The organism is Pseudomonas sp. HS-18 (assembly GCF_020401845.1).
GTDB lineage: Bacteria > Pseudomonadota > Gammaproteobacteria > Pseudomonadales > Pseudomonadaceae > Pseudomonas > Pseudomonas nitroreducens.
Genome location: NZ_CP084413.1, coordinates 393,154 through 505,471, shown reverse-complemented (window position 1 = coordinate 505,471; position 112,318 = coordinate 393,154). Strand labels below are relative to the sequence as shown.

The 112,318-nt window shown below is 66.2% G+C and carries 107 protein-coding genes and 3 pseudogenes (2 of these 110 running past the window's edge); 62 read left to right on the top strand and 48 right to left on the bottom strand.

The annotated features are described in order from the left end of the window. From ubiB to LDJ84_RS02320, 12 genes and pseudogenes are all read left to right on the top strand, one after another. Positions 1-1,541, top strand: partial view of a ubiquinone biosynthesis regulatory protein kinase UbiB gene (gene ubiB / locus LDJ84_RS02365; RefSeq protein WP_038803500.1) — the 3' portion only. The gene continues 70 nt to the left of window position 1, outside the view; 1,541 of the gene's 1,611 nt are visible here — the last part of the coding sequence; its start codon lies beyond the left edge, outside the window; the stop codon is at positions 1,539-1,541. 83 nt (positions 1,542-1,624) lie between these two features. Continuing rightward, positions 1,625-2,038: a phosphoribosyl-AMP cyclohydrolase gene (gene hisI, locus LDJ84_RS02360; RefSeq protein ID WP_226045853.1), complete on the top strand. Its 414-nt coding sequence runs from the start codon at positions 1,625-1,627 to the stop codon at positions 2,036-2,038. Then, positions 2,028-2,366 carry a phosphoribosyl-ATP diphosphatase gene (locus LDJ84_RS02355; protein ID WP_024766216.1) on the top strand — a complete coding sequence of 113 codons (339 nt, stop codon included), beginning with the start codon at positions 2,028-2,030 and terminating at the stop codon, positions 2,364-2,366. Before hisI ends, LDJ84_RS02355 begins: the two co-directional genes overlap by 11 nt. Positions 2,367-2,390: 24 nt before the next feature. Continuing rightward, positions 2,391-2,639, top strand: a complete 249-nt coding sequence (locus LDJ84_RS02350; RefSeq protein WP_024766217.1) for a twin-arginine translocase TatA/TatE family subunit — start codon at positions 2,391-2,393, stop codon at positions 2,637-2,639. A 3-nt stretch (positions 2,640-2,642) separates the two neighbouring features. After that, a complete protein-coding gene (tatB, locus tag LDJ84_RS02345; protein WP_024766218.1) occupies positions 2,643-3,155 on the top strand; it encodes a Sec-independent protein translocase protein TatB in 513 nt (170 codons plus the stop codon). Further along, positions 3,152-3,949, top strand: a complete 798-nt coding sequence (tatC, locus tag LDJ84_RS02340; protein WP_024766219.1) for a twin-arginine translocase subunit TatC — start codon at positions 3,152-3,154, stop codon at positions 3,947-3,949. The genes tatB and tatC overlap by 4 nt, the downstream gene beginning before the upstream one ends. Continuing rightward, on the top strand, positions 3,946-4,653 hold the full coding sequence (locus LDJ84_RS02335; RefSeq protein WP_226045852.1) for a 16S rRNA (uracil(1498)-N(3))-methyltransferase: 708 nt from the start codon (positions 3,946-3,948) through the stop codon (positions 4,651-4,653). The genes tatC and LDJ84_RS02335 overlap by 4 nt, the downstream gene beginning before the upstream one ends. 186 nt (positions 4,654-4,839) lie before the next feature. Beyond that, positions 4,840-5,832: pseudogene (locus LDJ84_RS30850) on the top strand (methyl-accepting chemotaxis protein); the annotation flags it as partial. A 48-nt stretch (positions 5,833-5,880) separates the two neighbouring features. Next, positions 5,881-6,753: a methyl-accepting chemotaxis protein gene (locus tag LDJ84_RS30845; RefSeq protein WP_374701924.1), complete on the top strand. Its 873-nt coding sequence runs from the start codon at positions 5,881-5,883 to the stop codon at positions 6,751-6,753. 464 nt (positions 6,754-7,217) lie between these two features. Beyond that, a pseudogene (locus tag LDJ84_RS30840) lies at positions 7,218-8,258 on the top strand (methyl-accepting chemotaxis protein); the annotation flags it as partial. Between the two features lie 33 nt (positions 8,259-8,291). Continuing rightward, entirely contained in the window at positions 8,292-9,164 is an 873-nt protein-coding gene (locus tag LDJ84_RS30835; RefSeq protein ID WP_374701923.1) for a methyl-accepting chemotaxis protein, read from the top strand. A 94-nt stretch (positions 9,165-9,258) separates the two neighbouring features. Continuing rightward, the gene (locus LDJ84_RS02320; RefSeq protein ID WP_024766223.1) at positions 9,259-9,687 is read left to right on the top strand and encodes a UPF0158 family protein; all 429 of its coding nucleotides are present in this window, start codon (positions 9,259-9,261) and stop codon (positions 9,685-9,687) included. Positions 9,688-9,845: 158 nt separating this feature from the next. Here LDJ84_RS02320 and LDJ84_RS02315 read toward each other — a convergent pair whose 3' ends face one another. Genes LDJ84_RS02315 through mexA form a run of 3 tightly spaced genes read right to left on the bottom strand, consistent with a single transcriptional unit; the run spans position 9,846 to position 15,621 of the window. Further along, positions 9,846-11,303, bottom strand: a complete 1,458-nt coding sequence (locus LDJ84_RS02315; RefSeq protein WP_065086252.1) for an AdeC/AdeK/OprM family multidrug efflux complex outer membrane factor — start codon at positions 11,301-11,303, stop codon at positions 9,846-9,848. A 1-nt stretch (position 11,304) separates the two neighbouring features. Further along, a complete protein-coding gene (locus tag LDJ84_RS02310; RefSeq protein WP_024766224.1) occupies positions 11,305-14,448 on the bottom strand; it encodes an efflux RND transporter permease subunit in 3,144 nt (1,047 codons plus the stop codon). Positions 14,449-14,463: 15 nt separating this feature from the next. After that, complete coding sequence (gene mexA / locus LDJ84_RS02305; RefSeq protein ID WP_038803498.1) at positions 14,464-15,621, bottom strand: multidrug efflux RND transporter periplasmic adaptor subunit MexA; 1,158 nt, start codon at positions 15,619-15,621, stop codon at positions 14,464-14,466. 270 nt (positions 15,622-15,891) lie between these two features. On the opposite strand from mexA, the gene LDJ84_RS02300 reads away from it, so the two are divergent. After that, entirely contained in the window at positions 15,892-16,326 is a 435-nt protein-coding gene (locus tag LDJ84_RS02300) for a MarR family winged helix-turn-helix transcriptional regulator (protein WP_037013774.1), read from the top strand. 51 nt (positions 16,327-16,377) lie between these two features. Here LDJ84_RS02300 and LDJ84_RS02295 read toward each other — a convergent pair whose 3' ends face one another. The 3 genes from LDJ84_RS02295 to LDJ84_RS02285 form a co-directional block, all read right to left on the bottom strand. After that, the gene (locus LDJ84_RS02295) at positions 16,378-16,953 is read right to left on the bottom strand and encodes a YceI family protein (RefSeq protein ID WP_017520144.1); all 576 of its coding nucleotides are present in this window, start codon (positions 16,951-16,953) and stop codon (positions 16,378-16,380) included. Positions 16,954-16,981: 28 nt separating this feature from the next. Next, positions 16,982-17,536 carry a cytochrome b gene (locus tag LDJ84_RS02290; protein WP_037013760.1) on the bottom strand — a complete coding sequence of 185 codons (555 nt, stop codon included), beginning with the start codon at positions 17,534-17,536 and terminating at the stop codon, positions 16,982-16,984. Between the two features lie 176 nt (positions 17,537-17,712). Further along, a complete protein-coding gene (locus LDJ84_RS02285; RefSeq protein WP_024766227.1) occupies positions 17,713-19,200 on the bottom strand; it encodes a flavin monoamine oxidase family protein in 1,488 nt (495 codons plus the stop codon). A 191-nt stretch (positions 19,201-19,391) separates the two neighbouring features. Between LDJ84_RS02285 and LDJ84_RS02280 the strand changes: the two genes are divergently transcribed. Both LDJ84_RS02280 and LDJ84_RS02275 read left to right on the top strand, forming a co-directional pair. Continuing rightward, positions 19,392-20,795, top strand: a complete 1,404-nt coding sequence (locus tag LDJ84_RS02280) for an adenosylmethionine--8-amino-7-oxononanoate transaminase (protein ID WP_226045849.1) — start codon at positions 19,392-19,394, stop codon at positions 20,793-20,795. Positions 20,796-20,862: 67 nt separating this feature from the next. Then, positions 20,863-21,582, top strand: a complete 720-nt coding sequence (locus tag LDJ84_RS02275) for a 16S rRNA (uracil(1498)-N(3))-methyltransferase (RefSeq protein WP_024766229.1) — start codon at positions 20,863-20,865, stop codon at positions 21,580-21,582. 161 nt (positions 21,583-21,743) lie between these two features. Here LDJ84_RS02275 and LDJ84_RS02270 read toward each other — a convergent pair whose 3' ends face one another. From LDJ84_RS02270 to pilG, 10 genes are all read right to left on the bottom strand, one after another. Then, complete coding sequence (locus LDJ84_RS02270; RefSeq protein ID WP_024766230.1) at positions 21,744-22,355, bottom strand: LysE family translocator; 612 nt, start codon at positions 22,353-22,355, stop codon at positions 21,744-21,746. Positions 22,356-22,429: 74 nt separating this feature from the next. After that, positions 22,430-23,230 carry an AraC family transcriptional regulator gene (locus LDJ84_RS02265; RefSeq protein ID WP_226045848.1) on the bottom strand — a complete coding sequence of 267 codons (801 nt, stop codon included), beginning with the start codon at positions 23,228-23,230 and terminating at the stop codon, positions 22,430-22,432. Positions 23,231-23,237: 7 nt separating this feature from the next. Then, entirely contained in the window at positions 23,238-23,723 is a 486-nt protein-coding gene (locus LDJ84_RS02260; RefSeq protein WP_024766232.1) for a chemotaxis protein CheW, read from the bottom strand. A gap of 11 nt (positions 23,724-23,734) precedes the next feature. Next, the gene (locus tag LDJ84_RS02255; protein ID WP_226045847.1) at positions 23,735-24,769 is read right to left on the bottom strand and encodes a chemotaxis protein CheB; all 1,035 of its coding nucleotides are present in this window, start codon (positions 24,767-24,769) and stop codon (positions 23,735-23,737) included. Next, positions 24,762-33,188, bottom strand: a complete 8,427-nt coding sequence (locus LDJ84_RS02250; protein ID WP_226045846.1) for an Hpt domain-containing protein — start codon at positions 33,186-33,188, stop codon at positions 24,762-24,764. Before LDJ84_RS02250 ends, LDJ84_RS02255 begins: the two co-directional genes overlap by 8 nt. Before the next feature lie 24 nt (positions 33,189-33,212). Next, positions 33,213-34,076, bottom strand: a complete 864-nt coding sequence (locus LDJ84_RS02245; RefSeq protein ID WP_196912212.1) for a CheR family methyltransferase — start codon at positions 34,074-34,076, stop codon at positions 33,213-33,215. Positions 34,077-34,138: 62 nt separating this feature from the next. Then, entirely contained in the window at positions 34,139-36,187 is a 2,049-nt protein-coding gene (locus tag LDJ84_RS02240; RefSeq protein ID WP_024766236.1) for a methyl-accepting chemotaxis protein, read from the bottom strand. Positions 36,188-36,270: 83 nt separating this feature from the next. Then, positions 36,271-36,807, bottom strand: coding sequence for a chemotaxis protein CheW (locus LDJ84_RS02235; RefSeq protein WP_017520132.1), 537 nt, complete (start codon positions 36,805-36,807; stop codon positions 36,271-36,273). Between the two features lie 54 nt (positions 36,808-36,861). Further along, complete coding sequence (gene pilH, locus LDJ84_RS02230) at positions 36,862-37,227, bottom strand: twitching motility response regulator PilH (RefSeq protein WP_024766237.1); 366 nt, start codon at positions 37,225-37,227, stop codon at positions 36,862-36,864. A gap of 46 nt (positions 37,228-37,273) precedes the next feature. Beyond that, the gene (gene pilG, locus LDJ84_RS02225) at positions 37,274-37,681 is read right to left on the bottom strand and encodes a twitching motility response regulator PilG (RefSeq protein WP_015475142.1); all 408 of its coding nucleotides are present in this window, start codon (positions 37,679-37,681) and stop codon (positions 37,274-37,276) included. A 282-nt stretch (positions 37,682-37,963) separates the two neighbouring features. Between pilG and gshB the strand changes: the two genes are divergently transcribed. The 7 genes from gshB to LDJ84_RS02190 all read left to right on the top strand — a co-directional run bounded on the left by gshB (position 37,964) and on the right by LDJ84_RS02190 (position 43,904). After that, a complete protein-coding gene (gene gshB, locus LDJ84_RS02220; protein ID WP_024766238.1) occupies positions 37,964-38,926 on the top strand; it encodes a glutathione synthase in 963 nt (320 codons plus the stop codon). 56 nt (positions 38,927-38,982) lie between these two features. Further along, complete coding sequence (locus tag LDJ84_RS02215; RefSeq protein ID WP_024766239.1) at positions 38,983-39,876, top strand: energy transducer TonB; 894 nt, start codon at positions 38,983-38,985, stop codon at positions 39,874-39,876. 75 nt (positions 39,877-39,951) lie between these two features. Next, entirely contained in the window at positions 39,952-40,521 is a 570-nt protein-coding gene (locus LDJ84_RS02210) for a YqgE/AlgH family protein (RefSeq protein WP_226045845.1), read from the top strand. Next, positions 40,518-40,955, top strand: coding sequence for a Holliday junction resolvase RuvX (gene ruvX, locus LDJ84_RS02205; RefSeq protein WP_089285805.1), 438 nt, complete (start codon positions 40,518-40,520; stop codon positions 40,953-40,955). The genes LDJ84_RS02210 and ruvX overlap by 4 nt, the downstream gene beginning before the upstream one ends. Before the next feature lie 118 nt (positions 40,956-41,073). Continuing rightward, positions 41,074-41,586 (top strand): bifunctional pyr operon transcriptional regulator/uracil phosphoribosyltransferase PyrR, encoded by a 513-nt coding sequence (gene pyrR / locus LDJ84_RS02200; RefSeq protein WP_226045844.1) that lies wholly within the window; start codon positions 41,074-41,076, stop codon positions 41,584-41,586. A gap of 45 nt (positions 41,587-41,631) precedes the next feature. Further along, positions 41,632-42,636 (top strand): aspartate carbamoyltransferase catalytic subunit, encoded by a 1,005-nt coding sequence (locus tag LDJ84_RS02195; RefSeq protein ID WP_226045843.1) that lies wholly within the window; start codon positions 41,632-41,634, stop codon positions 42,634-42,636. Further along, positions 42,633-43,904 (top strand): dihydroorotase, encoded by a 1,272-nt coding sequence (locus LDJ84_RS02190; RefSeq protein WP_226045842.1) that lies wholly within the window; start codon positions 42,633-42,635, stop codon positions 43,902-43,904. Before LDJ84_RS02195 ends, LDJ84_RS02190 begins: the two co-directional genes overlap by 4 nt. Positions 43,905-44,128: 224 nt before the next feature. Here the strand turns inward: LDJ84_RS02190 and LDJ84_RS02185 are convergent, their stop codons facing one another. From LDJ84_RS02185 to pilT, 5 genes are all read right to left on the bottom strand, one after another. Next, positions 44,129-45,298, bottom strand: a complete 1,170-nt coding sequence (locus tag LDJ84_RS02185; RefSeq protein ID WP_226045841.1) for a trans-sulfuration enzyme family protein — start codon at positions 45,296-45,298, stop codon at positions 44,129-44,131. Beyond that, positions 45,295-46,668 (bottom strand): pyridoxal-phosphate dependent enzyme, encoded by a 1,374-nt coding sequence (locus LDJ84_RS02180; RefSeq protein ID WP_226045840.1) that lies wholly within the window; start codon positions 46,666-46,668, stop codon positions 45,295-45,297. The genes LDJ84_RS02185 and LDJ84_RS02180 overlap by 4 nt, the downstream gene beginning before the upstream one ends. Before the next feature lie 224 nt (positions 46,669-46,892). Then, entirely contained in the window at positions 46,893-47,297 is a 405-nt protein-coding gene (locus LDJ84_RS02175; RefSeq protein ID WP_024766756.1) for an NINE protein, read from the bottom strand. 69 nt (positions 47,298-47,366) lie between these two features. After that, positions 47,367-48,512 carry a type IV pilus ATPase PilU gene (gene pilU, locus LDJ84_RS02170; RefSeq protein WP_024766757.1) on the bottom strand — a complete coding sequence of 382 codons (1,146 nt, stop codon included), beginning with the start codon at positions 48,510-48,512 and terminating at the stop codon, positions 47,367-47,369. Between the two features lie 104 nt (positions 48,513-48,616). Further along, positions 48,617-49,651, bottom strand: coding sequence for a type IV pilus twitching motility protein PilT (gene pilT / locus LDJ84_RS02165; protein ID WP_024766758.1), 1,035 nt, complete (start codon positions 49,649-49,651; stop codon positions 48,617-48,619). Between the two features lie 73 nt (positions 49,652-49,724). Here pilT and LDJ84_RS02160 point away from each other — a divergent pair, with 73 nt between their 5' ends. The 14 genes from LDJ84_RS02160 to LDJ84_RS02095 all read left to right on the top strand — a co-directional run bounded on the left by LDJ84_RS02160 (position 49,725) and on the right by LDJ84_RS02095 (position 60,463). Further along, positions 49,725-50,414, top strand: coding sequence for a YggS family pyridoxal phosphate-dependent enzyme (locus LDJ84_RS02160; RefSeq protein WP_037013506.1), 690 nt, complete (start codon positions 49,725-49,727; stop codon positions 50,412-50,414). Positions 50,415-50,431: 17 nt separating this feature from the next. Next, positions 50,432-51,262, top strand: coding sequence for a pyrroline-5-carboxylate reductase (proC, locus tag LDJ84_RS02155; protein WP_024766760.1), 831 nt, complete (start codon positions 50,432-50,434; stop codon positions 51,260-51,262). A gap of 13 nt (positions 51,263-51,275) precedes the next feature. Further along, positions 51,276-51,869, top strand: a complete 594-nt coding sequence (locus LDJ84_RS02150) for a YggT family protein (RefSeq protein ID WP_024766761.1) — start codon at positions 51,276-51,278, stop codon at positions 51,867-51,869. Between the two features lie 50 nt (positions 51,870-51,919). After that, positions 51,920-52,210: a DUF167 domain-containing protein gene (locus LDJ84_RS02145; RefSeq protein WP_024766762.1), complete on the top strand. Its 291-nt coding sequence runs from the start codon at positions 51,920-51,922 to the stop codon at positions 52,208-52,210. Positions 52,211-52,328: 118 nt separating this feature from the next. Further along, positions 52,329-54,296 (top strand): dynamin-like GTPase family protein, encoded by a 1,968-nt coding sequence (locus tag LDJ84_RS02140; protein ID WP_037013508.1) that lies wholly within the window; start codon positions 52,329-52,331, stop codon positions 54,294-54,296. A 97-nt stretch (positions 54,297-54,393) separates the two neighbouring features. Continuing rightward, positions 54,394-55,533, top strand: a complete 1,140-nt coding sequence (gene metX, locus LDJ84_RS02135) for a homoserine O-succinyltransferase MetX (RefSeq protein ID WP_038803496.1) — start codon at positions 54,394-54,396, stop codon at positions 55,531-55,533. A 10-nt stretch (positions 55,534-55,543) separates the two neighbouring features. Continuing rightward, positions 55,544-56,164 carry a methionine biosynthesis protein MetW gene (gene metW, locus LDJ84_RS02130; RefSeq protein WP_024766763.1) on the top strand — a complete coding sequence of 207 codons (621 nt, stop codon included), beginning with the start codon at positions 55,544-55,546 and terminating at the stop codon, positions 56,162-56,164. A 34-nt stretch (positions 56,165-56,198) separates the two neighbouring features. After that, positions 56,199-56,621 carry a DUF4426 domain-containing protein gene (locus LDJ84_RS02125; RefSeq protein WP_037013512.1) on the top strand — a complete coding sequence of 141 codons (423 nt, stop codon included), beginning with the start codon at positions 56,199-56,201 and terminating at the stop codon, positions 56,619-56,621. After that, positions 56,618-57,211, top strand: a complete 594-nt coding sequence (gene rdgB, locus LDJ84_RS02120; RefSeq protein ID WP_037013514.1) for an RdgB/HAM1 family non-canonical purine NTP pyrophosphatase — start codon at positions 56,618-56,620, stop codon at positions 57,209-57,211. Before LDJ84_RS02125 ends, rdgB begins: the two co-directional genes overlap by 4 nt. A 54-nt stretch (positions 57,212-57,265) precedes the next feature. Further along, positions 57,266-57,754: a DUF3916 domain-containing protein gene (locus tag LDJ84_RS02115; protein WP_226045839.1), complete on the top strand. Its 489-nt coding sequence runs from the start codon at positions 57,266-57,268 to the stop codon at positions 57,752-57,754. Positions 57,755-57,782: 28 nt separating this feature from the next. Then, positions 57,783-58,940 carry a radical SAM family heme chaperone HemW gene (hemW, locus tag LDJ84_RS02110; RefSeq protein WP_226045838.1) on the top strand — a complete coding sequence of 386 codons (1,158 nt, stop codon included), beginning with the start codon at positions 57,783-57,785 and terminating at the stop codon, positions 58,938-58,940. Positions 58,941-58,945: 5 nt separating this feature from the next. After that, positions 58,946-59,785 carry a glycosyltransferase gene (locus tag LDJ84_RS02105; protein WP_159457346.1) on the top strand — a complete coding sequence of 280 codons (840 nt, stop codon included), beginning with the start codon at positions 58,946-58,948 and terminating at the stop codon, positions 59,783-59,785. A gap of 57 nt (positions 59,786-59,842) precedes the next feature. Then, the gene (locus LDJ84_RS02100) at positions 59,843-60,166 is read left to right on the top strand and encodes a DUF3392 domain-containing protein (protein WP_017520106.1); all 324 of its coding nucleotides are present in this window, start codon (positions 59,843-59,845) and stop codon (positions 60,164-60,166) included. 42 nt (positions 60,167-60,208) lie between these two features. Next, positions 60,209-60,463: a hypothetical protein gene (locus tag LDJ84_RS02095; RefSeq protein ID WP_017520105.1), complete on the top strand. Its 255-nt coding sequence runs from the start codon at positions 60,209-60,211 to the stop codon at positions 60,461-60,463. A gap of 174 nt (positions 60,464-60,637) precedes the next feature. Here the strand turns inward: LDJ84_RS02095 and LDJ84_RS02090 are convergent, their stop codons facing one another. From LDJ84_RS02090 to LDJ84_RS02070, 5 genes are all read right to left on the bottom strand, one after another. Continuing rightward, the gene (locus LDJ84_RS02090; RefSeq protein ID WP_024766767.1) at positions 60,638-61,984 is read right to left on the bottom strand and encodes a DUF1329 domain-containing protein; all 1,347 of its coding nucleotides are present in this window, start codon (positions 61,982-61,984) and stop codon (positions 60,638-60,640) included. 171 nt (positions 61,985-62,155) lie between these two features. After that, positions 62,156-62,827 (bottom strand): tRNA (guanosine(46)-N7)-methyltransferase TrmB, encoded by a 672-nt coding sequence (gene trmB / locus LDJ84_RS02085; protein WP_217284487.1) that lies wholly within the window; start codon positions 62,825-62,827, stop codon positions 62,156-62,158. Positions 62,828-63,090: 263 nt separating this feature from the next. After that, positions 63,091-63,897: a thiazole synthase gene (locus LDJ84_RS02080; RefSeq protein ID WP_065086238.1), complete on the bottom strand. Its 807-nt coding sequence runs from the start codon at positions 63,895-63,897 to the stop codon at positions 63,091-63,093. A 60-nt stretch (positions 63,898-63,957) separates the two neighbouring features. Continuing rightward, positions 63,958-64,158 (bottom strand): sulfur carrier protein ThiS, encoded by a 201-nt coding sequence (gene thiS, locus LDJ84_RS02075; RefSeq protein WP_024766770.1) that lies wholly within the window; start codon positions 64,156-64,158, stop codon positions 63,958-63,960. A gap of 100 nt (positions 64,159-64,258) precedes the next feature. Beyond that, entirely contained in the window at positions 64,259-64,627 is a 369-nt protein-coding gene (locus LDJ84_RS02070) for a DUF423 domain-containing protein (protein WP_024766771.1), read from the bottom strand. A gap of 32 nt (positions 64,628-64,659) precedes the next feature. On the opposite strand from LDJ84_RS02070, the pseudogene mtgA reads away from it, so the two are divergent. Beyond that, positions 64,660-65,383: pseudogene (mtgA, locus tag LDJ84_RS02065) on the top strand (monofunctional biosynthetic peptidoglycan transglycosylase). Here the strand turns inward: mtgA and LDJ84_RS02060 are convergent. The 5 genes from LDJ84_RS02060 to ftsY all read right to left on the bottom strand — a co-directional run bounded on the left by LDJ84_RS02060 (position 65,380) and on the right by ftsY (position 70,158). Beyond that, positions 65,380-65,997: a hypothetical protein gene (locus LDJ84_RS02060; protein ID WP_226045837.1), complete on the bottom strand. Its 618-nt coding sequence runs from the start codon at positions 65,995-65,997 to the stop codon at positions 65,380-65,382. The pseudogene mtgA and the gene LDJ84_RS02060 sit on opposite strands and share 4 nt — an antisense overlap. A gap of 94 nt (positions 65,998-66,091) precedes the next feature. Further along, positions 66,092-66,946 (bottom strand): RNA polymerase sigma factor RpoH, encoded by an 855-nt coding sequence (gene rpoH, locus LDJ84_RS02055; RefSeq protein ID WP_024766773.1) that lies wholly within the window; start codon positions 66,944-66,946, stop codon positions 66,092-66,094. Between the two features lie 109 nt (positions 66,947-67,055). Continuing rightward, positions 67,056-68,066 carry a permease-like cell division protein FtsX gene (gene ftsX, locus LDJ84_RS02050; RefSeq protein WP_024766774.1) on the bottom strand — a complete coding sequence of 337 codons (1,011 nt, stop codon included), beginning with the start codon at positions 68,064-68,066 and terminating at the stop codon, positions 67,056-67,058. Next, the gene (gene ftsE, locus LDJ84_RS02045) at positions 68,066-68,737 is read right to left on the bottom strand and encodes a cell division ATP-binding protein FtsE (protein WP_017520095.1); all 672 of its coding nucleotides are present in this window, start codon (positions 68,735-68,737) and stop codon (positions 68,066-68,068) included. Before ftsE ends, ftsX begins: the two co-directional genes overlap by 1 nt. After that, entirely contained in the window at positions 68,734-70,158 is a 1,425-nt protein-coding gene (gene ftsY / locus LDJ84_RS02040) for a signal recognition particle-docking protein FtsY (protein WP_065086236.1), read from the bottom strand. Before ftsY ends, ftsE begins: the two co-directional genes overlap by 4 nt. A gap of 191 nt (positions 70,159-70,349) precedes the next feature. Between ftsY and LDJ84_RS02035 the strand changes: the two genes are divergently transcribed. From LDJ84_RS02035 to rsmD, 3 genes are read left to right on the top strand one after another with little or no spacing between them, the layout of a single operon-like run. Beyond that, complete coding sequence (locus LDJ84_RS02035) at positions 70,350-71,720, top strand: M16 family metallopeptidase (RefSeq protein WP_024767426.1); 1,371 nt, start codon at positions 70,350-70,352, stop codon at positions 71,718-71,720. Then, positions 71,713-73,230 (top strand): M16 family metallopeptidase, encoded by a 1,518-nt coding sequence (locus LDJ84_RS02030; protein WP_226045836.1) that lies wholly within the window; start codon positions 71,713-71,715, stop codon positions 73,228-73,230. The genes LDJ84_RS02035 and LDJ84_RS02030 overlap by 8 nt, the downstream gene beginning before the upstream one ends. Beyond that, positions 73,230-73,838 (top strand): 16S rRNA (guanine(966)-N(2))-methyltransferase RsmD, encoded by a 609-nt coding sequence (rsmD, locus tag LDJ84_RS02025; RefSeq protein ID WP_038803493.1) that lies wholly within the window; start codon positions 73,230-73,232, stop codon positions 73,836-73,838. The genes LDJ84_RS02030 and rsmD overlap by 1 nt, the downstream gene beginning before the upstream one ends. Positions 73,839-73,843: 5 nt before the next feature. Here rsmD and LDJ84_RS02020 read toward each other — a convergent pair whose 3' ends face one another. Then, complete coding sequence (locus LDJ84_RS02020) at positions 73,844-74,197, bottom strand: hypothetical protein (RefSeq protein WP_226045835.1); 354 nt, start codon at positions 74,195-74,197, stop codon at positions 73,844-73,846. 107 nt (positions 74,198-74,304) lie between these two features. Here LDJ84_RS02020 and LDJ84_RS02015 point away from each other — a divergent pair, with 107 nt between their 5' ends. Both LDJ84_RS02015 and LDJ84_RS02010 read left to right on the top strand, forming a co-directional pair. After that, on the top strand, positions 74,305-75,300 hold the full coding sequence (locus tag LDJ84_RS02015) for a hydrolase (protein WP_169889069.1): 996 nt from the start codon (positions 74,305-74,307) through the stop codon (positions 75,298-75,300). Positions 75,301-75,382: 82 nt separating this feature from the next. Then, positions 75,383-75,799, top strand: a complete 417-nt coding sequence (locus LDJ84_RS02010) for a GNAT family N-acetyltransferase (protein WP_037008099.1) — start codon at positions 75,383-75,385, stop codon at positions 75,797-75,799. Between the two features lie 7 nt (positions 75,800-75,806). Here LDJ84_RS02010 and LDJ84_RS02005 read toward each other — a convergent pair whose 3' ends face one another. Continuing rightward, complete coding sequence (locus LDJ84_RS02005; RefSeq protein WP_024767431.1) at positions 75,807-76,460, bottom strand: TetR/AcrR family transcriptional regulator; 654 nt, start codon at positions 76,458-76,460, stop codon at positions 75,807-75,809. 266 nt (positions 76,461-76,726) lie between these two features. Here LDJ84_RS02005 and LDJ84_RS02000 point away from each other — a divergent pair, with 266 nt between their 5' ends. The 6 genes from LDJ84_RS02000 to LDJ84_RS01975 all read left to right on the top strand — a co-directional run bounded on the left by LDJ84_RS02000 (position 76,727) and on the right by LDJ84_RS01975 (position 83,304). Next, complete coding sequence (locus tag LDJ84_RS02000; RefSeq protein ID WP_226045834.1) at positions 76,727-78,157, top strand: coniferyl aldehyde dehydrogenase; 1,431 nt, start codon at positions 76,727-76,729, stop codon at positions 78,155-78,157. 35 nt (positions 78,158-78,192) lie between these two features. Beyond that, a complete protein-coding gene (locus LDJ84_RS01995; RefSeq protein WP_226045833.1) occupies positions 78,193-78,738 on the top strand; it encodes a twin-arginine translocation pathway signal protein in 546 nt (181 codons plus the stop codon). Positions 78,739-78,777: 39 nt separating this feature from the next. Beyond that, a complete protein-coding gene (locus tag LDJ84_RS01990; RefSeq protein ID WP_226045832.1) occupies positions 78,778-80,367 on the top strand; it encodes a GMC family oxidoreductase in 1,590 nt (529 codons plus the stop codon). Positions 80,368-80,611: 244 nt separating this feature from the next. Beyond that, the gene (gene coaD / locus LDJ84_RS01985; protein WP_024767001.1) at positions 80,612-81,091 is read left to right on the top strand and encodes a pantetheine-phosphate adenylyltransferase; all 480 of its coding nucleotides are present in this window, start codon (positions 80,612-80,614) and stop codon (positions 81,089-81,091) included. Positions 81,092-81,225: 134 nt separating this feature from the next. Beyond that, positions 81,226-81,477 (top strand): YfhL family 4Fe-4S dicluster ferredoxin, encoded by a 252-nt coding sequence (locus LDJ84_RS01980; RefSeq protein WP_024767002.1) that lies wholly within the window; start codon positions 81,226-81,228, stop codon positions 81,475-81,477. A gap of 123 nt (positions 81,478-81,600) precedes the next feature. Continuing rightward, positions 81,601-83,304, top strand: coding sequence for a gamma-glutamyltransferase family protein (locus tag LDJ84_RS01975; protein ID WP_226045831.1), 1,704 nt, complete (start codon positions 81,601-81,603; stop codon positions 83,302-83,304). A gap of 11 nt (positions 83,305-83,315) precedes the next feature. Here LDJ84_RS01975 and LDJ84_RS01970 read toward each other — a convergent pair whose 3' ends face one another. The 6 genes from LDJ84_RS01970 to nudE all read right to left on the bottom strand — a co-directional run bounded on the left by LDJ84_RS01970 (position 83,316) and on the right by nudE (position 88,563). Then, positions 83,316-85,163, bottom strand: a complete 1,848-nt coding sequence (locus LDJ84_RS01970) for a Na/Pi cotransporter family protein (protein ID WP_065086230.1) — start codon at positions 85,161-85,163, stop codon at positions 83,316-83,318. Positions 85,164-85,236: 73 nt separating this feature from the next. Beyond that, positions 85,237-85,575, bottom strand: a complete 339-nt coding sequence (locus tag LDJ84_RS01965) for a hypothetical protein (protein ID WP_024767004.1) — start codon at positions 85,573-85,575, stop codon at positions 85,237-85,239. A gap of 83 nt (positions 85,576-85,658) precedes the next feature. Further along, positions 85,659-86,237 (bottom strand): lysophospholipid acyltransferase family protein, encoded by a 579-nt coding sequence (locus tag LDJ84_RS01960; RefSeq protein WP_024767005.1) that lies wholly within the window; start codon positions 86,235-86,237, stop codon positions 85,659-85,661. Between the two features lie 95 nt (positions 86,238-86,332). Next, a complete protein-coding gene (gene mutM, locus LDJ84_RS01955) occupies positions 86,333-87,145 on the bottom strand; it encodes a bifunctional DNA-formamidopyrimidine glycosylase/DNA-(apurinic or apyrimidinic site) lyase (RefSeq protein ID WP_054907793.1) in 813 nt (270 codons plus the stop codon). A gap of 33 nt (positions 87,146-87,178) precedes the next feature. Beyond that, on the bottom strand, positions 87,179-87,997 hold the full coding sequence (cysQ, locus tag LDJ84_RS01950; RefSeq protein ID WP_141678545.1) for a 3'(2'),5'-bisphosphate nucleotidase CysQ: 819 nt from the start codon (positions 87,995-87,997) through the stop codon (positions 87,179-87,181). Further along, positions 87,997-88,563, bottom strand: a complete 567-nt coding sequence (gene nudE, locus LDJ84_RS01945) for an ADP compounds hydrolase NudE (protein ID WP_037015903.1) — start codon at positions 88,561-88,563, stop codon at positions 87,997-87,999. The genes cysQ and nudE overlap by 1 nt, the downstream gene beginning before the upstream one ends. Positions 88,564-88,689: 126 nt before the next feature. Here nudE and yrfG point away from each other — a divergent pair, with 126 nt between their 5' ends. Next, a complete protein-coding gene (gene yrfG / locus LDJ84_RS01940) occupies positions 88,690-89,352 on the top strand; it encodes a GMP/IMP nucleotidase (protein ID WP_024767009.1) in 663 nt (220 codons plus the stop codon). A gap of 46 nt (positions 89,353-89,398) precedes the next feature. On the opposite strand, the gene lysM is transcribed toward yrfG, so the two are convergent. Beyond that, the gene (lysM, locus tag LDJ84_RS01935) at positions 89,399-89,836 is read right to left on the bottom strand and encodes a peptidoglycan-binding protein LysM (RefSeq protein WP_037018714.1); all 438 of its coding nucleotides are present in this window, start codon (positions 89,834-89,836) and stop codon (positions 89,399-89,401) included. Positions 89,837-89,984: 148 nt separating this feature from the next. Between lysM and LDJ84_RS01930 the strand changes: the two genes are divergently transcribed. From LDJ84_RS01930 to LDJ84_RS01910, 5 genes are all read left to right on the top strand, one after another. Beyond that, positions 89,985-90,884, top strand: a complete 900-nt coding sequence (locus tag LDJ84_RS01930; protein ID WP_065086227.1) for a LysR family transcriptional regulator — start codon at positions 89,985-89,987, stop codon at positions 90,882-90,884. Between the two features lie 93 nt (positions 90,885-90,977). Next, entirely contained in the window at positions 90,978-91,814 is an 837-nt protein-coding gene (gene fdhD, locus LDJ84_RS01925) for a formate dehydrogenase accessory sulfurtransferase FdhD (protein ID WP_226045830.1), read from the top strand. A 14-nt stretch (positions 91,815-91,828) separates the two neighbouring features. Continuing rightward, positions 91,829-94,150: an FdhF/YdeP family oxidoreductase gene (locus tag LDJ84_RS01920; RefSeq protein ID WP_226045829.1), complete on the top strand. Its 2,322-nt coding sequence runs from the start codon at positions 91,829-91,831 to the stop codon at positions 94,148-94,150. Between the two features lie 431 nt (positions 94,151-94,581). Beyond that, entirely contained in the window at positions 94,582-95,088 is a 507-nt protein-coding gene (locus tag LDJ84_RS01915; protein ID WP_038803491.1) for a hypothetical protein, read from the top strand. Between the two features lie 122 nt (positions 95,089-95,210). Next, positions 95,211-95,651 (top strand): glycine zipper domain-containing protein, encoded by a 441-nt coding sequence (locus LDJ84_RS01910; RefSeq protein WP_065086225.1) that lies wholly within the window; start codon positions 95,211-95,213, stop codon positions 95,649-95,651. 59 nt (positions 95,652-95,710) lie between these two features. Here LDJ84_RS01910 and LDJ84_RS01905 read toward each other — a convergent pair whose 3' ends face one another. Further along, positions 95,711-96,250, bottom strand: coding sequence for a DUF2087 domain-containing protein (locus LDJ84_RS01905; RefSeq protein ID WP_024767395.1), 540 nt, complete (start codon positions 96,248-96,250; stop codon positions 95,711-95,713). A 275-nt stretch (positions 96,251-96,525) separates the two neighbouring features. On the opposite strand from LDJ84_RS01905, the gene LDJ84_RS01900 reads away from it, so the two are divergent. After that, positions 96,526-96,891 (top strand): hypothetical protein, encoded by a 366-nt coding sequence (locus tag LDJ84_RS01900; protein WP_024767394.1) that lies wholly within the window; start codon positions 96,526-96,528, stop codon positions 96,889-96,891. A 97-nt stretch (positions 96,892-96,988) separates the two neighbouring features. Here the strand turns inward: LDJ84_RS01900 and LDJ84_RS01895 are convergent, their stop codons facing one another. From LDJ84_RS01895 to LDJ84_RS01885, 3 genes are all read right to left on the bottom strand, one after another. After that, positions 96,989-97,423, bottom strand: coding sequence for an acyl-CoA thioesterase (locus LDJ84_RS01895; protein WP_024767393.1), 435 nt, complete (start codon positions 97,421-97,423; stop codon positions 96,989-96,991). A 7-nt stretch (positions 97,424-97,430) separates the two neighbouring features. Next, positions 97,431-98,588 carry an iron-containing alcohol dehydrogenase gene (locus LDJ84_RS01890; RefSeq protein WP_024767392.1) on the bottom strand — a complete coding sequence of 386 codons (1,158 nt, stop codon included), beginning with the start codon at positions 98,586-98,588 and terminating at the stop codon, positions 97,431-97,433. 307 nt (positions 98,589-98,895) lie between these two features. Further along, complete coding sequence (locus tag LDJ84_RS01885; RefSeq protein ID WP_226045828.1) at positions 98,896-99,690, bottom strand: thymidylate synthase; 795 nt, start codon at positions 99,688-99,690, stop codon at positions 98,896-98,898. 210 nt (positions 99,691-99,900) lie between these two features. Here LDJ84_RS01885 and LDJ84_RS01880 point away from each other — a divergent pair, with 210 nt between their 5' ends. The 7 genes from LDJ84_RS01880 (at position 99,901) to LDJ84_RS01850 (ending at position 106,933) form a co-directional block, all read left to right on the top strand. Next, the gene (locus LDJ84_RS01880) at positions 99,901-100,407 is read left to right on the top strand and encodes a sugar dehydrogenase complex small subunit (RefSeq protein ID WP_037016395.1); all 507 of its coding nucleotides are present in this window, start codon (positions 99,901-99,903) and stop codon (positions 100,405-100,407) included. A gap of 2 nt (positions 100,408-100,409) precedes the next feature. Continuing rightward, positions 100,410-101,999, top strand: coding sequence for a GMC family oxidoreductase (locus LDJ84_RS01875; RefSeq protein ID WP_226045827.1), 1,590 nt, complete (start codon positions 100,410-100,412; stop codon positions 101,997-101,999). Continuing rightward, positions 101,996-103,276: a cytochrome c gene (locus LDJ84_RS01870; RefSeq protein ID WP_226045826.1), complete on the top strand. Its 1,281-nt coding sequence runs from the start codon at positions 101,996-101,998 to the stop codon at positions 103,274-103,276. The genes LDJ84_RS01875 and LDJ84_RS01870 overlap by 4 nt, the downstream gene beginning before the upstream one ends. A 122-nt stretch (positions 103,277-103,398) precedes the next feature. Then, a complete protein-coding gene (locus LDJ84_RS01865; RefSeq protein ID WP_226045825.1) occupies positions 103,399-105,786 on the top strand; it encodes a tetratricopeptide repeat protein in 2,388 nt (795 codons plus the stop codon). A gap of 74 nt (positions 105,787-105,860) precedes the next feature. Continuing rightward, on the top strand, positions 105,861-106,178 hold the full coding sequence (locus LDJ84_RS01860) for a DUF2388 domain-containing protein (protein ID WP_084358379.1): 318 nt from the start codon (positions 105,861-105,863) through the stop codon (positions 106,176-106,178). A 111-nt stretch (positions 106,179-106,289) separates the two neighbouring features. Beyond that, the gene (locus LDJ84_RS01855; protein WP_024765733.1) at positions 106,290-106,616 is read left to right on the top strand and encodes a DUF2388 domain-containing protein; all 327 of its coding nucleotides are present in this window, start codon (positions 106,290-106,292) and stop codon (positions 106,614-106,616) included. Between the two features lie 95 nt (positions 106,617-106,711). Beyond that, entirely contained in the window at positions 106,712-106,933 is a 222-nt protein-coding gene (locus LDJ84_RS01850; RefSeq protein WP_084358380.1) for a hypothetical protein, read from the top strand. A gap of 98 nt (positions 106,934-107,031) precedes the next feature. Here the strand turns inward: LDJ84_RS01850 and gcvP are convergent, their stop codons facing one another. The 4 genes from gcvP to LDJ84_RS01830 form a co-directional block, all read right to left on the bottom strand. Continuing rightward, positions 107,032-109,908: an aminomethyl-transferring glycine dehydrogenase gene (gene gcvP / locus LDJ84_RS01845; protein WP_226045824.1), complete on the bottom strand. Its 2,877-nt coding sequence runs from the start codon at positions 109,906-109,908 to the stop codon at positions 107,032-107,034. A 75-nt stretch (positions 109,909-109,983) separates the two neighbouring features. Next, positions 109,984-110,373, bottom strand: coding sequence for a glycine cleavage system protein GcvH (gcvH, locus tag LDJ84_RS01840; RefSeq protein WP_024765736.1), 390 nt, complete (start codon positions 110,371-110,373; stop codon positions 109,984-109,986). A gap of 52 nt (positions 110,374-110,425) precedes the next feature. Then, entirely contained in the window at positions 110,426-111,508 is a 1,083-nt protein-coding gene (gene gcvT / locus LDJ84_RS01835; RefSeq protein WP_024765737.1) for a glycine cleavage system aminomethyltransferase GcvT, read from the bottom strand. 112 nt (positions 111,509-111,620) lie between these two features. After that, on the bottom strand, positions 111,621-112,318 hold the end of the coding sequence (locus LDJ84_RS01830; RefSeq protein ID WP_170858037.1) for an ABC transporter permease. Its footprint extends 922 nt past the window's final position; the window shows 698 of its 1,620 coding nt (coding positions 923-1,620); its start codon lies beyond the right edge, outside the window; its stop codon occupies positions 111,621-111,623.

Genomic DNA, 112,318 nt, shown 5'->3' with positions numbered 1-112,318 from the left:
TGGTCCTCGAACTGCCCTTCCTGCCGTGGTGGCTGCGCCTGCTGGGCGGTTTGCTGCCCTGGCGCTGGCTGCCGCGCAAACCGCTGGAGCTCAGCCGGGGCGCGCGCATCCGGCTGGCGCTGGAAGACCTCGGGCCGATCTTCATCAAGTTCGGCCAGATACTCTCTACCCGCCGCGACCTGTTGCCCGACGACATCGCCCTGGAGCTGGCCTTCCTCCAGGACAAGGTGCCGCCCTTCCCGCCGGAACAGGCAGTGGCACTCATCGAACAGCAGCTCGGCGCGAAGATCGAGCAGGTGTTCTCCCGCTTCGAGCGCGAACCGCTGGCCTCCGCCTCGGTGGCGCAGGTGCACACCGCGCAGCTGAAGAGCGGCGAGGACGTGGTGGTGAAGGTCATCCGCCCGAACCTCGAGCCGGTGATCCGCTCCGACATCGCCTGGCTGCACATCCTCGCCCGCACCGCCGAGCGCATCTCCGCCGACGCCCGCCGCCTGCACCCGGCCGAAGTGGTCAGCGACTACGAGAAGACCATCTACGACGAGTTGGACCTGCTGCGTGAAGCGGCCAACTCCTCGCAGCTGCGGCGCAACTTCGAAGGTTCGCCGCTGCTCTACGTGCCCCAGGTCTACTGGGACTGGTGCCGCCCCAAGGTGCTGGTGATGGAGCGCATCTACGGCATTCCGGTGACCGACCTGGAAACCCTGCGCGACCAGCGCACCGACTTCAAGGCGCTGGCAGAGCGCGGTGTGGAGATCTTCTTCACCCAGGTGTTCCGCGACAGCTTCTTCCACGCCGACATGCACCCCGGCAACATCTTCGTCAGCACCCGCACGCCCTGGAGCCCACAGTACATTGCGGTGGACTGCGGTATAGTCGGCAGCCTCACCGACGAGGATCAGGACTACCTGGCGCGCAACCTGATCGCCTTCTTCAAGCGCGACTACCGCAAGGTCGCCCAGTTGCACATCGACTCGGGCTGGGTGCCGGCGGAAACCAAAGTCAACGATTTCGAGGCGGCGATCCGCACCGTGTGCGAGCCGATCTTCGAGAAGCCGCTCAAGGACATCTCCTTCGGCCAGGTGCTGCTGCGCCTGTTCCAGACCGCGCGGCGCTTCAACATGGAAGTGCAGCCGCAGCTGGTACTGCTGCAGAAGACCCTGCTGAACATCGAAGGCCTGGGCCGCCAGCTCTACCCGGAGCTGGACCTGTGGACCACCGCGCAGCCCTACCTGGAACGCTGGATGCGCGAGCGCATGAGCCCCGGCACCCTGTTGCGCAACGCCCAGCAACATATCGAGCAGTTGCCGCACCTGGCGCAGATGACCCGCGAGACGTTGGAGCGGCTGTCCCACGATCCCGACCCGGACAAGCGCCTGGTCGTCGAAACCCGCGGCCCCGGCGCGGCCGCCTGGCCGGCGCGGCTGATCGGCGCGGTGCTGGTCGCCGGCGCCGCCGAAACCGGCCTCGCCACCCACAGCCTCGCCGCCTGGCCAGCCTGGGCGATGCTGGCCGGCGGTCTGTATCTGATTCTGCGCCGATAGCCAGTCGCCCCACTGACTGGCACACTTAAGCGTTGTATACAGTGGCTCCGGGCACAGAGCGTGCCCGCTGTACGGAACCCGAGATGAAAGACTGGCTGGACGAAATCAAGTGGAATGCCGATGGACTGGTGCCGGCGATCGCCCAGGACCATCGCACCGGCCGCGTGCTGATGATGGCCTGGATGAACCGTGAGGCCCTGGCCCTCACCGCCGCCGAGAACCGCGCCATCTACTGGTCGCGCTCGCGCGGCAAGCTCTGGCGCAAGGGCGAGGACTCCGGGCACGTGCAGAAACTGCACGAGCTGCGCCTGGACTGCGACGCCGACGTGGTGATCCTGATGGTCGAGCAACTGGGCGGCATCGCCTGCCACACCGGCCGCGAGAGCTGCTTCTACCGGGTGTTCGAGAACGGCACCTGGCAGACCGTCGACCCGGTCCTCAAGGACCCGGATGCCATCTACTCCCACGTAGGTACAGGAAAACCCCATGAGCACTGATACCCTCGCCCGTCTGGCGGAAGTCCTCGAAGCGCGCAAGAATGCCGCACCGGACAGCTCCTACGTGGCCAGCCTGTATCACAAGGGCCTGAACAAGATCCTGGAGAAGGTGGGCGAAGAGTCGGTGGAAACCATTCTCGCCGCCAAGGACGCCGCCACCAGCGGTGACTGCACGGACCTGATCTACGAAACGGCCGACCTCTGGTTCCACTCCCTGGTGATGCTCGCCGCCCTTGGCCAGCACCCGCAGGCAGTACTGGACGAGCTGGACCGCCGCTTCGGTCTTTCCGGGCATGACGAAAAAGCCTCGCGCCAACCGTCGGCCTGATACGAACAATTCGAGGAGAACAAGATGGGCATCTTTGACTGGAAACACTGGGTCGTCATCCTGATCGTCGTGGTCCTGGTCTTCGGCACCAAGCGCCTGAAGAACCTCGGCTCGGACGTCGGCGAAGCCATCAAGGGCTTCAAGAAGGCGATGAACACCGAGGAAGACGAGAAGAAAGACCCGAACGCCGCTGCCGGCACTCCGCCGCTGAACCAGCCGCACACCATCGACGCCCAGGCGCACAAGGTCGAAGAACCAGCGCGCAAGGACTGATTCATGTTCGGTATCAGCTTCAGCGAACTGCTGCTGGTAGGGCTCGTCGCCCTGCTGGTGCTCGGCCCCGACCGCCTGCCGGGCGCCGCGCGCACGGCCGGCCTGTGGATCGGACGGCTCAAGCGCAGCTTCAACGCCATCAAGACGGAAGTGGAGCGCGAGCTGGGCGCGGATGAAATCCGCCGCCAGCTGCACAACGAGCACATCCTGCAGATGGAACAGGAAGCCAAGAAGCTGATGGCGCCGCTGACCGACCTGCAAGACCAGGCCCGGGAAGCCTTCAATCCGCAGCAGCCGGCCCAGCCCGAAGGCCAGGACGCGCCCGCTGAACCGCCCGCGGCGCCGACCATCGCGCCCAATAGCCGGCTGAACAGCCTGCCGGGCGCGGGTATTGCCCCGCCTGCCGCTACGCAGCCGGCGCCTGCTGGGCCGCAGGCAACGCAAGCCGACCAGCCGAGCCAACCGACTGCCGCAAGCCAACCGCCCGCTTCTTCCGAGACGCCGCGTACCCCATGAGCGCCGAAAAACCCGACCAGCCCGAACAAGACCAGGAAATGCCCCTGGTCTCGCACCTGACCGAACTGCGTACGCGCCTGTTGCGCTGCGTGGTCGCGATTTTCGTGATCTTCATCGGCCTGCTGTACTTCTCGCAGAAGATCTATGCGCTGGCCTCCGAGCCGCTGCGGCGCTTCCTGCCCGAAGGCGCGACCATGATCGCCATCGACCCGGCGTCGGCCTTCCTCGCACCGCTGAAGCTGACCATGATCGTCGCCGTACTGATCGCCATGCCGGTGATCCTAGGCCAGGTCTGGGGCTTCATCGCGCCCGGCCTGTACAAGCACGAGAAGCGCGTCGCCTTGCCGCTGCTGGCCTCCAGCATCGTGCTGTTCTACGCCGGCATGGCCTTCGCCTACTTCCTGGTGTTCCCGTTGATGTTCCACTTCTTCCTCGGCCAGGCCCCGGAAGGCGTGACGCCGATGACCGACATCAACAGCTACCTGGATTTCCTCACCCTGCTCTTCGCCTTCGGCGTGGCCTTCGAGATTCCTGTCGCCACCGTGCTGCTGGTGTGGATCGGCGTAGTCGACGTGGCCTACCTGAAGAAGATCCGCCCCTACGTGATCATCGGCTGTTTCGTCGTCGGCATGATCCTCACTCCGCCAGACCCGCTATCGCAAACCCTGCTGGCGGTGCCGATGTGGATGCTGTTCGAGGCCGGCGTGCTGTTCAGCCACCTGATCCGCAAGCGCGGACCGGAAACCGAAGAAGACGAATCCAAGGGCGACCAGCCGCCGGCCACCCGCCAGTGAATCTGCTGCTGCTCGACGATGCCGACTTCGTCGCGGCGGATCGCGTGATCCTGCGCGACCGCCGCCTGACCCACCTGCAGGAAGTCCACCGCGCCGAAAGCGGCGACCGCCTGCGCGTCGGCCGCCTCGGTGGCCTGATGGGCGAAGGTCGCCTGCTGCGCCTGGAAGCCAACGAAGCGGAGTTGCAGGTCAGCTTCGATCAGGCTCCGCCGTCCAAACTGCCGCTCACCCTGCTGCTCGCCCTGCCCCGCCCGAAGATGCTCCGCCGTGTGCTGCAGACCGTCGCCGCCATGGGCGTGCCGCGCCTGGTGCTGCTCAACAGCTACCGGGTGGAAAAGAGCTTCTGGCAGACGCCCTTCCTCGAACCCGAAGCAGTGCGGGAGCAACTGATCCTCGGCCTCGAACAGGCACGCGACACCGTGCTGCCCGAAGTGATCATCGAGAAGCGCTTCAAGCCCTTCGTCGAGGATCGCCTGCCCGCCCTCGCTGCCGGCAGTCTCGGCCTGATCGGCCACCCGGGCCCCTGGCCGGAATGCCCGCGGGCACTGAGCGAACCGGTGACCCTGGCCATCGGCCCGGAAGGCGGCTGGATTCCCTACGAGGTCGACAAGCTGCGCGAGGCCGGCCTGAACCCCGTGCAACTGGGCGAACGCATCCTGCGCGTCGAGACCGCCGTGACCGCTCTTCTGGCACGACTGTTCTAAGTCGAACTGGCGCAAAGCCAGTAACGACGCGGCCTCCAGCGTGAACCACCAGTCAGAAAAATAACTCGAAACACTTCAGTTCCAGGCAGCGAAGCCGATATCTGGGCTACCGGTCGTCCCCCACTCTGCGCATTTCCCGCTCAGCCATGCGTACCGGCCTCGTACAACCCCTGGAGCGCCGCCTTCATGTTTCGCTGGTTCAACAACCTCAGTGTCAAACTCAAACTGGCATCGGGCTTCGGCCTGGTGCTGCTGCTCACCCTGCTGATCGCCCTTACCGGCTGGATCAACCTGGGCAATGTGATCAGCCGTGGCGACAAGCTCGGCGAGATCTCCGAGCTAATCGCGATCGCCAAGGACCTGCGCATCGCCCGCCTGAAATTCCAGTCCACCCGCGCGCCGGAAGACGCCAAGCTGGTACTCGATACGCTGGACAAGCTGGATCAGCGCCATCGTTCGCTGAACGAGAAGTTCACCGAGGCCGAGGACCGTCGCGTCATTGACCAGCAGCATGAGCTGAGCGTGGAGTACCGCAAGCTCTACGCCCAGTTGCTGAAGTCCTTCGAGGAACGCGACGCCGCCAAGCAGGTGCTGATCAAGTCCGCCGGCGCCGTCAGCGAAGGCCTGCAGAAGGCCGAGCAGAAGCTGGTCGGCACCGGCAGCGCCGAAGGTCTGCAGCACCTGCAGGACCTCTCCGGCCTGGGTCGTGCCGTGATGCAGGCGCGCCTGCAGGTGATGGCCTACACCAGCACCGACGCACAGAACCTCGAACAACCCGCCTTCACCGCGCTGCAGCAGTTGATCGACGCCGTGAAGAGCGACATGAGCACCTCGCCGGCCGAGCTGAACGGCGATTTCCGCGCCACCCTCGATGCGCTGGAAACCTACCGCAACGCGCTGACCAACTACCGCAACGAAGTGAACGACAGCCAGGCCGCCCGCGATCGCATGCGCGATTCCGGCCAGCAGATCGAGAAGCTGAGCAACGAGCTGACCGCCACCCAGACCGCCAAGCGCGACGCAGGCGTCACCCAGGCCAAGACCCTGCTCGGCCTGGCTGCGCTGATCGCCCTGGTGCTGGGCAGCATCGCCGCCTGGATCATCACCGGGCAGATCGTCAATCCGCTGCGCGACGTGCTGGGCCACGCTGAGCGCATCGCCGACGGCGACCTCAGCCGTGACATCCCCACCACCCGCCACGACGAACTGGGCCAACTGCAGAAGAGCATGCAGCGCATGAACCTGTCCCTGCGCGAGCTGATCAGCCATATCCATGACGGCGTGACGCAAATTGCCAGCGCCGCCGAGGAACTATCCGCGGTGACCGAGCAGACCAGCGCCGGGGTGAACAACCAGAAGACCGAGACCGACCAGGTCGCCACCGCCATGAACGAAATGGCCGCCACCGTGCAGGAAGTCGCGCGCAACGCCGAGGAGGCTTCCGAGGCTGCCTCCGCCGCCGACCGCCAGGCCCGCGACGGCGAAGGCGCGGTGAACGAAGCGGTGAACCAGATGGACCGCCTGGCCGGCGAAGTCGGCCGCACCAACGAGTCGGTGCTCAAGCTCAAGCGCGAAAGCGAAAAGATCGGCAGCGTACTGGACGTGATCAAGGCGGTGGCCGAACAGACCAACCTGCTGGCGCTCAACGCCGCCATCGAAGCCGCCCGCGCCGGCGACGCCGGGCGTGGTTTCGCCGTGGTGGCCGACGAGGTGCGTGGTCTCGCGCAGCGTACCCAGTCCTCCACCGAGGAGATCGAGGAGCTGATCGCCGGCCTGCAGAGCGGCACCCAGCAGGCCGTGCAGATGATGGAAACCAGCCGCGACCTGACCGTCAGCACCGTCGACCTGACCCGCCGCGCTGGCGAGCGCCTGGGCGCCATCACCCGCACCGTGTCGACCATCCAGTCGATGAACCAGCAGATCGCCGCCGCTTCCGAGCAACAGAGTGCGGTGGCCGAGGAGATCAACCGCAGCGTGATGAACGTGCGCGACATCTCCGAGCAGACCGCCGCCGCCAGCGAGGAAACCGCCGCCTCCAGCGTCGAGCTGGCGCGGCTGGGCAACGAGCTGCAAGTGCTGGTCAGCCGCTTCCGCGTCTGATCCTTCCGTGATGGAAAGGCCCGCGCAATGCGGGCCTTTTTGTTTCTCCAGACCGGACATCGGCACTGGTACTTCCCCCTCACCCCAGCCCTCTCCCAGAGGGAGAGGGAGCCATCCGTGCCGGCTGATGCAACGGTTTCACCCTTCACCGTACGGTCCCCTCTCCCTTTGGGAGAGGATTAGGGTGAGGGCATTCCAATGCACGGATTCCACCTATAGGAGCGAGCTTGCTCGCGAACAAACCCCGCTCCGGGATCGGTTCGCGAGCAAGCTCGCCCCTACAAGAGCTCTCGCGCCACGCGAGAAACCCCGCGACGAATTCGCGCCTTCAGTTTCTGTAGCTCCCGCCGATAGCCTCTGACGCACGAAGATGCGTCCCGACAATTCCACCTCGCCTCCGATCTTTTGTTGTTGCCTGCCACGGGCCGTCGATCCCGTGGCGACGCCTGCCTGGAGTATTCGACATGTACGATTGGCTAGTAGTAGAGCTGGGACGTCTCAACGTCAGCCTCAAGCTGGTGGTGGGCTTCGGCATCCTCCTCTTCCTCACCCTGCTGGTGCTGCTCAGCGGCCTGCACAGCCTGAGCAACCAGGCCAAGCGCGGCCAGCAGATGGCGACCATCACCGAACTCAACGACCTCAGCCAGCAGGCCAACCTCGCCCGCCTGCAGTTCGAACTGGGCGGCGACCGCAGCCAGGCCGAGCGCGTCGAGCAGCACAGCACGAAGATGCTGGAGCTGATCGAGCAGCGCCTGAAAGGCAGCGATATCGATGCCAGACAACTGAGCGCCGCACGCCAGGCGGTGAGCGAATACCGCGAAGCTTTCAGCGCCCTGACCCGCGCCGTGGACCAGCGCACTCAGGCCCGCAGCACGCTGGTAGGCAGTGCGCAGAGCGCCCTGCAGGCCTTCGAGGCACTGGACAAGCAGCTCTTCGACCTGCTCGCCGAGCAACCCGGCGATAGCCAGTTGCTGCACAGCGCCCAGGCCGTCGGCCAACTGCACCAGCAACTGCTGGTGGTGCGCTACCAGGTGCGCGGCTACGTCTTCGAGCAGTCCGCCAATGCCGAACAGGCCGCCTTCGCCGCCTTCGACAAGCTGCGCGACACCGGCTCCGCGCTGCAGAACCAGTTACCAGCCATCGCCGCCGACGGTCTGAGTACGGCCCTGAAAGACCTGCAGAACTACCGCAGCGGCATCGAACACTTCCGCGACGGCGTCAACGCCACGCTGCAAGCACGCAAGGGCCTGAACGGCGCCAGCGAAGCGCTGCTCGCAGCCGCCACCCACCTTTACGACGACACCCTCGCGCGCAACGACGCCGAGACCGCCGCCGCCAGGACCCGGCAGATTCTCATCGCCATCCTGGCGCTCGCCTTCGGCATGCTGTCGGGCTGGGCCATCAACCGCCAGATCGTCCGCCCGCTGCATGAGGCGCTGGAGCTGGCCGAGCGCATTGCCCAGGGCAACCTGTCCCAGGGCCTTTCCCGTGACCTCAACCTGCAGCGCAGCGACGAGCTGGGCCAATTGCAGCGCGTGATGATGCGCATGCGCGAAAGCCTGTCGCAGCTGCTCGGCCACATCGGCGGCAGCGTCAGCCAACTGGCCACCGCCGCTGACGAACTCTCCGCCGTCACCGAGCAGACCCGCGCCGGGGTGAACAGCCAGCGCGTGGAAACCGAGCAGGTCGCCAGCGCCATCCACGAAATGGCCGCTACCGTGCAGGAAGTCGCGCGCAACGCCGAGCAGGCCTCCGCCGCTGCACAACAGGCCGACCAGCAAGCGCGCCAGGGCGACCAGGTGGTACAGGATGCGGTGAACCAGATCGACCGCCTGGCCATCGAAGTGGATCGCTCCGCCGAGGCCATGGAGCTGCTGCGCAAGGAAAGCGAAAAGATCGGCAGCGTGCTGGATGTGATCAAGTCGGTTGCCGAGCAGACCAACCTGCTGGCGCTCAACGCCGCCATCGAGGCCGCCCGTGCCGGCGAGGCCGGGCGTGGATTCGCCGTGGTCGCCGACGAGGTGCGCGGCCTGGCCCAGCGCACCCAGTCCTCCACCGCCGAGATCGAAGGCCTGATCGCCGGCCTGCAACGCGGCGCCCAGGAAGCGGTGACGCGCATGGACGACAGCCGCCGCCTGACCGGCAGTTCGGTGGAACTGACCCGCCGCGCCGGCGAGGCGTTGGGCGTGATCGCCCGCACCGTGGCCGACATCCAGGGCATGAACCTGCAGATCGCCTCCGCCGCCGAGGAGCAGAGCAGCGTCGCCGAGGAGATCAACCGCAGCGTGGTGCAGGTGCGCGAGATCGCCGACCAGTCGGCTGCCGCCAGCGAACAGACTGCCAGTTCCAGCACCGAATTGGCGCGCCTGGGCAACGAGCTGCAGCTGCAGGTAGGGCGCTTCCGCCTGTGAGGCCTCGGCTGGCCGGTGCGTCCGCACCGGCCAGCGGGACAATTGTCATGCGCATGGCGTAGGATCGGTCACTCGCCATATAGGGAGAGTGACCATGCGCCCGCTGACCATCGACCTCGACGAACTCGCCTTCGCGCTCGACACCCAGGGTATCGATCACTACCTCGACCTGTTCAGCGGCCAGGTGCTGCTGATTCCCGAAGAAGACCCCGATCCCGAACTGGCCGAATTGCTGCACCGCGAGCCGGAACGCCTGCTGCCCATCGAACCGCTGAGCAGCGGCCAGTCGCTGGAGCTGATGCGCGAGTTCCTCCGCGAAGTGCCACAGCCGCACGCCTATTCCGCCCTGGCCAACGCCATCGAGGGGCGCAAGCCGTTCAAGGCTTTCCGTCATGTGCTGATGGGTTATCCCGAGCTGCTGCAGGCCTGGTATGTCTACCAGGGTGAGCGACTGCGCGAGTGCGCGCTGGATTGGCTGGCAGACAACCAGATCCAGCCGGCCGCTCAAGGCGCGATGCTGTAGCCCGCGGGTTCGCGAGCAAGCTCGCTCCCATGGCAAGCAACCTTTGGCCGGTTGACTAGGAGCGGGCTTCGTCCGTGATCGGCCACGCCCACGCAGCGGACCATGCCCCGCCGCCCAAACAGAAACGCCGCCCCAAGGGGCGGCGTTTCTGTTCTCGATCAGAACAACCGGCCTTCGGGGGCCTCGCTGGAGATCGGCTTGGCCTGAGCTGCCGTGGCCTGCCAGCCGCCGCCGAGGGCCTTGTACAGGTTGACCTCGCTGGTCAGCTGATTGAGGCGGTCGGAGATCAGCTGTTGCTGGGCACTGAACAGCGAGCGTTGCGCATCGAGCAGGGTGAGGTAGTTGTCCACACCGGTGCGGTAGCGCTTGTCGGCCAGGCGGTAGTACTCGCTGCTGGCGTCCACCAGCGCGCGCTGCGCCTGCAGTTGCTCGTTGAAGGTGCCACGGGCGGCAAGACCATCCGCCACCTCGGAGAACGCAGTCTGAATGGCTTTCTCGTACTGCGCGACGTTGATGTCCTTCTGCACCTTGGCCAGGTCCAGGCTCGCGCGCAGGCTGCCGGCGTTGAAGATCGGCAGGCTGATCGACGGCTTGAACAGCCAGGTACCGGAACCGCCGTCGAACAGGCCACCGAGGTCCGGGCTGATGGTGCCGGCGTTGGCGGTCAGGCTGACGTTCGGGAAGAACGCCGCGCGCGCCGCGCCGATGTTGGCGTTGGCCGCCTTGAGCTGGTGCTCCGCCTGGAGGATGTCCGGGCGGCGCTGCAGCAGGTCGGAGGGCAGGCCCGCCGGCACGGTGGCCAGCAGTTCATCACCCAGGCCACGGCCTTGCGGCAGGTCCGCCGGCAGGCCGGAACCGAGCAGCAGCACCAGGGCATTCTGGTCCTGCGCCACCAGGCGGGTGTATTGCGCCAGAGTCGCCCGTGCGCTTTCCACCGAGGTCTGCGCCTGGCGCAGGTCCAGCGCCGAGGCGACACCGACGTCGTAGCTGCGCTTGGTCAGGTCGTAGCTCTTCTGATAGGTGCCGAGGGTGTCGCGGGTCAGCTGCAACTGGGCCTGGTCGGCGCGCAGCGTCAGGTAGGCGTTGGCGACGTTGGCCACCAGGCTGGTCTGGGTGCTGCGACGCGCCTCTTCGGTGGCGAAGTACTGCTCCAGCGCCTGATCACGCAGGGCGCGCAGGCGGCCGAACAGGTCGATTTCCCAGGACGTGATGCCCAAGGTCGCACCGTACTGGCTGCTGATCATCGAACTGCCGGTCTGCGACAGGTCCGCCGGCAGGCGCTGGCGCGAGCCGTCGAAGCTGGCATCCACCGCCGGGAACAGGTCGGCCCGCTGGATGCGGTACTGCGCCCGGTAAGCTTCGATGTTCAGCGCGGCGACGCGCAGGTCGCGGTTGTTTTCCAGCGACACTTCGACCAGTCGCTGCAGTTGCGGGTCCTTGAAGAACTCGCGCCAGCCGATGTCGGCGCCGGCGTTGGCCGGTTGCGCCGCATCGTAGGCATCGCCCTGCGGGTAAGCCGCGGCCACGGGCGCCTCGGGGCGCTCGTAATCGGGGATCAGCGAGCAGCCGGACAACACACCGGCTGCTATCGCAAGGGACAGTAAGGACTTTCTCATATCAATGCCCCTTCTCGGTGGCTTCCTGTTCCTTGGACAGCTTGTCCTTGAACAGGGTACTGACCACCACATAGAACAGCGGTACCCAGAAGATCGCGAGGATGGTCGCGGTGATCATGCCGCCGATCACGCCGGTACCGATCGCGTGCTGGCTGCCGGAGCCTGCACCGGTGGAGATCGCCAGCGGCAACACGCCGAGGACGAACGCCAGGGAGGTCATGACGATCGGGCGCAGACGCATCCGGCACGCCTCGATGGCGGCCGCGACGATGGGCTTGCCCTCGCGCTCGTGCAGCTCCTTGGCGAATTCCACGATGAGGATCGCGTTCTTTGCCGACAGGCCGATGGTCGTCAACAGGCCCACCTGGAAGAACACGTCGTTGGACAGGCCGCGCATGGACGTCGCCAGCAGCGCACCGATGACGCCCAGCGGCACCACCAGCATCACCGAGAACGGGATCGACCAGCTTTCATACAGTGCCGCCAGGCAGAGGAACACCACGATCAGCGACAGGGCATAGAGCGCCGGAGCCTGCGAGCCGGACAGGCGTTCCTCGTAGGACAGACCGGTCCAGGAGTAGCCGACGCCCTTGGGCAACTGCTTGACCATCTCCTCGACCGCGGCCATCGCCTCACCAGTGGAGCGGCCCGGGGCCGGCTCACCGAGGACTTCCATGGCCGGGACGCCGTTGTAGCGCGCCAGTTTCGGCGAGCCATAGCTCCATTCGCCGGTGGCGAAGGCGCTGAACGGCACCATCTCCCCGGAGCTGTTGCGCACGTACCACTTGTCCAGGTCTTCCGGGCTCATCCGCGAATTCGGGCGGCCTTGCAGGTAGACCTTCTTCACCCGACCGCGGTCGATGAAGTCGTTGACGTAGTTCGAGCCCCAGGCAATCGACACGGTGGTGTTGATGTCCGCCAACGAGACGCCCAGCGCACTGGCCTTCTCGTCGTCGATCAGCAGCTTGTACTGCGGCTCGTCGTTCAGGCCGTTGGGGCGCACGCGCTGCAGAGCAGGGTTCTGCGAGGCCATGCCGAGGAACTGGTTGCGCGCCTGCATCAGCACTTCATGGCCGACGCCAGCTTGGTCCTGGAGGAAGATGTCGAAGCCCACGGCGTTACCCAGTTCGAGTACCGCCGGCGGGGCGAAGGCGAACACCATCGCATCCTTGAAGCTGAAGAAGTGCATCTGCGCACGCTGGGCCAGCGCGAACACGCTGTTCTCCGCGCCCGGACGCTCTTCCCAGGGCTTGAGCATGATGAACGCCATGCCCGAGCTCTGGCCACGGCCGGCGAAGTTGAAGCCGGTCACGGTGAACACCGAGGCCACCGAGCTGCTTTCCTTCTCCAGCAGGTACTCGCGCATCGAGTCCACCACCACCTGGGTGCGCTCGGCGGACGAACCGGCCGGGGTCTGCACCTGGGCGAACAGCACGCCCTGGTCCTCGTCGGGGAGGAACGCCGTGGGAATGCGGGTGAACAGGTAGACCATGCCACCGAGGATCAGCACGTACATCAGCAGGTACGGCATGCGGTGATTGAGGATCGAGGTGACGCCGCGCTCGTAGCCATGGGTGGTGGCGAGGAACTTGCGGTTGAACCAGCCGAAGAAGCCGCGCTTGTGCTCGCCATGGTCGCCCTTCTCGATGGGCTTGAGCATGGTGGCGCAGAGCGCCGGGGTGAGGATCAGCGCCACGATCACCGACAGGGCCATGGCCGAGACGATGGTGATGGAGAACTGCCGGTAGATCACCCCGGTGGAGCCGCCGAAGAAGGCCATCGGCAGGAATACCGCCGACAGCACCATGGCGATACCGACCAGCGCGCCCTGGATCTGGCCCATGGACTTGCGCGCCGCCTCGCGGGGCGACAGACCTTCCTCGGCCATCACCCGCTCGACGTTTTCCACCACCACGATGGCGTCGTCCACCAACAGGCCGATCGCCAGCACCATGCCGAACATGGTCAGGGTGTTGATCGAGAAGCCGAAGGCGGCAAGTACGCCGAAGGTGCCCAGCAGCACCACCGGCACGGCGATCGTCGGGATCAGCGTGGCGCGGAAGTTCTGCAGGAACAGGTACATCACCAGGAACACCAGCAGGATCGCTTCGCCCAGGGTCTTCACCACCTCATGGATGGAGGCGGAGACCACCGGGGTGGTGTCGTAGGGGTAGACGATCTTCATGCCCTGCGGGAAGAACGGCTCCAGCGTGGCCAGGGTGGCGCGGATCGACTTGGCGGTGTCCAGCGCGTTGGCGCCGGTGGCCAGCTTGATCGCGATACCGGAGGCCGGCTTGCCGTTGAACTGGGCGTTGATGCTGTAGTCCTGGCCGCCCAGGGCCACGTCGGCAACGTCCTTCAGGCGAACCTGGGAACCGTCGGCGTTGACCTTGAGGAGGATTTCCTTGAACTGCTCGGCGCTCTGCAGGCGGGTCTTGCCGATGATCGTGGCGTTGAGCTGCTGGCCCTTGACCGCGGGCAGGCCGCCCAGCTGGCCGGAGGAAATCTGCACGTTCTGCGCCTGGATCGCCGTCTTCACGTCGCCCGGAGTCATCTGGAAGCTGTTGAGCTTCGCCGGGTCCAGCCAGATACGCATGGCGTACTGCGAACCGAACACCTGGAAGTCGCCCACACCGGCAGTCCGCGACAGCGGGTCCTGGATGTTGGAGACGATGTAGTTCGACAGGTCTTCCTTGGTCATGCTGCCGTCTTCGGAGACGACGCCGACCACCATCAGGAAGTTCTTCACCGCCTTGGTCACGCGGATGCCCTGCTGCTGTACTTCCTGCGGCAGGAGCGGGGTGGCCAGCTGCAACTTGTTCTGCACCTGGACCTGGGCGATGTCAGGGCTGGTGCCCTGGTCGAAGGTCACGGTGATGGTCATGCTGCCGTCGGAGTTGGACTCCGAGGAGATGTAGCGCAGATGGTCGAGACCGTTCATCTGCTGCTCGATCACCTGCACCACGGTGTCCTGCACCGTCTCGGCGGAAGCGCCCGGGTAGCTCACCTGGATGGCGATGGCCGGCGGGGCGATAGCCGGGTACTGGTTCACCGGCAACTTGAGGATCGACAGACCGCCCGCCAGCATGATCACCAGGGCGATTACCCAGGCGAAAATGGGCCGGTCAATGAAAAACTTCGACATGACGAATCCCCTTGATTAACCCTGCTTGGCCGGTTCAGCGGCGGCGGGCTTGTCGGCGGCACCAGCGGTGGGCGCCACGTTCTTCGCGGGTACGGCCTTGGCCTGGGCGCCCGGCTGGACGTACTGCAGGCCTTCGGTGATCAGGCGGTCGCCGGGCTTGAGGCCATCGCTGACCAGCCAGTAGGCGCCAACGGTGCGCTCGGCCTTGATGGTGCGCAGCTCGACCTTGTCTTCGCCATTGAGCACCAGGGCAGTCGCCATGCCACGGAAGTCACGGGTGACGCCCTGCTGCGGCGCGAGGATGGCCTGCTTCTTGATGCCCTCCTCCAGCTGCGCATGGACGAACATGCCCGGCAGCAGTTCCTTCTTCGGGTTGGGGAAGATGGCGCGCACGGTCACCGAGCCGGTGCCCTGGTCGACCGAAACCTCGGAGAACTCCAGCTTGCCCTCGATGGGGTATTCGGAGCCGTCTTCCAGGTACAGCTTGACCTTGGCGGCATTGTCGCCGGCCTTCTCCAGTTGCCCGGCGGCCATCTCGCGGCGCAGGCGGATCAGCGCGGTGGAAGACTGCGTGACGTCGACGTAGATCGGGTCCAGTTGCTGCACGGTAGCCAGCGCGGTGGCCTGACCGTTCTGCACCAGGGCGCCCTCGGTCACGCTGGAGCGGCCGATGCGGCCGGAAATCGGCGAATACACCTTGGTGTAGCGCACGTTGATCTTGGCGGTGTCGACGGTGGCCTTGGCCTGCAGATAGGCGGCCTGGGCGTCGGCGTATTGCTGCTTGCTCACCGCCTCGTCTTTCACCAGTTCCTTGTAGCGCTCGGCCTGCTGCTGGGTGGACACCAGGTTGGCCTGGGCGCTCTGCAGGGTCGCGTCATAGGTGGCCGGGTCGATCTGGTACAGCTGCTGGCCTTCCTTGACGTCGCTGCCTTCCTTGAACAGGCGCTTGAGGATGATGCCGTTCACCTGCGGGCGAACTTCGGCGATGCGATACGCAGTGGTGCGACCCGGCAGTTCGGTGCTCAGGGTCACTTCCTGCGGCTGCAGGGTTACCACACCGACTTCGGGGATCTGCTTCTCCTGCGGGGCCTGGGCTTTGTCGCAGCCGGCAAGAGTGGCCATGGCGACGAGCAGGGCCGGGACCAGGGCGCGCATGGCTGGCTTTCGTTGCATATCGTTGTCCTCGTGAGCAAAGCATCCGGTTTGGCTGTGGGCTTGCCGGTCCGGAAAAGCTGGCAAAAATACTTACATTCAGCTGTGTTTGTAAACGTCCGAAAGCCCTGAGGGAAAACTACTGAAACGTTTTAGCCAAAGGCCGATATCGCAGTAGGTTTCCCGCAAGGCAGTCGCGGCGACGAACAAAGTTGATAACATCAACTAAAATACGAAAAAATGGTTGAGCTGATCAACCTGATTTACACAAGGTTTACCGTGACCGAGCCGATGACCCATACCCTGAATCCCGACCTGCCACAGACCCTGATGAAGGTGCTCGATCATTTGCGTGAGAGCCTCCAGGACGAACTGTGCGCCGAGGGCATCGACCTCACCCCGCCGGACATCCGCCTGCTCGAGCTGATCGGCGCCGATGCGGGCCAGAGCCTGCAGAGCCTGGGGCGCAAGATGTGCCGCGACAAGGCGCTGGTGACCCGCAAGATCCGTGAAATGGAGACGCTCGGCCTGGTTCGCCGCGAGCGCAACCCGGACGATCAGCGCAGCTTCCAGCTGTTCCTCACCGAGGCCGGGAGCCGCATCGACGAGCGCACCCAGGCCATCCTCGCACGAACCCATGACAGTCTGTTCGCGCCGCTGGACGACGAAGAACAGCGCACCCTCACCCAGCTGCTGCGGCAATGCCTGCAAGGCCGGGGAGACTAGGGCCACAAACGAAAACGCCGGCATTCGCCGGCGTTTTCGCAGTCCTGCGTCTTACTGACGCACCCCTTCGACCGACAGGGTCAGCTCGACTTCCTGGGAAGCCGGGCCGAGGTCGCGCTGGATATTGAAGTCCTTCAGCTTGAGGGTGGTGGTGCCGAGGAAGCCGGCGCGGTAGCCGCCCCACGGATCATCGCCCTGGCCGATCAGTTCAGCCTTGATGGTGACCGGCTTGGTCACGCCATTGAGGGTCAAGTTGCCGGTGATCTCGGCATTCTTGCCATCAGCCTTCACGGCGGTGGATTCGAAGGTTGCAGTCGGGTTCTTCGAGACGTTGAGGAAGTCCGGGCTGCGCAGGTGCTTGTCACGCTCGGCGTGGTTGGAGTTCACGCTGTTGGTGTTGATGGTCACCTTGACCTTGTCGGCGGACGGGTTCTTCTCGTCGAAGGTGAAGGCACCGTCGAAATCGTCGAAGCGGCCGTACAGCCAGCTGTAACCCAGGTGCTTGATGCGGAATTCGATGAAGGCATGCTGGCCTTCCTTGTCGATCTTGTAGTCCGCGGCCATGGCCTGGCCAGCGGAGAACAGTGCGGTACCCAGCGCCAGCGCGGCGAACGTCTTCTTCAGCATTGAAGCAATCTCCCTTTGAGGTGAGGTGTTATTTCGCGGCACGACCGAGCATGCGCACCAGCGTGGCATCGCGGTCGAGGAAATGGTGTTTGAACGCCGCCAGGGCGTGCAGCACGGCCAGGACGACCAGGGCCCAGGCCAGGTACAGGTGGATCGCACCGGCGATGTCGGCCTGGTCGGTGATGCCGCTCAGGGTGGCGGGCACGTCGAACCAGCCGAACACGCTGATGGGTTTGCCTTCGGCGGTGGAGATCAGGTAGCCGGCGATGATCACGGCGAACAGCAGCGCGTAGAGCGCCAGGTGGCCGAGCTTGGTGGCCAGGCGGGTGAGATTGCCGTGGTTGGCCGGGGTCGGCGGCGACGGGCTGATGAAGCGCCAGAGCACACGCACGATCAGGGCGATGGCCAGCAGGATGCCGATGCTTTTGTGGATTTCCGGGGCGCGGTGGTACCAGGTGTCGTAGTAGTCCAGCTCACGCATCCACAGGCCCAGGCCGAACAGGCCGAAGACCACCAGCGCGCTGCCCCAGTGCAGGAACAGGCTGACCAGTCCGTAGCGTGCGGGGGAATTACGCCATTGCATCGATACACATCCTTGAAAACGGGAATTCAAGACTAGCGGCTAATCCATCGAAGAAAAGCAGAAAAATCTGCTTTGAAACATCGACTGACAAGATAGGTCATCTCCTGAAACGGCCGTGCCAGAGCCAGAAACGACAATGCCGGCTTTCGCCGGCATTGTGGATGGAGCGCGCTGGATCAGAACGGCAGCCAGGACATGATGCCCTTCTTCTCGCCTTTCTCGGCCGGCTTGTCGCTGGCCGCCGGCTTGTTGTCGGCAACCAGTGCCGCACCTTCGAGCACCGGAGTCTTGCCGGCGTACAGGTCGCGGACCTGGCTGGCGGCGCGCTTGCCGCTGCGCAGGGCGCCTTCGATGGTGCCCGGATAGAGCGCGTCGGTGTGCTCGCCGGCGAAGGCGACGCGGGAAACCGGGGTTTCCCAGACGCGCCAGAAGCGGCTGATCTGGCCCGGACCATAGGCCAGGTAGGAGCCGCCGGTTCCGACGTCGGTGCTGTAGCGGCGCATTTCATAGCCGTCGTATGCGCCGCGCATCTTCGGGTAGTACTTGTTCATGCGGATCAGCACCTGCTCCGACAGCTGGCGGTCACCGAAGGCCTGCATCACGCGGGCATTGTCGCCGGACAGGTTGATCAGCACGTTGGCGCCGCCCTTGGTCGCGGGCTCGACCCAGATCATGCCCAGGCCCTGGTCGCTGTAGATCTCGCCGGACAGGCGCGACTTGTCGTCCCACACCGGGCGCTTGAACTTCATCAGGATCTGGTCGCGCCAGCCGTAGTTGGTGCCCTTGAGCGCCGCCAGCTGCTTCTCGTTCAGGCCCGGGGTCAGGGTGATATTGCCCAGGGCGCGCAGCGGTACGGCCAGTACCAGGTAGTCGGCGCTGTAGCCGGTGGGGCCGACCTTGACGGTCACGCCGTCCTTGTCCTGGCTGATCGCGGTGACCTTGGCGTTGGTCTTGATGGTCTTGATCTGCTTGACGAAGGCCTGGGCCAGCACCTGGCTGCCGCCGGGCAGGCGTGCCGCGCGCAGATCACGGTCGTCGACGCCGCGGTACACACGGCCCTGCTGGGCGAGGTAGAGCAGCGACAGGCGCGACGGTTCGTCGTAATGCGAACGGATGCGCTGGTTGACCAGCAGGCGCGCGGTCGGCGACAGGTTCAGCTTGTCCAGCCAGCGTGCGGCGGTGAGCTGATCGAGGGCGAACAGAGTCTTGTTCGCCAGCGGGTTGAGCGGGTCGTCGATCGAGGCGGACAGATCGTTCAGCGACTTCTCGAAGCGCTCGAGGTCCGCGGCGACGGCCGGCATCTTGGTCTTCAGGTCGGCGCTGCTGTAGTAGAGGCCGTCGATCAGGTAGCTCGGGGTACGGACGAATTCCGGCGCCGGCACCGAGTTCACTTTCAGGGTGTCCAGGTAGCCGTTGAGGGTCGGCTGGGCCTTCTTGTTGCCGATCCACTCGCTGGTGGCCAGGCCCGAGCGGCCACCCACCTGCGGCTTGGCTTCCAGCAGGGTCACCTGCCAGCCCGCCTGCTGCAGCTCGTAGGCCGCGGAGAGGCCGGCGAGTCCGCCGCCGACCACGATGGCGGTCGGTTGTTTGTCCTTGCCCAGCGCCACTACGCTGAACACGCCCAGAGCGAGCAGCGCGGCAGCGCGCAGCCATCCCATTTTCATCGCCAGACTTCCCCGAATTGGTGCAAAGGCGCGAAGCATACGTCAGCGCCCGAAAGCCGAATAGCTGTCTTGGTCGGCTGCCTACAACATGTGTCGTAGGACGTGTCCTTGTTCATCTCAGGAGCATTGAATAGGCTTGCCGACCAGAGCGAGCCGACCGTCAGAAGAGCCATCAATTTAAGGAGCCGGCCATGGGCCTGAATGCCGAGTGGATGCAGCGCGATCTCGAGGTGCTGTGGCACCCCTGCACCCAGATGAAAGACCACGAGCGCCTGCCGGTCATCCCGATCCGCCGCGGCGAAGGCATCTGGCTGGAGGACTTCGAAGGCAAGCGCTATCTCGACGCGGTCAGCTCCTGGTGGGTCAACGTCTTCGGCCACGCCAACCCGCGCATCAACCAGCGCATCAAGGACCAGGTCGACCAGCTGGAGCACGTGATCCTCGCCGGCTTCAGCCACCAGCCCGTCATCGAACTCTCCGAGCGCCTGCTACGCCTGGCGCCGGCCGGCTTCTCCCGGGTGTTCTATGCCGACAGCGGCTCGGCCGGCATCGAAGTGGCGCTGAAGATGAGCTACCACTACTGGCAGAACCTCGGCCAGCCGGAGAAAAAGCGCTTCATCACCCTGACCAACAGCTACCACGGCGAAACGGTGGCGGCGATGTCGGTAGGCGACGTGGCGCTGTTCACCGAGACCTACAAGTCGCTGCTGATGGACACCATCAAGGTGCCGACTCCCGACTGCTACCTGCGCTCCGAGGGCGTGAGCTGGGAAGAGCACTCGCGGACGATGTTTGCCGCGATGGAGCAGGCGCTGGAGCAACACCACAAGGAAGTCGCGGCGGTGATCGTCGAGCCGCTGGTGCAGGGCGCCGGTGGCATGCGCATGTACCATCCGGTCTACCTCAAGCTGCTGCGCGAGGCCTGCGACCGCTACGGCGTGCACCTGATCCACGATGAAATCGCCGTCGGCTTCGGCCGCACCGGCACCATGTTCGCCTGCCAACAGGCTGGTATCACCCCGGATTTCCTCGTCCTCTCCAAGGCGCTGACCGGCGGTTATCTGGCAATGAGCGCGGTGCTGACCACCGACAAGGTCTACCAGGCGTTCTACGACGACTACAGCACCCTGCGCGCCTTCCTCCACTCGCACACCTATACCGGCAACCCGCTGGCCTGCGCCGCCGCCCTGGCGACCCTGGACATCTTCGAGCAGGACAACGTCATCGAGGCCAACAAGGCCCTGGCGGCGAAGATGGCCAGCGCCACCGCGCACCTGGCCGACCACCCGCACGTTTCGGAAATCCGCCAGACCGGCATGATCCTCGCCATCGAGATGGTCCAGGACAAGGCGACGAAAACCGCCTATCCCTGGCAGGAGCGCCGCGGCCTGCAGGTCTTCCAGCACGGCCTGGAACGCGGCGCACTGCTGCGCCCGCTGGGCAGCGTGGTGTACTTCCTGCCGCCGTACATCATCACCCCCGAGCAGATCGACTTCCTTGCCGAGGTCGCCAGCGAAGGCATCGACATCGCCACCCGCGACAGCGTGAGCGTGGCGGTCAGCGAACGCTTCCCCGATCACCGCGATCCGGGCTGATCGGCTACAAGCGGCAGGCCGAAAGCTTTAAGCTTGCCGCTTCCCCCTTTATCTGCCCGATATCGCCATGCGCCTCTCCCGCTTCTTCATCGACGCCCCGCTCTCCCTCGGCCAGCACGAGCTGCCCGAAGCCCAGGCCCATTACATCGGTCGCGTGCTGCGCCACAGTGTCGGCGATGCCGTGCAGCTGTTCGACGGCTCCGGCCAGGAATACCTGGGCGAGTTGATCGAAGTGGGCAAGAAGAACGTCCGCGTGGAGCTGCGCGAAGCCTTCGCCGGCCAGGCCGAGTCGCCGCTACGCGTGCACCTCGGCCAGGGCCTGTCCCGTGGCGAGCGCATGGACTGGGCGATCCAGAAGGCCACCGAACTGGGCGCCAGTGAGATCACCCCGATCGTCAGCGAGCGCTGCGAAGTGCGCCTGAAGGACGAACGCGCTGACAAGCGCATGGCCCACTGGCGCCAGGTGGCGATCAGCGCCAGCGAGCAGTGCGGCCGCTCGGTGCTGCCGGTGCTCAATGCACCGGTCACCCTCGCCGAATGGCTGGAGAGCTGCGAAGCGCAGCTCAAGCTGGTGCTGCACCCGGTGGCCGAACCGCTGACCAGCCATGACCGGCCGTCGAGCCTGGCCTTCCTGATCGGCCCAGAAGGTGGGTTGAGCGATGCGGAGGTGGAACAGGCGAAATCGGCTGGATTCCATGCCGCGCGACTGGGGCCGCGCGTGCTGCGGACCGAGACGGCGCCCGTGGTGGCGCTGAGCGTGGCGCAGCAGCTGTGGGGCGACTTCTAGGTCGAGGCTTCGCGCCGGCCCGCTCTCGAAGAGAGAGGGTAAGCCGGCAACTCCGATGCCATGTGGGTTCGCGAGCAAGCTCGCTGCTACAGGTGCCGGTAAGCAGGGTGCGCTCTTCGCAGGAGCGAGCTTGCTCGCGAAGAGCCCAGGCGCCCGGCGACTCAGATTCCCCGCAACGCCAATCCCGCCAGCACCAGCAACACCACACCACAAAGCGCATGGCTCACCCGGTGCCAGCGCGGCGAGGCGTTGCGCCGCAACCAGTCGACCAGGCCGGCGCAGAGGAAGCAGCAGAGCACCGAGGCAGTCATGAAGCCGGCGAAGAACACCAGCGAATCCGCCAGAGACGGCACGCCATCGACCAATCCGGCCATGGCGCCGCCGAGGGCGCCCCAGTAGACGATGTTCTTCGGGTTGGACAGCGACAGCATGGCCCCGGACGCGAAAGCCCCGGCGTTGTGCTCGCCGGTATCGCCCTCTTCCACCACGCCGACCTCGCGTGCATCGCGCAGGCTCTGCACACCCAGCCAGGCCAGGTACGCGGCGCTGGCCAGGGTCAGCGGCAGGCGCAAGGTTTCATGGCCGAACAACAGCGCCAGCCCGGTCAGGCCGATCAGCGCCCACACCGCATCACCGATCAGCGAGCCGAACTGCACCAGCAGTGCAGGCCGAAAGCCGCCCTTCAGGCCACGGCGCAGGGTTTCGGCGAGCACGGCGCCGGGAGACAGGCAGAAGACGATGCCGAACAGCAACGCGGCGAAGAACAGGGTCATGGATCAGCTCTCGAACAGGGTGACGTTGAGGCAAGTTTGCCTGGGCACCGGCCCTCGCACTTGAACCGGATTGCTCAGCGCAGGGCGCGCTGGAAGCTGCCCGGCGACACACCGTAGGCCGCGCGAAAATGCCGGTTCAGGTGGCTCTGGTCGGCAAAGCCCAGCGCGTGGGCCACTTCGGTGGCCGGCAGGCCAGCGCGCAACAATGCCTGGGCCCGGCGAGTGCGCAGTTGCATTGCCCACTGCCGGGGGCTCAGGCCCACCTGCTTCTGGAAGCTGCGCAGCAAGTGGAAACGCGACAGGCCGAGGTAGGTCGCCATCTCGTCAAGGCTGGGTTGCCGCGCCAGGTCGGCCGCCAGCCAGCCCTGCAGGTCCGCGATCCGCCCACCGCTCTCGACAGCAGGCTGCGGCAGGCGCACGCCCATGGCACGGGCGATCTCGGCGAGCAGCAGCGTCAGGCGTTCCTCGCCGCGCTGGCGAACGAAGGTGTCGTCGCCCAGCGCACGTGTCACCGCATCGGCCATGGTGCCGGCAAGGGCCGGCAGGCGCCCGGTGGGGCGCTCGAACTCCAGGCGCTGCAGGCCGAGCATCGCCGCCAGCTGATCGGGGGCCACATAGAGGCTGACGAATTGCCAGGGCTGGCCTTGGGCAACGCCGCCGCCCTGGATCTGGCCAGGGTTGTAGCAGGTGATGCAACCGGGGCCGGCGTCAAAGGTGCGGCCATCCAGCCAGACGCTTTCCTCGCCGCGCAGGTTGGCGCTGATGACGAATTCGTCGTGGCTGTGGCGCTCGAAACGGTGCCCGCCAAGGGTGGCGCCGGCGACCTCGAAGCCGGGTTGATCCCCCAGCTGGGCAAGGCGCAGGCCACCGCTCATGGCCGGCTCAGATCAGGCCGGAGTCGGCCAGCTTCTGCTCCAGCGCGACCAGGTCGGGGATGCGCGCCTGGGCGTCGCCCAGGTCAACGGCGTCCAGCTCCAGCGGAGCCAGCGGCACGTCGAGTCGCTTGAGGTCGCTGCCGACCTTCAGCGAACGCGGGATGCCCTGCACCAGCAGCGCGAAGAACTTCACATTGGCTCGGCCGCCCAGGGCGTTGACCACGATCACCCGCGCGCCGGAACCGACTTCGGCCTGACCGTCGGAGGCCGCCTCGAAGGACAGCAGCGGCAGACGCAGGTCGCGCCAGGCCACCTGGCCCAGGTACCAGGACGGCAGGCCGTCCACCGGGTGCGGGGCGCGGTAGGTGATCAGCTCGGCCACGGCCACGTTGGGCAGCAGCAGGTTGCGGTCGGCCAGCGGCACCAGCAGGCCGGTCAGGCTGCTGGGGGCGGCATTGGCAACGCCGGCATTGGCGACGGGGAGATCACTCATCGGGCCTTATCTCACTGCGTGACTGCGCCGACGCATTGCTCGGCGAGGTGATTGACCAGCGCCGCCGCGAGTTCGCGCGGGTCGCCGGAGAGGGTGCTGTAGCCGCCTTCGCGCAGGCTGTCGGGCATGCTGGAGCAGGCGCAGCTGTCGGCGCGCTGGGTCCAGATCGGCGCGCCCTGGCGGCGCACGTAGGCCGCGGCGGCGCTGCCGTCGCTGCACATGCCGCTGAACACGATCACGCCGCAGCGCTCACCGTATTGCTGCGCGAGATTGAGCATCATCTGGTCGATGGACGGGCTGTAGGGTTCCGGCCAGCTGCGGTCCTGCACGTGCATGCGCGCCGAATCGTCGAAGCCCAGCTCGCGGGAAATCGGCACCACCACCACTTCGCCGCAGCGCACCGGATCGCCGTCGCGCACGCTGTTGACGTGCCACTGACTGTGGCGGCCGACGGCTTGGGGCAGGTTCGCCTCGAACGAGGCATCGATGTGCTGGGCATACAGGAAGCCCACCGGCAGGCCGCCGGGCAGCGCGTCGAGGAAGGTCTTCACCGCGGCCGGGCCGCCCAGCGAGGCGGCGAGCAGCCAGACCTGCGCGGCGGGCTCACCAGCCTTGAGCGGCGAAGCGGCGAGGTCATCGGGCAGCGTCACGCGGCTGGGCCGCTGCGCTTCGTCGAGCAGCGCCGCGAGACTGCGGCCCACGCCGGCGCTGGGGTCACCCACCAGCTTGCGCAACTTGGACACCAGCCGACGTTCCCAGCGCGGGTAATGTTCGGAATGCCGCTCCGGCGCGTGGCCTTCGCCGAACAGCACGGGCACGCGTGACTGTTCCAGCAGGTTGTCCACCAGGGGCGAGTCTTCCTGCTGCGCCAGGTCCACCAGCCACAGGTCGGTCTCGCAGGCGTCCAGCTGGTCGCTCTCAAGGCGCGCCGGATCGGCGTTGAGCACCACCTGGTAACCGTGGCCGGCCAACGCCTGTGCCAGCACGTGGCGCTGCAGCGAAGTATCGGCGATCACCGCAATGCGCGGCGTGCTCTGCTCAGACATGGGCCTTCACCAGCTTGTGGATATTCTCCAGCAGCTCGGACTCCTGGTACGGCTTGCCCAGGTACTGGTTGACGCCGATGGCCAGGGCACGGTCGCGGTGCTTCTCGCCGGTACGGGAGGTAATCATGATGATCGGCAAGTCCTTCAGCTGTTCATCGTGGCGCACCAGGGTGGCCACCTCGAAGCCGTCCATGCGCGGCATCTCGATGTCCAGCAGCATGATGTCGGGCTTGTGGTCCTGCAGCTGGGCGATGGCGTCCACCCCGTCCTTGGCGGTGAGCACGTTCATGCCATTGCGTTCCAGCAGGCGGCTGGTGACCTTGCGCACGGTGACCGAGTCGTCCACCACCATGACCAGGGTCGGGCGCTGGTGCTCGATTTCCGCCACGCTCGGGCCCGCCAGCTGGCGGCGCGGCGCGTGCTGGATGAGCTGGGCGTGGAGCACGCGGATGGTCGCCAGCAGGTCGAGAATCACCACCACGCGACCGTCACCGAGGATGGTCGCACCGGAGATGCCGCTGACGCCGGCGAACTGCGCACCGAGGCTCTTCACCACGATCTCGCGCGAGCCGGCCAGGGCGTCCACCTGCACTGCCACGGCGTGGTCCGCCGAGCGCACCAGGATCACCGGCAGCGGCAGCGACTGACCGACCAGCTTGGGATGCTGGCCGTTGTTGAGCAGGTCGCCGAGGTATTTCAGTTCATAGCTCTGGCCGGCGTATTCGAAGCTCGGCGCGGCGCCGGACTCGTCGGCGGCGGCCTGTTCGTAGAGTGCCTCCAGCTCGTACGGGGAGACCCGCACGATGCCTTCGATGGTGTTCAGCGGCAGGGCGTAGAGGTCCTCGCCGGAAAGCACCATCAGCGCGCGGTTCACCGACACGGTGAACGGCAGGCGGATGTCGAACTTCGTCCCCTCGCCAACGCTGGACTGGATGCTCATGGAGCCGCCGAGTTGCTTCACCTCGGAGTTCACCACGTCCATGCCCACGCCGCGGCCGGAAATCTGCGTGACCTTCTCGGCGGTGCTGAAGCCGGCCTCGAGGATGAACTGCAGCACCTCGTGGTCGTTCAGCTCGCTGTCATCGGTCATCAGGCCGCGCTCGATGGCCTTGCGGCGCACCGCTTCCAGGCGGATGCCGGCGCCATCGTCGGCGAGGGTCAGGAGGATGTCGCCACCCTCGCGGCCCAGGGTCAGGCGGATGGTGCCCTGCTCCGGCTTGCCGGCGATGCGGCGCGCCTCGCCGGACTCGATGCCGTGGTCGACCGCGTTGCGCAGCATGTGCTCCAGCGGCGCGACGATGCGTTCGAGCACGCTGCGGTCCATCTCGCCTTCGGCGTTGCTGACCACGAACTCGACCTGCTTGCCCAGCTCGCTCGCCACCTGGCGGACGATCCGCCGCAGGCGCGGCACCAGGCGGTCGAACGGCACCATGCGGGTGCGCATCAGGCCTTCCTGCAACTCCGTGTTGACCCGCGCCTGTTGCAGCAGCAGGGTCTCGGCGTCGCGGTTCTTCGCGGCCAGGGTTTCCTTGAGGTCGAACAGGTCGGAAGCGGACTCGAACAACGCACGGGAGAGCTGTTGCAGCTGCGAGTAGCGGTCCATTTCCAGCGGGTCGAAATCTTCGTAGCCGGCGCGCTCGGCGTCGGCCTGGTGGCGCGAGAGGATCTGCGCCTGGGTTTCGGTATCCAGACGCCGCAACTGGTCGCGCACCCGCTCGATGGTCGCGTCCATCTCGCCCAGGGTCGAACCGACGTCGCTCACCTGCTGCTCGACGCGGCCACGGAAGATGGAGGTTTCACCGGCGAGGTTGACCAGCCCTTCGAGCAGTTGCGCGGGTACCTTCACCAGTTCCTGCGGCGCACGGCGCGCAGCGGCTTCCTGGGCGGCTTCCTGGGCACGGCGAACGAAGGGCAGCACCACCGGCGCATCGAGGCGCTGCGGTACGGCAGCGGCCATGATGGCTTCCGGCAGCACCGGCAGGTTCACCGGAGCCGGCTGTTCGGCGACCGGTTCTTCGTCGATGGATTCCTCGAACTGGCTTTCGGCGCTCTCGACTTCACCCAGGTGCAGGCGCAACTGGTCGACCTCGGCCTGCAGGCCTTCGAAGCCGGACTGCACGTCCAGCAACAGGCTTTCCGGCCAGGGCGCGCCCTGCTGCTGGGCTTCGCCCAGGTGCTGTTCGAGGTCGTGGGCCAGGTCGCCGAGGCTGGTCTGGCCGGCCAGGCGCGCACCACCCTTGAGGGTATGCAGAATGCGCAGCAGCTCATCCAGCGCGCCGTTCTCGCGCTCGGCGTCCCAGCGGCCCAGTGCCTGCTCCATGCCTTCGAGCAGGTCGTCGGCCTCTTCCAGGAAGATATCCAGGATGTCGGCTTCCGGGCCTTCGGGCGCGGCGGGCTGGGAGCTGATCGCGTGCAGGCTGACGCTGCTGGGGATGCTCAGCTGCTCTTCGGGGTTGGCACGAAATCGGTGGATCGCGTCAATCAGCGATTCACCTCCCGGCACCCGGCGGTGCTGTTGGACGGCCTCGAGCATTTCGGCGAGCCGGTCGTGGCAACGCTGCAGCAATTCGAAGAGCGTCGGGCTGGCGCGCAGGCGCCCGCCGCAGAGGCCCTCGTAGAGGAATTCCAGTTCGTGGGCGAGGTCGCCGATGGGGCGAATCTCGGCCATCCGCGCGCCGCCCTTGAGGGTGTGCAGGTCGCGTTGCAGCGCTTCCAGCTCGACGCTGTTGTCGGGGTTGGCCATCCAGCGCGTCAGTGCGCCGGAGGAGCTTTCGAGGATGTCGAAGCCTTCCTCGAGGAAGATTTCCACCAGTTCCTGGTCGCGGTCCGGGTCAAGCTCGTACTCGCTGTCCTGCACGCCTGTCGCCTCGGGGGCAGGCGCCGCGGCAGCGGTGACAGGCTCGATGGCAGCCGGCTCCTCGGCGGGCTCGGCTTCGGCCTCTTCGAGGAAGCTCTGCAGGTCGATCTCTTCGGGCGCAGCGGCCGATTCCGGCTCGGCTTCGGATTGCAGCTCGGTGCCTTCGAGATCGATGCTCTCAAGTTCGGTGCTTTCGAGATCGGTCGCTTGAAGCTCGGCGCTAGCGGCCAACGGCTCGGCCTCGGCGGGCAGTTCCAGCTCGATATCGGCATCGTTCGGGGCAGCAGTTTCCAGTAGCTCCTCGGCCTCGCTCTCATCCGCCGCAGCGTCCAGCTGCGGCTGCGCAGCCAGCGCCTGCGGTGCGTCCAGCCCGGCGGCCGGATTCTGGCGGAAGGTGCGGATGGTCTGCACCAGGTCGGCCGGATCGGTCAGCGCCTGGCCGGCCTGCAGCTGATCGAGCTGGGTCGCCAGGCGGTCGTGGCAGGTGCGCAGCAGGTCGCCCAGCGGCTGGCTGTGCTGGAAGCGATGGTCCAGCAGGCCTTCGTAGAGTGATTCGAGTTCGTGGGACAGATCGCCTATCTCGCGGATTTCCGCCATGCGCGCACCACCCTTGAGGGTGTGCAGGTCGCGTTGCAGGGTCGAAAGCGCAGCGAGGCCCTCGGGCGAAGCCAGCCATTGGTCCAGCGCCTGGCCGGCGTTGTCGAGGATGTCGACCGCCTCTTCGAGGAAGATCGCCACCATTTCCTCGTCCAGCGCACGCGGCGGTTGCTGCGGGGCGGGATGGGCGTGCGGGGTTTCGGCGGTGATGACGTCATCGTCATCGTCGTCGGCGGCACCACGCGGGGCACCGTCGTTATCGCTGCGCGGCGACCAGCTCAGGCCGTCGGGCAGGTTGTCGTCGTCCACCGGGCGGCTGTCGAGAAGGAATTCCTCATCTTCGGCGGGGAAGTCATCGGCGGTCAGGCTTTCCAGGTCGACGAACTCGACATCCGGGGCGTCTTCCGATGGCTCGTCCTGGACGGCGGGCACCGGTGCATCCAGCAGGCGGTGCAGCGCTTCGACCTGTTCCGGGCGGGCACTGACCTGCAGCGCTGCAGCCACCTGGTCCATCATGCCGATCAGCGCCTCGTGGGCGGTTTCGGCGGCGGAGAAGAAGGCGTCGCCGGTTTCCAGGCGACCCTGGCGCACGGCGCCATAGACTGCCAGCAGCGCATCGGCGAGTTCCGCCATCTGCGGCAGCTCGGCCATCTGCGCACCACGGCTGAGGGTTTCCAGCTCGTCGTAGAGGGCGCCCAGTTCGTGGCGCTCCTGCGGGTGCTCGCGCCAGCGGCGCAGCAGATCCTCGGCGTCGAGCAGGATGTCCATGCCCTCGGCGAGGAACATGCCGATCAACTGCGGATCGTTGCCGCTGCCCTCGCCACTTTCACCGCGGCGCTTGGCCTCGGCAGCCTCCAGGCGCTCCTGGTGAACCTGCGCGATGCGCGCCAGGAGTTCCGGGCTGCCTTCGATGGGCGCCAGCGGGCGACCTTCGACGAGCTGGTCGAGGCCGACGCGGAACAGACCTTCGGCGGCGTGCAGCAGTTCCGCCTCGCGCAGGTCGACCTGCAGCAGGTTGGTCTTGAATTCCTTCACCAGCCGCTCCAGCGGCGTGGCGATTTCGGCGATCGGCAGGATGCCGGCCATGTGCGCGCTGCCCTTGAGGGTGTGCAGGGCGCGTTGCAGGTCGTCGGTCACCGGTTGCGGCAGCTGCTGCGCGCAATCGGCGAGGAAGCCGACCAGGGTTTCCAGGTGAGCTTCGGCTTCGTTGCGGAAGATCTCCAGCAACTGCGGATCGAGGCTCTCGTCGAGCCCTTCGTTGGCAGCCTGGGCAGCGATCTCCTCGACCTCTGCCAGCTCGGGGGTGATGTCCTCGACCTGCGGCGCCGACTCCGGCAGCCCGCCACCGGGCGGCGGCACCGGCTGCCCCTTGGCCAGGGCATGGGCGGTAGCGGCCAGGCGGTCGACGTCGTCGCGCTGGCGCTGGGCGCTGGCAGCGTACTCCTCGACCAGTTCAGGCATCAGCGCGACCACATCCTGGACCACCTGCAGCACGGCAGGCGAGGCGGCAATGCTGCGGTCGAGCACGCGGTTGAGCAGGTTCTCGATGGACCAGGCCAGCTCGCCGATCACCAGCGCGCGGACCATCCGGCCACTGCCCTTGAGGGTATGGAAGGCACGGCGAATCTCGGTCAGCGAGTCGCGGTCGTCGGTGTTGGCCAGCCAGGTCGGCAGGTGCTCGCCGATGGTTTCCAGCACTTCGCCGGCTTCTTCGATGAAGACTTCGCGCAGCTCTTCGTCGATGGGTTCTTCATCGGCGGGCGGCGGCAGCAGGCTGGGCGGTACGTCCTGGGCCGGCGGGTTGATCGCCGATACCGGGGCGGCCATGACTTCGGCCAGGGACAGCGGCTTGGCCGGTGCCTCGGCGACGACTTCGGGCTCGGCCGGCGGGCTGGGCAGCTCGACTTCCGGCAGGTCCAGCTCGGCGATGTTCTCGTCGCTCCAGGCTTCGGCCTGGGCGGCGGGCGCCTGGGGCTCGACCAGCGGTTCCAGCGCTTCCAGCTCAAGTGGCGCGTCGAGGCTGAAGTCGACGCCAGCGTCCAGCGCGGTCGGTTCGCTCAGCTCACCCAGGGTCCAGTTGTCATCGCTGACCAGCGAGGTTTCGGCGCTGGACGGTTCATCGCTGGCAGGCTGGGCGGCGAAGCTCAGGTCGTCCAGGGCTGCCAGCGGTGCGGGTTCGACCGTTTCCAGGCTGGCGAAGCTTTCGTCCAGCTCCAGCGACGGTGCGGGCGACTCGGCAGTCGGCTGGCTCAGGTCGATGCTGAACCAGTCTTCCTCGGCGGGCTTGTCGCCGGCCGGGGTCAGCGACTGCATGTCCCAGGTCAGCTCCTCCACCGGGGCCGGAGTGGCCTCCAGCGTCGGCAGGCTGGCGAAGTCGTCGAGCAGTTCCGGAGTGGCCGGGGCTTCGCTTGGGGTGCCGGACAGGTCCGGCGATTCCCAGGATTGTTCGGTCGTTGCCGGCTCCGCCTGCGCGGGCTCGTCGAATCGCGGCGTCTCGGCCAGCGGGAGGGCATCGTCCAGGCTCCAGCTCAGCTCATCGGCCAGCGGTTGCGCGGGCGCCTCTTCCAGCGTTTCGAGAGTGAACTCGATGCTGTCGGCCCTGTGGCTGTCGTCCAGCGACCAGCCTTCATCGGCCAGGGTGGTGTCGGTGATCGGTGCGGCCGGCTCCAGTTCGATATCCCAGCTGAGGCTTTCCGGCTCCAGGGTCGCACCGGGCAGTTCAGCCGAGGCAGCCAGCGGCGTGGCCTCGTCGAGAGTCCAGGCGCCCGGTTCGGCGCTGGGCTCGGCAGCGGGCAGGCCGGAGTCCAGCTCCAGGGGTTCGAAGGTGAAGCTCGCTTCGGCTTCGCCAGCAGGCTGGGCGTCGAGTTCGGTCGGGAGGCCGAAGTCGGCCGGCAGTGCGGGCTGCTCCCCGGCGACAGGCTCGACAACGGGCTCCAGCGATTCGAAGGTGAAGCTCTCTTCAGTGTCCGCAACAGGTTGGGGCGTATCGAGGTCGGCAAGGTCCAGGACCGGTTCGTCCACCGGAGCCAGCTCTTCTGTCGGGGCAAGCTCGGCAGGCTGTTCGAACGCCAGCTCCTCGGTCGGGGTGATATCGAGGCTCGCGGGCTCGAAGCTGTCGGCGATTTCCACCGGCGCGGCCAACTCGGGGACGTCTTCCACCGGGACCGCTTCGCTCGGCTCGGCCAGCGGCTGCGCCGCCAGTACGTCGATCTCGTCGAGCGGGTTGTCCAGGGGCGCAGGGACGTGGGCGCTCGGCTCGGCGTCGAGGATCGACGGGCGCGGCTTGAGCGAATAGCCCAGGCTGTCCAGGCTCTCCTCGGCCACGTCGAGGATCATGTCGCCCTGGGTGTTGTGGTCTTCCGACAGGCGCTCTAAGTAGTACTCGACGCTGGTGATGGCGTCGGCCAGGGTGTCGAGGCTGTGCCAGTCCGGCACGGCCTGGCGCACCAGCAGTTGTTCCTGGATGTAGCGGTTGCAGTTTTCCAGCAGTTTCGCAGCGCGTTCCTGGGAGATCATCGCCAGTCCGCCGCGAACCTGGGTCAGCAGCTCCGGCACGCGGGCCAGGTGCTCGTGGTTCCATTGCGAGGCGATGAACTCGATGATCGCGTCCTTGGCCAGTTCCAGGCCATTGCGCGCTTCCTTGATCACCACCTGGTGGATCTGCTCGACATCGGTGGTCGGCAGGACGTTTTCTTCGCTGCCCGGCTCTTCGCTCGGGCCGACCATGCCGGCCAGGGTCGCTTCGACATACAGCAGCGCACCGGCGACATCCATCAGGGTGGCGTCGTTGGGCTGGCGCTGGCCGTGGGCGAGCGCGCTGACCACCTCGATCTGGTCGAGGATGACCTTGCGCGGCTGGCCGAAGCCCAGCACGGCGAGGGTGTCGGCGATCTGCTTGAGTGGCGCCAGCAGGCTACCCAGTTCGTTCACGCCGCTGCGGTCGCTGCGCACGAAGAGGTCGAGGCTGTCCTTGACCCGCACCAGCTCCTCGCACAGTGCGCCAACCACCGAGCGCATGGCGTCGCGGTCAGGGCCGGCGAGACGGGCGCGTTCCTCGTCCACCAGGGCTGCGCCCGGCAGGGCGTCGTCGAGGCGGTACTCGTCCTTCACCGCACGCACGCGCGGCGACTGGTCGGAGGCCTTGGCGACGTAGAACAGCAGGTTCTTGATCAGTTCTTCCGGCGCCGCCTGGTTCATGGCGTCGGCGCCCTGGTCGACCAGGCGCTTGAATTCGCGGTCGACCTGGCGCAGCAGGTTACGTACCGAGGTGCCGTTGGCGATGCTGCCGTTGGCCAGGCCTTCGATCATCGCCGAGGCGATCACCCACAGGCGGCCCAGCGGGGCGTCCTTGCACAGCGATTCCAGGCGGGCGAACACGCGCGCCAGGTAGCCCAGGTTGGTCGGCAGGTCCTGGTTGCGGATGACGCCGACCAGGGCGACCTGCAGCATCTGCCGCAGCTTGCGCAGCAGCGCCGGCAGTTCGGCGGTGCGCAGGCGCGCCAGGGCGTCCACCGGCAGCACCGGCGAGGACTGGGAAAGGTCGGGGGAGAACAGGCTGGTTTCCGACAGCAGCTTTTCGCCGCGAGCGGTGCGCAGGTCGTTGAGCAACGGCAGCACGACCAGCGGCAGGTCGCGGCGGGCGCTCTGGATGCGCTCCAGGTACGCCGGCAGCTGCAGGATGGCCTGCATCAGCACTTCCAGCGCTTCGCTCTGGCTGGAGACCTTGCCGTCGATCAGCGCCTGGGTCAGGTACTCCATTTCCTCGGCGAGCAGGGCCGCGCCGTAGAACTCCACCATCTGCAGGGTGCCACGCACCTGGTGGATGTAGGCCAGGCAAAAGCCCATCCGCGTCGGGTCCTGGGGGTTCTCGACGTAGGATTCGAGGGCTTGCCGCGCCTGCTTGAGCGTTTCGGCAATCTCGCCTTTTACCCATTCCAGGGCGACATAATCGTGCCGATCACCCATAGCCACTCCACTCATGTGTCTGTGTCATCCCTTCCGGGTAAAGGCCAGAACGCGCTCATCGGCGACCGGTTCGAGCAGCGGGTGGTGCCAATCGGCCACCTCACCCACTCCGATCACCAGCAGTCCCCCAGGCGCCAGCCGCTCGGCCAGGCGATTGAGGATGTCCCGCCGCCGCCAGCGGCGGAAATAGATCAGCAGGTTCTGGCAAAAAATCACGTCCATGCCGGACATTGGCGCCTTGGCCAGTTCCAGCACATTCAGCCGGGCGCAACAGACGCGCTCGGCGAGGTCGGGTATCACTGCGTATCGACCGTCATCCTGCGCGCTGAAGTAGCGCGTGGCCAGTTCCGGGTCGATCTCCTCCAGCTTGCGTGCCGCGTAGCGCGCCTCGCGCGCCCGGGTCAGGGCATTGAGGCTGATGTCGGTGCCGGTCACGCCGAACAGCGGCGCCAGACCTGCATCTTCGAGTACCTTGGCGGCCACCATGGCGAGGGAATACGGCTCCTCGCCACTGGAACAGCCGACGCTCCACAAGGCCAGCGGCCGGCTCGGGCCGACCTGTTCGAGGCGCTGACGGAGGAAGCCTTCCAGCACTTCGAATGAAGCCTTGTGACGAAAGAAACGGGTTTCCTGAACGGTGAGGCGGTCCAGCAGGTTCGACCACTCGACGGCGCCGCGCGGGCCATCGGTGACCTGTCGGTAGTAGGTGCCGTAGTCGGCGATGCCCAGTTCGCGCATCCGCGCGCCCAGGCTGGTCTGCAGGAAGGCACGGCGTTGTTCGTTGACGACGACACCGGTCCGGTCTTCCAACAGTGCCTGCCAGTCGCGGAAGTCCGCGGCCGACATGTCGGCCAACGGCTGCAACGACCAGACGCCACTTGCCTGCATGTCGCGCCCCTCGCTCAAGACTGTCATGCGCTACCCGGTGAAGAGCAGCGCACCTCCTCTGCTCAGGCCTGTTCGGCGATGTCCGGCAGTTTGAAGCCGGATACGGAGTGACGCATCTCGCCGGCCATCTTGGCCAGGTTGCCAATGCTGCGCGCGGTGGCGGTGGTACCGGCGGAGGTCTGCGAGGTGATCTCCTGGATCACGTTCATGGTGTTGGAAATGTGGCCGGCGGAGGAGGCCTGCTGACGGGCGGCGTTGGAAATGTTCTGGATCAACGCTGCCAGGGTCTTGGATACCTTCTCGATCTCTTCCAGAGACACACCGGCGTCCTGCGCCAGGCGGGCACCGCGTACCACCTCGGAGGTGGTCTGTTCCATCGAGATCACCGCTTCGTTGGTGTCGGTCTGAATGGTCTTCACCAGCGCTTCGATCTGCTTGGTCGCCGCGGAGGAACGTTCCGCCAGTCGCTGTACTTCGTCCGCTACCACGGCGAAGCCGCGGCCCGCGTCGCCCGCCATGGACGCCTGGATCGCGGCGTTCAGTGCGAGGATGTTGGTCTGGTCGGCAATGTCGTTGATCAGGCTTACGATGTCACCGATCTCCTGGGACGATTCACCCAGGCGCTTGATCCGCTTCGAGGTGTCCTGGATCTGCTCACGGATGTTGTCCATGCCGGTGATGGTGTTGTGCACCACTTCGTTGCCCTTGTTGGCGATGGCTACGGAACGTTCCGCTACCGCCGAGGACTCGGAGGCGTTCGCCGACACCTGGTCAATGGACACGGCCATTTCGTTGATCGCGGCGGAGGCGCCGGCGATTTCCTGGGCCTGGTGCTCGGAAGCCTCGGCCAGGTGCATGGCGGTGGCCTGGGTTTCCTGGGCGGCGGCGGCCACCTGCACGGCGGTCAGGTTGATGGTTTCCACCAGCTCGCGGAGCTGGTCGATGGAGTAGTTGATGGAGTCCGCGATCGCACCGGTGAAGTCCTCGGTCACGGTCGCCGCCACCGTCAGGTCACCGTCGGCGAGGTCGGCGATTTCGTCGAGCAGCCGCAGAATCGCCGCCTGGTTACGTTCGTTCTTCTCGGCGGTCTCGGCCAGTCGGCGGTTGGTTTCACGCACCATCACCAGGCCGATGAGGATGATCGCGCCGAGGGCGAGGATGCCCAGCGCCACGCTGGCGACCTGGTTGAACACACGGCCTTCGGCCAGGTTCTCGAAGCCGTTGGCGAGGTTGGAGGCCTTGTCGAGCAGGGTCTGCGAACCGCCGAAGATGGTGTTGGCGGCCTCACGGACCTGGAACAGTTCCGGGGAGGTCTCGAGGATCTCGTCCACCGAGCCGGAAACGAATTCGAACAGCTCGGCAATCTCGTTGAGGCGGTCAACGGCCTCGGCGTTGGTCACCTTGGAGATGCTCATCGCCGCGTTGCCTTCCTTCATGCCCTTGAGTACGCGACCGAAGAGGCTGGCGTCACGGCCGAAGCTGTCGGCGGCCTGCACGGAGTTCTCGTCACCGGCGAGCACCTTGTTCACCGAGCCGAGAATACGTTCGGCCAGCAGCGACTGGCGCTGGGCTACCGCGACCTGGTCGGCCGGGGCGCCGTTCTCCAGCAGGATGTCGACGACCTCTTCGTACTCCACCTGCAGCTGCGGGATGGTTTCGGCGAGGGTCGCGGCCACCTGGTGCAGGGACAGTACGGTCTGTTCGCTGGCGAGGATGGAGTCGGTGTTCTTGCGCAGGGTGTCCCAGTCCTTCTGCACATCCGCCATCTGCGGTTGTACCGAATCCGGGCTCGGCGGCAGGCCGGTGCTTTCGTCACCCTTGGAAAGGATGTTCCAGCGCTTCTCGAAGTCGTTGCGCGCTTCCTTGAGCAGCTTGAACGCCTCGCCCTTGCCCGCCGCGGCTTCCGTGGCGTTCTTGGCGATACGCTGGGACAGCACGCGCAGTTCGCCGGCATGGCCGATGTACTGCTTGTCGTGGTCCGCCTGCTTGTTCAGGTAAGCGAAGTTGGCGAACAGCAAGACGATCGCCACGATCAGGACCACGAAGAGTCCGAGGATCAGCGAGCTGCTACGCGCCCCCGAGAAAAGACTGCCTGCCTTTATATTTTTCATATTCGGCCCCCGCCTGGACCCACCACGATTACGGTTTCCATGTCACAACAAGGGCCGGCAATGCCGGCCCAACCGGTCAAACTCTAGCTGGCGACATCCAGGAACCCCGGGTGCTGAGCCAGCGCATGCGGGCTGAACACGAGCCAGGGTTGCTCCCGATGGAAGACGCCATGAATAAAGGGCTGCAGGACCGCTTCGAGGGGCGGCAACTGCTCGGAGAAGGTATCCACCGGGAAGTGCTGCATGCCGAACACCTCATCGACGATGAGGCCGGCGAAGACTTCCTGGTGTTCCACGACGAGCACGCGCCGCTGCTTGCGCAGAGGCGACAGCTCCGCGCCGAGGAAGCCGCACAGGTCCATGATCGGCAGCAGGCGGCCGCGCACGTTGGCGACCCCCTTCACCCAGTCACGGACACCGGGCAGCAGTGTGTAGCGCGGCTCATGAAGAACCTCGCCGACCTCCCCCATGGGCGCTACGAACAGGCGCCCAGCCATGCGAAAGCCGATGCCGTTCCAGCTCTGCACCACCTCGCGCTGGGCGGGCAGGCCCGCAGCCAGCTGCCGACAGCGCTGATCGATCTGGACGAGAACCTCGAAAGGACTCTGGACTTCCGCCATGCCGGCCCTGGCCTTCTCTAATAATTATGTTCGGTACGTGCAGGTACGGCTGTATCAGCCGGCCAGCACCGAATTGATGGTCTTGAGCAGTGTTTCTTCGTCCACCGGCTTGGTCAGGTAGTCGCGAGCGCCCTGGCGCTTGCCCCAGACCTTGTCGGTTTCCTGGTCCTTGGTGGTGACGATGATCACCGGAATGGCGCTGGTTTCCGGGTCCTTGGACAGCTGACGGGTCGCCTGGAAGCCGTTCAGGCCGGGCATGACGATGTCCATCAGGACGACGTCCGGCTTTTCCTGGCGAGCCAGGGCCACGCCGTCGGCGCCGTTTTCGGCCTTGAGTACCTGGTGCGAGTGCTTTTCCAGCATCGCGGTCAGCTTGTACATCTCGGTCGGCGAGTCATCAACAATCAGAATTCGAGCCATTGTGGTCCCCATACGGAATAGGCGTCACCGGCGCTCGCGCCGGACTTCAGGAAGCGTGCTCCACCGGGGTGAAGTCGGGCACATGGGTCTTGATCGCGCCGAGCAGTTCTTCCTTGCTGAAGGGCTTGGTGAGGTACTGATCGGAACCGACGATGCGACCCTTGGCCTTGTCGAACAGGCCGTCCTTGGAGGACAGCATGATCACCGGCGTGGATTTGAAGGCACTATTGTTCTTGATCAGGGCGCAGGTCTGATAGCCATCCAGGCGCGGCATCATGATGTCGACGAAGATGATGCTGGGATGGGTATCGGCGATCTTGGCCAGCGCGTCGAAGCCGTCGATGGCTGTAATGACATCGCAGCCAACCTTCTTCAGCAGGGTTTCAGCCGTGCGACGAATCGTCTTGGAATCGTCGATCACCATTACTTTCAAACCGTCGGAATGCTGTTCCATGTTCGCCCTTACCATCTTCGGTGAGTCGTTTTTCCGCTTTTTATTTCAGTGCGCAAGCGCCCTGCCACCGTCGGGCTGCGACCCAATCGTGGGAACCTTTTACCACAATCGTCAGAATCTTTACCACGCCCAGCAAATTCAGGCCATAAGACCCGGAACACGCAGGCTTTTTCCTTGACCGAGCGCACATCCAGCGCCACCCTGAGCGTCCATTTTCAGCCTTTTCGGCGCGGCTCTGCGTCGCAGCCCCAAGCCCAACAGACTCCCCCAGGAGGACATCCCATGAGCGTACGCCTCGGGATCGTGATGGACCCCATCGCGCAGATCAGTTTCAAGAAGGACAGCTCGCTGGCCATGCTGCTGGCAGCCCAGGCCCGTGGTTGGCAGCTGTTCTATATGGAACAGCAGGATCTTTACCAGAAAGAGAACGTCGCCCGCGGTCGCATGCGCCCGCTCAAGGTGTTCTACGATCCGGCCCACTGGTTCGAACTGGAAGAGGAAGTCGACCAGCCGCTGTCGGAACTGGACGTGATCCTGATGCGCAAGGACCCGCCCTTCGACAACGAGTTCGTCTACTCCACCTACCTGCTGGAACAGGCCGAAGCCGCCGGCACGCTCATCGTCAACAAGCCGCAGAGCCTGCGTGATTGCAACGAGAAGTACTTTGCCACGCTCTTCCCGCAGTGTGCGCCACCGACAGTGGTGAGCCGCCGGTCCGATATTCTGCGCGAGTTCGCGGCGGAGCATCGTGACATCATTCTCAAACCCCTGGATGGCATGGGTGGATCGATGATCTTCCGCCACCGCGAAGGCGACCCGAACCTCTCGGTGATCCTCGAGACCCTGACTCGCCACGGCCAGGAGCAGGTCATGGCGCAACGCTATTTGCCGGCCATCAAGGATGGCGACAAGCGCATCCTGATGATCGACGGCGAGCCGGTGGAGTACTGCCTGGCGCGCATCCCGGCGCAGGGCGAGACCCGCGGCAACCTTGCCGCCGGTGGCCGTGGCGTGGCCCAGCCGCTGACCGAGCGCGACCGCTGGATCGCCGCCCAGGTCGGCCCGGAGCTGCGCAAACGCGGCCTGCTGTTCGTCGGTTTGGACGTCATCGGCGAGAACCTCACCGAGATCAACGTCACCAGCCCGACCTGCATCCGCGAGATCGATGCGGCCTACGACACGCGCATCGGTGAGAGACTGATGGCAGTCATCGACGAAAAGCTCAAGGCGCGCAGTGCGTCATAGACTTTTATAAGCCTCGTCGGCAGACTTCCGCCCCACCCTGGCCTACGCGACCCGCAATGAACGCTGCAACCCACCAAGACTTCCCCGTGTCCTCCGGCGTCCGTCCGGCGGACCGGCTGGGTTTCACCCTGTTCGTTGCGGCCATCCTGCACGTGGCCGTGCTGCTGGGCGTGGGCTTCACCATGCCCATGCCCAGCCAGCTGAGCAAGACGCTGGAAATCACCCTGGCCAGCTTCAAGAGCGACAAGGCGCCGGAGAAAGCCGACTACCTTGCCCAGATGAACCAGCAGGGCAGCGGTACCCTGGAACACAAGGCGGTCCCCAAGACCACCGAGCAGGCGCCGTTCCAGGACACCGAAGTCAAGAAGGTCGCCCCGCCGGCCACTCCGCGCCAGGCCAAAAGCCCGGAAGCGCCCAAGGCCGCCGTCGCCACCCGCACCCCGCGCCCGGACAAGGTGCAGACCAAACAGCAGACGCCCAAGGCCGAGACCGTCGCCAAGCCGGCGCCGCAGTTCGACTCCAGCCAGCTCTCGGCGGAAATCTCCAGCCTCGAAGCCGACCTTGCCCGCGAGCAGCAGGCCTACGCCAAGCGCCCGCGCATCCACCGCCTGAGCGCCGCCTCGACCATGCGCGACAAGGGCGCCTGGTATAAAGAGGAATGGCGCAAGAAGATCGAGCGCATCGGCAACCTCAACTACCCGGACGAAGCCCGCCGCCAGCGCATCTACGGCAGCCTGCGCCTGCTGGTGTCGATCAACCGCGACGGCTCCCTGTATGAAGTCCAGGTGCTCGAGTCCTCCGGCCAGCCCACCCTGGACCAGGCCGCCCAGCGCATCGTGCGCCTGGCCGCACCCTTCGCGCCCTTCTCCGGCGACCTGAACGACATCGACCGCCTGGAAATCATCCGTACCTGGCGCTTCGAGCGCGGCGATCGCCTGTCCAGCAACTGATCCGACGCCCCCGCCGACCTCTGCCGGCGCTTTCAAGTCTTGTCCCTTTGGCCCCCAGGCCTGAAACTAGCCGGCATGAAAAGCACAGGCGCCAGCTACCTCAAGCACCATTTCCTCATCGCCATGCCGCACATGGCGGACTCCAACTTCGCCCAGACGGTCACCTACCTCGTGGAACACAACGAGCAGGGCGCCATGGGCCTGGTCATCAATCGCCCCAGCGGCCTGAACCTCGCCGATGTGCTCGAACAGCTGCGCCCGGACGAATTGCCGCCGGTACGCTGCCAGGGCATGACCATCTACAGCGGCGGGCCGGTGCAGACCGACCGCGGCTTCGTCCTGCACCCCGCCGGACGCAGCTACCAGGCCACCCTGGAGCTGGGCGAGCTGTCGCTGTCCACTTCCCAGGACGTGCTGTTCGCCATCGCCGACGGCAGCGGCCCGGCCCAGCACCTGATCACCCTCGGTTACGCGGGCTGGGAAGCCGGCCAGCTGGAAGCCGAACTGGCCGACAACGCCTGGCTGACCTGCCCGGCCGACCCTGCGGTGCTCTTCGAGGTGCCGGCCGAACAGCGCCTGTCGGCGGCCGCCGAGCGCCTGGGGATCAACCTCAGCCTGCTCACCGCCCAGGCCGGGCACGCCTGATGAGCAGCAAACCCCTGCGCCTGCTCCTGGGCTTCGACTACGGCACCAAGCAGATCGGCGTCGCCGTCGGCCAGGCCATCACCGGCCAGGCCCGCGAGCTCTGCGTGCTCAAGGCACAGAACGGCGTGCCGGACTGGAACCGCGTGGAAGCCCTGATCAAGGAATGGCAACCCGACGCCATCGTCGTCGGCCTGCCGCTGAACATGGATGGCACCCCCAGCGAGATGAGCGAACGCGCCGAAAAGTTCGCCCGCCGCCTGAACGGCCGCTACAACCTGCCGGTGCACACCCATGACGAACGCCTGACCACTTACGCCGCCAAGGGCGAACGCCTGGCCCAGGGCCAGACGGGCGGCTACCGCGAGCGCCCGGTGGACGCCCTGGCCGCCGCCCTGCTGCTGGAGGGCTGGCTGGCGGAGAACACCCCTGCTTGACCTGCGGCAGAGCCCCTTGGGCCAAAGCCGCTAAGCTTGCCGGACCACTCCTTCCCGGAACGGTCCGCCCCGATGGCCGCCCGTGCCGGGTGGCCTCGCCAACCGAACCGGAGACGTCATGACCCTGCCCAGCCCCGCCGAACTCATCCCCCGCATGGCCACCGACCTGCGCAACTACCTCGCGCAGCGCGGCATCGACTCGCCACGCTTCGTCGGCATCCACACCGGCGGCATCTGGGTCGCCCAGGAACTGCTCAAGGCACTGGGCAGCGACGAGATCCTCGGCATCCTCGACGTCTCCTTCTACCGCGACGACTTCACCCGCAGCGGCCTGCACCCGCAGGTCCGTCCGTCGGAACTGCCCTTCGAGATCGACGGCCAGCACCTGATCCTGGTGGACGACGTGCTGATGAGCGGCCGGACCATCCGCGCCGCGCTGAACGAGCTGTTCGACTACGGCCGCCCGGCCAGCGTGACCCTGGTCACCCTGGTGGATCTGAACAAGCGCGAACTGCCGATTCGCCCGGATGTCGTCGGCGAAACCCTGTCATTGGCACCCAACGAGCGGGTAAAATTGCGCGGTCCCGCACCACTCGTCCTCGAGCGCACGCTTCTCAGCCCCGCGCTGTAACCCCGCGCGCCCGGACCTCCACCCCCAACTTTCAGGGCCTGCCACATGCCGACCGACGCCAAGCGCCCGCTGCAGCTCAACGACCTGGGCCAGCTGCGCCACTTCCTCTCGCTCGACGGGTTGTCCCGCGAACTGCTGACTGAAATCCTCGATACCGCCGACTCCTTCCTCGAAGTCGGCGCCCGTGCAGTGAAGAAGGTCCCGCTGCTGCGCGGCAAGACCGTGTGCAACGTGTTCTTCGAGAATTCCACGCGCACCCGCACCACCTTCGAACTGGCCGCCCAGCGCCTGTCCGCCGACGTCATCTCGCTGAACGTGTCGACCTCATCGACCAGCAAGGGCGAGACGCTCACCGACACCCTGCGCAACCTCGAGGCCATGGCCGCCGACATGTTCGTCGTGCGCCACAGCGACTCGGGCGCCGCACATTTCATCGCCGAGCACGTCAGCCCCAACGTCGCCGTGATCAACGGTGGCGACGGCCGCCACGGCCACCCGACCCAGGGCATGCTCGACATGCTCACCATCCGCCGCCACAAGGGAGACTTCGAGAACCTCTCGGTGGCCATCGTCGGTGACATCCTGCACTCGCGGGTGGCGCGCTCCGACATGCTGGCGCTGAAGACCCTCGGCTGCCCGGACATCCGTGTGATCGCCCCGCGCACCCTGCTGCCGGTGGGCCTGGAAGAGCAGTACGGGGTGAAGGTCTTCAACAACGCCGACGAAGGCCTGAAGGACGTCGACGTGGTGATCATGCTGCGCCTGCAGCGCGAGCGCATGGCCGGCGGCCTGCTGCCCAGCGAAGGCGAGTTCTTCAAACTCTACGGCCTGACCCAGAAGCGCCTGAAGCTGGCCAAGCCCGATGCCATCGTCATGCACCCCGGCCCGATCAACCGCGGCGTGGAGATCGACTCCGCCGTGGCCGACGGTGAACAGTCGGTGATCCTCAACCAGGTCACCTACGGCATCGCCATCCGCATGGCCGTGCTGTCCATGGCCATGAGCGGCCAGAACGCCCAACGCCAGCTGGAACAGGAGGACGCGCAATGACCGTCAGTATTCGTGGCGCCCACCTGATCGACCCGGCCAGCGGCCTGGACAAGGTCTGCGACCTGCACATCGAGGCCGGCCGCATCATCGCCATCGGCGACGCCCCCGAAGGCTTCCACGCCGCCCAGGAAATCGACGCCGCCGGCCTGATCGCCGCGCCCGGCCTGGTAGACCTGAGCGTCGCCCTGCGCGAGCCGGGCTACAGCCGCAAGGGCAGCATCGAAAGCGAAACCCGCGCCGCCGCCGCCGGGGGCGTCACCAGCCTGTGCTTCCCGCCGCAGACCAAGCCGGTGCTGGACACTTCCGCCGTCGCCGAGCTGATCCTCGACCGCGCCCGCGAAGCCGGCAACGCCAAGGTCTTCCCCATCGGCGCACTGACCAAAGGCCTCGCCGGCGAGCAGTTGTCCGAACTGGTCGCGCTGCGCGATGCCGGCTGCGTGGCCTTCACCAACGGCCTGGCGCCGATGGCGAGCAACCGCGTGCTGCTGCGCTCGCTGGAGTACGCGGCGACCTTCGACCTCACCGTGATCTTCACCTCCCAGGACCACGACCTGGCCGAAGGCGGCATCGCCCACGAAGGCCCGACCGCCAGCTTCCGCGGCCTGGCCGGCATCCCGGAAACCGCCGAGACCGTGGCCCTGGCGCGCAACCTGCTGCTGGTCGAACAGTCCGGCGTGCGTGCGCACTTCAGCCAGCTGACCAGCGCCCGCGGCGTCGAGCTGATCGCCCAGGCCCAGGCCCGCGGCCTGCCGGTGACCGCCGACGTAGCGCTGTACCAGTTGATCCTGACCGACGAAGCACTGGCGGACTTCTCCAGCCTCTACCACGTGCAGCCGCCGCTGCGCTCGCAGAAGGACCGCGAAGCCCTGCGCGAAGCGGTGAAGAGCGGCGTGATCCAGGCCATCGCCAGCCACCACCAGCCCCACGAGGCAGACGCGAAGAACGCCCCGTTCGCCGCCACCGATCCGGGCATCAGCAGCGTCGAACTGCTACTGCCGCTGGCGATGACCCTGGTGCAGGACGGCCTGCTCGACCTGCCGACCCTGCTCGCACGCCTGTCGTCCGGCCCGGCTGCCGCCCTGCGCCTGCCGGCCGGCAAGCTGGCGATCGGCGCGGCCGCCGACGTGGTGCTGTTCGAAGCCGACGGCCAGACCCTGGCGGGCGAGACCTGGCACTCCCGTGGCCAGAACTGCCCGTTCCTCGGCCACTGCCTGCCGGGCGTGGTGCGCTGCACCCTGGTGGACGGGCATATCGTCCACGCGGTCTGACGCCTCACCGCATCATGAAAAAGCCCGCCGATTGGCGGGCTTTTTCATGATGCAACAGTCCGCCATGAGCAGAGAAGCAGCTCCCTCTCCCTTCAGGGAGAGGGTAGAACTGCCATACAGCTCAATCGCTGACCTGGGCCCCCTCCCTAGCCCTCCCCCTGAAGGGAGAGGGGACAGTTCGGCGCGGATAGGGATTCACAGGCAGCCGGATATCTCAGAAAGGATTAGATCATTGCCAGCGCCTTGGCGAGGTCAGTACGCAGGTCTTCCACGTCTTCCACACCCACCGATAGCCGGATCAGCGAATCACCGATCCCCAGCGCCGCGCGGTTCTCCGGCGGGATGCTGGCGTGGGTCATGATCGCCGGGTGCTCGATCAGGCTTTCCACGCCGCCCAGGCTTTCTGCCAGGGCGAACAGCTGGACGTTCTCCAGGAAGCGCCGCGAGCCGGCCAGGTCGGTGTCCAGGTCCAGCGAGATCATCCCGCCAAAGCCCTTCATCTGCGTGCGCGCCAGCTCGTGCTGCGGATGCGACGGCAGGCCGGGGTAGTAGACGCGCTTCACCTGGGGCTGCTGTTCCAGCCACCTCGCCAGGTCGAGGGCATTGGCGCAGTGCCGCTCCATGCGCAGGGCCAGGGTCTTCACCCCGCGCAGGGTGAGGAAGGCGTCGAACGGCCCGGCGATGGCGCCCACCGAGTTCTGCAGGAAGCCCACCCGCTCGGCTAGGTCGGGGTTGTCGCCGACGATGGCGATGCCGCCGATGACGTCCGAATGGCCATTGAGGTACTTGGTGGTGGAGTGCACCACGATGTCAAAGCCCAGCTCCAGCGGCCGCTGGATCCACGGGCTGGCAAAGGTGTTGTCGGCCACGCAGAGGATGCCGCGCTCGCGGCAGGTGCGGGCGATGGCGGCCAGGTCGGTCAGGCGCAGCAGCGGGTTGCTCGGGGTTTCCACCCAGACCATGCGCGTCTTGTCGGTGATTGCCGCCTCCAGCGCGCCGGGCTGGGACAGGTCGGCGAAGTGGAAATCGTGCCCGGCGCTGCGCCGCCGTACCCGCTCGAACAGGCGGAAAGTGCCGCCATAGAGGTCGTTGCCGGAGACGATGTGCGAGCCGGCGTCGAGCAACTCCAGCACCGCCGAGATGGCCGCCAGACCCGAGGCGAAGGCGAACGCCTTGCTGCCCCCTTCCAGGTCCGCCACGCAGCGCTCCAGCGCCCAGCGCGTGGGGTTGTGCGAGCGGCCATAGTCGAGGCCCTTGTGCACGCCGGGGCTGTCCTGGCGGTAGGTGGAGTTGGCGTAGATCGGCGGCATGATCGCCCCGGTGGAAGGGTCCGGCTCCTGCCCGGCGTGGATCACGCGGGTGGCGAAACCGAGGCGGTCGTCGTGCTGGCTCATGGGAGGGTTCTCCGTAGATGGTTGAGCAGGTCGAATCGGGTGATCAGGCCGTGGAAACCCGAGGCGTCGGCGATGATCGCCACCAGCCCGCGTGCCAGCACGGCTTCGAGCTCCTTGAGGCTGGCGCCGGGCGCGAGGGTTTCCGGGGCGGTGCTCATGGCGCTGGCGACATCGCTGCGGAAATGCGCCGGGTCGTCATGCACACCCAGCAGGATGTCGGACTCGTCGATGACACCGACCAGCCGCTGGCCGTCGAGCACGGGGAGCTGTGAGATATCCGCCAGGCGCATGCGCTGGAAGGCGGTAAGCAGGGTGTCGCCCGGGCCGACGGCGACCACCCTGCCCTCCTCGAAGCGCCGCGCGACGATGTCGCGCAGGTCGCCGTAGCGCTTGCGCTGCAACAGGCCCTGGTCGGTCATCCACTGGTCGTTGTAGACCTTCGACAGGTAACGCGTGCCGGTGTCGCAGACCAGGCTGACCACGCGCTTGGGTTCCTTCTGCTCGCGGCAGAAGCGCAGCGCGGCGGCCAGCAGGGTGCCAGTGGACGAACCGGCGGCAATACCCTCATTGCGCAGCAGCTCGCGGGCAGTGCTGAAGCTTTCCTCGTCGCTGATGGAGTAGGCGTGGCGCACGCTGGAGAGGTCGGCGATCGAAGGCACGAAGTCTTCGCCTATGCCTTCCACCGCCCAGGAACCGGGCGTGCCGATGGCCCCGGAGCGCGAGTACTCGGCCATGATCGAGCCCACCGGGTCGGCCAGGACCATTTCCAGTTCCGGCTGGACCTTCTGGAAGAAGCGCGTGAGGCCGGTCAGGGTGCCGGCGGAGCCGACGCCGACCACCACAGCGTCGAGGTCATGGCCGGTCTGTGCCCATATTTCAGGGCCGGTGCCGGTCTCGTGGGCCAGCGGGTTGGCGGGGTTGTTGAACTGGTCGGCGAAGAAGGCGTTCGGCAGGTCTTTCGCCAGGCGCGCGGCAACGTCCTGGTAGTACTCGGGGTGGCCCTTGCCGACGTCGGAGCGAGTGATGTGCACCTCGGCGCCCATGGCGCGCAGGTGCAGGACCTTCTCGGTGGACATCTTGTCCGGCACCACCAGCACTACCCGGTAGCCCTTGGCGCGGCCCACCAGTGCCAGGCCCAGGCCGGTGTTGCCGGCGGTGGCTTCGACTATCACGCCACCGGGCTTGAGCCGGCCATCGCGTTCGGCGGCCTCGATCATGGCGACGCCGATGCGGTCCTTGATGGAACCGCCGGGATTCTGCGATTCGAGCTTGAGGAACAGGGTGCAGGGTCCGGTATCGAAGCGCGTGACGCGGACCATGGGGGTGTTGCCGATCAGATCGAGTACGGCGGGGCGGGATTCGTTGCTCATGGCAGCCACTCCTTCTGGGCGCCACGGGGATCGCCCGGCAGCGCCTGCTACTGTCCTCCTGACCTTAGGCGGATGGCAAAGCTCGCGCCAGGCGGCGCGACGAAAGAGAGCGGCATTGGCTTTTCGTAGGAGCGGGGGGGAACGCCCAGTCCTTGCTCGCGAACATCCCGAGCGCCGAGGCTGGGGCGGTTCGCGGGCAAGCTCGCTCCTACATAAAAGAAGGATCAGATGCGCTGCGGCCCGTTGCGCTCGGAAATCTGGCTGTTCAGCGTCCAGAAGTCGTACAGCACGCCGACCAGGAACAGGCCGCCGGTGAACAGGTAGATGATCCCGGTGATCCACTTGCCCATGTACATGCGGTGCACGCCGAACACGCCGAGGAAGGTCAGCAGGATCCAGGCGACGTTGTAGTCGATGCCGCCAGCGCGGTAGCGCTGGTCCGCCGCATCATCCATGGAGGGGATGAGGAACAGGTCGATGATCCAGCCGATGAAGAACAGGCCGAGGGTGAAGAACCAGATGGTGCCGGTGATCGGCCGGCCATAGTAGAAGCGGTGCGAGCCGGTGAAGCCGAAAATCCACAGCAGATAGCCGATGACCTTGCTGTGAGTATCAGGGTTGGCGGACATGCCTTTCTCCCGTTGCGTTGCGTGGCAGCCAGAATAAACGAAAAGCCCGCACTAGGCGGGCTCTTCAGGTCAGCGGAAGCGGCGATTGGGATCGTCGTCGCTCATCTCCAGGGTCAGGCCCTGGGTCATGGTGGTCAGGTGGTCGGCATCGGTTTCCGATCCCAGCTTGATCATCAGGCGCAGGTCGTTCGCCGAGTCGGCGTAGGCCAGCGCATCTTCGTAGGTGATCTCGCCCTGGGTATAGAGCTGGTACAGCGCCTGGTCGAAGGTCTGCATGCCCTGCTCGGTGGAGCGCTTCATCAGCGGCTTGAGTTCGTGGACCTCGCCCTTGCGGATCAGGTCGGCGGCCAGCGGGGTGTTCAGCAGCACCTCGATCACCGCGCGACGGCCCTTGCCGTCCGGGGTCGGCACCAGTTGCTGGGCGACGATGGCCTTGAGGTTGAGCGACAGGTCCATCCACACCTGGCCATGACGGTCAGCGGGGAAGAAGTGGATGATCCGCTCCAGCGCCTGGTTGGCGTTGTTGGCGTGCAGGGTCGCCAGGCACAGGTGGCCGGTTTCGGCGAAAGCCACGGCGTGGTCCATGGTCTCGCGCGAGCGCACCTCGCCGATCATGATCACGTCCGGCGCCTGGCGCAGGGTGTTCTTCAGGGCGACTTCGAAGGTATCGGTATCCAGGCCCACTTCGCGCTGGGTGACGATGCAGCCCTGGTGCTGGTGGATGTACTCGATGGGATCTTCGATGGAGATGATGTGGCCGGTGGAGTTCTTGTTGCGGTAGCCGATCATGGCCGCCAGCGAGGTCGACTTGCCGGTACCGGTGGCGCCGACGAAGATCACCAGGCCGCGCTTGGTCATCGCCAGCTTCTTGAGGATTTCCGGCAGTTTCAGGTCATCGATGGTCGGGATGTTGGTCTCGATGCGACGCAGCACCATGCCCACCAGGTTGCGCTGGTAGAAGGCGCTGACGCGGAAACGGCCGACGCCGCGGGCGCTGATGGCGAAGTTGCACTCGTGGTTCTCGGCGAAGTCGCGACGCTGCTGCTCGTTCATCACCGACAGCACGGTTTCGCGGGTCTGCTCCGGCGACAGCGCGGTCTTGGTCACCGGCAACACCTTGCCGTTGACCTTCATCGACGGTGGTACGCCCGCTGTGATGAACAGGTCGGAGGCTCCCTTTTCCACCATCAGGCGCAACAGCTTCTCGAATTCCATGATCTTTCTCGCCAGGTTCACGCTGACTACGACGGGGCTGTCGGATCACGAAGCGGGTGCGTGTGGCGCGCTCCGTGCGCCGGGCCGGGAACGGCCCGGTGGGATTAGAAGTTTTCCGGGATCTTGGCTTTTTCTTTCGCCGAATCGCGGGTGACCAGGCCCTTGGCGACCAGGCCTTTCAGGCACATGTCCAGGGTCTGCATGCCGAGCGCGCCGCCGGTCTGGATGGCGGAGTACATCTGCGCGACCTTGTCCTCACGGATCAGGTTACGGATCGCCGGGGTGCCGATCATGATCTCGTGGGCCGCGACACGGCCGCCACCGATCTTCTTCAGCAGGGTCTGGGAGATCACCGCCTGCAGGGATTCGGAGAGCATGGAGCGGACCATGGACTTCTCCTCGGCGGGGAACACGTCGACGATACGGTCGATGGTCTTGGCCGCGGAGGTGGTGTGCAGGGTGCCGAAGACCAGGTGGCCGGTTTCCGCCGCGGTCAGCGCCAGGCGGATGGTCTCCAGGTCACGCATCTCGCCCACCAGGATGATGTCCGGGTCCTCACGCAGGGCCGAGCGCAGTGCCTCGTTGAAGCCCAGGGTGTCGCGGTGCACCTCACGCTGGTTGACCAGGCACTTCTTCGACTCGTGGACGAATTCGATCGGGTCTTCGACAGTGAGAATATGGCTGTACTTGGTGTTGTTCAGGTAGTCGAGCATCGCCGCCAGCGAGGTGGACTTGCCCGAACCGGTCGGGCCGGTGACCAGCACCAGGCCGCGCGGCACGTCTGAAACACGTTTGAACACTTCTCCCATTCCCAGGTCCTCCATCGTGAGTACCTTGGAGGGAATGGTCCGGAACACGGCGCCGGCGCCGCGGTTCTGGTTGAAGGCGTTGACCCGGAAGCGCGCCACGCCCGGCACTTCGAAGGAAAAGTCGGTTTCCAGGAACTCTTCGTAATCCTTGCGCTGCTTGTCGTTCATGATGTCGTAGATCAGCGCGTGAACCTGCTTGTGCTCGAGCGGCGGCAGGTTGATGCGGCGCACATCGCCGTCGACGCGGATCATCGGCGGCAGGCCGGCCGAGAGGTGCAGGTCCGAAGCGCCCTGCTTGGCGCTGAAGGCGAGCAGCTCGGTAATATCCATGGGACTCCCCAATCAAGAGCAAGCAGGTAGAATGCCGCAGAACTCGCAGCAGCCGGGCGGAAAAGCGACGGTAATGTCCACGATAGCAGAGAATATTGCAAAGGTTCGCGTACGAATCCGTGAGGCGGAACAAGCGAAAAATCGCACGCCTGGCTCGGTGCAGTTGCTCGCCGTGAGCAAGACCAAACCCGCCGCCGCCATCCGCGAAGCGTATGCCGAAGGCCTGGCCGATTTCGGCGAAAACTACCTGCAGGAAGCGCTGCTCAAGCAGGTCGAGCTGGCCGACCTGCCGCTGACCTGGCACTTCATCGGCCCTATCCAGTCGAACAAGACCCGGCCCATCGCCGAGCACTTCCACTGGGTGCATTCGGTGGACCGCCTGAAGATCGCCCAGCGCCTTTCCGAACAGCGCCCGGCGAACCTGCCGCCGCTGAACGTGCTGCTGCAGGTGAATGTCAGCGGCGAAGACAGCAAATCCGGCTGTTCCCCCGAAGAACTGCCTGCCCTTGCCCAGGCAATTTCGCAACTGCCCCACTTGAAACTGCGCGGTCTGATGGCCATACCTGAGCCAACCGAAGACGTTGCCGCACAGCACGCTGCATTTGCCCGCCTGCGCGAGCTGATGCACGCCCTGAACCTCGGCCTGGACACCCTGTCCATGGGCATGAGCCACGACCTCGAAGCCGCCATCGGCGAAGGCGCCACCTGGGTACGGATCGGTACCGCCCTGTTCGGCGCCCGCGACTACGGCGCCTCGCACTGAATAAAGGAAGAGACGTAATGAGCACCCGCATTGCCTTCATCGGCGCCGGCAACATGGCCGCCAGTCTCATCGGCGGCCTGCGCGCCAAGGGCGTCGAAGCCAGCCGCATCCGTGCCAGCGACCCGGGTGCCGAGCAGCGCGCGAAGATCGCTGCCGAGCACGGCATCGACGTGGTCGGCGACAACGCCAGCGCCGTGGCCGGCGCCGACGTGGTGGTCCTGGCGGTCAAACCGCAGGTCATGAAGGACGTCTGCCTGGCGCTGGCGCCGTCCCTGTCCGATAGCGCACTGATCGTCTCCATCGCCGCCGGCATCCCCTGCGCCAGCCTCGAACGCTGGCTGGGCGCCGTGAACGGCCAGCCGCGCGCCATCGTCCGCTGCATGCCCAACACCCCGGCCCTGGTCGGCCTGGGCGCCAGCGGCCTGTACCCCAATTCGAGCGTCAGTGCCACCCAGCGCGAGCAGGCGCAGCAACTGCTGAGCGCCGTGGGCATCGCCCTGTGGCTGGACGAGGAGCGGCAGATCGACGCGGTCACCGCCGTCTCCGGCAGCGGCCCGGCCTACTTCTTCCTGCTGATGGAAGCCATGACCGCCGCCGGCGAGAAGCTCGGCCTGTCCCGCGAAGTCGCCGGCCAGCTGGCCCGCCAGACCGCCCTGGGCGCCGCGCAGATGGCCACCACCAGCGATGTCGATCCCGCCGAACTGCGCCGCCGCGTGACCTCGCCCAAGGGCACTACCGAAGCGGCCATCACCACTTTCCAGGCCAACGGTTTCGAGGCGCTGGTGGAGAAGGCGGTAGGCGCCGCCGACCACCGTTCCGCCGAGCTGGCCGAACAACTGGGTCAATGACGAGGAGCCCTCAATGACCGGAATTTCCACCGCTGCCATTTACGTCATCCAGACGCTGGGCAGCCTGTACCTGCTGATCGTCCTGCTGCGCTTCATCCTGCAACTGGTCCGCGCCGACTTCTACAACCCGCTCAGCCAGTTCATCGTGCGCGCCACCAAGCCGCTGCTGAACCCGCTGCGCCGCGTCATCCCCGGCTTCGGCGGTATCGACTTCGCCTCGCTGGTACTGGCCATCCTGGTCCAGCTGCTGCTGATGGTCATCACCCTGACCCTGATGGGCTATGGCGTCGGCGGCTACATCCTGCAGCTGCTGGTGTGGTCGATCATCGCGGTGACCTCGCTGTTCCTGAAGATCTTCTTCTTTGCCCTGATCATCAGCGTGATTCTCTCCTGGGTCGCCCCGGGCAGCTACAACCCCGGCGCCCAGCTGGTGAACCAGATCTGCGAACCGTTCCTGGCGCCCTTCCGCAAGCTCCTGCCGAACCTCGGCGGCCTGGATATCTCGCCGATCTTCGCCTTCATCGCGCTGAAGCTGATCGACATGCTGGTGATCGGCAACCTGGCCGCGATGACCGGGATGCCGCAGATCCTCAGCCCCTTCATGTAACTGACCAGGGAGCTCGCCCGCGCGGCGAGCTCCGACAGTCCGCAAGACGAATGAGCTTCTATTTCTGGGACGGCGAGGACCTGATCCTCGACTGCCACCTGCAACCCAAGGCGAGCCGCGACGAGTTCGCCGGGCTGCACGGCGAACGCCTGAAGATCCGCCTGACCGCGCCGCCGGTGGAAGGCAAGGCCAATGCCCATCTGCTGGCATTCCTCGGCAAGGCCTTCGGCGTGCCGAAAAGCGCGGTGAAGCTGGAAAGCGGCGAACTGAATCGCCAGAAGCGCGTGCGTATTCCCCGCCCGACGAAATTTCCGGCAGAACTCGGGATAGCCGCTCGGTAACCTTGGCCGACCTTACGTGTAGGAATGTGCTGTAGGCCAATTGCTATTCCTACACTCCGTCGCATAATCCACGCCATCCATTCCCCGCGCAGGACGCGCCAGCCCAAGGAACGCCCGGATGAGCATGGAACGTCTCAGTCAGCAGATCGATGCCTATGTCACCTGGAAGCGCGAGCTGGTCCGTGAGATCACCCGCTATCGCAGCTGGCTGGAGCGCGCCCGGCTGAATACCCCGGAAATCGAGAACCGCCTCGAACGCACCCTGCGCCTGCTGCGCGTCGACCACATCACCCTGGCCTTCGTCGGCGAGTACTCGCGCGGCAAGACCGAGCTGATCAACAGCCTGTTCTTCGCCGGATTCGGCCGCCGCATGCTGCCATCCCAGGCCGGCCGCACCACCATGTGCCCGACCGAGCTATTCTTCGACCCGCGCTCGGAGCGTCCCTACATCCGCCTGCTGCCCATCGAGACCCGCGTCGCCGATGCCAGCGTCGCGCAGTTCAAGCGTATCCCGCGGCACTGGGTGAACATCCCGCTGGATACCTCGGACCCGGCGAACATGGCCGAGGCCTTCGCCCAGGTCGCCAAGACCAAGCCGCTGCCGGTGGAGCAGGCGATCCAGCTGGGCTTCCACCCGGACATGCTCGAAGCCACGGACAAGCCCGGCATCGTCCTGGTGCCGGCGTGGCGCCATGCGCTGGTCAACTTCGACCACCCGCTGCTGCGCCAGGGCCTGCGCATTCTCGACACGCCCGGCCTGAACGCCCTGGGCAGCGAGCCGGAACTGACCCTGTCGATGCTGCCCAGCGCACAATCGATCCTCTTCCTGCTGGCGGCCGATACCGGCGTGACCGCCTCCGACATGGCCATCTGGCGGGACCACGTGCGCCAGCTCGGCGAGGACGGCCACACCAGCCTCTACGCGGTGCTGAACAAGATCGACGTGCTCTGGGACGACCTGGCCGGCGAAGTCTTCGTGCAGAACGCCATCCACCATATCCAGGACGCCACCGCGCGCCAGCTGGGCATCGCCCGCGAAGACGTGCTGCCGCTGTCGGCCAAGCAGGCGCTGCTGGCCAAGGTGCGCGGCGACCGCGACCTGCTCGTGCGCAGCCAGATGGAATCCCTGGAGGAGCTGCTCTGCGAGCGCATCGTCGCGCAGAAGGAGCGCCTGCTGGAGGACGCCGTGGTCGGCCAGGTACTGGCGCTGGTCAACAACAGCCAGCACAGCCTGCGCGTGCGCCTGGACAAGGTGAAGGAGCAGCAGGCGCTGCTCAACGACCAGCAACAGGACAGCGGCCAGCTGCTGTTCGAGCTGACTGCGCGGACCAAGGACGACCACAACCTGCACCACAAGCGCCTGCTCAGCCTGAAGACCAACCAGCGGCTGCTGCGCCACCAGGGCGAACAGCTGCGCGACGCGGTGCGTCCGGAAAGGCTCGAGCAGCATCTGAAGAAGGTCCACGAGAAGCTGCGCGGCAGCTGGACCACGGTCGGCATCCACCAGGCCATCCTGCAGTTCTTCCGCACCGTGGAGACCGACCTGGTCGGCCTGATGCACGAGGCGGAGACGGCCAACCGCATGGTCGCGGCCATCTACCAGCGGCATAACCAGGAAAACCCGCTCAACGCCCTGGATGCCCCGCAACTCCGCGTCCAGCGCTACCTGCGCGATCTCGCCAAGCTGCAGGAGAAAGCCGACCGCTTCCGCCTGCACCTCAAGACCCTGCTCACCGAGCAGCGCCTGCTGACCCGGCGCTTCTTCGCCACCGTCGCCCAGGAAGTCATCGGCCTGCACCAGCGCCTGCGCGAAGAGGCCGAGCAATGGGCCGCCGACGCCCTGATGCCGCTGATGCAGTACAGCCTGGAACACAAGCAGATGCTGGAAACCCACATGCTGCGCCTCAAGGCCCTGGCCCAGGAAACCCAGCAGGCGCGTCAGCGCTCGCTGCTGCTGGGGCGCTATACCGAGGAGTTGGAGCAGCAACTGGTCGAGGCCACCGACATTCTTCGCCAGCTGCGCCGCCCGGCTCCGCTGCAGCGCCAGGCCAAGGTCGTCACCCTGCCCACCTCCCAGCGCGCCTGAAACCCGCGCCACACCCGCGCGATGCCCGCTCCCGGCGCTTGCCGCAGGGTGCGGTGCTCTTTAGACTGGCCGTCCTTTTTATGCATGAGCTGGGTCGATGCCAACAGTCTTCCCCGAAGATTCCGTCGGTCTGGTCACCCCCCAGACACTGCAGTTCAATGAACCGCTGCCCCTGGCCTGCGGCAAGACGCTGCCCGAATACCAACTGGTGATCGAGACCTACGGCGAGCTGAACGCCACGGCGAGCAACGCCGTGCTGATCTGCCACGCGCTCTCCGGCCATCACCACGCCGCCGGCTACCACAGCGAGGACGAGCGCAAGCCAGGCTGGTGGGACAGCTGCATCGGCCCGGGCAAGCCCATCGACACCCGCAAGTTCTTCGTCGTCGCGCTGAACAACCTCGGCGGCTGCAACGGCTCCACCGGGCCAACCAGCCTCAACCCCGCCACCGGCAGGACCTACGGCGCGGACTTCCCGGTCGTCACCGTGGAAGACTGGGTGCACAGCCAGGCCCGACTGGCCGATCGCCTCGGCATCCAGAGCTGGGCCGCCATCGTCGGCGGGAGCCTGGGCGGCATGCAGGCGCTGCAGTGGACCATCAGCTATCCCGAGCGCGTGCGCCACTGCCTGTGCATCGCCAGTGCGCCGAAGCTGTCGGCGCAGAACATCGCCTTCAACGAAGTGGCGCGCCAGGCGATCCTCTCGGACCCGGAGTTCTTCGGCGGCCACTTCCAGGAACACGACGTGATACCCAAGCGCGGCCTGCGCCTGGCGCGGATGGTCGGCCACATCACCTACCTCTCCGATGACGCCATGGGCGCCAAGTTCGGCCGCGACATGAAATCGGAGAAGCTCAACTACGACCTGCACAGCGTCGAGTTCCAGGTGGAAAGCTACCTGCGCTACCAGGGCGAGGAGTTCTCCACCCGCTTCGACGCCAATACCTACCTGCTGATGACCAAGGCGCTGGACTACTTCGACCCGGCCGCCGCCTACGGCGACGACCTGGCGCGTACCCTCGCCGGGGTGAAAGCGGACTTCTGCCTGATGTCCTTCACCACCGACTGGCGCTTCTCCCCGGCCCGCTCGCGGGAGATCGTCGACGCCCTGCTGGCGGCGAAGAAGAACGTCAGCTACCTGGAAATCGACGCCCCGCAAGGCCATGACGCCTTCCTGATGCCGATTCCGCGCTACCTGCAAGCTTTCAGCGGTTACATGCACCGCATCAGCGTATAAAAGGACACCCATGCGCGCCGACCTGGAAATCATCCAAGACTGGATCCCCGCCGGCAGCCGCGTGCTCGACCTGGGCTGCGGCGACGGCGAGCTGCTCGCCTGGCTGCGCGACCACAAGCAGGTGGGCGGCTACGGCCTGGAGATCGACCCCGACAAGATCGCCAAATGCATCGAACGTGGCGTCAACGTCATTGAACAGGACCTCGACAAGGGACTGGGCAACTTTGCCAGCAACAGTTTCGACGTGGTCGTGATGACCCAGTCGCTGCAGGCCCTGCGCTACCCGGACAAGGTGCTGGCGGAGATGCTGCGCGTGGGCAGAACCTGCATCATCACCTTCCCCAACTTCGGCCACTGGCGCTGCCGCTGGTACCTCGCGCGCAATGGCCGCATGCCGGTGTCGGACTTCCTTCCGTACACTTGGTACAACACGCCGAACATCCACTTCTGCACCTTCCGCGATTTCGAGGCGCTCTGCCACGAGCAACACGCAAGGGTGCTGGACCGTCTGGCGGTGGACCACGAGCACCAGCATGGCTGGGCCTCGCGAATCTGGCCTAATCTGTTGGGTGAGATCGGCATCTACCGGATCAGCGGCGCTGGCGTGCAAGACCACCGCATCGCCGTCTGATCGCGGCTATCTGATAGAGCCCGGGAGAAACATCATGCGCCGCCTGCTTACCTTCCTCGCCTGCCTGGTCCTCGCCGTCCCCGCCTTCGCCGAACAGGTGAAGCGCCTGGGTGACCTGCAGGTGCACTACAGCGTGTTCAACTCCAGCTTCCTCCAGCCCAACGTCGCGCAAGCCGTGGGCGTGGTGCGCAGCAAGGCCCAGGGCGTGATCAACATCGTGCCGCTGGACGCCAGCGGCAAACCGGCCAACGCCACCGTCGCCGGCTCCGCCAAGAACCTGATGGGCCAGACCATTCCCCTGACCTTCAAGCGCGTGGTCGAGGAAGGCGCCGTGTACAACCTGGCACAGTTCCCCATCGAAGGCCGCGAGACCCTGACCTTCTCCATCCAGGTCCAGTCCGGAAGCGAAGCGCCGCAAAGCTTCGACTTCATGCAGGAAATCTTCCCCGACGAATGATCAAGCTCGAACAACTGGTGCTGGCCAGTCACAACGCCGGCAAGCTCAAGGAACTCCAGGCCATGCTCGGAGCCCACGTGAAGGTGCGTTCCATCGGCGAGTTCAGCGACGTGGAGCCGGAAGAGACCGGCCTGTCCTTCGTCGAGAACGCCATCCTCAAGGCCCGCAATGCCGCGCGCATCTCCGGCCTGCCGGCGCTGGCCGACGACTCCGGCCTGGCGGTGGACTTCCTCGGCGGAGCGCCGGGCATCTATTCCGCCCGCTACGCCGACGGTAAGGGTGACGCGGCGAACAACGCCAAGCTGCTCGATGCCATGAAGGACGTGCCGGACGAGGCGCGTGGCGCCCAGTTCGTCAGCGTGCTGGCCCTGGTCCGCCACGCTGACGACCCGCTGCCGATCCTCTGCGAGGGCCTCTGGCACGGCAGCATCCTGCGCGAAGCCCGCGGCGAGCACGGCTTCGGCTACGACCCGCTGTTCTGGGTGCCGGAAGCCAACTGCTCCAGCGCCGAACTGCCGCCCGAGCAGAAGAACCAGCTCAGCCACCGCGCCCGCGCCATGGCCTTGCTGAAGCAACGGCTGGGACTCTAGTTGGGGAGGCGCCTAATCTTCAGCGAGAAAAAACTTCGCGGAGTGACGCGCCGCTTGCGCGCCCTTAAAAAGTGGTCCGATAGCTTCCAAGGCCATTTCCCGGCAGACATACCGCCCTCCGAGCGTTATTGGAACTGGAAGATTCCAGTTGCATGCAGCCTTGTGCAGGGTCGCTATACAACGCCGGAAATTCAGGCTCAGTGTGCGCAAGCCCTGATCGACGCCTGCCAACATCTGATACACAGCAAGCCCGAGCTCGCAAAGGATTGGCGAGTCACTGCCGTCATTTGCATTCCGGACTTTTTCACCAGCGAAGTTTGCATCTACAAGGAGGAAGGTTATTTCCTCAGCCATACGCGAGAAAGCGACGGTCCAGATAGCACATGCCGCCACTTGACCTCCAGCCTCGCCGAAGAGTGGAAGCTTCAGTTGGTATCAGGAAGTTCCGAACTCGGCGTTTACATTGACTACGCAGATCCCGACCAGCCCGATGGACGCTTCATCTGCCAGCGCTGGTACTTTGGCGAAGTCATGCCACGATAGTCTCCCCCAAAGATTCAAGCCATTCACCGTGCCCAACGATTCAGTCTTTCAACTTCCCGTGCTGTCCGCGTACGTCCACATCCCCTGGTGCGTGCGCAAATGCCCCTATTGCGACTTCAATTCCCACGCTGCCGGGCCGGAGCTGCCGGAAGACGCCTACGTCGAGGCGCTGCTGGCTGACCTGGCCGCCGACCGCGGGTACGTCCACGGCCGCAAGTTGACCTCGATCTTCTTCGGCGGCGGCACGCCCAGCCTGTTTTCCGCCAAGGCGCTGGGCCGCATCCTCGAAGGGCTGGAAAGGCAGGTCGGTTTCGAAAGCGATATCGAGATCACCCTGGAAGCCAACCCGGGCACCTTCGAGCAGGCCAAGTTCGCCGACTACCGCCAGCTGGGGATCAATCGGCTGTCCATCGGCATCCAGAGCTTCCAGGCCGAAAAGCTCAAGGCGCTGGGTCGCATCCATGACGGCGACGAAGCCGTGCGCGCGGCCGAGATGGCCCGCCGCGCCGGCTTCGACAACTTCAATCTGGACCTGATGCACGGCCTGCCGGAGCAGAGCGTCGCCGACGCGCTGAGCGACCTGCAGCAGGCCATTGCCCTCGCGCCGACGCACCTGTCCTGGTACCAGCTGACCATGGAGCCGAACACGGTGTTCTGGAGCCAGCCGCCGGAGCTGCCCGAGGACGACCAGCTGTGGGAAATCCAGGAGGCCGGCCAGGCGCTGCTCGCCCAGGCGGGCTACCTGCAGTACGAAACCTCCGCCTATGCCCGTGACGGCAAGCGCGCGCGGCACAACCTGAACTACTGGACCTTCGGCGATTTCCTCGGCATCGGCGCCGGCGCCCACGCCAAGCTGAGCACCCCGGCAGGGCGCATCCTGCGCACCTGGAAGACCCGCCTGCCGAAGGACTACCTGAATCCGGAGAAGCCCTTCCAGGCCGGCGAACGCGACCTGGAAGCGGATGACCTGCCCTTCGAGTTCATGATGAACGCCCTGCGCCTGACCGAAGGTGTACCGGCGGCAACCTTCGCCGAGCGCACTGGCCTGCCGCTGGCCGCCATCGAGGAAGCCTGCCGGCAGGCGCGCAAGGACGGCCTATTGCTGGACGATCCGAACCGGCTGGCCCCCACCGAACGTGGCCAGCTGTTCCTCAACGACCTGCTGCAGCGCTTCTTGCCCGAATGATGCCGATGACGAAGATGCGGGCGACCATCGTTCTGGTGATCTACAAGCAATCCCTGGCCGACTCCGAGAGCTTTCGCAGCCTGCAGGACAACCTGGCGTGGCTGGCCAACCAGGACGTCGAGCTGATCCTCCACGACAACAGCCCGGCCCCCCAGCCATGGCCGTCGTTGGGTGAGGGCCTTGCAGTTCGCTACCACCACGATGCCAGCAACCCGGGGCTTGCCACCGCCTATAACCTCGCGCTGCACTCGGCCTGCGAACGCGGCAGCGACTGGCTGCTGCTTCTGGATCAGGATACCCGCCTGGAGGCGAACTACTTTGCCGAGCTGACGCAAGCGACAACGGACCTGGATGCCTCCTGCGTCTGCCTGGTGCCACGGGTCAGCGATGGGCAGCGGCAGATCTCCCCCATGGACTGCAGCAAGGTCAGGGCCCAGGCGTACAACCGCTCCGGCAGCACCAGCGATCCGATCACGGCGATCAATTCCGGCGCCTGCTGGCGAGTTTCCTGGCTGGCCGCCTCTGGCGGATTCAATCCGGAGTTCCCCCTGGATTATCTGGATCACTGGGCTTTCCACCATGCGAGAAACCAGGGCCGGCAGCTCTACGTAATGGCCAGCGAAGTCCACCAGAACCTCTCGATCAGCGAGCGCAACCGGGTGTCCAGGTCGCGCTACGAGAGCATCTACGAGTCGGAGTACCGCTACTACAGCCGTTATCATACCGACCTTTTCCCCAGCTACCGGCGACACTTGCCGCTTCGCCTGATCAAGCAGTTGCTGCTGTTCCGCGACAAGGCGATTGCCCTGACGACCTTGAGGCTCATGCTGCGCAAGCCCGACTGACCCAAGGCGGCGCACTCAAGTACACTCCCCCGCGACACTCGATCCCAAGGAGCCCCAATGGACTTCGCGCTCGACCTGATTGCCAACGTCTCCCGCTGGTGCCGCGGCCACCTGTCCGACATCGCCCTGGCGATCATGGCCACCGTACTGGTGCTGTTCGGCCCGGCGATCAACGCCTGGGTACAGCAGCGCATCGGCAGCCTGAACTTCGTCTTCCGCACCCTGCTGTTCGTACTGATCTGCGCCGTGGGCTACGGCCTGGCGATGGTCTTCGTCACCCCGTGGCTGGCCAAGGGTCTGGGTTATTTCAACAACTACACCCTGGCGCCCGTGCTGCTGCTAGTGTTCTTCGTGATTGGCATGATCGCCGACCGCAGCTGACCTGCGGGCCTCCGGCGGTTGGCCACCACTGCCGGAGGACACATGAAGCCGATCAAGCATCTCTACCTGCACTTCTCCGATGGCCAGCGCCTGGCGCTGCGCTTCCCGCAACAGAGCGACGACCCCGCCGAAGTGGCGCGCGGCATCCGCAAGCAGATGGAGTCGCCGGTCATCAGCATCGAGGTGGACGGCGACCTGCTGATCATCCCGCGCACCAGCATCAAGTACCTGCAGATCAGCCCGGCGCCCATGCGCATGCCGGAGACCACGGTGCTGGGCGCCGAACTGATCGAATAACGCACACCCCGGTATCGGTGGAGGCTTTTGCAGAACCGAGGTGGGCGCCTAGCCCTTGCTCGCGAACGCTCTGTCCTGGCGCACCGGCGCCGTGGCGGCTCGCGAGCAAGCTCGCTCCTACAGGTCCATTTGCGCAGATAGACAAAGGCCGCCTCGCGGCGGCCTCTGCTGGACTCAGTTACCCTCGCGGCGCAACGCCTGCGGGGTGAAGTCGCGCGGCCCGAGCGGGACCTTGAAGTCGTACATCGGCTCGTTGTTGTCCAGGCCGTCGACGAAATAGCGCTTGCCTTCGAAGTCGTACAGCGCCTCCAGGGTGCTGAGCACCATGGGCACGTCGTAGTAGTTGATCGGGTGCACTTCCTGGGCGCGGATCAGCTTGCCGTCGGCGTTGTAGATGTCCGAGGCGAGGATCTGCCAGCTGTCCTCATCCAGGTAGAAGCGGCGCTTGGCGAACGGATGGCCCATACCCTTGCGCAGGGTCGCCTCGACCACCCAGACGCGGTGCGGCTCGTAGCGGAGCAGCTCGGGGTTGAGGGTCTTGGTCTTGAGGATGTCGGCGTAGGGAATGCCCTTCTGATGCACGGCATAGCTGTTGTATGGCACCAGCATCTCGCGCTTGCCCAGCAGTTGCCACTCGTAGTGATCCGGCGCGCCGTTGTAGACGTCCACGGTGTCGGCAGTAGCCAGGCCGTTGGTGTCCGGCTGCAGGGTGTCGTAGGCCAGGCTCGGCAGGCGGCGCACGCGGCGCTCGCCGCTGTTGAAGCGCCAGGCCTTGCGGATCGACAGCACCTGGTCGATGGTCTCCTGCACCACCAGCGCGGAACCCGCCAGCTTGGCCGGGGCGACGATGTTGTACTTGTAGTAGAACAGCGTGTTGTTCAGGTCCTGCGGGGTCATGCCCTCGCGGCCGTAGTTGAAGTACACGTAGCGGTCGAGCTTGAGCAGGTTGTAGCTGCCGCTGGCGAGCACGGCGGCCTGATTGGTCACCATGTGAATCTGCTCGCCGCGGTAGCGCATGATGTGGTTCCAGATCGCTTCCAGGCCGGTCTTCGGCATCGGGAACGGCACACCGGCGGCGGCGCCCTGCACACCGTTGCCGTCGGCGATCAGCTCGGCGTTCTCGGCGTTGAAGCGGGTGGCGTCATAGATGCGCTGGGGCAAGGATGCGCTGCGGCGGCTGGGGAAGACCCGCAGGTAGTAGTCCGGGTTCTCCTGCAGCAGCGCCTGGGTGCCGGGCGTGAGCAGCGCCTGGTACTGCGCCAGGTTCTTGCTGTCGATCTTGTACTGCACGGCGTCGCCAGCGTACGGATCGAGGTGATGGCCGCCGGGCTGGTAGCCCGCCGGCGCGGTGGTGATGCCGCCGGTCCAGGCGGGGATGGTGCCACTGGCGTTGCCGGCCATTTCCGCGCCCATCGGCGTCAGGTCGCGGCCCAGTCGAGCTGCCTCGGTGGCATCGACTTTCGCCTGCGCCGGCAGGGCCCACGCCCCTGCCATCAGCAGTACAGCAAGTTTCTTCAACACAGCAGACTCCTTTGCGACGGACTCCTGTCCGTCACTCTTATTTTCGTCCGCGGCGGATGCCGCTTTTTATTCAGGAGGTGAGGATGGCCTTTTTCGGCCTGCCGGGTGGTCCCGGTCTAGAAGGTGCTTTTCGCGTGAAAAAGGCCTGCTGGGCAGGCCTTTTCGGGCGGATCAGTCGACGCGCTCGAACTTCAGGTCCCAGACGCCATGGCCGAGTCGCTCCCCGCGACGTTCGAACTTGGTGACCGGGCGCTCTTCCGGGCGCGGCACGTAGGTATTATCGGCCGAAAGGTTGCGGTAGCCGGGTGCGGCATTCATCACTTCCAGCATGTGCTCGGCGTATTGTTCCCAGTCGGTGGCCATGTGCAGCACGCCGCCGACCTTCAGCTTCTGCCGCACCAGCTCAGCCCAGGCCGGCTGCACGATGCGACGCTTGTGGTGGCGCGACTTGTGCCACGGGTCCGGGAAGAACAGCAGCAGGCGATCGAGGCTGGCATCGGCAACGCAGTCGCGCAGCACCTCGATGGCGTCGCAGCTGTAGACGCGGATATTGGTCAGGTCCTGGGTCAGCATGCCGTTGAGCAGCGCACCGACGCCCGGCCGGTGCACTTCCACGCCGATGAAATCCTGCTCCGGCGCGGCAGCGGCCATCTCCAGGGTAGCGTGGCCCATGCCGAAGCCGATCTCGAAGGTGCGCGGCGCCTGGCGCCCGAACACTTCATCGAAGTCCCGCGCACCGTCGGCCAGCTCCAGGCCGAACTTCGGCCAGCCCTGGTCGAGGCCACGCTGCTGGCCCTCGGTCATGCGGCCGGCACGCATCACGAAGCTCTTGATGGCGCGCATCGGCCGGTTGTCGGCGTCGGGCTGGTTCTCGGGCTGATTTTCGGGAATGTCACTCATGACTCGGACCTTGCGGGTAAATGCACACGCGGGCCGGTTGCTTCTGGCAAACCGGCCCGCGCGTCGGTGTCTATTAAATGCCTGCCAACGATCTCGCGAGCTAGAGCGGAACTAGGCGAAAAGTGGGGCGGGAGCGGAGTTTACACGCAGTAAATGAGCATCCCGAACCACTTTTCAACGACGTTCCGCCGACGCGCAGCAGATCGTTAGTTGATCAGGCCCGTCATCGGCGACGACGCGCTCGCGTACAGCTTGCGCGGCATGCGGCCGGCCAGGTAGGCCAGGCGGCCGGCGACGATGGCGTGCTTCATGGCCTCGGCCATCATTACCGGGTTCTGCGCGTGGGCGATGGCGGTGTTCATCAGCACGGCCTCGCAGCCCAGCTCCATGGCGATGGTGGCATCCGACGCAGTGCCCACGCCGGCATCCACCAGCACCGGAACGGTGGCTTCTTCGAGGATGATGCGCAGGTTGTACGGGTTGCAGATGCCCAGGCCCGAGCCGATCAGGCCGGCCAGCGGCATCACCGCGATGCAGCCGATCTCGGCCAGCTGGCGGGCGATGATCGGGTCGTCGCTGGTGTACACCATGACGTCGAAGCCGTCCTTGACCAGCACCTCGGCGGCCTTGAGGGTTTCGACGACGTTGGGGAAGAGGGTCTTCTGGTCGGCCAGGACTTCCAGCTTGACCAGGCTGTGGCCATCCAGCAGCTCACGGGCCAGGCGGCAGGTGCGCACGGCCTCGACGGCGTCGTAGCAGCCGGCGGTGTTCGGCAGGATGGTGTAGCGATCCGGCGGGATCACGTCCAGCAGGTTGGGCTCGCCCGGGTTCTGGCCGATATTGGTACGGCGCACCGCTACGGTGACGATCTCGGCGCCCGAGGCCTCGATGGCCACTCGGGTCTCTTCGAGGTCCTTGTACTTGCCGGTGCCGACCAGCAGGCGCGAATGGTAGGTACGGCCAGCCAGGGTGAAGGGCTTGTCGACCGGCAGGTTGGAGGAAGCTTGGCTCATCGGATCACTCCTCAGGAAATGTGAAAGCTTTGCGGGGCCTGAAAGATGTAGCGACGGGCTCTAGCCGCCGCCGATGGCATGCACCACTTCCACCTGGTCGCCTTCGCTCAGGGCGGTGGCGGCGTGCTGGCTGCGCGGCACGATGTCCTGGTTGAGCTCGACCGCGACACGCTTGCCGGTGAGGTCGAGACGCTCGAGCAGGTTGGCGACGGTCTGGCCGGCGGGCAGCTCGAAGGGTTCGCCATTCAACTGAATACGCATGGGCGGGACGGTCGTTGCTGGAGGGGGTCGCATTCTAGCCCGATCGCGGCGGATGACCAAGGTATCCGGGCGTCGCACTCGGGCTTTTCTGACATCCGGGTCAACCCAGCTGGAAGGCCGCCACCAGCAGCAGCGCCCAGCCGATGAGGAAGAACAGTCCGCCGATCGGCGTAATGATGCCCACGCTCAGGCCCGCCAGGGTCAACAGGTAGAGGCTCCCGGAGAACAGCAGGATGCCGACGGTGAATGCCCAGCCGGCAAGGCTGATGAGGGTGCCGCCGATGTGCGCGGTGAGCAGCGCCACGCCGAACAGCGCCAGGGCGTGCAGCATCTGGTAGTGCACGCCGGTCTGGAACACCGCCAGGTACTCGGGCGTAAGCTTGTTCTTCAGGCCGTGGGCGGCGAAGGCGCCAAGGGCGACCCCGGTGAAACCGAAGAACGCGGCGAGCATCAGGAAAGTGCGCAGCATGGGACAGCTCCAGACAGGTGAGTATCGCTATAATGGCCCGCTCATCCGCCCAGGCAAAGCCTCCGCATGCGCAACGCCCTCCGCCGCCTGTCAAAGATCGCGCTCTGGTTCGTCGCCATCAGCGTGGCGCTGGTCATCGTCCTGCGCTGGGTGCCGCCGCCGGGGACCATGGTGATGGTCGAGCGCAAGGTCGAGTCCTGGTTCAACGGCAAGCCCATCGACCTGCAGCGCAGCTGGCGCTCCTGGGACGAACTGCCCGACAGCCTCAAGCTCGCGGTGATCGCCGGCGAGGACCAGAAGTTCGCCGAGCACCACGGCTTCGACCTGCCGGCGATCCAGAAGGCGCTGGCGCACAACGAGCAGGGCGGCAAGGTCCGCGGCGGCAGCACCATCAGCCAGCAGGTGGCGAAGAACGTCTTCCTCTGGACCGGCCGCAGCTGGGTGCGCAAGGGCTTCGAGGCCTGGTTCACCCTGCTGATCGAGACCTTCTGGTCCAAGCAGCGGATTCTCGAGGTCTACCTCAACAGCGTGGAATGGGATGCCGGCGTGTTCGGCGCCCAGGCCGCCGCCCAGCACCACTTCGGCGTGGACGCCAAGCGCCTGTCGCAACAGCAGGCCAGCCTGCTGGCTGCCGTGCTGCCCAACCCGCGCAAGTGGAGCGCCGGCAAGCCCGGCCCCTACGTGCGCCAGCGCGCCTCGTGGATTCGCCAGCAGATGTGGCAGTTGGGCGGTAGCGAGTATCTCGGGCGCCTTTAAGGCGTCGTCTCCGACACCTTGAGGGTGTTGCGCGGGACCACGCGGATCCATTGCAGCGTGCCATCGCGATGCAGCAGCGTCATGCCCTTCTCCGGATAGACCCAGGCCTCGCCACCCTCCACCTGCAGGCGCAGGCGCGGGTCGCCCAGGCTCACCGCCAGGCGCCCGACTGCCAGGTCTTCCTGGGGCGCCAGCGCCAGTTCGGAGACCGGCTTGTTGCCCAGCTGACTCATCAGCTCGGCGCTCAGCGGCTGGTCCTTGCTGGTCGGCTGCATGCCGGTGGCCTTGGCCAGGCTGGCATGCTCGGCCTCGCTCAACGCCAGCTCCGCCTCGACATGCCAGGGCCCTTCGTCCGTCACCAGGCGGCCACGGTAATGCAGTTGCGGGCCGTCCTGGCTGGCAGTCAGCCACAGCTCGCCGGGCTGCAGGCCCTGCAGATCACTCAGGCTCAGGTGGTCTTCAGCCAGTGGCTCGAAGACTTTTTCCTTCCAGTCATTGAACCACTGCGGCGGCTTGGGCGGTGCCGACGTGCGGGCGACCCAGGTGCCCAGGCCGAAAGCCAGCAGGGCGATGACCAGGAAAAACATCCCGTGGACGGGACGCAGGCGCGGCATGGGACTCTCCAGACTCTGGACAGAGAATGACCGGACAGAAAAAAACCGCACCAGGGTGCGGTTCTCGGTCTCAACGGGAGCGCATCGAAGCCGGTCAGGCTTCGATGCGGCCCTTGAGTTTGTTCATCGCGTTCTTTTCCAACTGACGAATCCGCTCGGCGGACACGTTGTACTTGGCCGCCAGATCGTGCAGCGTCGCCTTCTCCTCGGCCAGCCAGCGCTGGTAGAGAATGTCGCGGCTGCGCTCGTCCAGGCCTTCCAGCGCCTCGTGCAGGCTGGCGGTGGAGCTGTCGCTCCAGTCCGCTTCTTCCAGCTGGCGCGCCGGATCGTAGCGATGGTCTTCCAGATAATGCGCCGGGGACTGGTAGGCACTCTCGTCGTCGGCGTCCGCCGCCGGGTCGAAGGCCATGTCCTGCCCGGTGAGACGGCTTTCCATCTCGCGGACTTCGCGGGCCTCGACACCGAGGGTTTCCGCGACGCGGTGCACTTCGTCATTGCTCAGCCAGGCCAGTTTCTTCTTCTGGCTGCGCAGGTTGAAGAACAGCTTGCGCTGCGCCTTGGTGGTCGCGACTTTCACGATCCGCCAGTTGCGCAGGATGAACTCGTGGATTTCCGCCTTGATCCAGTGCACGGCGAACGACACCAGGCGCACACCCATTTCCGGGTTGAAGCGCTTCACGGCCTTCATCAGGCCGACGTTGCCTTCCTGGATCAGATCGGCCTGGGCCAGGCCGTACCCGGAATAACTCCGGGCGATGTGCACAACAAAGCGCAGGTGCGCCAGAACCATTTGCCGTGCCGCTTCCAGATCTTGCTGGTAGAAGAGGCGTTCGGCCAGTTCGCGCTCCTGCTCCGGCGTCAGCAGCGGAATGCTGTTCACCGAGTGCACGTAGGCTTCCAGGTTCGCACCGGGAGCCAGGGCATAGACAGGTTGCAGAGAAGTGGTCATGCGAATCCTCCGATTCACGAAACTCGCGCAGTGTAGCACTGCGAAATCTGACTGCAAGCGGCTGTAAAAGTTCCTTTACACCCGCTTAACCCCAGCAAAATCAGGGGTTTCAGCGCGGCGCCAGCTCGCGCAGGTGGCGCGCCACGGCCAGCCAGGCGCCGATCCAGCCCAGCAGCACCGCGCCCACGGTCAGCGACAGGCCATCGTCGACCGGAACGCCGGCCAGGCCGAAATCGCTGCCGTACAGCCCGGCCAGGTTGACCACCGAGCTGTTCAGCCAGTCCAGCCCGAAGGCCAGCAGGGCCCAGGACAGGATGCCCGCGCCCAGGCCATACAGCGCGCCCATATAAAGGAAGGGGCGGCGCACATAGCCGTCCGTCCCGCCGACCAGCTTGATGACTTCGATTTCGTTACGGCGATTTTCGATGTGCAGGCGGATGGTGTTGCCGATCACCAGCAACAGCGTCAGCACCAGCAGGATGGTCAGGCCGAAGACGAAGCGATCACCCAGCTTGAGGATCGCCGACAGCCGCTCAACCCAGACCAGGTCCAACTGCGCCTGTTGTACACCGGGCAACTCCGACAACCGTTGACGCAAGGCATCCAGCTGGGCCTTGTCGATCTGCTTGGGCGTCACCGAGATGACCGCCGGCAGCGGGTTGTCCGGCAGCTCCTTGAGCGCCTCGCCAAGCCCGGACTGCTCCTGCAGCTCTTTCAGCGCATCGTCACGGCTGATCAGCTGTGCCTCGATCACATCGGGCATCTTCTCGATCTGCTCGCGTAGGTCCTGACCCTGGGCCTCGCTGGCCTTCAGGTCGAGGAACAGGGAGATCTGTGCGGCGCGCTGCCAGGAGCCGCCGAGGCGCTCGACGTTGTTGAGCAGCAGCGACAGGCCCATGGGCAGGCTCAGGGTAATGCCCATCACCAGGCAGGTGAAGAAGCTGCCGAAGGGGTGGCTGACCAGGCGGTGCAGGCTGTCCATCAGGCTGGCGCGGTGGTTTTCCGCGTAGGCCGAGAGGGAGGCGCTGTGGTCCTGGTGCTCGTTGTCGTCCGGGCGCTCGCGCGTGTTGCGCGTCGGGGTGCCTTCTTCGTCGCCGCGGGGCAGGTCATTGGCGCTCATCAGGCGTTCTCCTCACGGTCGGCGATGATGCGGCCGCGCTGCAGGGTGATCATCCGGTGGCGCATGCGCGCGATCAGCGCCAGGTCGTGGCTGGCGATCAGCACGGTGGTGCCCAGGCGGTTGATATCTTCGAACACGGACATGATTTCCGAGGCCAGGCGCGGGTCGAGGTTACCGGTCGGCTCATCCGCGAGCAGCAGCGCCGGGCGGTGCACCACAGCGCGGGCGATGCCGACGCGCTGCTGCTGGCCGGTGGAAAGGTCGGACGGACGGTCCTCGGCCTTCTCCTTCAGATTTACCCGGTCCAGCGCCGCTTCTACGCGGTAGGCGATGTCCGCCTTGGGCAGGCCGAGGATCTGCATCGGCAGGGCAACGTTCTCGAACACGCTGCGGTCGTCCAGCAGCTGATGGTTCTGGAACACCACGCCGATCTGCCGGCGCAGGAAGGGAATCTGCGCGGTGGAGATGCGCGAGACGTCCTGCCCGCCGAGCAGCAGCTTGCCCGAGGTGGGCCGTTCCATCGCCAGGATCAGGCGCAGCAGGGTGCTCTTGCCGGCGCCGGAGTGGCCGGTGACGAACATGATCTCGCCGCGCGGCACGCGGAACGAAATCTCGTGCAGGCCGACATGGCCGTTGGGGTAGCGCTTGCCAACCTGCTCGAAACGGATCATGCGATTTCCCGGGTCTCGAAGAGTGCACGGACGAAAGCATCGGCTTCGAAGGTTCGAAGATCGTCGATCCCTTCGCCGACACCGATGTAGCGGATCGGCAGCTCGAACTGCTTGGCCAGGGCGAAGATCACCCCGCCCTTGGCGGTGCCGTCCAGCTTGGTCAGGGCCAGGCCGGTCAGCTCAACGGCGTTGTTGAACTGCTTGGCCTGGTTGATGGCGTTCTGCCCGGTGCCGGCATCCAGCACCAGCAGGACTTCGTGGGGGGCCGTCTGGTCCAGCTTGCCGATCACGCGGCGCACCTTCTTCAGCTCTTCCATCAGGTTGTCCTTGGTGTGCAGGCGGCCGGCGGTGTCGGCGATCAGCACGTCCACGCCACGGGCCTTGGCGGCCTGCACGGCGTCGAAGATTACCGAGGCGGAGTCCGCGCCGGTGTGCTGGGCGATCACCGCGATGTTGTTGCGTTCGCCCCAGACCTGCAGCTGCTCGACGGCGGCGGCGCGGAAGGTGTCGCCGGCGGCGAGCATGACTTTCTTGCCGTCCTGCTGCAGCTTCTTGGCCAGCTTGCCGATGGTGGTGGTCTTGCCCACGCCATTGACGCCTACGACCAGGATCACGTAGGGCTGCTTGTCCGCCTTGATGGTCAGCGGCTGCTCGACCGGGCGCAGCAGGGTGGCCAGCTCTTCCTGCAGGGCCTTGTACAGCGCCTCGCTGTCGGCCAGTTCCTTGCGCGCGACGCGCTTGGTCAGGTTCTGCACGATGGCGGTGGTGGCCTCGACGCCGACGTCGGCGGTCAGCAGGCGGGTTTCGATTTCGTCCAGCAGGTCGTCGTCGATGACCTTCTTGCCCAGGAACAGGCTGGCCATGCCCTCGCCGAGGCTGGCGCTGGTCTTCGACAGGCCCTGTTTGAGGCGGGCAAAGAAGCCAAGCTTGGAAGTTTCTGCAGCGGCAGGCCTGGGTTGCGGCTCGGGCTGCGGGGCAGGTTCGGGCTCCGGCTGGGCAACCACGAGGGGCGCTTCGGCGACCGGCTGCGGTTCGGCGGGAGCGGCGGCGGGCGCAGGCTCGACCAGCTGCGGAGCCGGTTCTGGCTCGACCGGCTGCACGGCCGGCTGCGGCGCCTCGGCAATCACCGGCGGCTCGGCTGGCGGCGCAGGCTGGACCAGTGGCTCCACCGGAACGCTGGCCGGCACCACGTCGAGCACCGGCTCGGGGGTCGGCTCGACGCTCGGCGCAAGCGGCTCGGCCTGGGCGGCGGGCGCTGGTTCGGCGGCAGGAGCAGGCTCGGCGACAACCGGTTGTTCTACCGGCTGCTCGGTTTCGGCGGCAGGTTGCTCCGCGGCCTGCGGCTTCTTGCGCAGCCAGCCGAACAGACCCTTCTTCTCCCCGGCTGGCGGGGCCTTCTTGTCGTCGTTGGAACCAAACATGTAGGGATCGAATCTCTAGGGGACGCCACGAAAGACAGGCAGCAAAAAGCCTCGAAACAGCTTTGCGAAGCCCTGAACGTGGCCGCCCGGAAAACGGATGGGTATCCTAGCATCTCCTCGCCCGCCGGGGTTAAGAGGCTGGCCGCCAGCCTGCATAGACCCCGCGGACAGCCCGAAAGGTTCAGTCCACGATGAAAACCCTTGCACGCCGCCACGCCGGCCTGCTGCTCGGTTCCCTGTTGCTGCCGCTGATGGCCGTTGCCGCCGAACCACAGCCCACCCACGAATACACCCTGGACAACGGCCTGAAGGTCGTCGTCCGCGAGGACCACCGCGCGCCCGTGGTGGTCTCCCAACTCTGGTACAAGGTCGGTTCCAGCTACGAGACGCCCGGCCTCACCGGCCTCTCCCACGCCCTGGAGCACATGATGTTCAAGGGCAGCCGCAAGCTCGGCCCCGGCCAGGCATCGCTGGTGTTGCGCGACCTCGGCGCCGAAGAGAACGCCTTCACCACCGACGACTACACCGCTTATTACCAGGTGCTGGCCCGCGACCGCCTGCCGGTAGCGCTGGAGCTGGAAGCCGACCGCATGGCGCACCTCGCCCTGCCGGCCGACCAGTTCAAGAGCGAGATCGAGGTGATCAAGGAAGAACGCCGCCTGCGCACCGAGGACAAGCCCAGCGCGCTGGCCTTCGAGCGCTTCAAGGCCGCCGCCTATCCCGCCAGCGGCTACCGCACGCCGACCATCGGCTGGATGGCCGACCTGCAGCGCATGACCATCGACGACCTGCGCCACTGGTACCAGGCCTGGTACGCGCCGAACAACGCCACCCTGGTGGTGGTCGGCGACGTGACCGGCGATGAAGTCAAAGCGCTCGCGCAGAAGTACTTCGGCGAGATTCCAAAACGCGACCTGCCCGCCGCGCGCAAGCCGCTGGAGCTGGCCGAGCCGGGCGAGCGCCGCCTGAAGCTGCATGTGCGCACCCAGCTGCCCAGCCTGATCATGGGCTTCAACGTGCCGACCCTGGGCAGCAGTGACGACTCCCGGCAGATCAACGCCCTGCGCCTGATCTCGGCGATCCTCGACGGCGGCTACAGCGCCCGCCTGGCTTCGCGACTGGAGCGCGGCGAGGAAATCGTCGCCGGCGCCTCGGCCTCCTACGACGCCTTCCCCCGCGGCGACGGTCTGTTCTTCCTTTCCGCGACGCCCAATGTGCAGACCGGCAAGACCCTCGACCAGGTCGAAGCCGCGCTGTGGAATCAGCTGGAAGACCTCAAGCAGAACCCGCCGAGCAAGGAAGAACTGGAGCGCGTCCGCGCCCAGGTCATCGCCGGGCTGGTCTACGAGCGCGACTCCATCGCCGGGCAGGCCAGCACCATCGGCGAACTGGAAAGCGTCGGCCTCGGCTGGCAACTGGCGGACAAGGACCTGGAAGCCATCCAGGCCGTCACCGCCGACGACATCCAGAAAGCCGCCCGCACCTACTTCACCCGCTCCCGCCTGACCCTTGCCCAGGTCCTGCCGGAAGTCGCCACCGACAAGGAGCCGCGCCATGAGTGAACGCAATGGCCTGCGCTACGGCCTGGTCGGGCTGATCGTCATCGCGCTGATCGCCGGACTGGTGCTGTTCGTTTCCCGTCCCGCCGCCGAGCCCGAAGCGACCGCGCCGGCGCCCGCCCCTGCACAACCAGCTGCCGCCGAAAACGCCGCGCCCACCGGCCTGCAATCGCTGGCCGAAGCCGCCGGCAAGGCGCCCAGCCACCGCAAGCTGAACATCCAGCAATGGCAGACCGCCGAAGGCGCCCGCGTGCTCTTCGTCGAAGCCCATGAACTGCCGATGTTCGACCTGCGCCTGACCTTCGCCGCCGGCAGCAGCCAGGACGGCGACACCTACGGCCTGGCCATGCTGACCAACGCCATGCTCAACGAAGGCGTGCCCGGCAAGGACACCAGCGCGATTGCCGCCGGGTTCGACGACCTGGGCGCCAACTTCGGCAACGGCTCCTACCGCGACATGGCGGTGGCCAGCCTGCGCAGCCTGAGCGAGCCGGCCAAGCGCGACGCAGCGCTGGCACTGTTCGACCAGGTGATCGGCCAACCGACCTTCCCCGAAGACGCCCTGGCGCGCATCAAGAACCAGGTCATGGCCGGCTTCGAATACCAGAAACAGAACCCCGGCAAGCTGGCGGGCCTGGAACTGTTCAAGCGGCTCTATGGCGATCATCCGTACGCCCATTCCAGCGACGGCAACGAAAAGTCGGTGCCCAAGATCAGCGTCGCCCAGCTGCGCGCCTTCCACCAGAAAGCCTACGCCGCCGGCAACGTGGTCATTGCGCTGGTCGGCGACCTGACCCGCGAGCAGGCCGAAGCCATCGCCGGCAGCGTCTCCAAGTCACTGCCCAAGGGTCCCGCCCTGCCCGCGCCGGGCGAGCCGCAGACGCCCAAGGCCGGCGTCACCCACATCGAGTTCCCCTCCAAGCAGACCCAGCTGATGCTGGCGCAGCTGGGCATCACCCGTAACGATCCGGACTACGCCGCGCTCTACCTGGGCAACCAGATCCTCGGTGGCGGCGGCTTCGGCACGCGACTGATGGACCAGGTGCGCGAGAAGCGCGGCCTGACCTACGGCGTGTACTCCGGCTTCACCGGCATGCAGTCGCGCGGGCCGTTCACCATCGGCCTGCAGACCCGCGCCGAAATGAGCGAAGGTACCCTCAAGCTGGTGCAGGACATCGTCCGCGACTACCTCGACAAGGGCCCGACGCAGAAGGAACTGGACGACGCCAAGCGCGAGCTGGCCGGCAGCTTCCCGCTGTCCACCGCGAGCAACGCCGACATCGTCGGCCAACTGGGCGCCATCGGCTTCTACAACCTGCCGCTGGATTACCTGGAAACCTTCCTCAGCCAAGTCCAGGGCCTGAGCGTGGAGCAGGTGAAGGAAGCGATGCGCCGCCACCTCGACCCGGACGCCTTCGTCATCGTCACCGCCGGCCCCACCGTGCCGCAGCAACCGCTGCCGCCGCCCACCGACAAACCCGCCGCGCAACCCGCCGGCGTACCGGAGCACTGATGAGCAAACGACCCGGCGGCGCCCCGCGCGCCGCACAGAAGCCTCACGGCGGCCAGGGCCAGCTGCGCATCATCGGCGGCGAATGGCGCAGCCGGCGCTTCGCCTTCCCCGACGGCCCGGGCCTGCGCCCGACGCCGGACCGGGTGCGCGAGACGCTGTTCAACTGGCTCGCCGCCTATGTCCCCGGCGCCCGTGTGCTCGACCCCTTCGCCGGCAGCGGTGCGCTGTTCCTCGAAGCGCTATCGCGCGGCGCCAGCGCAGGCCTTGCGCTGGATACCAACGGCGACGCCGTGGCCGCGCTGCGCAGCACGCTCGACACGCTCAAGTGCGGCAACGGCCAACTGTTGATGACCGACTCGCTGCGCTACCTCGATGCCCCGGCTTCGCAAGCCTTCGACCTGGTCTTCCTCGACCCGCCCTTCCACCAGGACCTGCTGCAGAACGCCTGCCGCCTGCTGGAAGAGCGCGGCTGGCTGGCCAAGGACGCGTGGATCTACACCGAAAGCGAAGCCGTGCCCTCCAGCCTCGGCCTACCGGGCAACTGGCGGCTGCATCGGGAAAAGACAGCCGGCTCGGTGCATTACGCGCTGTGGCAACGGGAGGACTGAACCGGTCAGATGGATTTGCCGATGTCGACGGAGCTGACGCGGGTCAGCTCCACGCCATCCACCACCATTTTCCACTGGCTGCCATCCCGATGAGGCGGCTTCGACACCTTGAAATGGGTATCGAGGAACCCGACACCCACGGTAAACCCATCGGCGTCATAGCTCTTGATCGGCGCCTCGATGGAGCGCGAGCCGCCACCCGAAAGGCGCTTGTAGGCAACACGCCCATCCGCCGTGATGAGCAAGCTCATTTGCGCCGAGCGCCAATCCCCGACGTACGACTTGTGATCCTGAGGCACCGGCTCGCCACAGGCCACCAGCCAAAACGCCAGGCTCAGCGCCGCGATTTTCTTCCACATGCCTCCCCTCCTTTTCATGGGTGCGCCGCGCCGAGGGAGTGCAAGACATCCATCGCGGGGCTGACTTGGCGTTACTATCGCAGCTTGTCCGCCCCCATTGCTCAATGATGACCATACTCTCCCCGTTCAAACCCGCCTGGTGGCTACCCGGCCCGCACCTGCAGACCCTGTATGGCTCGCTCCTGCGCCAGTTGCCCAGCCTCCAGCGCACCCGCGAGCGCCTGTGGCTGGAAGACGGCGACTTCATCGACCTCGACTGGCACGGCCCGCACGAGGCGGATGCGCCGCTGGTGCTGGCGCTGCATGGGCTGACCGGCTCGTCGTCCTCGCATTACATCCTCGGCCTGCAGCAGCAACTCGCCGCGCAGGGCTGGGCCAGCGTGGCGCTGAACTGGCGCGGCTGCTCGGGGGAATCGAACCTGTTGCCGCGTGGTTATCACTCCGGCGTCAGCGAGGATCTCGCCTCGGTAGTCGCCCATGTTCGTGCCAAGCGGCCGATGGCGCCGCTCTATGCGGTGGGTTACTCGCTGGGCGGCAATGTGCTGCTCAAGTACCTGGGCGAATCCTCGGATAGCTGCCCGCTGAAAGGCGCGGTCGCGGTGTCGGTGCCGTTCCGCCTCGACCAGTGTGCGGATCGCATCGGCATCGGCTTCTCCAAGGTCTACCAGGCGCACTTCATGCGCGAACTGGTGGCCTACGTGCAGACCAAGCGCCAGGCCTTCGCCGCCGGCGGCCACGCGGAAAACCTCGCTGCGCTCGAGCGCCTCGGCCCGCTGGACGGCATGCGCACCTTCTGGGACTTCGACGACCGGGTGACCGCGCCGCTGCACGGTTTCGCCGATGTACACGATTACTACCGGCGCGCCTCCAGCCGCTATTACCTGGGCGGCATCCGGGTGCCGACGCTGGTCATCCAGTCCAGCGACGACCCGTTCATCCATGCCGACAGCGTGCCGCAGCCGGACGAGCTTTCCGCGTCGACGCAACTGGAGCTGCTGGCCCACGGCGGCCACGTCGGCTTCATCGGCGGCTCCCCCGCGCGCCCGGACTATTACCTGGAGCGCCGCATCCCGCAGTGGCTGCGCGAACGACGCGAAGCCTGACTGCGCTGGATCAGCCCAGCAGAACGGGAATGAGGCAGACTGAAATTGCACCAGGAAGGAAACGCCAGAAAGGAGCGCCGCCATGCACGACACGCCGCTGACGATCCTGCACAACCCGGCACTGAGCGACGCCCAGTGCGCCGGTATTGCCTCGCTGTACCGCGCCGTGGGCTGGGGCTCCCCCGGCAGCACCGCGGAACTGCGCGATCTCTATGAATTCTCCAGCTACTTCCTGCTGGCCCTGGACGGCGACCAGGTCCTCGGTCTGCTGCGTGCGGAAAGCGAGACGGCGCAGACCACCTGGCTGGCGGAGATCGCCGTGCTGCCAGGCTTCCAGTCGCGCGGGATAGGCCTGGCGCTGATGGCGCGCTTCCTCGCCGACCACCCGAACCGCACGCTCTACACGGACGCCACCGAGGGTGTGGAAGAGTTCTTCCTGCGCCATGGCATCGCCCTGCGGCGACCTCGGGTACCGGGGCCGCGCAAGATCGACGCCTGAACGAAACTCAGTCTTCCAGAGGCACGTACAACCGGTCGAACACCGCCGCCACCGCCTCGCGGAACGCCGGCGAGATGTGGCCGCTTTCCAGCGCCAGCACCTGGTAGATGCCGCGACGCATCAGCGCTTCGCTGAGGTCGCTGGCCACCTCGCGGGTGGTGCACAGGTAGCGCACCCAGGAGGTGAGGATGATCCAGGCGTTCAGGGTCAGCGCTTCGAGCTGCGGTTCGTCCATCTGCAGGATGCCGGCATCGACGAAGCCGCGGTAGATCGCCTTGGCGTTGTCCATGGCGCGACGAGCGAAGGTGCGGTAGGCAGCGGCCAGCTCCGGGTCGGAGTCCAGCAGGTGCTCCAGGTCGCGGTGCAGGAAGCGGTAGTGCCACATCGCGGCGAGCAGCGCCTCGAGGTAGAAGGTCTTGTCCTCCACCGTCAGCGCGCGGCCCTCGGGCAGATGCAGGAACTGGTCGACGTGGCGTTCGTACTCGGCGAACAGCTGGGCGATGATCACCTGCTTGTTGCGGTAGTGGTAGTAAAGGTTGCCCGGCGAGATGCCCAGGTGCGCGGCGATGTGGTTGGTGGTGACGCTACGCTCGCCCTGGGCGTTGAACAGCTCCAGGCTGGCCTGGGCGATGCGGTCACGGGTATTGATGCGTGGTGCCATTCGCGAAACTCATCGAAGCGGATTGCAGGGTCGTTTTGCCCGGTGCGGTGGACGCCAAAGGTACACCGATTGCTACCGCGTAACACCCAAGGCGGCCCGCCCAACTTTTCGTTGGCTGGGTCTGATGGCGCGAAAACGGCATGCTGATTGACACTCTAGAGCAATTGCTCTAAAAAACCAGCGACAGTATAAAAACGCGAAGCATCCGAGATTCCTGTGTGAATCCCCGGAAAGCTTCCCCACCCGCTTCCGCCCAGGAGCCCGTCATGGTTGCCGATATCGCCTACCTGCAGCAGACCCAGCAGCAGATCAGCCAGCTGGAAACCCTTCTCGAACGCCAGCGCCAGGCCTATCGCGCGAACCCGATGCCGGACGCCGGCCAGCGCATCCAGTGGCTGAAGAGCCTCGCCAACCTGCTGGTGACCGAACAGAAGGCGATCATCGACGCCATCAACGCCGACTTCAGCAACCGTTCTGCCGACGAAACCCTGCTCGCCGAAGTGCTGCCCAGCCTGCACGGCGTGCACTACGCCACCAAACGCGTGAGAAAGTGGATGAAGCCCTCGCGCCGCAGCGTGGGCATGCAGTTCATGCCGGCCTCGGCCAAGGTCATCTACCAGCCGCTGGGCGTAGTGGGCGTGATCGTGCCGTGGAACTACCCGCTGTTCCTCGCCATCGGCCCGCTGACCGGGGCGCTGGCCGCCGGCAACCGGGTGATGATCAAGATGAGCGAATCCACCCCGGAATCCGCCCGCGTGCTGAAGGATCTGCTGGCCAAGGTCTTCCCCGAGGACCTGGTCGCCGTGGTGCAGGGCGAAGTGGATGTCGGCGTCGCCTTCTCCAAGCTGCCTTTCGACCACCTGCTGTTCACCGGTGCCACCAGCGTCGGCAAGCACGTGATGCGCGCCGCCGCCGAGAATCTCACCCCGGTGACCCTGGAACTGGGCGGCAAGTCGCCGGCCATCGTCTCGGCCAGCGTGCCGATGAAGGACGCCGCCGAGCGCATCGCCTTCGGCAAGTCGCTCAACGCCGGGCAGACCTGCGTGGCACCGGACTACGTGCTGGTGCCGCAGAACCGCGTCAACGAGTTCGTCGAGAGCTACCGCCAGGTGGTCCAGGGCTTCTTCCCGACACTGGAAAACAACCCGGACTACACCGCGATCATCAACGAGCGCCAGCTGTCGCGCCTGAACGGCTACCTCGCCGACGCCCAGGCCCGCGGCGCCACCGTCATCCCGTTGTTCCCGCAGGCCCAGGGCCGCCGCCTGCCGCAGGCGCTGGTGCTGAACGTGACCGACGAGATGAAGATCATGCAGGAAGAGATCTTCGGCCCGCTGCTGCCGGTGATCCCCTACCAGACCCTCGACCAGGCGCTCAGCTACGTCAACGAGCGCGATCGGCCGCTGGCCCTGTATTTCTTCGGCTATGACAAGCGCGAGCAGGACCACGTACTGGCGCAGACCCACTCCGGCGGCGTGTGCCTCAACGACACCCTGCTGCACGTCGCCCAGGACGACATGCCCTTCGGCGGCGTCGGCCCCTCCGGCATGGGCCACTACCACGGCCACGAAGGCTTCCTGACCTTCTCCAAGGCCAAGGGCGTATTCAGCAAGCCGCGCTTCAACGCTGCGCGGGTGATCTACCCACCCTACGGTAAATCGCTGCAGAAGCTGGTCTACAAGCTGTTCATTCGCTGACCGGCACCCTCCAAGACACAGGCGGAAAAACAAGAATGACAGACACCTCCCTGAGCGCGCCGGGACTCTCCCGGCGCGGCGTGCTCAAGATCGGCCTGCTGGGCGGGGCCTTCCTCGCCACGGCGGGCGTTACCGCCAGCCTCAGCGGCTGCTCCGCCAGCACTCCGGCCAATGGCTTTGCCGTGCTGCGCGATTCCGACCTGCCGTTCCTGCGCGCGCTGATCCCGGTGATGCTGGCCGGCGCCTTGCCCGCCGAGCGCATGGCCGAGGCGGTCAAAGGCACCCTCCAGAGCCTGGACAACAGCCTCAACCACCTCTCCCCGGAAATGCTCAAGCTCACCGTGCAACTGTTCGACGTGCTCGCCCTGCCGATCACCCGCGGGCCGCTCACCGGCATCTGGGGCAGCTGGGACAACGCCAGCGCGCAGGATGTGCAGAACTTCCTGAACCGCTGGCAGAACAGCTTCATCTCCCTGCTGAAGATGGGCCACAGCTCGCTGCTGCAACTGGTGATGATGGCCTGGTACAGCCGCCCGGAATCCTGGGGCCACTGCGGCTACCCCGGCCCGCCGAAAATCTGATTTCGCCAGAACAACAAGAATTCGCCTGAGAGATTTCCGATGCCCGTACCCGATCTGTTCGCCGAGGGCCTGGCCCGCGGCTGGAAAGTCCACAATGGCTCGCGCCTGGACAAGGACCTGACCCTGGAGGCCGACGTGGTGATCGTCGGCACCGGCGCCGGCGGCGGCACCACTGCCGAAACCCTCAGCGCCGCCGGCTACAAGGTGCTGCTGGTGGAAGAAGGCCCGCTCAAGACCAGCAGCGACTTCAAGATGCAGGAAGCCGACGCCTACCCGAACCTGTACCAGGAAGGCATCGGCCGGATGAGCAAGGACGGCGCCATCACCATTCTCCAGGGCCGCGCCGTGGGCGGCACCACCCTGGTCAACTGGACCTCCAGCTTCCGCACCCCCGAGCCGACCCTGGAACACTGGGCCAAGGAACACGGCGTGAAGGGCCACAGCGTCGCCGAAATGGCGCCCTGGTTCGAGAAGATGGAACAGCGCCTGGGCGTCGCGCCCTGGATCATGCCGCCCAACGCCAACAACGACGTGATCCGCAACGGCTGCGAGAAGCTCGGCCTGCACTGGAAGGTCATCCCGCGCAACGTCCGTGGCTGCTGGAACATCGGCTACTGCGGCATGGGCTGCCCGACCAACGCCAAGCAATCGATGCTGGTCACCACCATTCCGGCCACCCTGGAGAAAGGCGGCGAACTGCTGTTCCTCGCCCGCGCCGACCGCCTGCTGCTCGACGGCAACAAGGTCAGCGGCCTGGAATGCTCGGCCATGGACGAGCGCTGCGTCGCCCCCACCGGCCGCAAGATCACCATCAAGGCGCGTCACTACGTGCTCTCCGGCGGCGGCATCAATACCCCGGCGATCCTCCTGCGCTCCAAGGCGCCGGACCCGAACGGCCGCGTCGGCCAGCGCACCTTCCTGCACACGGTGAACTTCAGCGCCGCCCTGTTCGACGAAGTGATCAACCCGTTCTACGGCGCACCGCAGTCGATCTATTCCGACCACTTCCAATGGGACGACGGCGCCACCGGACGCATGTCCTACAAGCTGGAAGTACCGCCGCTGCAACCGGCGCTCAGCGCCACCTTGCTCGGCCGCTTCGGCGAAGACAATGCGCTGCGCATGGAGCAGTTGCCGCACACCAACGTGATCCTCGCGCTGATGCGCGACGGCTTCCATCCGGACAGCGCAGTGGGCTCCGTCAGCCTGCGCGGTGACGATACCCCGGTGCTCGACTACCAGATGACCGATTACACCTGGGACGGTATCCGCCGCGCCTTCCACACCATGGCCGACATCCAGTTTGCCGCTGGCGCCAAGGCCGTGCTGCCGCTGCACGCCGACGCCGGCTACGTGAAGACTGCCAAGGAAGCACACGAGCTGATCGACAGCCTGAGCCTGGAGCTGTACCGCACCCGCCTGGGCAGTGCCCACGTGATGGGCGGCTGCGCCATGGGCGAGGACCCGACGCAGTCGGTGTGCGACAGCCTCGGCCGCCACCACCAGCTGGAGAACCTGTCGATCCACGATGGCTCGCTGTTCCCCACCAGCATCGGCGCCAACCCGCAGCTCTCGGTCTACGGCCTCACCGCGCAACTGGCCGACGCCCTGGCCAAGCGGCTGGGTTGACGCTCCCTGCGCAATTGCTCTTCGTAGGAGCGAGCTAGCTCGCTCCTACCTGGTTTGCCGCGCAAGAATCCGCGCACGGGCTCTGGCACGGGGCTTGTGCGTGACTCATGGGTCTCTCGCCGCCAATCTCAGGTAGTCCGCTCACGGAAGCACTACCAAGGTCGCTTGGCCCCACGGACATGCTGCGTTACCATCCGCCCGCTATTGCACCCGCCTGCCAACAAGAGCCGACCAGGACGCCGCGATGAATCGAGTGTTGTACCCGGGTACCTTCGACCCCATCACCAAAGGCCATGCCGATCTGGTCGAACGCGCCTCGCGACTGTTCGACCAGGTGATCATTGCCGTCGCCGCCAGCCCCAAGAAGAATCCCCTGTTCCCGCTGGAACAGCGCGTCGAGCTGGCCCGCCAGGTCACCTCGCACCTGCCCAATGTAGAAGTCGTCGGCTTCTCCACGCTGCTCGCGCATTTCGCCAAGGAGCAGAATGCGAACATCCTGCTGCGCGGCCTGCGCGCGGTGTCGGATTTCGAGTACGAGTTCCAGCTGGCCAACATGAACCGCCAGCTCGCACCCGACCTGGAAAGCATGTTCCTCACGCCGTCGGAGAAGTATTCCTTCATCTCCTCCACCCTGGTGCGCGAGATCGCGGCCCTGGGCGGCGACATCACCAAATTCGTCCATCCCGCGGTGGCCAGCGCCCTGGCCGAGCGCTTCAAGCGCTGATCCGCACGCCGCCAAGGATGGCGGTTTCCGTCAGTTGACTCCCTGACTGCGTGCACTGCGCGCGCCGATACGGCACAATTTCATCCTTGTTGCTACCGATCGCCATGGCAGCCGCCCTGGTTGGAGTTGTATCGATGTCCCTGAAAATCACTGACGATTGCATCAACTGCGACGTCTGCGAACCCGAGTGCCCCAATGCCGCGATCTCCCAGGGCGAGGAGATCTACGTCATCGACCCGAACCTGTGCACCGAATGCGTCGGCCACTATGACGAGCCGCAGTGCCAGCAGGTCTGCCCGGTCGACTGCATTCCCCTCGACGAAACCCATGTCGAGAGCAAGGAAGAGCTGATGGAGAAGTACAAGAAGCTCACCGGCAAGGCCTGACTTCGCGCGATTCGACACTTTTTCATTGAGTTCTCACAAACCTGCGGCGCCGTGGATTGTCTATCCTCCACCTTCGCCCCATTTGGTTTTCCAGCCGGCAATGCCGGCGGTTCGTGAGATGCCATGTCCTCGTTGAACTCCCGCTCCCGCGCCTCCCTGCTCAGCTTCTGCAGCCTGCTGCTGCTCAGCTTCGCGCTGCACGCCGCGGAACACCCGGCCCAGGCCAGCGTCGCCACGGCGCATCCGTCCGCCACTGTCGCGGGCCTTGAAACACTCGCCGACGGCGGCAACGCCTTCGACGCCGCCGTGGCCATCGCCGCCGCGCTGGCGGTGGCCGAACCCTACGGCTCAGGCCTGGGCGGCGGCGGTTTCTTCCTGCTGCGCAAGGCCGGCAGCCCGCCGACCTACCATTTCATCGACGCCCGCGAGCGCGCCCCGCTGGCCGCTCACGCGCGGATGTACGAGCGCAACGGCAAGGTCGATCCGCAGCTGTCGCTCAACGGCCCTCTGGCCGCCGGCATCCCCGGCCTGCCCGCCGCCCTGGCGGACATCACCAGCCGCTACGGCCGCAAGACCCTGGCGAACAACCTGGTGCCGGCGATCCGCCTGGCCACCGATGGCGTGTCCATCGACCGTGTCTACATCGACCGCGCCTCCTGGCGTCTCGACGCGATGCGCCAGGACCGTGAGACCGCACGCATTTTCCTCGACCAGGGCAACCTGCCCGAGGAATACAGCCTGATGCGCCAGCCGCAACTGGCCAACACCCTGGAGAAACTCGCGCGCTATGGTCGCATCGGCTTCTACGAAGGCGAGACCGCGCAGAAGCTGGTGGAAGGCGTGCGCGCCGCCGGTGGCGTGTGGAGCCTGGAGGACCTCGCCAGCTACCGCACCGTCGAGCGCCAGGCGCTGCGCTACCCGCTGGCCGACGGCAAGGAACTGATCAGCGCCCCGCCGCCCTCCGCCGGTGGCGTCGCCCTCGCGCAGAGCCTGGGCATGCTGCAGCAGCTGCCCTGGCAGAAGGCCGAACCCGTGCAGCGCGTCCACTACGTCGTCGAAGCCCTGCGCCGCGCCTACCGCGACCGTGGCCTGCTGGGCGACCCGGACCGCGTCGCCAACCCGGTCAACCAACTGCTCGCACCGGATTACCTGAAGCGCCTGGCCGCCGGCATCGATCCGCAACGCGCCACGCCCAGCTCTTCGCTGCCACCCGCGCCCGCCTGGCGCGAGGGCGATCACACCACCCACTTCGTGGTAATGGACGCCGACGGCAACGCCGTTGCTGCCACGCTGTCGGTCAACCTGCCCTTCGGCGCGGCCTTCACCGTGCCCGGCACCGGCGTGCTGCTCAATGACGAGATGGACGACTTCGCCACCGACGTCAGCGGCGCCAACGCCTACCAGTTGGCCGGCAGCCAGGCCAACGCGGTGGCCGCCGGCAAGCGCCCGCTGTCGAGCATGAGCCCGAGCTTCATCGAAAGCCCCACCGAGCTGGCCGCCTTCGGCACGCCCGGCGGCAGCCGAATTCCCAGCATGGTGTTGCTGGCGATGCTCGATTACCTGGACGGCAAGCCGGTGCAGCGCTGGGTGTCTTCGCCGCGCTACCACCACCAGTTCCTACCGGACGTGATCGAGCACGAACCACGCGCCTTCAGCGCTGCCGAAGCGGCCGACCTGCAGCGCCGTGGCTACACGCTCAAGGATGTGGGTCGCGCCTATGGCAACCAGCAGGTCCTGCTGTGGAACAAGAAGTCCGGCGAGGTGCAGTCCGCCAGCGATCCGCGCGGCATCGGCCTGGCCACCGAACTGGCGGCACCGCTGCGCTGACCAGGGATTCCTCAGGGCAGGATGAGGCCGGGCGCTTCGGCCTCGCCCGGCTCGAACAGGCCATGTTCGGTGCCCAGTTGCAGCACATTGCGCAGGCTCTGGATGATGCGGCTGACGTAGCCCAGATCGTTCATCAGCGAGCTCATCTGCAGGCCATCCAGCTCGTGCCGGCGCACCGCAGCGAACAGACGCTGGCGGAAGGCACCGTCGAATTCGGCGGCGCTTTCGTCGAGCAGCTGCAGGCGTGCCGCCAGCGCCTCTTGCGGTAGATCGCCGCCAATCAGCGAACCCAGCGCACGTACTTCCCGCAGCATCGAGATCAGATGCCGGCGCAGCTCGACATAGGTATCGCGCAGCACCGAAGGCTCGCCCTGCAGAGCCTGCCCCAGGTTCTTCTGCAGATGCTTGGCGTCCTTCACGGCATCCACCAGCTGTAGCGCCACCACCTGGCAGGACAGCCAGAAGCGCTGGTGTTCCTCGTCCAGAGGGACTTCGAGGCGCCCCATGAAGCTCAGCAGATCGCCATAAACTCCCTTGATATGGCGCTGGTAGAGCACTTCCGCGCCCAGCGCATGGCGGTCGGGCGCCGCGCGCAGTTCGTTCTCGTCGATGCGCGGCTGGCTGAGCATGTCCACCGGCAGGTAGAGCGCGTGGCAGATCACCTCGATGCTCAACCGACCGAGGTGTCGCAACTCCTGGAGTACCGCGCTGGCAGCGGCATCGGCGGAATCCAGCGCGCGCTCGTTGAGGTAGCGCGCATGGGTGCGCTCGATGCTCGGCATGGCCGGCGCCATGTCGGTGATCAGCACGGCCGGCTCCTCCACTTCCGGCAACCAGCGCACCAGGGCATTGGCCAACGCGCCCTGCAATGGCCAGAACAACGCCACGCCCATGCCATTGAACAGCGTATGGAACAGCGCCAGCTGGATCATCGGGTTGTCCGCCAGGCCCAGCGGCGTCACCAGCCAGTGCACCAGCCAGGTCAACGGCGACAACAGCAGGAAGGCCAGCACCCCGGTCACGACATTGAACAGTACATGGGCCAGCGCCAGCCGCTGCCCGCTGCGATTGCCGCCCAGGGAGCCGACGAAGGCCGTGGTGACGCTGCTGCCGACGTTCGAGCCGATGGCGATGGCCAGGCTCTGGCCCAGCTCCAGTTGCCCGCCGGCCAGGGCTGCCAGGGTCAGCATCAGCGTGGCGTGGCTGGATTGCAGGACCACGGTGATGAGCAGGCCGAAGGTCACGAACAGCAGTGCGCCGAGCATGCCTTCGGCACGCAGCTCGCTCATGTCCATGGCATCGCCGAAGCTCTGGAAGCCTTCCTTGATCTGGTCGATGCCCAGGAAGATGAAGGCGATCCCCAGCAGGATGCGCCCGGCGGCCTTGCTCTTGGCGCCGTTGAAACCCAGCAGGATGCCGAACACCAGCAATGGCAGCGCCAGCGGACTCAGGCTGAGATTCTGCCCGGCCAGTGCCAGCAGCCAGATACCGCTGGTGGCGCCCAGGTTGGCGCCGAACAGGATCGCGATTCCCCCCGCCAGCTGGATCAGCCCGGTGCTGATGAAGGCGATGGTGAGCAGCGAAACCAGTGTCGAGGATTGCAGCAGGAAGGTGCCGAAGAGGCCGAACAGCAGGCTCTTGCCACGCGTCGCGGTGCTCTTTTCCAGCCAGCGTTCGAGTTGGCTGCCGGCAAGATCGCGCAGCCCTTCTTCCAGGCACTGCATGCCGAACAGGAACAGCGCCAGGCCCGCTCCCAACTGCAGCAGGCCGGCACTGGACCAGAAGGTGTAGCCCAGGACTATAGCGACCAGCAGCAGAAGCAGCGGACGCAGGTGCTTCTTCAGGCCGCTCAGGTTCATGGTCTACCCACAGGACTCACCCGGCAAGCCGGGCCGGCGAGGCGGCCAAGCCGCCCCGGAACGGGACGACGGATCAGTCTTTCTTGTAGCCGCTGGTGGTGCAGCCCAGGCAGCGCACGAAGGCGGCCTTGCCCGGATCGACGACCAGCGCCTGGCCAGCTTCCTTGATATTGCCGCCGGCCGCGCTGAATGGCAGGGTCACCACGAAAGCAGCGGTGCCCACCACGGTGGCGGCGATCAGCAGCGGACGAGCGAAAATCAGGTCGCCCATCATCGCGTAGGCCGGCGGGGCCTCTACGGTGTAGGTCGGGTCGCCACTGACGTTGCTCACCGCGTCCTGAGCAACGGCCGGCAGCACCGAGAATGCGCAGGTCAGTGCCATTGCAGTGGCGGTGGTGCGGAACAGGTTCATGGAAGGAAGTCCTTTTTTGTTTAGTTGGGCAGGCAGACTGCCATAACTATAACAGCGCTCCATGACTTGTCGCGTGACAGCCTTCAATCGCCGAAGAATGCGTATTCCGGCTTTTTCGGTACGAATGGCCGGTAAAAGGCCTGCATCCGCCGAAGGTCCCCTGACTCGTCGCCGGTGGGCCAGAAAGGTTCGCCGATCACGATGCGCCGGCCGGGATAATCCAGCGCCGCCAGGACGATGGGGACACCCGCGCCACGGGCGATGTGGTAGAAGCCCATTTTCCAGCGCTCGACCTTACGGCGCGTACCCTCCGGGGAGAGGATCAGCATCATCTCGCGGTTGTCGCGGAAGGCCTGGATTGCCTGGTCCACCGTATTCAGCTTGAGGTGCCGCTGGATCGGGATGCCGCCCCAGCGGCGCATCAGAGCGCCGAAGGGCGCGCGGAAGAGGGTGTGCTTACCGAACCAGCGGGCGTTCAGCCGCAGCACGAACTTGACCGCGAGAAACAACACGAAATCCCAGTTGGAGGTGTGGTGCGCGCCGATCACCACGAACTTGTCGAGTGGCGGCAACGCGCCTTCGATACGCCAGCCGGCCACGCGCAGCATACTGTGGCCGAGTGCCTCGGCGAATGGGTTGCGGGGCAGATAGTTACCGGACATGAATCACCTGTAGCCCCTTCGTCGGGGGCCATTGTTGTTATGGCAGAAGGTGGAGTGGCAGATCGGGGCGGCAGCTTAACGGCAGCCCCGCGGCCTCAGCGTTGGCAGCGCGGACAGTAGACGCTGGCGCGCTGGCCGAGGCGCACTTCGCGCAGGGTCGAGCCGCAGACCTTGCAGGGTTCGCCACCGCGCCCGTAGGCGAAGAGTTCCTGCTGGAAGTAGCCGGGCTGGCCGTCGCCGCCGACGAAATCGCGCAGCGTGGTACCGCCGCGCTCAATGGCAATGGCAAGGATTCGCTTGATCTCCTGGGCAAGCTTCACGTAGCGCGCCCGCGAGATGGTCCCCGCCTCGCGGCGCGGGTCGATGCCGGCGGCGAACAGCGCCTCGGTGGCGTAGATGTTGCCCACCCCGACCACCACAGCGTTGTCCATGATGAAGGGCTTCACCGCCATGCTGCGGTTGCGCGACAGCTGGAACAGTCGCTCGCCTTCGAAGGCGTCGGTCAGCGGCTCCGGGCCCAGGTGGCGCAGCAGTTCATGTTCCAGCGGCGTCAGACTCCAGAGCAGCGCACCGAAGCGGCGCGGGTCGGTGTAGCGCAGCGCCATGCCTGATTCCAGCTCGATATCCACATGCTCGTGGCGCGCTGCCGGCGTGCCGCACTCCACCAGGCGCAGGCTGCCGGACATACCCAGGTGGCTGATCAGCGTGCCCACTTCGGCATTGAGCAAGAGGTACTTGGCACGCCGCTCCACCTGCACGATGCGCTGCCCGGACAGACGTACGTCGAGGTCCTCGGGAATCGGCCAGCGCAAACGACGCTCACGGACGACCACGCGGCTGACGCGCTGGCCTTCGAGATGGGGCGCTATGCCCCGGCGGGTGGTTTCGACTTCAGGTAATTCGGGCATGGATCACTACTGCGTAGGAGCTTTTCTGTAGGTTCAGTCCAGCGCGCGGGCCAGCTGGATCAGATCGTCGCGCCATTCGGCCGCCTTGGGCAGCGCCAGGAAGGACTCGTTGAGAAAACCTTCCCGCGCCTCGTAGGTAAAAGGCTCGCCCTTGGTATCCAGCACCTCGCCGCCGGCGCCTTCCAGCACACCCTGGGCGGCTGCCGTGTCCCACTGGCTGGTTGGCGCCAGGCGCGGGTAGCAGTCCGCCGAGCCTTCGGCGAGCAGGCAGAACTTCAGCGAACTGCCGATGTTGGCCAGGTTCAGGTCGCCAAAGCGCTGCGCGAGGCCGGACAGCAGGCTTTCCTGCTGCGGGCTGGAATGGCGCTTGCTGGCCACCACGGTAAAGACATCTTCCGGGCTGCTGCGTACCTCGATGGCCTCGGGCTCGCCGCCACGCTCTTCGCGCCAGGCGCCAAGGCCGGTACCACCGTAGTAGCAGCGGCCGCTGGCGGGGATACCGACTACGCCGAAGATCACGCGCCCGTGCTCGATGAGCGCGACGTTGACGGTGAATTCGTCACTGCCGGAAATGAACTCCTTGGTGCCGTCCAGCGGGTCCACCAGCCACCAGCGGCTCCACTGGGCCCGTTGCTCCAGGGGAATGTCGCAATCCTCCTCGGACAACACCGGCACATCCGGCGCCAGCGCGCGCAGGCCGTCGGCCAGCAGGCGGTGGGCGGCCAGGTCGGCGGCGGTCACCGGCGATTCGTCGGACTTGCTCTGGACATCCAGGTCGCCCTGCCAGAACGGCAGGATCACATCGCCCGCCTTATGCACCAGGTCGATCACGGCAGGTAGGAAGGCATTCATCACGGTTGGAACTCCCCTCGTTGGGTCAACAGGTCGCGCACCAGGTAGAGCGCGGCCAGGGCACGCCCTTCACTGAACTGGGCATTCTGCGCGAGGCTGGAGAGCTCGCGCAGGCTGATCCTGTCCACGCCCATGGGCTCGGGTTCGTCGCCGGGCAGCGATTCTTCGTAGAGGTCACGGGCGAGCACCACCTGGATGCGCTGACTCATGTAGCCGGGCGACAGAGACAGCTCGGTGATGTATTCCAGCTGACGGGCGCCGTAACCGGCTTCTTCCTTCAGCTCGCGGTTGGCGGCGTCGAGGATGTCCTCACCCGGCTCCACCAGGCCCTTGGGCAACGAAAGCTGGTATTCGTCGACCCCGGCGCAATACTCCTCCACCAGCACGGCGTGCTCGCCGTCGAGCATGGCGATCACCATCACAGCACCGTAGCCCTGCCCCTTGCCAACCAGGCGCTCGTAGGTCCGTTCGACGCCATTGGAGAAGCGCAACTGCAGCTCCTCGACGGCGAAAAGCCGGCTTCTGGCAACGATCTCTCGAGCGAGGACCGTGGGTTTCTGACGCATGGGGCGACTCCTGGGGGTGGCCGGGTCGGCTATGATAACCCGCCTTTTCCGATTCTCCGTGTCAGATATCGCGCCGATTCCGTCCATCGGCGGCGCAATTGCGACACCCTTTTGCGAAAGCCCAGCATGCCACGCCTGCCCTGGAACCGGATCGACACCGTCCTGCTCGACATGGACGGCACCCTGCTCGATCTGCATTTCGACAACCACTTCTGGCTCGAACACCTGCCGCAACGGTACGCCGAGCACCACGGCATCAGCCGCGCCCAGGCCGATGCCGAACTGCTGCCGCTGTTCCGTGACAACGCCGGGCTGCTCAACTGGTATTGCCTGGACTTCTGGAGCCGCGAGCTCAAGCTGTCGATCATGGACCTCAAGCGCGAGGTCGCCCACCTGATCGCACTGCGTCCGGACGCCGATTTCTTCCTTGCGCAACTGCGCGAGCACGGCAGGCGCGCGGTGCTGATCACCAATGCGCACCGCGATTCGCTGTCGCTGAAGATGCAACGAGTGGAGCTGGCGCCCTGGCTCGATCGGTTGATCAGCTCCCATGACTACGGCTTCCCCAAGGAAGACCAGCAGTTCTGGCAGGCACTGCGTGCGGACGTCGACTTCGACCCGGCGCGCAGCCTTTTCATCGACGACAGCCTGCCGATCCTGCGCGCGGCGCGGACCTTCGGCATCGGCCATCTGCTTGCAGTACGCCAGCCCGACAGCCGCCAGGGGCCGAAGGACACCGAGGAATTCGCTGCCCAGGAAGACTACCGGGCACTGCTCGAAGGCTTGTGAGGGGCGCAGAAACAACGAGCCCGGCACTGGGCCGGGCTCGGGGACATCACTCCGGAATCCGCAGCACCTGGCCGGGATAGATCTTGTCCGGATGACTGAGCATCGGCTTGTTCGCCTCGAAAATCTTGTTGTAGAGGTTGGCGTTGCCGTACTCCGCCTTGGCGATGGCGCTGAGCGTATCGCCCTTCTTCACGGTGACGAAACGCGCCTCGGCAGCCGGCGTAGCGACGGTGATGTGGTCTTCCACGCCCGACACGCCCGCGACGTTGCCCAGCGCCAGCAGGATCTTCTCCTTCTCTTCCTGGCTGGCCACTTCACCGGTGGCGATCACCTTGTCACCTTCGACGCTGACCTGGATGTTCGGGTTGCCCAGGCCCACCTTGGCGATGTGGTCCTTGAGCGATTCGGCGGCCTGCGCCTCCTGGCCCACGATGCTTTCCCACAGCTTTTCGCCGGCTTCCTTCACGAACGCAAAAATGCCCATTTCCAACCTCCCTACGGTTACAGTGACAGGCGGCCGGCATTGGGCAGACCGCGCGCCCCTGGAGTCTAGTCGCCGACTTCCGCAGTGCCTGACGGAATACTCCTAATCCCGCCTTAACCCGACAGAACGCCCCGGAGCCTTCCCGCCGATGGACATCAAGCAGCTGAAATTCCTCTGCGCGCTGGACGAGACACGGCACTTCGGCCAGGCGGCGGCACGCTGCCACGTCACTCAGCCAACGCTGTCGATGCGGGTACGCAGCCTGGAGGAGGAACTGGGCCTTGAACTGGTGCGCCGTGGGCAGCGCTTCGAGGGTTTCACCGAGGCCGGCGAGCGCGTACTCGCCTGGGCCCGGAGCCTGCTGGCTGCGCATGACGGGCTCTACGCAGAAGCGGCGGCCTGCCGCGGCCAACTGGTCGGCACCCTGCGCCTGGGCGTGGTGCCGCTGGCAGGCTTCGACCCCATGCAGCTGATCGAGCTGTTCGCCCAGCGCCACCCGGAACTGCGCTTCCAGCTGTTCGCCCTGAGTTCGGAGAACATCCTCGAAGGCCTCGGCCGCAACCAGCTGGACCTTGGCCTGTCGTACCTCGACCGCCTCGACCGCGAACATTTCGAAAGCCTCGAACTGGCCGCTACCCGCATGGGCCTGCTGCACGACCGCCGGCACTTCCAGATCGACGGTCCGAGCCTGAGCTGGGACGCACTGGCGGAGCTGCCGCTGGGCCTGCTCTCGTCCGGCATGCACTTCCGCCAGTCCATCGACCACGGCTTCCGCAGCCGCGGCCTGGCGCCTCGGGCACGCCTGGAAACCGACGCCGTGCATCAGTTGGTGCAAGCCGTCGAGCGCGGGCTGTGCTGCGCGATCATGCCGCTGGGCAGCGGGCTGGACGCCCAGGGTGAGCACTTCGTGCTGACCCCGATCGACGACGCGCGCACCCTGTCGCCACTCGGGCTGATCCTGCGCCGCAGCGAACCACGCTCCGCGCTGGCCGAAGCCTGCTTCCGCGAAGCGGCGGTCCTGCTGGGCAGCGACTCGCCCGACCGATAAACCGCATCTATCACAACATCGACAGCAGCCATTAGACGCTGCCCCTGCATCGGCATAGGCTGGTTGCATTACTAGAACCACAGGGCTCAGCCCATGCCTTGCCTGATCACCCGCCCGGCCAGCGCCGCGGTCCGGGATGCCGTCGTGCCTGCCGACGGCTACAGCTACGTCGAACTCACCCCGCAAGGAGCCGGGGGCCGCGCCGCATTGGCCGGGGAAACCGCCCTGGCCATCGCCTACAACGGCCTCAGCCAGGCCGTGATGATGGTCTCGCCGAACGACCTGGAAGACTTCGTCCACGGTTTCAGCCTCGGTGCCGGCCTCATCGAGTCCATCGACGACATCTATGACGTGAGCCTGACCGCACATGGCGAGGCCATTACCGCCGAGGTGCAGGTCAGCAATCGCGCCTTCTGGGCCCTCAAGGACCAGCGCCGGCAACTGGCCGGCAACACCGGCTGCGGCCTGTGCGGCGTCGAGGCCCTGGACCAGGCGCTGCCCGGCCTGCCGGTATTGCCGCGCGCTCCCCTGCCACCCGCCGTCCATTTCGACCACCTGCGCGAGCGGGTCAATGCCGTGCAGGAGATCGGCAGGCGCAGCGGCGCTCTGCATGCGGCGCTGTTCGTCGATGCCGCCGGCGAGATTCGCCTGTGCCGCGAGGATATCGGCCGCCACAACGCCCTCGACAAACTGGTCGGCGCGCTCAAGCGCCAGCGCCTGGAGCTGGCCGGCGGCTTCGCCGTGGTGACCAGCCGCTGCAGCCTGGAACTTATCCACAAGGCCGTGCGCGCCGGGCTCCCCACCCTGGTCAGCCTGTCCGCTCCCACCTCGCTCACCGTGCAGTGGGCCCGCGAGCACAACCTGAACCTGATCCACCTGCCCCATCGCAGCCCGCCCCGGGTCTACAGCCCGGCGCCACCAGCCGCCTGAACGAAAGAGATTCCATGAGCCTGCAGCAAGAAAACCCCCGCTACCAACCCTACAAGGGCGCCGCCGCCGGCTGGGGCGCGCTGATCAGCGTCACGCGCTTCTGGCTGGACAGCAAACAGCCGTTCAAGAACCTGCGCGCCCTGCTCAAGACCAACCAGAACGGTGGCTTCGACTGCCCTGGCTGCGCCTGGGGCGACTCCCCCGAAGACGGGCGGGTGAAGTTCTGCGAGAACGGCGCCAAGGCAGTGAACTGGGAGGCCACCAAGCGCCGCGTGGACCCAGCCTTCTTCGCCCGTCACAGCGTTACTTCGCTGCGCGAGCAGAGCGACTACTGGCTCGAATACCAGGGCCGCCTGACCGAGCCGATGCGCTACGACCCCACCACCGACCGCTACCAGCCAATCGCCTGGGACGACGCCTTCGCCCTGATCGCCCGGCACCTGAATGCGCTGCAAAGCCCCGACCAGGCCGAGTTCTACACCTCCGGTCGGGCCAGCAACGAGGCGGCCTTCCTCTACCAGCTGTTCGTCCGCGCCTTCGGCACCAACAACTTCCCCGACTGCTCGAACATGTGCCACGAGGCCAGCGGCGTAGCCCTGGGCCAGAGCGTCGGCATCGGCAAGGGCACCGTGACCTTCGATGACTTCGAGCACGCCGATGCGATCTTCGTCTTCGGCCAGAACCCCGGCACCAACCACCCGCGCATGCTCGAACCGCTGCGCGAGGCGGTGAAGCGCGGCGCCCAGGTGGTCGCCTTCAACCCGCTCAAGGAGCGCGGCCTGGAGCGCTTCCAGCACCCGCAGCACGCGCTGGAAATGCTCACCAATGGCTCTGAGCCGCTGAACACGGCCTTCTTCCGCCCGGCACTGGGTGGCGACATGGCCGCCGTGCGCGGCATCGCCAAGTTCCTCCTGCAATGGGAACGCGAAGCCCAGGCCAAGGGCGAGCCGGCAGTGTTCGACCACGCCTTCATCGCCGAGCATACCCAGGGCGTCGATGCCTACCTGGCCGTGGTGGACGACACCAGTTGGGAGCACATCGTCCAGCAGTCGGGCCTGAGCCTCGAGGAAATCGAGCAGGCGGCGATCATGTACCGCCGTGCCGAGCGTGTGATCGTCTGCTGGGCCATGGGCATCACCCAGCACCATCACTCGGTGCCCACCATCCAGGAACTGGTCAGCCTGCAACTTCTGCGTGGCAACGTCGGCCGTCCCGGCGCCGGCCTGTGCCCAGTACGCGGCCACAGTAATGTGCAGGGCGACCGCAGCATGGGCATCAACGACCGACCGCCGGCCGCTCTGCTCGATGCCATCGAACGGCGCTTCCAGTTCAAGGTGCCGCGTGCGAACGGCCACAACACCGTCGAGGCGATCAACGCCATGCTCGACGGGCGGGCCAGGGTCTTCATCGGCCTTGGCGGCAACTTCGCCCAGGCGACCCCGGACAGCCCGCGCACTCATCAATCCTTGCGCAATTGCGCGCTGACCGTGCAGATCAGCACCAAGCTCAACCGCAGCCACCTCACCGTGGGCGGCGACGCGCTGATCCTGCCGTGCCTGGGGCGCACCGACATCGACCGTCAGGCTGAAGGCCCGCAGGCAGTGACCGTGGAAGACTCCTTCAGCATGATCCACGCATCCTTCGGGCAGCTGGAGCCGTCGTCAAAACAGATGCGCTCGGAGCCGGCCATCATCGCCGGCATCGCCAAGGCCACCCTGGGCAACCACCCGGTGGACTGGGACGCGATGATCGCCAACTACGACCGCATCCGCGACCTGATCGCCGACACCATCCCCGGCTTCAACGACTTCAATCGCCGCGTGGCCAACCCCGGCGGCTTCCACCTGGGCAACTCGGCGGGCTCGCGGCGCTGGAACACCGCCAGCGGCAAGGCCAACTTCCACCACCACCCGCTGCCAGCGGACCTGGTCCACACGAAGATCCGCGAGACCGGCCAGGAGCCCCACCTGATCCTGCAGACGTTGCGCTCCCACGACCAGTACAACACCACCATCTATGGCCTGGACGACCGCTACCGCGGCGTCCGCGGCCATCGCGAGGTAGTGTTCGCCAACGAGGCAGACATCCGCCGCCTGGGCTTCGAGCCGGGCGAGAAAGTGGACATGGTGTCACTCTGGTCCGATGGCGTGGACCGCCGCGTCAGCGGCTTCACCCTGCTGGCCTACGACATTCCCGCCGGCCAGGCGGCGGCGTACTACCCGGAGACCAACCCGCTGGTGCCGCTGGACAGCCACGGGGTCGGCAGCCACACGCCAACCTCCAAGTTCGTCGCCATCCGCTTCGAGAAAGCGCGACCGAGCCAGCGCATCGCGTGATGCCCTTCACGGCGCTCCCACCGGAGCGCCATCCAACCGCCGTTCGCGAACAAGCCAGCTCCTACAGAAAAGCCGCTGCTCTTTAGTAGGAGCGAGCTTGCTCGCGAAGCTTTTCTCGGACGCACCCTTGCCTCGTCTTGCGAAAAATCCGCTAGACGCGCATCAAGTAGGAAAAGGCCGAAGGGTAAACTCGGAGGGAAAAGGACGCTTTCCGTGAAAAGCCATCATTTCAATGGCATTCTGTGATAAAAACACATCAAAAGCGAAACCCTGGAATAACGCTCAGACCGCCCAAAATCGAAAAAGTTCTGACCTAAAATCAAATACTTGCATTATTTGATGAAAGTCGTGTTACTCGTCGGAACCCCCTTGCCAGAGCCTTCGCCCAAACCGAGGATCACCCCCAACATCCCCACAGAGAGATCCTCTCTATGAAGTACTCCTCGATGCTCCTGTTGTCTCTTGCGCTGGTTGGTGGCACCGCCTTCGCGGACGGCGACACCCGTGCCGGCGTCGGTGGCGCCCTGGGCGGGGTATTGGGCACTGCGGTCGGCCAGGCGGTCGGCGGCAGCACCGGCGCCGCCATTGGTGGTGGCCTTGGCGGTGCAGCAGGCGGCGCCATGGGCGCACGCCATGGCAACAAAACAGAAGCCGCCATCGGCGGTGGCCTGGGCGCCGCGGGCGGCCAGGTGCTGGGCAACAAGATGGGCGGCACCACGGGCGGCCTGATCGGCGCGGCCCTGGGTGGTGGCGCCGGTGGCGCACTGGGTAACCACTACGCCGACAGCAACCGCGACGATGACGACGACTACGATGGTCGCCGCGGCTACCGCCATGCGCGCTATGACGATCGTCGCTACGACCGCCACTGGCACGATAACGGTCGTCACCGCGGCTGGTACAAGCACAAACACAAGCACCATCGCGACTGGGATTGATCCGCGGCATAGCTAACCGCGATCAGTCCACGGAAACGACGACTGACAGCCGGGCCTCATTGCCCGGCTGTTTTCTATGCGGGACAATTTCCCCATTCCTTTTCTACTTTCAGGTTCGCAACATGCGTAAGACTCTTTCTGTTCTGGCACTGGCCCTGCTGGCCAGCCACGCCGTCGCCGACGACACCAAATCCGCCATTGGCGGCGGTGTCGGGGGCGCACTGGGCAACGTGGTGGGGGGCGCCCTGGGTGGCTCCACCGGCGCGGCCATCGGTGCTGGCGTAGGCGGTGCAGCTGGCGGCGCGATGGGTGCCAAGAACGGCAACAAGACCGAGGCAGCCATTGGCGGCGGCCTGGGTGCGGCAGGCGGCTCGGTCATCGGCAACAAGGTCGGTGGCTCCACCGGTGGCGCCATTGGCGCGGGCCTGGGCGGCGCGGCGGGCGGCGCGCTGGGCAACCACCTGGCCGACGACAACGATGACCACCACAGCAGTGGTCACAAGAGCGACCGCCACAAGGGCAAAGGCCACTACAAGCACAAACACAAGCATCACGACGACTGACCGATGCCCGTGTGAAAAAGCCCGCCGATTGGCGGGCTTTTTTGTTCATGACCGACCGATTAGGCGCAGGCGGGCAAGCAGGACAACAGCGCACTCAGCTCAGCTGGCGGTCGGCGCTCAACGCGACGGTATTCACCGCCATCGTCGGTGCGCTGCAGCCATCCGCCATCGACCAGGGCGCGCCGAAGCAGCAGGTGGTCACCCAGGCGTTCCTGAGCACGCAGGCGGCCGTTGATGTCCTTTTCACTCCACGTTTGCCGCGCCGGCAAGCGCGACCACAGCACCCAGAGGCAGGCCTCACGGTGGCTGTGTTTCTTCGGCCAGCGTTGCAGGCAGCCGGCCTCATCGAAGTAGCGCCGCCACTGCTCGACGCGGCGAAAATCCACCACGGCTTCGGGCTCTATTTCGCGGGCCAAGCGCGCCTCAGCCTGGTGGCTGGCGCGCAGCGCCTGGTAGTTGCGGAAGCCAACCGCGCGGGCCAGCAGGTTGAGCATCTCCACATGACCGGGACGTTCGGGCGATTCGTCCAATTGTCGCGTCAGGAATTTCGCCAGCACCGACATATCGGGGGCGTGGTAGGGCAAGCGTTGCCTGGACACAGTGCAATCCTCGTTGCGTGCCAAGACCTCGTGCAGGAGGTGATCGGGGGTCGCCGGCTTCCGATGCGGCACTGGGAAAGTGTGTCGGATCGTCAAAGGTGCGGGGAACCGCGTGGCAGGTTTAGCGCTCTCCATACGGAGGCGGCGACGCCTGGGTGAACTGCCGACCGGCGGCCAGCATAGGCCGGGCGCGCCACCCGGGACAAGCCCCATGTCATCCGGCCAGCCTCGTATAGGCTTGTCGGGAAGGGATCACTGGCCACAAGGAGTCATTCGTGAAAGCGCTTGCTGCCGCCGGTCTGCTGCTGTCGCTTGGCGCCGTGCAGACCGCGCACGCCGGGGACTGGCAGGTCTGCCAGATGGAAGTGGAGATCATCGGGGCGCTCAAACTGCCCGTACGGGGCCTGGAAGGCCGCGTGGAGTCGGTCAAGCCACGGGCCGCCGGCGCGGATTGCCCGAATCGGGGCGCGCTGATCGCCTTCGAGCCGGAAAGCGCCGACTGGCAAAGCATGATCCCGCGTAAGCACTGGCCAGCGCCAGGACAGCGGGTGTGGATGCGCTACCAGTACCTGGACGGCATCTGCAAGGGAGACGGCAACAGCCGGCCGTGCCGGATCGAGCATTATCCGATGGGGTGGTAGGTAATCGTCGCAGGAGCGAGCTTGCTTGCGAACGGAATTGCTGGCATCGCCGATGCGCGACGTGTTCGCGAGCAGGCTCGCTCCCGCAAAGAGCCCGTCAAACGCGTACCAGCGCCTCCATCGCCTCCCGCAACGCAGGAGGAATCGATACCGGCCGGCTGCTCGCGCGGTCAACGAACACATGCACGAACTTGCCCGCCGCACAGGCCAGTTCATCGCCCTCGCGGAAGATCGCCAGTTCGTACTGCACCGAGCTGTTGCCCAGCTTGCCGACCCGCAGGCCGACCTCGATGCGCTCGGGGAAGGCCACCGGCGCGAAATAATCACAGCTGGAGCTGACCACGAAGCCCACCACCTCGCCGCCGTGGATATCCAGGCCACCGCGCTCGATCAGGTAGGTGTTCACCGCTGTGTCGAAGAAGCCGTAGTAGGTCACGTTGTTCACGTGGCCGTAGATATCGTTGTCGTGCCAGCGGGTGGTGATCGGCTGGAAGTGCGCGTAGTCGGTGCGGCTGGGGTGCTGTTCGCTCATCGGGTTCTCAGAAGGCGGCTCGGTAGATGGCCAGCGCGTCGCTCTCGCTGACTTCGCGGGGATTATTCACCAGCAGGCGCTGCTGCAACATCGCATCGGCGGCCAGGCGCGGCAGGCTGGCCTCCGGTACGCCGGCATCGCGCAGGCGCGACGGCAGGCCGCTGCGCGGGCTGAGGTCGGCCAGCTCGGCGATGAACTGCTCGGTGCGGTCGGCATCGCTGCGCAGGCGCTCGCCCAGCAGCAGTGGCGCGAGCTCGGCGTAGAGCGGCGCGGCATTGGGCGCATTGAAGCGGATCACCTCGGGCAGCACCAGCGCATTGCTCAGGCCGTGGGGAATGTGGAAGTGCCCGCCCAGCGGATAGGCCAGCGCGTGCACGGCGGCCACCGGGGCGTTGGCGAAGGCCTGGCCGGCCAGGCAGGCGCCCAGCAGCATGGCCTGGCGCGCCTCGCGGTTGCCGCCGTTGTGCACGGCTTCGTCGAGGTTCAACGCCAGCAGGCGCAGCGCTTCGCGGGCGAGCAGGTCGGACAGCGGGTTCTTCTTCAGCTTGCTGGTGTAGGCCTCGATGGCGTGCACCATGGCGTCGATGCCGGTGGCGGCGGTGACCGCCGGCGGCAGGCCGAGGGTGAGGTCGGCGTCGAGCACGGCCAGGTCCGGCAGCAGGTGCGGGCTGACCACACCCATCTTGGTGGTCTCGCCGGTGGTGACGATGGCGATGGGTGTCACTTCCGAACCGGTACCCGCGGTGGTCGGCACCTGGATCAGCGGCAGGCGTGGGCCGCGAGCGTTGCCAACGCCGAAGATGTCCTTCAGCCCCTGGGATGCCGACGGATGCGCCAGCAGCGCCACCAGCTTGGCGACGTCCATCGAGCTGCCGCCGCCATAGCCGACCACCAGTTGCGCAGCCATCTTGCGAGCCTGCTCGGCGGCTGCCAGCACGACGCTTTCCGGCGGGTCGGCCACCACCTGATCGAAGACGTCCACCGCCACGCCAGCCTTGGCGAAGCCGGGCAGCACGCCGTCGAGCATGTTCAGGCGGGTGATGCCGGGATCGGTGACGATAAGCACGCGCTGGGCGCCGCGCTCGCGGCAGAGTTCACCCAGGCGGGCGGCGGAGCCACTCTCGCAGAGGATCTGCGCGGTGGTGGCGAAGCTGAAAGGCTGCATGACGGTCCCCGGTCTTGTCGTTGTAGTGCGGAAAATCCGTAGGCCACCGCTCAGTGGCCAGCCCGGGGAGCATAGCAACGCAACACACCCCCTGAAACCCTGTACCGCCAGGCGAAACGCTCATTCACCAGATGAATGGGAAGCCACGGCGCGCAGGGAACATGGGAGTAAATTCATCCGCGATCGATTTCCGGCGGCTCCGAGCAGGCCGGTAGCACATCGCGGACGGAGCCCGCTCCCACGGGATCAGCCTCGCAGAAACGAAAAAGGCCGGCATTGCGCCGGCCTCTTCTTCATCGAGGGCAGGTCAGACAGCGACCGGCGCCTTGATGTGCGGGTGGGCTTCGTAGCCGACCAGTTCGAAGTCCTCGAAGCGGAAGTCGAACAGGTCCTTCACCTCGGGGTTGATCTTCATGGTGGGCAGCGGCAGCGGCTGGCGGGTCAACTGCAGGTCGGTCTGCTCCAGGTGGTTGGCGTACAGGTGGCAGTCGCCGCCAGTCCAGATGAACTCGCCCGGCTGCAGGCCCGCGACCTGCGCGACCATCAGGGTCAGCAGCGCGTAGCTGGCGATGTTGAAGGGCACGCCGAGGAAGATGTCGGCCGAGCGCTGGTACAGCTGGCAGCTGAGCTTGCCGTCGGCGACATAGAACTGGAACAGCGCGTGGCACGGCGGCAGGGCCATTTCGTCGATCAGCGCGGGGTTCCACGCGGAGACGATCAGCCGGCGCGAGTCCGGGTTCTTCTTCAGCATCTCCATCAGGTTGGCGATCTGGTCGATATGGCGGCCGTCCGGCGCCGGCCAGGAGCGCCACTGGTAGCCGTAGACCGGGCCGAGGTCGCCGTTCTCGTCGGCCCATTCGTCCCAGATCGAGACGCCGTTTTCCTTCAGGTAGGCGATGTTGGTCGAACCTTTGAGGAACCACAGCAGTTCATGGACGATCGATTTGAGGTGGCACTTCTTGGTGGTCACCAGCGGGAAGCCTTCGGCGAGGTCGAAGCGCATCTGGTGGCCGAACACACTGTAGGTGCCGGTGCCGGTGCGGTCGCTCTTGAAGGTGCCGTGTTCGCGCACGTGGCGCATGAGTTCGAGGTACTGTTTCATCGCGAAGGTATCACCCAAAAGCCGGTCGGTGCGGCTCTGCGGCGCGGCTCCGGGGTGGGCCGCCGGCAGAACGATTCGCCCGGCAGAATCTGAACAAGCGGCAATACTAAGGGCCTGGGCCCGGTCTCGCCACCCTGGCCGACCAACACCCGATTCAAGCGGCGCCAGACCGCGCTCCCCAACCGTTCGTCTGTTGCAAGAGAGGTCGACATGTCCGAGGCACAGCTGCCCGCCTTTCCTTTTTCGCGCCGTCGCCTGCTGGCAGTGGCGTGCGCCAGTGCCGCTCTGGGCGGTGTATTGCTCAGCCCGGCCGCACGCACCTGGGCCGCGCTGACGCCCCAGGCAGCGACGGAGCTGGACGAGTTCATGACCCTGTCCCAGCGCCTGACCGGCCGCAGCAACCTCGACCCGCGCATCGGCGAACGCCTGTTCGGCGTCCTGGCCCAGCGCGACACGGCGCTGCGGCAGAGTCTCGCGGAACTGCTGGATCGCCTGGGCGACGCGCCGGCCACCTGGACCGAGCGCCAGCAGTGGCTGGCCCGGCAGATTCTCGGCGGCTGGTACCTGGGCCAGATCGGCGATGACACCAGCGCCACGGTGGTCACCTACGAACAGGCGCTGATGTTCCGCGCCGTGGACGACGTGCTGGTGATCCGCAGCTATTGCCCGAACAAGCCCGGCTTCTGGGCGGCGCAACCGACCGAGCGGGGGGCCTGAGCATGGCCGATACGCAACGCGCCGATTTCGTGGTGGTCGGCTCCGGCGTCGCCGGCGCGCTGGTCGCCCATCAACTGGCGCTGGCCGGCAAGGATGTGCTGATCCTCGAAGCCGGCCCGCGCATGGGGCGCTGGGAGATCGTCGAGCGCTTCCGCAACCAGGCGGACAAGTCCGACAATCAGGCGCCCTACCCGTCCAGCCCGTACGCGCCGCATCCGCAGTTCAAGCCGGACAACCATTACCTGATCCAGAAAGGCGAACACCCCTACGACGTGCAGTACATTCGCGCCGTGGGCGGGACCACCTGGCACTGGGCGGCGTCGGCCTGGCGCTTCCTGCCCAATGATTTCAAGCTGCTCAGCCTCTACGGCGTGGGCCGCGACTGGCCCATCGAGTACGCCGAACTGGAGCCCTGGTACCAGCGCGCCGAAGAGGAACTGGGCGTCTGGGGACCGGGTGACGAAGAGCTCGATTCGCCGCGCAGCCAGCCCTACCCGATGCCGCCGTTGCCGTTGTCGTGGAACGAGCAGCGCATCAAGACCCTGCTCAACGCCAACGGCTACCGCGTGGTCACCGAGCCGGTGGCGCGCAACAGCCGGCCCTACGATGGCCGGCCGACCTGCTGCGGCAACAACAACTGCATGCCCATCTGCCCCATCGGCGCCATGTACAACGGCATCGTCCACGTCGAGAAGGCCGAGGCCGCCGGCGCCCGGCTGATCGAGAACGCCGTGGTGTTCAAGCTGGAAAAGGGCGACGGCGGCAAGATAGTCGCGGCGCTGTACAGGGACCCGCAAGGCAACGAGGTGCGCGTCGAGGGCGACACCTTCATCCTCGCTGCCAATGGCATCGAGACGCCCAAGCTGATGCTGATGTCCGACGTCGGCAACAGCTCCGACATGGTCGGCCGCAACCTGATGGACCATCCCGGCACCGCCGTGCAGTTCTATGCCGATGAGAAACTCTGGCCGGGCCGCGGGCCGCAGGAAATGACCTCCATGGTGGGCTTCCGCGACGGCGCGTTCCGCAGCGAGTACGCGTCGAAGAAGATCCACCTGTCCAACCTCTCGCGCACCGACCAGGTGGCCGCCGAACTGATCCGCCACGGGCCGCTGCTGCTGGGCCACGACCTGGAAGCGAAGATCCGCGACCGCGCCGCGCGCTTCGTGCGCTTCGACAGCTTCCACGAAATCCTCCCGCACCCGGAGAACCGCATCGTCCCCAGCGCCACCGAGCGCGACGCCGCCGGCATCCCCAAGCCCGAATTCACCTATGCCATGGACGAGTACGTGCGCAAGAGCGCGGTGCACACCCGCGAGGTCTACGCCCACGCAGCCAAGCTGCTGGGTGGCGAGGAGGTGAAGTTCGACGACAGCTTCGCCAACAACAACCACATCACCGGCACCGTGCTGATGGGTGACGACCCGAAGGATTCGGTGGTGGATGCCCAGTGCCGCTGCCACGACCATCCCAACCTGTTCATCGCCAGCAGTGGCGTGATGCCCACCGTCGGCTCGGTGAACTGCACCCTGACCATCGCCGCCCTGGCCCTGCGCCTGGCCGAACAGCTGAAGCGGGAGGCCAAGGCATGAAGCGTCTGATCCTGCTTGCCCTGCTCGCCGCTCCCCTGGCCTCGCACGCCGCCAAGGCCCTCGATCCCGCCCCGCAGAAGCTGCTGCAGCGCGGCGAATACCTGGCCCGCGCCGGCGACTGCGCCGCCTGCCACACCGCGCCGGGCGGCAAGCCCTTCGCCGGCGGCCTGCCACTGGCCACACCGCTGGGCGCGGTGTATTCCACCAATATCACCCCCGACCCGAAGACCGGCATCGGCAGCTACAGCTACGACGACTTCGCCCGCGCCCTGCGCGACGGCGTGGCCAAGGGCGGCACCCGCCTCTACCCGGCAATGCCCTACACCGCCTACGCGAAGATCACCGACGAGGATATGAAGGCGCTCTACGCCTGGTTCCTCGAAGGCGGCGTGCAGGCCGTCGCGCAGCCCAACCAGGATTCCGATATCGCCTGGCCGCTGAACATGCGCTGGCCGCTGGCGATCTGGAACCTGCTGTTTCACCAGGATTCGGTCTACCAGCCCAACCCGAAGCAGAGCCCGGCCTGGAACCGCGGCGGCTACCTGGTCCAGGGCCTGGCGCATTGCGGCACCTGCCACACGCCGCGCGGCATGGCCTTCCAGGAGAAGGCCGCGGACGAACGCACTACCGGCTTCCTCTCCGGCGCCGCGCTGGGTGGCTGGTATGCCTTCAACATCACTCCCGACACCCACAGCGGCATCGGCGGCTGGAGCGACGCGGAGATCGCCCAGTACCTGAAGACCGGCCGCGTGCCGGGCAAGGCGCAGGCGGCCGGGCCCATGGCCGAGGCGGTGCAGCACAGTTTCCAGTACATGACCGACGCCGACCTGCTGGCCATCGCCAGCTACCTGCGCAGCGTGCCGGAGGTCAGCGATGGCGAACGCAAGGCACGCTTTGCCTGGGGCGAGCCGGCGGACGATGTGGTCACCTTGCGCGGCCAGGACTTCGCCGCACAAAAGCATGACGATGGTGCGCGCCTGTACCTGGGCAATTGCGCCAGCTGCCACTCCTGGAGCGGCGAAGGGGTGAAGGACGGCTACTACCCGATGCTGCTGAAGAACAGCGCTGTGGGCGCCCTGCAGCCGGACAACCTGGTGCAGGTGGTACTGGGCGGCGTGCACCGCAAGGTAGGCGACGAGGAGATGTTCATGCCGGGCTTCGCCGGCACGCTCAATGACGAACAGATCGCCACGCTGGTGAACTATCTCACGGCACAGTTCGGCAATCCGGAGGTAAAGGTCGACAGCGCGCGGGTCGCCGAAATCCGCCAGCCTTGAGCGGGGCTGGCGCCCTGCGCAGAAGGGATCACGGGCCGGCCTGATTCGCGTTGACAGGCCGGCGCCCCCTCGTCGAAGCTGCGCCGATTCGTGGAGTTGTCCTGCAGAACAATGGAAGTCGAATGCCCAAGCCGAAGAAGCCTGCTCCACGCCCGGAGAGCCCGCCGCGCAAACCCTATCGCGGATGGCTGCTGGCCGCCTGTGCCGGCCTGCTGCTGGTTGCCACCCTCGGTCTGTGGTGGTGGGTGCAGAACAGCAACCCGGCGCTGCCGGTGTCTGCCAGTGCGCCCGCCAAAGCCCCGGCATCGACTCCCGCGCCATTGGCAGTTACACCGGCACCCACCACGACAATGGTCGACGAAGTGCAATGCCAGGGCTGCCACCTGGCACAGTTCAAGAGCTGGCAGGGTTCCCACCACCAGCAGGCGATGAAGCCAGCTGCCGAGGGCAATGTGCTGGGGGACTTCGCCAACGTCACCTTCAAGGGCGAGACCGAGACCACTCGCTTTTTCCGCAAGGAAGGCGAGTACTGGGTCAATACTCCCGGTGCCGACGGCAAGCCGGCGGACTTCAAGGTGGCCTACACCTTCGGCTTCGAACCGCTGCAGCAGTATCTCCTCGAGTATCCGGGCGGTCGCCTGCAAGCCCTCGGCGTGGCCTGGGATAGCCGCAAGCACCAGTGGTTCCAGCTGATGCCCGGCCAGGGTATCGACCACAAGGACGAGCTGCACTGGACCCGCCCGGCGCAGAACGCCAACTTCATGTGCATCGAATGCCATACCACCGGTTTCAAGCGCAATTACACCGCCACCACCGACAGCTTCGCCAGCCACTGGAACAGCCTCGGCGTCGGCTGCCAGGCCTGCCATGGCCCGGCATCCCGGCACCTTGAATGGGCGCGCAAGCCCGACCGCAGCACGGACAAGGGGTTCGAAGTGCCGCTGCAGAACGCCAGCCAGGCGACCATCGTCGAGACCTGCGCACGCTGCCACGCGCGCCGCGCACCGCTGGCCGACGGCTTCCAGAACAAGCATCGTTTCATGGACGACTACCTGCCCAGCACGCTGACCCGCGAGCTGTACGAGATCGACGGCAAGATCAAGGACGAAGTCTTCGAATGGGGTTCCTTCACCCAGAGCAAGATGTTCGCCAAAGGGGTCCAGTGCACCGATTGCCACAACCCCCACAGCGGCGAGCTGAAGGCACCGGGCAATGGCGTCTGCCTGCAATGCCACAACACGGCGGGCAAGCCGGTGCGCCCGCAGATCGACGGCAAGGGCCTGCAGGCGAAGAACTACGACTCGCCCGAGCACACACATCACCAACCCGGTACACCGGGCGCGCAATGCACCGCCTGCCACATGCCGGGGCGTTACTACATGGTCAATGACTACCGCCACGACCATGGTTTCACCCTGCCGGACCCCGCCCATGCCCGTCGCATCAGCGCGCCGGATGCCTGCCAGGCCTGCCACCGCGACATGCCCGGCAAGCAGCTCGGCGCGAAGTTCCGCGAGTGGTTCTCCAGCGAGCTGCCGGCCAAACCCAATGCCTCCAGCAACCCAGCGCCGCGCTATGACGACACCCTGTGGAAGGCGCGCAACGGCAAGCCCGGCGCCTCCCGCGCGCTGCACCTGCTGCTGGCGACGACCGACCTGCCGGCGATCCGCCGGGCGACCCTGCTTGCCGAACTGCCCAGCTACCCCAGCCAGCGTTCGCTGGAGCTGGTGGCCCTGGGCCTGAAGGACGCCGACCCGCTGGTACGCAACGCCGCCATCGAGGCTCTGCCGGCCCTCGCGGGCGCCCCACAGCAGGCCATGCTGCTGGCGCCGTTGCTCAATGACCCGATCCGCGCCGTACGCATCGCCGCGGCCTGGCAACTGGCCCAGCTCCCGCCACCGGTTCGCGCCAGCATCGGAGCGGCCCTGGGCAAGGGTCTCGAAGAGTACGAACAGGTCCAGCACGCCCTCGCCGAGCGTGCCGAGGCCAATCTCAACCTCGCCATGCTCTACCAGCAGACCGATCGGGGCGATCAGGTGGAGCCGGCGCTGCGCGCCGCCATTCAGCGCAACCCCGACTTCCTGCCCGCGCGGGTCACGCTGATCCAGTGGCTGGAGGGCAATGGCCGGGCAGCCGAAGCCAGGCAAGCGCTGGATGAAGGCTTGCGCCTGTTCCCCGCTTCCGGCCTGCTGCACCACGTCAATGGCCTCGGCCTGGTGCGCCAGGGGCAACGTACGCAGGCGCTCAAGGAACTGCGCGAAGCGGTGCGCCTGAGCCCGGACGACGACCAGTTCCGCTTCGTCCTGGCCATCGCCCTGCATGACACCGGCGACAGCGACGGCGCCTGCCACGAGCTGGAACAACTGCTGCAGCGCCACCCTGCCAACCGGACGGCGCGCCTGGCGCTGATCGACTACCTGCGCGAAACCGGGCAATTCCAGAAGGTGCAGCAGTTCACTGCGGAACTGGAGCAGCAGAATCCGGACGATCCGGCGCTAAAACGAGAGTGAAAATTCCGACGACAGGCCGGAACCGCTGAAACTTCCAAGGCTCTGATTGGCGCGCAATCATCCAAGGAGACACCATGCGTCGCCGTTTCGCCCCTGTCGTCGTAGCCCTTACCCTTCTCCCCCTCGCCTCGGCCATGGCCGAGGACCGCAGCTTCTGGCGCGGCGTCCTCACCTCCGGCGCCACCACCGCCTCGAGCTACCTGACCAGCCGTGACGATCACAAGCTGATCGGCCCGGCCCAGGACGACGCCGCCAGCTTCATCGCCACCGATGGCGCCATCCGCGGCCCCTACCTGGAGGCCACGCTGCAGCAGATGCGCAGTGCCGACCCGGCCCTGGCGCAAGCCAGCGACGCGGAGCTCGCCTCGGCAATCCTGGCCGTCCAGCGCTGACCCACGCGAGGCGCGCGGGCAACCGCTCGCGCACCTCGCGCGGATAATCTTGGAACTCCCACCAGCCGCTGCGCCTCTCACCTGTACACGGACCTTCCGGAGGTGGAACCGATGCGTACCGCGAAACTGGCCACTGCCTTTGCCCTGCTCGCCCTGCCCGTTGCCTCGGCCATGGCCGACGGCGACTTCTGGCGCGACGTCATCTCATCCGGCGCCACAACCGCGTCGACCTACCTGACCTTCAAGCACGACAAGCTGATCGTCGCCGCCCAGGACGATGCGAGCGCGTTCGTCGCCAGTGACGGTGCGATCCGCGGCCCGTACCTGGAGGCGGCCCTCACCCGCCTGCGCAGCGACGACGCCGCGCTGCAGGATCGCAGCGACATGGAACTGGCCAACGCCATCCTCGTCCGCCGAGATGACGCACCCGCCCAGTGATACCCACCGGCGCGGCCCGTGGCGCTCGCCGCGGGCCAAGCCGGCGGGGCGCGGCTGTGTTCTACTGACACTCCAATTCCGACACGGAGTGTCCCATGAACGATCCCATCCAGCCGCTGAAGATCACCCTGATCCTGCTGATCGTCAGTGAAGGCTTCTGGCTGCTCAGCCGCCTGCTCAGCGTGGTCGGCCTGGAGATCTATACGCTGCTGCCGTCCGCCGTCTACAACCTGATCGGCATGCTCAGCAATGTGCTGATGATCGTGCTGTTTGCGCTGCTGATCCGCCTGATCGGCCGGTTGCAGCTGAAGCCCTGAGGCCCTCCTGCCGGACCAGCTCGGTCCCACGCCCTAACGAACCCGTACGAAAAACAAAAAAGCCGCCCGAAGGCGGCTTTTTCAATTCAACGCACCGCTCATTCGCGGTAATCGTCCACCGGCACGCAGGCGCAGAACAGGTTGCGGTCGCCGTAGACGTTGTCCACGCGGTTCACTGCCGGCCAGTACTTGAAGGCACGGGTGTGCTCGGTGGGGGTCACCGCTTCGGCGATCTGATAGGGGCGATCCCACAGCCCGGTCACATCCGCCAGGGTGTGCGGCGCGCCCTTGAGCGGGTTGGCTTCGGCCGGCCATTCGCCGGTCTCGACCTTGGCGATCTCTGCGCGGATCGACAGCATTGCCTCGATGAAGCGGTCCAGCTCGTGCTTGGACTCGCTCTCGGTAGGCTCGATCATCAGCGTGCCCGGCACCGGGAAGGACATGGTCGGGGCGTGGAAGCCGTAGTCCATCAGGCGCTTGGCCACGTCCTCCTCGCTGATCCCGGTCTGCGCCTTGAGCGGACGCAGGTCGAGGATGCACTCGTGGGCAACGCGCTCGTTGCGGCCACGGTAGAGCACCGGGAAGGCGCCATCGAGCTGCTGGGCCAGGTAGTTGGCGTTGAGGATCGCCACCTCGGTGGCGTCGGCCAGTTGCGGGCCCATCATGGCGATGTACATCCAGCTGATCGGCAGGATGCTGGCGCTGCCCCAGGGCGCGGCGCTGACCGCGCCGTTGAGCGGGTTCGGGCCTTCGATGCGGATCACCGGGTGGTTGGCGACAAAGGGCGCGAGGTGCTTCTTCACGCCGATCGGGCCCATGCCCGGGCCGCCACCACCGTGGGGAATGCAGAAGGTCTTGTGCAGGTTCATGTGCGACACGTCGGCACCGATGTCCGCCGGACGCGCCAGGCCGACCTGGGCGTTGAGGTTGGCGCCGTCCATGTAGACCTGGCCGCCGTGGCCGTGGATGACCTCGCAGATTTCGCGGATGCCTTCCTCGTACACCCCGTGGGTGGACGGGTAGGTGATCATCAGGCAGGACAGCTGCTCGCCGGCTTCGGCCGCCTTGCGCTTGAGGTCCTCCATGTCGACGTTGCCGCCCTTGTCGCACTCGACGATAACCACGCGCATGCTCGCCATGATCGCCGAGGCCGGGTTGGTGCCGTGGGCCGAAGACGGGATCAAGCAGATATTGCGGTGCGCATCGCCACGGCTTTCGTGGTACTTGCGGATCGCCAGCAGGCCGGCGTACTCGCCCTGGGCGCCGGAGTTGGGCTGCATGCAGATGGCGTCGAAGCCGGTAATCGCGCAGAGCCAGCTTTCCAGCTCCTCGATCATCAGGCGGTAGCCCTCGGCTTGCTCGCGTGGCACGAAGGGGTGCAGCGTGGCGAATTCCGGCCAGGTGATCGGGATCATCTCGCTGGTGGCGTTGAGCTTCATGGTGCAGGAGCCCAGCGGGATCATCGCCTGGTTCAGCGCCAGGTCCTTGCCCTCGAGCTGGCGCAGGTAGCGCAGCATCTCGGTTTCGCTGTGGTGGCGGTTGAAGACGGGGTGGGTCAGGTAGTCGCTGCTGCGTTGCAGCGCGGCGGGAATGCCGTCAGCGACCTGGCCGGCGTCGAGCTGCGCCACATCCAGGCCATGGCCGGCGCCCAGGAAGATATCGAACAGGCTGGCGAGGGTCTCGGCGCTGGTGGTTTCGTCCAGGCTCACGCCCAGGCGGTCCTCGCCGACGATGCGCAGGTTCACGCGGGCGGCGCGGGCGCGCTCGACGATGGCCTGCTGCTGCGCGCCGACATCGAAGGTCAGGGTATCGAAGAAGTGCTGATTGACCGGCTTCAGGCCCTTGGCAGCGAGGCCGGCGGCCAGCACGGAAGTCAGGCGGTGCACGCGCTGGGCGATGCGCTTGAGGCCCTGCGGGCCGTGGTACACGGCGTAGAGGCTGGCGATGTTGGCCAACAGCACCTGCGAGGTGCAGACGTTGGAGTTGGCCTTCTCGCGGCGGATGTGCTGTTCGCGGGTCTGCAACGCCATGCGCAGCGCGGTGTTGCCACGGGCGTCCTTGGACACGCCGATGATCCGGCCCGGCATGGCGCGCTTGTACTCGTCGCGGCAGGCGAAGAAGGCTGCGTGCGGGCCGCCGTAGCCCATCGGCACGCCGAAGCGCTGGGCGCTGCCCAGGACCACGTCGGCACCCAGCTCGCCCGGCGGGGTGAGCAGCAGCAGCGCGAGCAGGTCGCTGGCGACGCAGGCGATCGCCTGCTGGGCGTGCAGCGCGTCGATCAGCGGGCGCAGGTCACGCACCTCGCCACGGGTATCCGGGTACTGCAGCAGCGCGCCGAACACCGGGTGCTGACCGAGGTTGTCCACCTCGTCGACCACCACGTCGAAGCCGAAGGCTTCGGCGCGGGTCTGCACCACGGAGATGGTCTGCGGGTGGCAGTGGCTGTCGACGAAGAACAGGTTGCTCTTCGCCTTGGCCACGCGCTTGGCCAGCGCCATGGCCTCGGCGGCGGCGGTGGCTTCGTCCAGCAGCGAGGCGCTGGCGAGATCGAGGCCGGTGAGGTCGATGGTCATCTGCTGGAAGTTCAGCAGGGATTCGAGACGGCCCTGGGCGATCTCCGGCTGGTATGGGGTGTAGGCGGTGTACCAGCCTGGGTTCTCCAGCACGTTGCGCAGGATCACGGTCGGCGTCAGGGTGCCGTAGTAGCCGGTGCCGATCAGGCTGGTCCACAGCTCGTTCTTCAGCGCGTAGCCCTTCAGCTTGGCCAGTGCACCCTGCTCGTCGAGGGCGGTCGGCAGGTCCAGCGGCCGGTTCAGGCGGATGGCCGGCGGGACCGTCTGCACGATCAGGTCGTCGCGACTTTTCAGTCCCAGGGTGTCGAGCATGGCTTGCTGCTCGGCGGCATCGGGGCCCAGGTGGCGGGCGAGGAAGGCATCAGGCTGGTGCAGCTGGGAAAGCGAAGGGGTGTTCGACATGGCCACGGTCTCGAAAGGGCGTTCCCTGAAAAGAACAGGCCCCGACGAATCGAGGCCTGTGTGTACAGCAGTGTCTTACGCGTCGGCGTCGCTGGCAGCGCGGTAGCCGGCGGCGTCGAGCAGCTTGTCCAGCTCGGCCGGGTTGCTCGGCTTGAGCTTGAAGAACCAGGAACCGTACGGATCGTTGTTCACTTCTTCGGGGGTGTCGGCCAGCACGTCGTTGACGGCGATGACTTCACCGCTTACCGGGGCGTAGATGTCCGAGGCGGCCTTCACCGACTCGACCACACCGGCTTCCTGGCCGGCGGCGAGGGTCTTGCCCACTTCCGGCAGTTCGACGAAGACCACGTCGCCCAGGGCTTCCTGGGCGTGGTCGGAGATGCCCACGGTGACGGTACCGTCGGCTTCCAGGCGCGCCCACTCGTGGCTGGCGGCGTAACGCAGGTCGGCGGGGATATTGCTCATCTTGTTGTTCCTCGAGGACTGGGCGACGGGCGGCAATGCCGCCCTATGCAATTTAGATCAGGGCTTTGCCATGACGCACGAAATTCGGCTGAACGACGCGAACCGGGTACCACTTACCACGGATCTCCACCTCGGCGCGATCGCCGGTGGCCGCCGGCACACGGGCCAGGGCGATGGATTTGCCGAGCGTCGGGGAGAAGCTGCCGCTGGTGATCTCGCCTTCGCCGACGCCGGCGACGCGGACCACCTGGTGGGCGCGCAGCACGCCGCGCTCTTCCAGCACCAGGCCAACCAGCTTGGGCGCATCGCCGGCGGCTTTCTGCGCTTCCAGGGCCTTGCGGCCGATGAAGTCGCGGCCTTCGGGTTCCCAGGCGATGGTCCAGCCCATGTTGGCGGCCAGAGGGGTGACGTCTTCGTCCATGTCCTGGCCGTAGAGGTTCATCCCGGCTTCCAGGCGCAAGGTATCGCGCGCGCCCAGGCCCGCCGGGGAAATACCGGCACCGACCAGGTCATTCAGGAAGCCCGGCGCTTCAAGGGCCGGCAGCATGATTTCCAGGCCGTCCTCGCCGGTGTAGCCGGTGCGGGCGATGAACCAGTCACCGTCGGCCTTGCCCTGGAAGGGCTTGAGCTCGCGGATCAGCGCGGCGCGGGCGGGAGTGACCAGCTCGGCAGTCTTCTCGCGGGCGTTGGGGCCCTGGACGGCCAGCATCGCGAGATCGGGACGTTCGGTCAGGGTGACGTCGAAGCCCTCGGTATGCGCCTGCATCCAGGCCATGTCCTTGTCGCGGGTCGAGGCGTTGACCACCACGCGGTAGCCGTACACGCCGAGGTAGACGATCAGGTCGTCGACCACGCCGCCACGCTCGTTGAGCATGCCGCTGTACAGCGCCTTGCCCGGAACCTGCAGTCGTTCGACATCGTTGGCCAGGAGTCGCTGCAGGTATTCCTTGGCCTGCGGACCGGTGACGTCGACCACGGTCATGTGGGAAACGTCGAACACGCCGCAATCGCGACGTACCTGGTGGTGCTCTTCGACTTGCGAACCGTAGTGCAACGGCATGTCCCAACCGCCGAAATCGACGATCTTGGCGCCGAGGGCGACGTGCAAATCATAGAGCGGCGTGCGCTGTCCCATGGGTGTTCTCCTTCCGGGCGAGGCGGGTGCGGAGCGCGAGTACGGCCCGCACGAAACGCGCGCATTGTAGTCGCATGACCGGACTCTGGACAGCTTGTCCGACGGCCGATTCTCAGGGCCGCACAGAACCGGTCGGTCGCGCCGAGCGACGGATCAGCCCGATCACCGGGAACAGTCCCACCAGCACCAGCGTCAGCGCCGGCAGCGCGGCGCGCGCCCACTCGCCTTCGCTGGTCATCTCGAAGACGCGCACGGCCAGGGTGTCCCAGCCGAACGGACGCATCAGCAGGGTCGCGGGCATTTCCTTGAGCACGTCGACGAACACCAGCAGCGCGGCGCTCAAGGCTCCCGGCACCAGTAGCGGCAGATAGACGCGGAAGAACAACCCCGTTCCGCCGACGCCCAGGCTGCGGGAGGCTTCCGGCAATGACGGTCGAATTCGCGCCAGCGCACCTTCCAGCGGGCTGTAGGCCACTGCCATGAAACGGATCAGGTAGGCCACCAGCAGCGCGCCGAGACTGCCCAGCAGCAAGGGCTTGCCGGCGCCGCCCAGGGCGCTGGACAGCGGAATTACCGCATGGTTATCCAGCCAGCTGAACGCCAGCATGATCGCCACCGCCAGCACCGAGCCGGGCAGCGCATAGCCCAGATTGGAGATGCCGATTGCCGAGCGCACCGCGGGCGTTGGCGACAGCCGCCGGGCGAAGGCCAGCAACAGCGCGACGGCCACCGTGATCAGTGCAGCGAAACCACCCAGGTACAGGCTGTGGAGGATCAACCCCCAGTAGCGCTCGTCGAGGTCGAAACGCC

Coding starts and splice junctions, on each gene's coding strand:
- hisI (WP_226045853.1), top strand. CDS start 1,625: ATGAAAGACTGGCTGGACGAAATCAAGTGGAATGCCGATGGACTGGTG.
- LDJ84_RS02355 (WP_024766216.1), top strand. CDS start 2,028: ATGAGCACTGATACCCTCGCCCGTCTGGCGGAAGTCCTCGAAGCGCGC.
- LDJ84_RS02350 (WP_024766217.1), top strand. CDS start 2,391: ATGGGCATCTTTGACTGGAAACACTGGGTCGTCATCCTGATCGTCGTG.
- tatB (WP_024766218.1), top strand. CDS start 2,643: ATGTTCGGTATCAGCTTCAGCGAACTGCTGCTGGTAGGGCTCGTCGCC.
- tatC (WP_024766219.1), top strand. CDS start 3,152: ATGAGCGCCGAAAAACCCGACCAGCCCGAACAAGACCAGGAAATGCCC.
- LDJ84_RS30845 (WP_374701924.1), top strand. CDS start 5,881: ATGCAGCGCATGAACCTGTCCCTGCGCGAGCTGATCAGCCATATCCAT.
- LDJ84_RS30835 (WP_374701923.1), top strand. CDS start 8,292: ATGATGCGCATGCGCGAAAGCCTGTCGCAGCTGCTCGGCCACATCGGC.
- LDJ84_RS02320 (WP_024766223.1), top strand. CDS start 9,259: ATGCGCCCGCTGACCATCGACCTCGACGAACTCGCCTTCGCGCTCGAC.
- LDJ84_RS02315 (WP_065086252.1), bottom strand. CDS start 11,303: ATGAGAAAGTCCTTACTGTCCCTTGCGATAGCAGCCGGTGTGTTGTCC.
- LDJ84_RS02310 (WP_024766224.1), bottom strand. CDS start 14,448: ATGTCGAAGTTTTTCATTGACCGGCCCATTTTCGCCTGGGTAATCGCC.
- mexA (WP_038803498.1), bottom strand. CDS start 15,621: ATGCAACGAAAGCCAGCCATGCGCGCCCTGGTCCCGGCCCTGCTCGTC.
- LDJ84_RS02300 (WP_037013774.1), top strand. CDS start 15,892: ATGACCCATACCCTGAATCCCGACCTGCCACAGACCCTGATGAAGGTG.
- LDJ84_RS02295 (WP_017520144.1), bottom strand. CDS start 16,953: ATGCTGAAGAAGACGTTCGCCGCGCTGGCGCTGGGTACCGCACTGTTC.
- LDJ84_RS02290 (WP_037013760.1), bottom strand. CDS start 17,536: ATGCAATGGCGTAATTCCCCCGCACGCTACGGACTGGTCAGCCTGTTC.
- LDJ84_RS02285 (WP_024766227.1), bottom strand. CDS start 19,200: ATGAAAATGGGATGGCTGCGCGCTGCCGCGCTGCTCGCTCTGGGCGTG.
- LDJ84_RS02280 (WP_226045849.1), top strand. CDS start 19,392: ATGGGCCTGAATGCCGAGTGGATGCAGCGCGATCTCGAGGTGCTGTGG.
- LDJ84_RS02275 (WP_024766229.1), top strand. CDS start 20,863: ATGCGCCTCTCCCGCTTCTTCATCGACGCCCCGCTCTCCCTCGGCCAG.
- LDJ84_RS02270 (WP_024766230.1), bottom strand. CDS start 22,355: ATGACCCTGTTCTTCGCCGCGTTGCTGTTCGGCATCGTCTTCTGCCTG.
- LDJ84_RS02265 (WP_226045848.1), bottom strand. CDS start 23,230: ATGAGCGGTGGCCTGCGCCTTGCCCAGCTGGGGGATCAACCCGGCTTC.
- LDJ84_RS02260 (WP_024766232.1), bottom strand. CDS start 23,723: ATGAGTGATCTCCCCGTCGCCAATGCCGGCGTTGCCAATGCCGCCCCC.
- LDJ84_RS02255 (WP_226045847.1), bottom strand. CDS start 24,769: ATGTCTGAGCAGAGCACGCCGCGCATTGCGGTGATCGCCGATACTTCG.
- LDJ84_RS02250 (WP_226045846.1), bottom strand. CDS start 33,188: ATGGGTGATCGGCACGATTATGTCGCCCTGGAATGGGTAAAAGGCGAG.
- LDJ84_RS02245 (WP_196912212.1), bottom strand. CDS start 34,076: ATGCAGGCAAGTGGCGTCTGGTCGTTGCAGCCGTTGGCCGACATGTCG.
- LDJ84_RS02240 (WP_024766236.1), bottom strand. CDS start 36,187: ATGAAAAATATAAAGGCAGGCAGTCTTTTCTCGGGGGCGCGTAGCAGC.
- LDJ84_RS02235 (WP_017520132.1), bottom strand. CDS start 36,807: ATGGCGGAAGTCCAGAGTCCTTTCGAGGTTCTCGTCCAGATCGATCAG.
- pilH (WP_024766237.1), bottom strand. CDS start 37,227: ATGGCTCGAATTCTGATTGTTGATGACTCGCCGACCGAGATGTACAAG.
- pilG (WP_015475142.1), bottom strand. CDS start 37,681: ATGGAACAGCATTCCGACGGTTTGAAAGTAATGGTGATCGACGATTCC.
- gshB (WP_024766238.1), top strand. CDS start 37,964: ATGAGCGTACGCCTCGGGATCGTGATGGACCCCATCGCGCAGATCAGT.
- LDJ84_RS02215 (WP_024766239.1), top strand. CDS start 38,983: ATGAACGCTGCAACCCACCAAGACTTCCCCGTGTCCTCCGGCGTCCGT.
- LDJ84_RS02210 (WP_226045845.1), top strand. CDS start 39,952: ATGAAAAGCACAGGCGCCAGCTACCTCAAGCACCATTTCCTCATCGCC.
- pyrR (WP_226045844.1), top strand. CDS start 41,074: ATGACCCTGCCCAGCCCCGCCGAACTCATCCCCCGCATGGCCACCGAC.
- LDJ84_RS02195 (WP_226045843.1), top strand. CDS start 41,632: ATGCCGACCGACGCCAAGCGCCCGCTGCAGCTCAACGACCTGGGCCAG.
- LDJ84_RS02190 (WP_226045842.1), top strand. CDS start 42,633: ATGACCGTCAGTATTCGTGGCGCCCACCTGATCGACCCGGCCAGCGGC.
- LDJ84_RS02185 (WP_226045841.1), bottom strand. CDS start 45,298: ATGAGCCAGCACGACGACCGCCTCGGTTTCGCCACCCGCGTGATCCAC.
- LDJ84_RS02180 (WP_226045840.1), bottom strand. CDS start 46,668: ATGAGCAACGAATCCCGCCCCGCCGTACTCGATCTGATCGGCAACACC.
- LDJ84_RS02175 (WP_024766756.1), bottom strand. CDS start 47,297: ATGTCCGCCAACCCTGATACTCACAGCAAGGTCATCGGCTATCTGCTG.
- pilU (WP_024766757.1), bottom strand. CDS start 48,512: ATGGAATTCGAGAAGCTGTTGCGCCTGATGGTGGAAAAGGGAGCCTCC.
- pilT (WP_024766758.1), bottom strand. CDS start 49,651: ATGGATATTACCGAGCTGCTCGCCTTCAGCGCCAAGCAGGGCGCTTCG.
- LDJ84_RS02160 (WP_037013506.1), top strand. CDS start 49,725: ATGTCCACGATAGCAGAGAATATTGCAAAGGTTCGCGTACGAATCCGT.
- proC (WP_024766760.1), top strand. CDS start 50,432: ATGAGCACCCGCATTGCCTTCATCGGCGCCGGCAACATGGCCGCCAGT.
- LDJ84_RS02150 (WP_024766761.1), top strand. CDS start 51,276: ATGACCGGAATTTCCACCGCTGCCATTTACGTCATCCAGACGCTGGGC.
- LDJ84_RS02145 (WP_024766762.1), top strand. CDS start 51,920: ATGAGCTTCTATTTCTGGGACGGCGAGGACCTGATCCTCGACTGCCAC.
- LDJ84_RS02140 (WP_037013508.1), top strand. CDS start 52,329: ATGAGCATGGAACGTCTCAGTCAGCAGATCGATGCCTATGTCACCTGG.
- metX (WP_038803496.1), top strand. CDS start 54,394: ATGCCAACAGTCTTCCCCGAAGATTCCGTCGGTCTGGTCACCCCCCAG.
- metW (WP_024766763.1), top strand. CDS start 55,544: ATGCGCGCCGACCTGGAAATCATCCAAGACTGGATCCCCGCCGGCAGC.
- LDJ84_RS02125 (WP_037013512.1), top strand. CDS start 56,199: ATGCGCCGCCTGCTTACCTTCCTCGCCTGCCTGGTCCTCGCCGTCCCC.
- rdgB (WP_037013514.1), top strand. CDS start 56,618: ATGATCAAGCTCGAACAACTGGTGCTGGCCAGTCACAACGCCGGCAAG.
- LDJ84_RS02105 (WP_159457346.1), top strand. CDS start 58,946: ATGACGAAGATGCGGGCGACCATCGTTCTGGTGATCTACAAGCAATCC.
- LDJ84_RS02100 (WP_017520106.1), top strand. CDS start 59,843: ATGGACTTCGCGCTCGACCTGATTGCCAACGTCTCCCGCTGGTGCCGC.
- LDJ84_RS02095 (WP_017520105.1), top strand. CDS start 60,209: ATGAAGCCGATCAAGCATCTCTACCTGCACTTCTCCGATGGCCAGCGC.
- trmB (WP_217284487.1), bottom strand. CDS start 62,827: ATGCGCGCCATCAAGAGCTTCGTGATGCGTGCCGGCCGCATGACCGAG.
- LDJ84_RS02080 (WP_065086238.1), bottom strand. CDS start 63,897: ATGAGCCAAGCTTCCTCCAACCTGCCGGTCGACAAGCCCTTCACCCTG.
- thiS (WP_024766770.1), bottom strand. CDS start 64,158: ATGCGTATTCAGTTGAATGGCGAACCCTTCGAGCTGCCCGCCGGCCAG.
- LDJ84_RS02070 (WP_024766771.1), bottom strand. CDS start 64,627: ATGCTGCGCACTTTCCTGATGCTCGCCGCGTTCTTCGGTTTCACCGGG.
- LDJ84_RS02060 (WP_226045837.1), bottom strand. CDS start 65,997: ATGCCGCGCCTGCGTCCCGTCCACGGGATGTTTTTCCTGGTCATCGCC.
- rpoH (WP_024766773.1), bottom strand. CDS start 66,946: ATGACCACTTCTCTGCAACCTGTCTATGCCCTGGCTCCCGGTGCGAAC.
- ftsX (WP_024766774.1), bottom strand. CDS start 68,066: ATGAGCGCCAATGACCTGCCCCGCGGCGACGAAGAAGGCACCCCGACG.
- ftsE (WP_017520095.1), bottom strand. CDS start 68,737: ATGATCCGTTTCGAGCAGGTTGGCAAGCGCTACCCCAACGGCCATGTC.
- ftsY (WP_065086236.1), bottom strand. CDS start 70,158: ATGTTTGGTTCCAACGACGACAAGAAGGCCCCGCCAGCCGGGGAGAAG.
- LDJ84_RS02035 (WP_024767426.1), top strand. CDS start 70,350: ATGAAAACCCTTGCACGCCGCCACGCCGGCCTGCTGCTCGGTTCCCTG.
- LDJ84_RS02030 (WP_226045836.1), top strand. CDS start 71,713: ATGAGTGAACGCAATGGCCTGCGCTACGGCCTGGTCGGGCTGATCGTC.
- rsmD (WP_038803493.1), top strand. CDS start 73,230: ATGAGCAAACGACCCGGCGGCGCCCCGCGCGCCGCACAGAAGCCTCAC.
- LDJ84_RS02020 (WP_226045835.1), bottom strand. CDS start 74,197: ATGTGGAAGAAAATCGCGGCGCTGAGCCTGGCGTTTTGGCTGGTGGCC.
- LDJ84_RS02015 (WP_169889069.1), top strand. CDS start 74,305: ATGACCATACTCTCCCCGTTCAAACCCGCCTGGTGGCTACCCGGCCCG.
- LDJ84_RS02010 (WP_037008099.1), top strand. CDS start 75,383: ATGCACGACACGCCGCTGACGATCCTGCACAACCCGGCACTGAGCGAC.
- LDJ84_RS02005 (WP_024767431.1), bottom strand. CDS start 76,460: ATGGCACCACGCATCAATACCCGTGACCGCATCGCCCAGGCCAGCCTG.
- LDJ84_RS02000 (WP_226045834.1), top strand. CDS start 76,727: ATGGTTGCCGATATCGCCTACCTGCAGCAGACCCAGCAGCAGATCAGC.
- LDJ84_RS01995 (WP_226045833.1), top strand. CDS start 78,193: ATGACAGACACCTCCCTGAGCGCGCCGGGACTCTCCCGGCGCGGCGTG.
- LDJ84_RS01990 (WP_226045832.1), top strand. CDS start 78,778: ATGCCCGTACCCGATCTGTTCGCCGAGGGCCTGGCCCGCGGCTGGAAA.
- coaD (WP_024767001.1), top strand. CDS start 80,612: ATGAATCGAGTGTTGTACCCGGGTACCTTCGACCCCATCACCAAAGGC.
- LDJ84_RS01980 (WP_024767002.1), top strand. CDS start 81,226: ATGTCCCTGAAAATCACTGACGATTGCATCAACTGCGACGTCTGCGAA.
- LDJ84_RS01975 (WP_226045831.1), top strand. CDS start 81,601: ATGTCCTCGTTGAACTCCCGCTCCCGCGCCTCCCTGCTCAGCTTCTGC.
- LDJ84_RS01970 (WP_065086230.1), bottom strand. CDS start 85,163: ATGAACCTGAGCGGCCTGAAGAAGCACCTGCGTCCGCTGCTTCTGCTG.
- LDJ84_RS01965 (WP_024767004.1), bottom strand. CDS start 85,575: ATGAACCTGTTCCGCACCACCGCCACTGCAATGGCACTGACCTGCGCA.
- LDJ84_RS01960 (WP_024767005.1), bottom strand. CDS start 86,237: ATGTCCGGTAACTATCTGCCCCGCAACCCATTCGCCGAGGCACTCGGC.
- mutM (WP_054907793.1), bottom strand. CDS start 87,145: ATGCCCGAATTACCTGAAGTCGAAACCACCCGCCGGGGCATAGCGCCC.
- cysQ (WP_141678545.1), bottom strand. CDS start 87,997: ATGAATGCCTTCCTACCTGCCGTGATCGACCTGGTGCATAAGGCGGGC.
- nudE (WP_037015903.1), bottom strand. CDS start 88,563: ATGCGTCAGAAACCCACGGTCCTCGCTCGAGAGATCGTTGCCAGAAGC.
- yrfG (WP_024767009.1), top strand. CDS start 88,690: ATGCCACGCCTGCCCTGGAACCGGATCGACACCGTCCTGCTCGACATG.
- lysM (WP_037018714.1), bottom strand. CDS start 89,836: ATGGGCATTTTTGCGTTCGTGAAGGAAGCCGGCGAAAAGCTGTGGGAA.
- LDJ84_RS01930 (WP_065086227.1), top strand. CDS start 89,985: ATGGACATCAAGCAGCTGAAATTCCTCTGCGCGCTGGACGAGACACGG.
- fdhD (WP_226045830.1), top strand. CDS start 90,978: ATGCCTTGCCTGATCACCCGCCCGGCCAGCGCCGCGGTCCGGGATGCC.
- LDJ84_RS01920 (WP_226045829.1), top strand. CDS start 91,829: ATGAGCCTGCAGCAAGAAAACCCCCGCTACCAACCCTACAAGGGCGCC.
- LDJ84_RS01915 (WP_038803491.1), top strand. CDS start 94,582: ATGAAGTACTCCTCGATGCTCCTGTTGTCTCTTGCGCTGGTTGGTGGC.
- LDJ84_RS01910 (WP_065086225.1), top strand. CDS start 95,211: ATGCGTAAGACTCTTTCTGTTCTGGCACTGGCCCTGCTGGCCAGCCAC.
- LDJ84_RS01895 (WP_024767393.1), bottom strand. CDS start 97,423: ATGAGCGAACAGCACCCCAGCCGCACCGACTACGCGCACTTCCAGCCG.
- LDJ84_RS01890 (WP_024767392.1), bottom strand. CDS start 98,588: ATGCAGCCTTTCAGCTTCGCCACCACCGCGCAGATCCTCTGCGAGAGT.
- LDJ84_RS01885 (WP_226045828.1), bottom strand. CDS start 99,690: ATGAAACAGTACCTCGAACTCATGCGCCACGTGCGCGAACACGGCACC.
- LDJ84_RS01880 (WP_037016395.1), top strand. CDS start 99,901: ATGTCCGAGGCACAGCTGCCCGCCTTTCCTTTTTCGCGCCGTCGCCTG.
- LDJ84_RS01875 (WP_226045827.1), top strand. CDS start 100,410: ATGGCCGATACGCAACGCGCCGATTTCGTGGTGGTCGGCTCCGGCGTC.
- LDJ84_RS01870 (WP_226045826.1), top strand. CDS start 101,996: ATGAAGCGTCTGATCCTGCTTGCCCTGCTCGCCGCTCCCCTGGCCTCG.
- LDJ84_RS01865 (WP_226045825.1), top strand. CDS start 103,399: ATGCCCAAGCCGAAGAAGCCTGCTCCACGCCCGGAGAGCCCGCCGCGC.
- LDJ84_RS01860 (WP_084358379.1), top strand. CDS start 105,861: ATGCGTCGCCGTTTCGCCCCTGTCGTCGTAGCCCTTACCCTTCTCCCC.
- LDJ84_RS01855 (WP_024765733.1), top strand. CDS start 106,290: ATGCGTACCGCGAAACTGGCCACTGCCTTTGCCCTGCTCGCCCTGCCC.
- LDJ84_RS01850 (WP_084358380.1), top strand. CDS start 106,712: ATGAACGATCCCATCCAGCCGCTGAAGATCACCCTGATCCTGCTGATC.
- gcvP (WP_226045824.1), bottom strand. CDS start 109,908: ATGTCGAACACCCCTTCGCTTTCCCAGCTGCACCAGCCTGATGCCTTC.
- gcvH (WP_024765736.1), bottom strand. CDS start 110,373: ATGAGCAATATCCCCGCCGACCTGCGTTACGCCGCCAGCCACGAGTGG.
- gcvT (WP_024765737.1), bottom strand. CDS start 111,508: ATGGGACAGCGCACGCCGCTCTATGATTTGCACGTCGCCCTCGGCGCC.